The organism is Rhodanobacter thiooxydans LCS2 (assembly GCF_000264375.1).
Taxonomy (GTDB): domain Bacteria; phylum Pseudomonadota; class Gammaproteobacteria; order Xanthomonadales; family Rhodanobacteraceae; genus Rhodanobacter; species Rhodanobacter thiooxydans.
In genome coordinates this window covers 1-103,914 of the sequence record NZ_AJXW01000022.1, presented here as the reverse complement: position 1 = coordinate 103,914, position 103,914 = coordinate 1, and the positions used below count along the sequence as shown (strand labels likewise).

The window sequence follows — 103,914 nt, the reverse complement described above, 5'->3', positions numbered from 1 at the left end:
CGAAAATACTTGACCACTACAATCCCCTACCGATACCCTCCGCATCGAGGTGCACCCGCTTTGCCCTTGCTATTGCTTTTGACCATTCCCCATTCCCTATTCCCGATTCCCTGCTCCACCCCATTCCCCATTCCCGGCCAACAACCATGACCCCCGAACTCGGCCAACTCGCGTTGATTCTCGCCCTGCTGCTGGCGCTGGCGCAGAGCATCCTGCCGCTGCTCGGCGCGTGGCGCGGCAACCACGCGCTGATGGCGGTGGCACGCCCGGCTGCGGCCGGCCAGGCGGTGTTCGTCGCCATGGCGTTCGGCATCCTGGCCTGGGCGTTCCTGCGCTTTGACTTCTCGGTGCAGTACGTGGCCGACAACTCGAACCTGGCGCTGCCGTGGTATTACCGCTTCGCCGCGGTGTGGGGCGCGCACGAGGGTTCGCTGCTGCTGTGGATCCTGATCCTCAACGTGTGGACGGTGGCGCTGGCCGCGTTCAGCCAGAAGCTGCCCGAGGTATTCGCCTCGCGCGTGATCGCCGTGATGGGGCTGATCGCGGTGGGCTTCCTCGCCTTCATCATCTTCACCTCCAACCCGTTCGGCCGGCTGCTGCCGATGCCGGGCGACGGCGCGGATCTCAACCCGGTGCTGCAGGACCCGGGCATGACCATGCACCCGCCGATGCTGTACATGGGCTACGTCGGCTTCTCGGTGGCGTTCGCGTTCTCCATCGCCGCCCTGCTCGGTGGCGAGCTGGAGCAGGCCTGGGTGCGCTGGGCGCGACCGTGGACGAATGTAGCCTGGGCCCTCCTCACCTGCGGCATCGTCGCCGGCAGCTGGTGGGCCTATGCGGAGCTGGGCTGGGGCGGCTGGTGGTTCTGGGACCCGGTGGAGAACGCCAGCTTCATGCCGTGGCTGGTCGGCGTGGCGCTGATCCACGCGCAGGCGGTGACCGAAAAGCGCGGCTCGCTGCGCGCCTGGACCATCCTGCTGTCGATCTTCGCGTTCTCGCTGTCCCTGCTCGGCACCTTCCTGGTGCGCTCGGGCGTGCTCACCTCGGTGCATGCGTTCGCTTCCGACCCGCGTCGTGGCGTGTTCATCCTGGCCTTCCTCACCATCGTGGTCGGCGGCTCGCTGCTGCTGTATGCGCTCAGGGCGCCGAAGGTGCTGGGCGGCAAGCCGTTCCAGGTGGTATCGCGCGAAACCGCGCTGCTGATCAGCAACCTGATGTTCGCGGTGGCTGCGGCGATGGTGCTGCTGGGCACGCTGTTCCCGTTGATCGGCGACGCGCTGAATCTGGGCCGCATCTCGGTCGGCCCGCCCTACTTCGGCTTCCTGTTTCCGCTGTTGATGCTGCCGGTGGTGCTGCTGCTGCCGTTCGGCCCGTTCCTGCGCTGGGGCAAGGGTGAGGCGTCGGTACTCAAGAGCCTGCTACTGCGCGTGGCCATTGCCGCGCTGGCCTGCGCCATCATCGCGGCCTTCCTGGTCGACGGCAACCTGAAGGCGATCGTCGGCGTGGCCGCCGGCGTGTGGGTCGTGGTCGGCGTGCTGCTCTATGCGTACAAGCGCTGGCGTGAAATGCCGCGCGGCCGGCGCTACCCCGCCGAAATGGCCGGCATGCTGATGGCGCACCTGGGCGTGGGCGTGTTCGTGATCGGCGTGCTGCTGTCCGAGTCGCTCAGCGTGACCCGCGACGTGCGTATGGCGCCGGGCGAAACCCAGCACATCGGCAGCTACGACTTCCGTTTCGACGGCGTGCACCACGTGGCGGGACCGAACTGGACCGCCGACCAGGGCGCGGTCACGGTGACCCGCGGCGAAAAACAGATCGCCGTGATGCACCCGCAGAAACGCACCTACCCGCGCGGCCAGGTGCAGACCGAATCCGCCGTGGAGGCCGGCGTCACCCGCGACCTGTACGTGGCGCTGGGCGAGCCGATGGATGCGAACGACATCGAGGGCGCCTGGGCGCTGCGGCTGTACTACAAGCCGTTCGTCCGCTGGATCTGGGCCGGTGGTCTGCTGATGATGCTGGGCGGGCTGGTCTGCGCCGCCGACAAGCGCTTCCGCCTCAAGCGCAGCGCCAAGGCCGAAGCCGGTGTCGAAGTTGCCGGCGGCCTGCAGATACAGGAAACCCGCGCATGAGCCGCCTGTTTCCGTTCATCGGCTTCATGCTGCTGGTGGGACTGTTCGGTTTCGGCATCTGGTGGAACACCCAGCACGACCCGAACGCGATCCCGACGCCGCTGCTGAACAAGCCGGCACCCGAGTTCAATCTGCCCAAGCTGTACGAGCCCGCGCAGACAGTCAGCAAGGCCGACCTGCTCGGCAAGCCCTACCTGCTCAACGTGTTCGCCAGCTGGTGCATCGAGTGCGGCGTGGAACACCCGGTGCTGACCGCCGAAGGCCCGACTCTGGGCGTGGCGCTGGTCGGCTACAACTACAAGGACGCACCGGACGACGCCAAGGGCTGGCTGGCGAAGCACGGCAACCCGTACGACCTGCTGATCGCCGACGAACCTGGCCACACCGCGATCGACTTCGGCGTGTACGGCGCCCCGGAAAGTTTCCTGATCGACGCGAAGGGCGTGATCCGCTACAAGCACATCGGCCCGCTGACCCCTGACGTGATGGCAAAGGAACTGAAACCCGCGATCGCGGCGATGCTGAAGGAGGCCCCGTGATGCGGCTTCGCAGCGGTAGGAGCCCGCTCGCGGGCGATGCTTTTGTGCCGGGATTCGGGCATCGGGATTCGGGATTAGCAAAAGCGAAAGCATCGCCCGCCAGCGGGCTCCTGCGGGCGGTATTCGTGGCTCTGCTGCTGTTCGCCGGCTTCGCCCACGCCCAGGCGATCGAGCCGATGCCGTTCAAGGACCACGCGCAGGAGCTGCGCTTCCAGCACCTCACCCATCAGTTGCGCTGCCCGATGTGCCAGAACGAGACGCTGGCCGATTCCAACGCACCGATCGCGCGTGACCTGCGCAACCAGATCTTCCAGATGATGCAGCAGGGCAAGAGCGACGAGGAAATCAAGCAGTACCTGGTCGCACGCTATTCCGGCTTCGTGCTGTACGACCCGCCGCTGACCGCGCGCACCTGGCTGCTCTGGTTCGGCCCACTGCTGATCCTGCTCGCCGGCGCCGGCGTGGTGCTGGTGGCGATCCGCCGACGCGGCCGCGCTGGCAGCACCACCATCACTGAAACACCGACCGACAACGGGGACGACTGGTGAAGACCGCTTTTCTGATTGCCGCCGCCGTGATGGTCGCGGTGGCGCTGGCCGTGCTGTTGCTGCCGCTGGTGCGCCAGGGTCGCCAATCCGGCCGCCCGCGCAGCGTGTTCGTGGTGACCCTGCTGATCGCGCTGGTGCTGCCGTTGGGCACCGGCGCGCTGTACCTGCTGGTAGGTACGCCGGCCGCGTTAAACGGGGTGGCCGCCGAGGCCGCTGCGCCGATCAGCATGCAGCAGGCGCTCACCGAACTGCACGCGCACCTCAAGCAGCAGCCGGACGATCTGCAGGGCTGGATGCTGCTGGCCCAGACCAGCAACGCGCTGCGCCAGCCGGCCGAGGCGCGCGATGCGTTCGACCAGGTGTTGCGGCTGGCCCCGAACAACGCCGAGGCGATGATCGGCTGGGCCGAGGCCGACTCGATGATGCGCAGCGACCACCTGATCGAAGGCCGCGCGCAGGAGCTGCTCAAGCGCGCCGTGCAGTTGCATCCGGACAGCCAGCGCGGGCTGTGGCTGCTCGGTATCAGCGATTTCCAGCGTGGCGCCTACCGCGAGGCCGCCGCCACCTGGCGCCTGCTGCAGCCGCAGCTGGAACCGGGCTCGAACGTGGCCAAAGCGGTCGCCGAGCAGATCGCCGTGGCCGACGCCCGCGCCGGCGGCGCACCGGCCGGTGCATCGAGCAGCGCCGTGGCGGCCACCGCGCAGGGCGCCTCGCTGCAGGTACAGGTAGCGCTGGCACCAGCGCTGAAGGACAAGCTCGCGTCCGGCGACGCGTTGTTCGTCTACGCCCGTGCCGAGAACGGTCCACCGATGCCGCTGGCCGTGGCCAGACTCGACCCCGTCCAGCTGCCCGCCACCGTCACGCTGAACGACGCGATGGCGATGACGCCGGCGTTCCGGCTGTCCTCGGTCGAACGCGTCTTCGTCGGCGCACGGATCAGCCACAGCGGCCAGCCGGTCGCCCAGCCCGGCGACCTGGAAGGCGACGCCGGCGTGGTCGCGGTGGACAGCAAGACACCGATCAAGATCAGCATCGACAAGGTGCATTGACCGTGGGCGACGCACGCCGCTATTTCCCCCTGCCCTCGCCGTTCGCCATGAAGCGCGGCGGCGCCTTGCACGGCGCGCACGTCGCCTACGAAACCTGGGGCACGCTGAACGCGGCGCGCGACAACGCCGTGCTGGTGCTCACCGGCCTGTCGCCCAGCGCGCACATGACCTCCTCCGAGGAAGACCCGTCGCCCGGCTGGTGGCAGGGCATGGCCGGCCCCGGCAAGGCGATCGACACCACGCGCTGGTTCGTGATCTGCGTGAACTCGCTGGGCAGCGACAAGGGCTCGACCTGCCCCGCCTCGATCGACCCGGCCACCGGCGAGCCGTACCAACTGAGCTTTCCCGAACTGGCGCTGGAAGACGTCGCCAACGCCGCGCATGGTGTCGCCGACAGCCTCGGCATCACCCAGCTGGCCTGCCTGATCGGCTGCTCGATGGGCGGCATGAGCGCGCTGGCCTACATGCTGCTGCACCCCGGCAGCGCGCGCGCGCACATCAGCGTGGACACCGCGCCGCAGGCGCAGCCGTTCGCCATCGCGATCCGCTCGCTGCAGCGCGAGGCGATCCGGCTCGACCCGCAGTTCAACGATGGCAACTACGACATCCATGCGGAGGAAGGCGGCCGCTACCCCGACCTGGGCATGAGCATCGCGCGCAAGCTCGGCGTGATCACCTATCGCTCCGCAATGGAATGGAACGGCCGCTTCGCGCGCATCCGGCTCGACCCCGAGCAGCGCGAGGACGAACCGTTCGGCCGCGAGTTCCAGGTCGAGTCCTATCTGGAAGGCCACGCCAGGCGCTTCGTGCGCCACTTCGACCCGAACAGCTATCTCTACCTGTCGCGCGCCAGCGACTGGTTCGACATCGCCGAATACGGCCACGGCAGCGTGCTGGAAGGGCTCAAGCGCATCTGCGTCGAGCAGGCCATGGTGATCGGCGTCAGCACCGACATCCTGTTCCCGCTGCAGCAGCAGGAACAGATTGTCGAAGGCCTGGAAGCCGCCGGCGCGAAGGTGGAGTTCGTGGCGCTGGATTCGCCGCAGGGCCACGACGCGTTCCTGGTCGACATCGACAATTACAGCCGCGCCATCGGCGGCTTCCTGAACCGGCTGACGACTCACTGACCGCTGCGCTGGTAAGATCCATGCCATCACGCATCAGACCGAGACCGCCATGCTTACCCTGGATTTCCCCGGCAGCCGCACCCTGATCGACGCGATCGACGCCGCCGTGGCCAAGCCGACCACCCACGAGCTCACCGACAGCCTGCGCCACAGCCTGTGCCGGCTGATCTGCGACAAGACCGTCACCCTGCCCGCCTGCGTATTCGAGGCCAATGCCGACCACTACGCCCGCCGCGAGCTGTACCGCAGCGAGGAACATGGCTACTGCGTGGTGGCGATGACCTGGGGCCCCGGCCAGGGCACGCCGATCCACGACCACGACGGCATGTGGTGCGTCGAGGGCGTGTGGAACGGCGCGCTGGAGATCGTGCAGTACGAGTTGATCGAGCACGATGCGCAACGCTACTGCTTCCAGTCGGTCGGCTCGATCCAGGCCGGCGCCGGCTCGGCCGGCAGCCTGATCCCGCCGCACGAGTACCACAGCATCCGCAACCCCAGCGACAGCGCGGTCACCGTCAGCCTGCACGTCTACTCCGGCCCGATGACCCGCTGCTCGGTCTTCCAGCCGCTGCCGGAAGACCGCTGGTACGGCCGCAACGTGCGCCAGCTGGGTCTCGACCGCGTGCACTGAACCCGGCATAATTCCCCGCTCGCACATGCCGGTGTGGCGGAATGGTAGACGCGGCGGACTCAAAAATAGGTACTTGTACCTATGGTCAGTTTGGGTTCATCGTCCGTCAATCCGCATCAGGCAAGAGATTGAGCGAAGTACCGGCTTTTGACCGAGAAGCATACTTTTCGTATCAGGAGCCAAACAGGAGCCAGGACGGTGCAGACTGGTTCCAAGCTGGTAGTAGAAGGTAGTGTTGTAAAGTTGCGTCACGCCCGAGTGGTGGAATTGGTAGACGCAGAGGACTCAGACCAAATTTGAGCCCTCTTGGAGAAATCCTTGAGGTGAAGCCCGTCAAACTCGGTGAAGGCCCTGGACGCAAGTCCGAGCTAATGCCGAGCCAAGCCCAGACCGAAAGGTGTGGGAAGGTGTAGAGAGCAGACGGCGGGCACCTACGGCAAAGCGGTAACACGCAGTGCTATGGTGAAGGCGTGCTCCAGACCACGAACGCCCTGCCTTGTGCAGGACGGCGGCGAAAGCCGAAGTGGGAAGAAAATCCTCCGCCGCAAGGCTTGTCGGTTCGAGTCCGACCTCGGGCACCAATTCAAAAGCCGTCCCTGCTCACGCAGGGGCGGCTTTTTCATTGCGCCGTGCGCTGCTGCCATTCGATCGCCGAAAGCCTCGATCTCCCGCCATAAAAGCTTCAAGCATATGCGGGATCAACGTCGCTGCATCGACCGCCTCGCCGTAGGTCTGCGCATGCAGCGCAGCGTAACAATCGAGGTCGGCCTTGAGGCTCGCCGAGCATGTAAAAGTCAGCTTGATCGTCTGCGTATCGGGCAACGGCCCAAGTCTCAACTTTTTCGGGAACGCACTCATGGCATCGGCCCTCGCTGGATAAAGAGCGGCTGGTACGGCCGCAACACCAGATCCTTGTTCACCATCACGTCCACCGGGAAACCCGGTCGTACCGTCAGCGTCGGCTGGATGCTCAGGTTACGGCGCGTGATTTCCTGACCGACCTGGTTGGCTGTGCCCTGCGCACTGTCGCGCAAGGCGACGACTGTGTTGCCGTTGACGTTGCCTTCGTTCGAGACCGTCAGTTCGGAGCTAACACCCAACAACGTGGACAACGCCGCACCCGCCAGGATGCGGCCCCAGTGCCAGTCCACGCCATCTTCCAGACCGGCGTAGCCGGCCGGGTCGATGCCGGGCAGTTTGTCCAGCGCGATCGACGAGGTATCCGGTAGTACCAGTCGCAGCCAGACCAGCAGCACGCGCCGCTGCCCGAACGCCACCTGGCTGTCATAGCGGCCGATCAGACGCGAGCCCTGCGGGATCAACAGGTAGCGGCCGGTCGCCGTGTCGTACACCGGCTGCGTGACCTCGGCGATGATCTGCCCCGGCAGGTCGGAATTGATACCCGTCACCAGCGCCGCCGGAATGATGGTGCCCGCCATCACCGTGTACGGTGAGGTCGGCGCCTGCAGGGTGCCGGTGTTGCTGGTAGCGGCATCGCCGCCTTTGGACAGGAACGCTTCCTTCTGGTCCTGCCGGTTCTGGAGCGCCGTCGGGTCGTTGGGTTGCGCCGCCGTGGACGCCGGCCCGGCACCCATCGGATTGAACGGTCCGGCCGAAGTGTTCGGCATGGTCGGCAACTGCGCTGTCGCCGCTCCCGCGTCCATTTTTCCTGTGGCGTTGCTGGTGCGGAAGAACACCGACGAGCGGGCGACTTCCTCGGCCTGGCGCTGCCGGTCGATGTTCTCGGCCGATGACCCCGGATTGGCGTTGCCAGCAGGCAGTGGCGCGACAGATGCTGCACCCCAGTCGCCGGGCAGCGGCGGTCCGAGCTGCGGCACACTGGCCGCCGGTGCCGGCTTCGCTGGCAGCTTCGAGTAGTCAGCCGGCAACTGGTCCAGGTCGTCGGCCTTGGCGATCCGATCGACGTTGTATAGCTCCGTCTGGTCGCCCGAACCGCGCCGGCCTTTCGATTGCAGCGCCCACATGGATGCACCTGCAACGACGACTGCGAGCAACGTCGCCGAAATGGCCAGCGTGCGGCGATTGAGCCGCGTCACTGGACGCGGCTCGGCGCGCAACGCAACGCCCTCGGGAGCGACCTTCGGCGCGGGCTGGACTTCGTGCTCAGTCGTGCCCATGACCCGCTCCCGCGGCGATGCCGTCGGTGCGCTCAATGCGCACGACGGCTGCCCTACTCCCATCCTTGCCACCGAGCCGTAGCTCGGCCGCGCCGAACAGTCGATCCACGATGTCGTAAGGCGCGTGGAAACGGTAGTTCACCAGCTCACCCTTGCCGTCCGGGCCCACCACGAATAGCGGCGGCAATTCGCCCTGCGCGATGCCGGCGGGAAACTGGATATACACGTGCTGCCCATCATCGAAGGCACGTACCGGCTTCCACGGTGGACTGTCACCCGTGATCGCGTAGCGGAAGTGCAACTGGTCAAGCGACAGGCCCAAAGCAACGGGCGCTTGCGTATCGGCCGCCTGCGCCTGGGCCCGCAACGCCAACATCTGGTCTTTCGGGTACTGCCACGACACGGATGCCATCCACGCCTTCGCGGTGGATGTGAGTTCCAGCAGATAAGTGCGTCGACTCGTCGTGATGACGAGGTTCGTCGTGATTCCCACGCGTACCGGTTTGACCATGACAGCCACTCGCCGATCCGCCCCGCTGCCACTGGCCGTATCGCCTACGATCCACTGCACGGTGTCGCCGGCCGCGACCGTCACCAGTTCCTCGCCCGGCTGCAAGCTGATGACCGTCACCCGGCCGGGGCTCGCATAGACTTGATACAGCGCGCCATCGGAGAACGGCCAGACCTGAATCGCGTTGATGTAGCCCTCGCGCGTGGGCACCACGCTCGCCTCAGCATTGGCCTGCTCAACGCGCGTCTTCGCATCGGCAGGTTCCGGAGCCGGCTTCGTATCGACGCCGCCCGGTAGTGGCTTCATCTGGTCCGGCAACGGCAATGGCTTGGGCACCCCCACCACCGCGACCGGCTTGGGCGGTTCGGGCAGCGGCTGCGCTTTGACCGACTCATCCAGCGAGATGGCCGGCGGTGGCTTGCCCTGGGTGGCGCAACCGGAGAGCGCGCCGAGCAGACCGAGAAAAGCAAAAGTGGTGATGGCGTGTTTCATGGCTTCTTCGCTCCTTCCGGCGCATCCAGGTCGCGGTTCCAGGACAGCCCGTTGATGTAGATACCGAGGGGGTTACGGCGCACCTGCTGTTCGGTGCGCGGCGTCTGCATAACGAGGGTGAGCATCGCGGTCCAGTGCTCGATGCCGGTGGGTGTGCCCTCGTTGTAGTGCTGCTCAGTCCAGCGCACCTGGAACGAGGTGTCGCTCACACGCACCACGCTGGTCACGTCTACCGAGATGGAGTCTTGGCCGACATGCGCGAACGGATCATGGGCACGGGCGTAATCATTCAAGGTGGCCGCGCCCCGGTCCGTGGTGTAGCCGTAGGCTTCGAGCCAGTCCTGCCGCACTACCACCGGGTCGATCGACAGCGCGCGCACGTCGGCGATGAAGCGCGCCAGGTGGTAGGCGATCTGTGCATCAGTCGGCTTGTAAGGCGTGACTGCGGCGCCGACGGCACGCACCTGCCCGGCGTGATCGACTTCGACCACGTAGGGCGTGACGCGCGACCGGCCGGACTGCCATACGAGGCCAGCGGCCATCAGCAACGCGAGCCCGAGACAGCCGAAGGCCATCAACCGCCAATTTTTTGCCTGCACGCGGGCGCTGCCCAGGCGTTCGTCCCACACCTGGGCAGCGGCTTGATACGGTGTGGCGGGCACAGGTGACTCGCTGTAACGCACGCCGGGTCGTCTGAAGCGCATCGTTCGCCTCTCTTATTCGTTCGAGGAATCGCGCAGTTCCGGCGCGGCACCGCCGCCACCGTGATCGGCCGAGCGCACGACATGCGCGGCCGTCGAGGCGCCGTGTGCCACGCGCTGGCGGCGTTGCAGGCGCTGCGCCCAATCGGGCGCCTTGTCAGCGGATTCGGCAGGCGCCGCCGCGCCCGACGAGGTATTCGAGGTCGATCCAACGCCAGCTGCCGAGGCCACACGATTCCGCACGGCACGGGCACCGGCAGCGACTCGCTCACCCGCCGCTTGCGCGCCGCTACGCGCCACGTTGGCCATGCCCGCGCCGACGGCCCGTGCGCCGGTCGCGCCCGAGGCGGCCGCGCCGGCGCGATAAGCTGACGCCGCACCACTGGCTGCGCGCGCGGTGCCTACCGCGCCGCGTGCCGCCAGGCGTGTTCCGGCCGCAACCGCGGCACCGCCCGTCGCGACCGCAGCACCGCCAGCAACGGCGAGACCCGCCGCCCCGAGCGCCGTACCGGCCGCCGCCCCGGCACCGAGCTGCGGTGCGCCGGACACCAGCCCAGTGGCAATCCCCGGTCCGAAGATGCCCAGGCCCAGCATCGTGAGCGAGGCCAGCATGACCGCGAGCGCATGGTTCAATGACGGATCGGCACCGGCCGGCGTCTGGAACTGCCCAAAGATCGTCGAGCCGATGCCAACGATCACCGCCAACACCAGCACCTTGATGCCCGAGGACACCACGTTGCCGAGCACCTTCTCGGCAAGAAACGCCGTCTTGTTCCACAGCGCGAATGGCACCAGCACGAAACCGGCGAGCGTGGTCAGCTTGAACTCGATCAGCGTCACGAAAAGCTGCACGGCCAGGATGAAGAAGCTGATGACGACCACGACCCACGCGAGCAGCAGCACCACGATCATGTCGAGGTTGCTGAAGACGGCCGTGAACCCGTGGGACATCGTGCCAAGCTGTTGCAGGATCGGCTGGCCGGCTTGGACGCCGATCTGGGCGAGACGTCCAGGTTGCAGGAAGTCGCCGATGCTGACGGTCGAACCGGCGGCGAGCAACCCGAGACCCGCAAACGAACGGAACACGATGCCGGCTAGCGTGTTGAAATTGCCGATGATGTAGGCGAAGGCGCCGACATAGAGCGTCTTGCGGATAAGCTTGGCCAGCACTTCCTCGCCGCCCATTGCCCAGAACAGACCCGCCAGCGTCACGTCGATGACGATCAGCGTCGCGGAGAGATACGCGACTTCGCCATGCAGCAGCCCGAAACCGGAATCGATGTACTGCGAGAAGACCGCCAGGAACTGGTCGATGACGGAGAGATCGTTCATGGCTTCGCTCCGTCGTCGGTTTCATCGAAGCTTGCCGGGATCGGCGGCAGCGAGATCAACGTCTGGTATTCATCAGGGCCGCCAAGGCTGAGGAAGAAGCGCCGCGCATACGCCACATCCACGATCCGGCAGGTCGCTTCACCGACCTGCGTGCGAGCCACTGCGCATTGGTGATGCAATGGCCTCAATCGCTGCGGATCGTGGGCCAGCGCGTCCACCGTCAACGCGGGTGCGTGCCGGCCGCAGCCGGTCAGCACCACGACGACGGACAGGACGAGTGCGCACGTCATGGCCTCAGTTGCCATAGAAGTTCACGGGGTGCGGTGTGTATTGCGGGCCGTTGCCGATGAAACGCGAACGCACCTGCTCGGCCTGCGCTTCGTCGGCCGCCGCGCGGGCCTGATCCAGCGCCGCCGCACGGTCCTGCGATACCTTGAGCTGTTGCGCCTGGATCGCCTGGCGCGCGATCAGTGCCAGCAACTGGTTGGTTGCCTGACTGGCCTGCAAGGCGCCGACCGCCCCTTGACTGTATGTCACCAGCCTGCTCACGACCTTCTGGTCCGACAGCAGGTTCTGCGCGGCCTGCGACTGCATCTGCGTCGCGGTCTGCAACGCCCGCACCGAGGTCTGCCAACGCGCTTGTGCGTCCTGCACCATCTGGGCATGGCTGGTGCCGGCGCCGTAGGACAGCGGATACAGCCGGTCGAAGGTCGCCTGCGACTGCGCGACGTTGAACGTCAATCCCTGCGCCTGCGTGATCAACTGATTGGTACTCGAAAGCGTGGCGAGCAGCTGCGACAGCGAGTTGTAGTTGAGGCTGGTGAGATTGCGGCCCTGGTTGAGCAGCATCGTTGCCTCGTTCTGCAACTGCTGGATCTGGTTGTCGATCTGTTGCAGCTCGCGCGCGGCGGTCAGCAGGTTCTGCGAGTAGTTCGCGACGTCGAATACCGCCCACTGCGCGAAGCTCGCGGATGAACATGTGAACAACACGGCCGCAGCGGCGGCCAGCCCGATCTTCTTCATGGCCGAATCTCCGATGACGTGGAAAACGAGGGAATGAGGTCGGCGGCCCAGTCGAGGCCGGCGTGGCGCAACCAGGCCCCGATGAACCCCGGCGCAGCGGCGTCGAACATCACGCGGTCGATGTCGTGCTGGTATTGGGGCGTCGAGGCGCCGGCGAAGGCCAGTGCGATGGGTCCGAGGTCGAGGTCGAACAGGCGATTGCCCAGTCGCGATTGGTAGTAGTAGTCGCGCTTGGGCTCGGCGGTGGCGACGATCTCGATCTGCCGTGCGTTCAGCCCGAAGCCTTCGTAGATCGTGCGAATCTGCGGCTCGGTGGCCTGTGGGTTCGGCAGGAAGATGCGGCTCGCGCAGCTTTCGATGATCGCGGGTGCAATGCTCGAATCCTTGATGTCGGCGAGCGACTGCGTGGCAAAGATGACGCTGACGTTCTTCTTGCGCAGCGTCTTCAACCACTGGCGGATGCGCGCGGCGAACACCGGGTCATCCAGGAACAGCCAGGACTCGTCGAGGATCAGGAGCGTCGGCGCGCCGTCGAACCGCTCATCGAAGCGCGCGAAGAGGTAATGCAGCACAGCCAACACCGCGGCCTTGCTGTGCATCAGTTCCTCCATCTCGAAGCCTTGTACGTCGGCGCGGCCCAAGCGATCGTGATCGGCATCGAGCAGCTTGCCGTGGGCGCCGCCCAGCACGTAAGGCGCGAGTGCCTGGCGCAGCGCGTTCGATTGCAGCAGCACCAACAAGCCGGTCATGGTGCGCTGTTCCAGCGGCGCACCGGCGAGACTCCCCAGTGCCGACCAGATGGCCGCCTTCTCGTCGGGACCGATGGCCACGCCTTCGTGCGACAGGCGGCCTTCGATCCACTCGCTGGCCCAGGCGCGATAGCCCTCCTGGTCGATGCGCGCGAGCGGCTGGAACGCGATGGCGCCATCCGTGCCGAGGTCGTAGTGCTCGCCGCCGAGACCCAGGACCGTGGCGCGCATCGAACGCCCCATGTCGAACGCGAAGATGCGTGCGCCGCGATAGCGCCGAAACTGCATCGCCAACACGGCCAGCAACACCGACTTGCCCATGCCGGTCGGGCCGACGACCAGCGTGTGGCCCACGTCACCGATGTGCGTGACCAGCCGGAACGGCGTGGCACCATCGGTGCGCGTGACGATCAGCGGCGGCCCATCGAGGTGGGCGTTCTTCTCTTGTCCCGCCCACACGGCCGACACCGGCATGAGGTGCGCGAGGTTCAACGTCGAGATGATCGGCTGACGCACGTTGGCATAGGCATGGCCCGGAATCGAGGACAGCCACGCTTCCACCGCATTGAGCGTTTCGGGAATCGTCACGAAGCCGCGGCCCTGGATGGCGCGCTCCACCATGCGCAGTTTTTCGTCAGCCGCCGCCGCGTCGACATCCATCACGATGACGGTCGTCGTCACGTAGCCGAAGGTCACCTGGTCGCTGCCCAATTCCTGCAGGGCGGCGTCGGCGTCGCTCGCCTTGTTGCTGGCGTCGGTATCGACCAGCGGCGATTCCTGCTGGAAGATCGTTTCGCGCAAGAGCGCGACGACGTTCTTGCGCTTGGCGAACCACTGCCGGCGCAACCGGCCCAACTCTTTCTCGGCCTCGGCCTTGTCCAGGCACAGGAAGCGCGCAGACCAGCGGTAAGCGAAACCGAGGCGGTTGAGGTCATCGAGCATCCCTGGCCAGGTCGTCGTCGGGAAGCCTCGCACCGTCACCACACGCACATGCCGGTCCCCCAGCATCGGCGCCAGGCCACCCACGAGTGCAGTGTCGGCCAGCAGCGCATCCAGGTGGAACGGCACCTCGGGCACGCCGATGGCATAACGGCGCGTGGAAATGCAGCCGTGCAGGTAGGTCAACGTCTCGCTGTCGTCCAGCCAGGCAATTTCCGGCATCACGCCATCGAGCAGATCGAACACACGATCGGCTTCCGCGACGAAAGCGGTCAGCCGTTCGCGCCAGTCCACGCCGCGGGTCGGCGTGTTCTCGTAGAGCAGCTTGCCGGCCTTCACCCGCGATTCCTCAAACGGCAAATACAGCAGTGTCAGGTGATAGGCACTCTCGAAATGGCTGCCGGTTTCCTCGAACGCGGCGCGGCGCTCCTCATCCACCAGCCAGGACAGTGGCTCGGGAAAATCCGAGTGCGGGTAGTCCGCGGCCGGCCGGCGTGCGGCCTCGATAAACAGCGCCCAGCCCGAACCCAGCCGGCGCAGTGCGTTGTTCAGGCGCGCGGTCGTGGCGATCAGCTCGCCCGGCGTCGCGCTGTCCAGGTCGGGTCCGCGGAAACGTGCCGTGCGTTGGAAACTGCCATCCTTGTTGAGCACCACACCGGGCGCGACCAGGCCCGCCCACGGTAGCCAGTCGGCAAGCAACGCGGGACGCTGGCGGTATTCGGCAAGGTGCAACATGGCATCGACCTCACACGTCCAGTAGCGGCTTGTGCTTGAGATGCCGTGCAAACACCGACATGAACTGCGGATCGACGCGTGCTCCCCACACGGCGAGCGAATGGCCGATCAGCCACAGCGCGATGCCGGGAATCCACAATTGCAGGCCCAGTCCCACGGCAGCGGCCAGCGTGCCGTTGGCGATCGCCACGGTGCGCGGTGCGCCACCCATCAGGATCGGCTCGGTGAGCGAGCGATGCAGCGGCACCTCGAATCCGGCGTGGAACGTGGATTCGTTCATGCCACCACCGCGCCGCCAGAGAAGCTGAAGAACGACAGGAAGAAGCTCGACGCGGCGAATGCGATCGACAGACCGAACACGATCTGGATCAGACGCCGGAAGCCGCCGCTGCTGTCGCCAAACGCGAGCGTGAGGCCCGTCACGATGATGACGATGACGGCGATGATCTTGGCGACCGGTCCCTGGATCGAATCGAGAATGGATTGCAGCGGCGCTTCCCACGGCATGTTGGAGCCGGCCGCGTGGGCGGCCGTCGCCGCCAGGCACATCAGCAGGAGCAGCAGCCAAGGCCACGCGTTACGGAAAAGCGGATCGTCGTAAAAACGTGTTCGTGTCATGACGGGCCTCCTGGTGTGGCGGACGCGGAAGACGACACGCCGGGCACGGCATCGAGCCGATAGCCGCGCTCGTCGAAACCGACGACGCAGGCGATGTCCTGAACGCGGCGCGCGCGGCCGCGCCCGGCGATGAAGACGACGACGTTGACCGCCTCGGCGATCAGCGCGCGCGGCGGAGTCACGGCGACTTCGAGGATCAGTTGCTCCAGACGCAGCAGCGCGCCGTGCACGGAGCCTGCGTGGACCGTGGCGATGCCGCCCGGATGGCCGGTGCCCCAGACCTTGACCAGATCGAGGGCTTCGCCGCCGCGCACCTCGCCGACAATCACGCGGTCGGGACGCAGCCGCATCGTGGCACGCACAAGTTCGGTCATCGACACGATGCCCGGCAACGTGCGCAGCGGTACGTGGTCGCGCGCTGCGCATTGCAGTTCCACCGTGTCTTCGAGGACCAGCACACGGTCGCCGGTAGCGGCGATTTCGGCCAGCAGCGCGTTGGCGAGTGTGGTCTTGCCGGTGCTGGTGCCGCCGGCGATCAGGATGTTCTGGCGTTCATGCACGGCGCCCAGCAGGAAGCCCGCTTGGGCGGCCGTCATCATCCCGTCGCTCACGTAGCGTTCGAGCGGGATGACGCCGACCGCACGCTTGCGCAGCGCGAAGGCCGGCCCGGGTGCCGCTGGCGGCAGAATGCCCTCGAAGCGTTCGCCGGTTTCGGGTAGCTCCGCCGACAGCAGCGGCTTGCCGGCATGGACTTCGGCACGCACATGGGCAGCGACCAAGCGAATGATGCGTTCGCCATCGGCCGCGGAAAGCCGTACGTCTGTCGGTGTGCGCCCACTGGACAGGCGGTCGATCCACAACGAACCGTCCGGATTGAGCAGGATCTCCACCACGTCCGGGTCGTCCAACGCGGCAGCGATCAGCGGCCCCATCGCCGTGCGCAACATGCGCACACGCCGGTCCAGCGACCGGGCGGCCGGCGTCAACAGGTCGTGCGGCTGCGCGCTCATGGCACCGCCCCCGGTGCCGGCGCGTCCGCATCGGCCGCGGCCTCACGCCGCACCGTGTCGGGCTGGATTTCCTCCACCAGCTCACGCACGAGGCTGTGTCCGCGCAGCAGATGGCGGCCAAGCTGTTCGATGAACTGCGCGAAACGCGCCTTGCCTTGAGCGCGTGCCGCATCCTGATGCGCCTCCGGCACCGGGGTACTCACGGTCAGGAAGTAACGAATGAACAGCGCCAGCGTCTCGATCTGGATGGACTGGTCGCGCTCCAGGCGCTCGAACTGGCGCGTGAGCCGGTCCAGCCGCTTGGCGATCGCGGCCTCGCGCTGGTCGCCCGCATCGGGCGATAGCCAGGATGCCAGCGCCGCCGCGACGATGGACGACTTCGAGACGCCCTTCTTGGTGGCCAGCTCGTCGAGTCGGCGGGCGTGCTCGGACGTAATGAAGAGATTGAGACGGTATTGGCTCATAGCGGTATCCCGTCCGCCGGATCGAGCGTGGCCAGCCGCGCCGTACGTTGCAGGCGTGGATCGAGCTGGACGGGAACCGGCAATGGCAGGTCATCGTCATCAAGCATCGTCAGGTCGTCGGCCACCCCGTCGGACGTCGGGGCATAGATCACCTCGTCGGCCAGCCCGGGTTGGCGCCGCGGGCCGCCGTCGCCGGTCGCGCCATCAGGCAGCGTGATCGTTGCGGCAGGCACACTCGGCATCATGGGAATGGGCAGTGCGCTCCAGTCGTCAGCGCGCCGCGTCGGTACATCTATATAAGAGCCGATCGCCAACACCGGCGGCGCAAGCACGCGGCGCTTGAAATTGGCATCGGCGTAGTAGCGCAGTTTCTTCGCACGGATCGGCGCATGGCCAGAGACCATCACTACGGCATCGTCGGGTGGGAGCTGCATCACCTCGCCGGGCGTCAACAACGGGCGTGCGGTCTCCTGGCGCGACACCATCAGATGCCCAAGCCAAGGTGCCAAGCGATGGCCGGCATAGTTGCGTTGTGCGCGCAGCTCGGTTGCGGTGCCCAGCGTCTCGGAGATGCGCTTGGCGGTACGTTCGTCGTTGGTGGCGAACGTCACGCGCACATGGCAGTTGTCCAGGATCGAGTGATTGACGCCATACGCCTTGTCGATCTGGTTGAGGCTCTGCGCAATCAGGAAGCTGCGAATGCCGTAGCCGGCCATGAACGCCAACGCCGACTCGAAGAAGTCGAGCCGGCCAAGCGCCGGAAATTCATCGAGCATCAGCAGCAGACGATGTTTGCGCGCGATACCGTCCGAGCCGTCCAGCGATTCGGTGAGCCGTCGGCCGATCTGGTTGAGGATCAGCCGGATCAGTGGCTTCGTGCGGCTGATGTCAGATGGCGGCACGACCAGGTACAGCGATACCGGGTGCTCGGCCGAGATCAGGTCGGCGATGCGCCAATCGCAACGCGCGGTGACTTCGGCCACCGTGGGATCGCGGTAGAGACCCAGGAACGACATGGCGGTAGACAGCACGCCCGAACGCTCGTTGTCGCTCTTGTTGAGCACCTCGCGCGCCGCAGATGCGACGACTGGATGTGGCGCCTCAGCCAGGTGCCTCGTCGTCATCATCCGGTGCAGCGTCAACTCGAACGGACACGCCGGATCGGAGAGGAAGTTGGCGACGCCGCGCAGCGTCTTGTCGGCGCCCGCATACAGCACGTGCAGGATCGCGCCGACCAGCAGCGCGTGACTGGTCTTCTCCCAATGGTTGCGCCGCTCCAGCGCGCCTTCGGGATCAACGAGGATGTCGGCGATGTTCTGCACGTCACGCACTTCATGCACGCCGCGCCGTACTTCCAGCAGCGGGTTGTAGGCAGCGGAGCGCGCTTCGGTAGGGTTGAACAGCAGGCAGTGCGAGAAGCGCGCGCGCCAGCCGGCGGTGAGCTGCCAGTTCTCGCCCTTGATGTCGTGGACCACGACCGAGGCCGGCCAAGTGAGTAGCGTCGGCACCACCAGGCCCACGCCCTTGCCCGAGCGCGTCGGCGCGAAGGTCAGGACATGCTCGGGGCCGTTGTGCCGCAGGTAGCGATCACGATGGAGGCCGAGAAAGACGCCAGCGGCGCCGGTCAATCCAGCCTTGTGGATTTCCTTCGCATCGGCCCAGCGCGCCGAGCCGTAAGTGGTGACGCGCCGTGACTGCCGCGCGCGCCATACCGACATGCCGATGGCGACGAACGCGGCAGTGAAGCCGCTCATCGCGGCGATGGCACCGCCCTTGAGGAACAGGCGCGGCGCATAAGCGTCGTACCAGTACCACCACTCGAACAGCCGCCAGGGGTGATAGAAAGGAATACCAAGCAGGTCGAACCAGGGCGCGCCGAGGCGTAGTTGATAGCCCAAGTGTGCGGCGGTCCATTGGGTCGCAGCCCATGTTCCCGCGACCACGATACTGATCACCACCAGTATCTGGCCGAACAGCACACTTGCTCCGTTCATGCCGGCCCCCGACTTGCTCCTTACGTCTGCGGCAAAACGCGCCGCATGACCGAGAGCTTCGGTGCCGTGGCCAGTATCGGTCAAAGACCGTTATGGCGATAAAAATGATCGAAAAAACAAGATTTCCTGCAGGGGAAATGTACAGCGCGTCACAGGATTTGCGCGCGCACGACGGCGTAGCAAGCAACACAACAACATCACCTGTCGTCCTGACAGCAATTCAGAACTTTGGCGCCTTCTTGGGTGGGGTGTACTGCGGGCCGTTGCCCATGAACAAGCGATGCCGCGCTTCAGAAGCAGCATTGCATTCGTCCGCGCCCATCTTGGCGTAGTCGTTCGCGCACTGCTGCTCGACTGCACGCAATTGGTCGGGATGCGCCACCAACGAATCCACCGCATCGGTGGGCGCGGCCCTGCTGCAGGCCGCAAGCATGGCAGTCATCAACACCACTCTGATCTTGTTCATAGAGCTTTCTCCTGCGACGTGAGGCTAGGTCATCGAGGTGCTTTACGGTTTGTTGCCTGGCAAAGGGGCTTGATCGGATCTAACCCGTTCAATGAAATGACGCAATGGCTCTGACGGCTCACCGTCCGGCTGCAACAGATACGTCGTCAACATGACGGCACGGCCGGCCAACGGTCGCACGACGACCTCGGGATGGCGAAAGTCATCGATGTGGGTCGCGCTGATGAGACCGATGCCGTAGCCGGCCGCAACCAGTGTGATCAGCATGTCGCGCGTCGTTACGCGATCGATCACGATCGGCTCGGCATCTACGGTGCGCAGCACGCGTCCGATCTGCCGTGCACAGCCTTCACAGGCTTCGGGGTGACAGAGCACCAGCGGATAGCGCAGTACGTCCTCCAGCGGAATGCGCTTGTGTATCAGCAGCGGATGGCGCGCCGGCACGGCGGCTACCAGCGGATCGTGCCACACCGGCTCGGCGAGGATGCCATCGCCCACCTCATCGGATTGAGCAAAGCCCACATCGTAAAGATCGCTGCGCAGTCCCTTGACCTGCTGCGCGAACGGCGTCTGGAACAAACGGGTTTCCACTTCCGGCTCCTCAGCACGGCATTGGGCCAGGAGCGCCGCCAGGCGTGACGGGACGATACCGTCAGACACCGCGATGCGCAGCTTGCCGTGGTAGCCTTTCGCTGCCGCCTTCACATTGACCCGGGCTTGGTCGAGTGCGGCAAAGACGTGGCGCACGTCTTCGAGAAAAACCTGACCGGCCCAAGTCAGGCGCGTGCTGCGCGTGGTGCGCTCGAACAATTGCACGCCCAGATCGGATTCGAGTTCCTTGATCGCGCGCGACAGCGGCGACTGCTCGATATGAAGTCGTTCCGCCGCGCGAGCAAAGTGGAGTTCTTCGGCGACGGCTAGAAAGCGGCGCATATGACGAAATTCCACCGAACTATCTCCTAAGGGTGCCCCGATCTATTGAGTTCGAAATAGCCGTCCAGGCGGCCGTGTAAAAATACTGGTCCTGCTGCGAAAAAAGATGGTTTTGGTGCTCAGGGAGTCCGTCCGCATTCTTCGCGAAGCGTGGGAGCACGCGTCGCCGCGACGGCGCTCGTCAAGCCATGGCACCTCTCATCGGGTGGATCGGTACCGTCGTGTCCGGCTGAGACCTTCGGCTGTTCCAAGCCACCCACCTGACGGTACCGCCGTCATCTGACCCGCGTTTCGCATCCCGGCCCGCAAGGCGTGGCTTCGATTTGCAGCGTCACATGATGGATCTCAAAACGTACCTCGAGCAGTTGCTCCAGCTGTACTCGCAATGCATCCCCGTCGGACGCATCTTCCCCGGCGACCACATGGGCCGCCAGGGCCGACCTGGTACTGCTAAGCGCCCAGAGATGCAGATCGTGCAGTGCCGCCACGCCCGGCGCGGCCAACAACGCAGCGCGGACCTGCTCGGTGTCAATGCCTCGAGGCGCACCTTCCATCAGCACGTTGCCGGCCTCCCGCAACAATATCCAGGTTCGCGGCAGGACCCACAGACCAATCAGTACCGCGATGATCGGATCGGCGATGTAGAAGCCGGTGAACTTGATGATCAACGCGGCGACGATCACACCGACCGAACCGAGCATGTCGGCCCAAACTTCCAGATACGCACCTTTCACATTGAGGCTTTCACCGCTGCCGGCCTTGAGCAATCGCATCGAGATGAGATTGATCACCAGCCCCAGCACCGCGATCACCAGCATGCCGGTGGAAGCCACCGACGGCGGTTCGCTGAAGCGCCGCACCGCCTCCCACAGGATGTAGCCGGCGACCAGGAACAGCAGGCCACCGTTGACGAGTGCGCCGATGGCTTCCATGCGCGCGTAACCATAGGTGCGTTTCGCGTCGGGGGGGCGTCGGGCCAGGCGCACGGCGGTCAACGAAATTGTCAGCGCGATCACATCGGTGGCCATGTGCGCCGCGTCCGATAACAAGGCCAAGCTGTTGGTAAGCAGGCCGCCGATGATCTCGGCGACAAGGAACATACTGGTCAGGCCGAGTGCCCACCACAGCGGCGTCTCGTGCTTGACCTCCGTACCCACATGATCGTGCCCGGTACTCATTATTTGTCTCCGTTCGTGTAGTTGCGCCACGCCATGCGGAACACCCGCCAGGCCGAGCGTAGAAACATCAGCAACAACGCTGACGCAACCAGCAAATCGGGCCACCCTGCGCTGAACAGGCCGACGCCAGTAGCCGCCGCCAGTACGGCGATACCCTCGAACACGTCATTGCGCGAGCATTCCCACGCCGAGGCCATGTTCACATCGCCATGACGGTAGGGCGTCAGCAGCCACAGGCAAATACCGTTGAAGGCCAGGTTGATCACCCCGGCGAGACCGATTGCCTCGAAGATCGGCACGTCCGGATGCGCGAGGCGCCAGCCGACCTGGATGGCAACGGCTACCGCAGCCCCGAGAATCAAGGCGCCCTTGAGCAGCGCTACCTTGGGGAGGTGTTTCCATGCAGGCTGGGTATCTCATGATGATTCTCCCTGAGAAAGCCGAACAGTTTCGGGCATTGAGCCGCTCGCACATTGAACACGGTCACCAACAAATCGTTAGAAAATTTGCTGGCGACGGGATAACAGGAAGTCGTCAACTCGACTTGATGACGGCTTTTCGACTCATGGCGGCATAAATCAGACAGAACGCCCCCAGGAAAATTGCCACGTCTGCCAAGTTGAACGCGGGCCAATGCGTGAGCCGCCAATGGAAGTCGAGGAAATCAACAACCTGTCCACGCAACACGCGATCTGCGACATTGCCGAGCGCACCACCAAGGATCAGGCTGTAGCCCGCCGCTTCGAGACGTGGCAGTTGCAGGCGCAGCATGCGTCCCAGCCAAGCAGAAACGACCAGACCCAGCGTGATGAAAAAGTAACGTTGCCAGCCGCCAGCGTTCGCCAGAAAGCTGAATGCCGCGCCAGGATTCAGGACATGGACGAGGTTGAAGAAGGGCGTGACTTCGACCTGTTCACCGTAGGCAAACGTGCGGGTGATGGTGAACTTCGCGAGTTGATCGGTCATGACAGCACTGGCGGCCACTGCGAACCAGATCCAAGTCGATGTGGGGCGAGCCCATTGCCACACAGTGGCGGCCAGCGGCAGCAACCGCCCGGTGAGCACCGTGCAACTCAACCCAAGCCCCCACCCTGCCAGCACGTCGGCTGGAAAGTGCATTCCGGCCGCGATACGCGACCAGCCAACCAGCACGGCGTACAGCACCAAGCCGATGCGGCCACGGCGGCCCATCAAAGGCCAGAGCGCGCCGACCACCAGCGCGGCATAGGTGGCATGCCCGCTGGGTAGGCTGTAGTGACGCTCGATGTCCCCGACGACGCGCACCAGGTCGCCAAGAACGGCAGACGGGCGTGGAAAGTCGAGCCATAGCTTCACGACGGTGGCGGCCAGTAAAGCCAGCGAGAAGGCCACGCTAAAACCAATAAGGCGGTGCAGAACGGCCACGCCACGCGCCGGGTCGGTGGCCGACTTCGACCACCACCACAGCCCCAGCATCATCAGTGGCGCTGTCCAGTAACTTCCCACGAGGCTGAAGAACCACGCCAGCGGCCCCAGCGCGGCGGGCGTACCCGTGTTGATGGCTTGAAACAACGCGATGTTCAGGCCACCCCAGTCATAGAGAAAGAATTTCCAGCTCATCGGCGCAACAGCCTCAAGCCATTGCCAACGACGAGCAAGCTGGCCCCCATATCAGCAAACACAGCCATCCACATGGTCGCGTGACCCGTGAAGGTGAGCACCAGAAATACTGCCTTGATACCAAGGGCCAGCACAATGTTTTGCATCAGCACCTGCGCCGTCGCACGCGACAGGCGCACGAACGTCGGTATCTTGCGCAGGTTGTCGTCCATCAGGGCCACGTCGGCGGTCTCGATGGCGGTATCTGTGCCAGCCGCCCCCATGGCAAAGCCGATGTCCGCACGCGCCAAGGCCGGGGCATCGTTGATGCCATCACCGACCATGCCAACCTTGCCGCTTTGGGCCAGTTGCTCAACTTCGCGCAGTTTGTCTTCTGGGAGCAGGTTGCCTTGTGCACGGTCGATTCCGGCTTGTGCGGCAATGGCCTGTGCCGTATGGGGGTTGTCGCCGGTCAGCATCATGGTGTTGATGCCCAGTGCATGCAGCTCGGCGATGGCGTTCCTGCTGCTGTCCTTAATGGTGTCCGCTACGGCGAATAAGGCATGCACCTCCTTTGCGCCGACCAACATCACGACGGTCTTGCCTGCGGTCTCCAGTGCCGCGATGCGCTGTTCCAGCTCTGGTGTGCACTGCCCCAGCTCTTCGAGCATCCGGTGGTTGCCCAGATGGTAAGTCTCACCGTTGATTTGGCCTTGCACACCCCGACCGGGCAGCGCGCTGAACTCGGCCACGTCGAGCAGGGCAATTGCTTCCGTCTGTGCAGCCTGTGCCACCGCCTTGGATACAGGATGGTCGGAGCGGGCCGCCAAACTGGCAGCGATGCTGCGGCTGTCTGCGGCGAGTGCATTGCCCCATGGGACAAAATCGGTCTGGGCTGGCTTGCCGTGTGTGATCGTGCCGGTCTTGTCCAGAGCCAGCCAGCGCAGCTTGCGGCCAGCTTCCAGATAGACACCGCCCTTGATGAGAATGCCGTGGCGGGCGGCAGAGGCCAAGCCGCTGACAATGCTGACCGGAGTCGAAATGACCAGCGCACACGGGCAGGCGACAACCAGCAGAACCAGTGCACGATAGATCCAGTCGAGCCAGGCCGCGCCCATAAGAAGCGGGGGCAGCAACGCGACGGCGATGGCTAGGGCGAACACGATGGGCGTATACCAGCGGGCGAACTGATCGACAAAACGCTGGGTCGGCGCACGGCTCCCCTGAGCAGCCTCTACCGCGTGAATGATGCGGGCCAATGTGGAGTTGCTGGTCACAGCGGTGACGCGATATTCAAATGACCCGGATTCGTTGATCGTGCCTGCGAACACCGGATCACCGGGGGATTTTTCGACCGGGAGGCTTTCGCCCGTGATCGGGGCTTGGTTGACTGTAGAGCGGCCTTCCAGCACTTCGCCATCAAGGGCGATGCGCTCACCCGGCTTGACCCGGACACGGCTGCCGATGGCGATTTGCTTTGCGCCCACCTCTCGCCATGTGCCGTCAGCCTGTTGCACTGTGGCCTGTTCCGGTGTCAGGTCGAGCAGGCCACGGATGGCGTTGCGGGCACGATCCAACGACTTAGCTTCGATCACTTCGGCCAGCGCGAACAGCACCATCACCATCGCCGCTTCGGGCCAGTGACCGATCAACATGGCACCCGTGACGGCAATCGACATCAGGGCGTTCATGTTGAGGTTACGGTTCTTGAGTGCGATCCAACCCTTCTTGTAGGTGGAGAGGCCGCCCGTGAAGACCGCGACGAGCGCCAGAACGACGACCGACCAATGATTGCCGTCGTTGAGCCAGTAGACCGCCTCAGCCGCCGATGCCGTTACAAAGGAAATGCCCAGCGGCCACCAGTTGGTCGGTGTGATCACAGGGGAAACGGTTGGCGATGCGGCCTCTGCTGCGTCCATCACCTGCGCCTCGAATCCAAGCGTTTGCAGTGCCGCGAGCACGTCAGGTAGAGCTTGGTCAGCATGGCGTACCGACAGCGTGCGCTGCATCAGGTTGAAATCGAGATCGGCAACCCCGGCCACTGTGCCGAGCTTGTTGCGGATCAACGCCTCTTCCGTGGGGCAATCCATTTTGGCAATGGACAGCTTGGTTGTCTGCTCGGCCGAAACCTGATCCATGCGCACGGCTTGCATGCCGATGGCGGTTAGTGCCTGCTCAACGGGAGACAATGAAGGCAGCTCGTGCCGAACGACCAAAGTGCGCCGCATCAGGTTGAATTCAAGGCCTGCCACACCTGCCAGCCCAGCTAGCTTGCTCCGGATCAGCGCCTCCTCTGTGGGGCAATCCATGTTGGCAATGCGATACACCGCTTGAGTTGTTGCGGTTACCAGCGTGGCTGGTGTCGCGGGTTGGATGCTCGGCCCAGCCGGACATCCACGCGCCCTTGAAGTACTTTCGCTCATGGATGACTCCTTTAAATCACCTATCCGGTTCCCATTTAATTCTCTATAGTCACTATAGAGTCAAGCGATAGCTGCAGATAGAGGCATGGAAATGAGAATTGGCGACCTCGCCAAGCGCGCCGGATGCGAGATCGTGACCATCCGCTACTACGAGAAGGAAGGGCTACTGCCGAAGCCAGCGCGAAGCGCCGGCAACTTCCGGTTGTACGGTGATGTACATGTCGAGCGTTTACAGTTCATCCGCCGTTGCCGTTCGCTCGATATGACGCTTCGTGAGATCCGGGCGCTGCTAGAGATGAGAGACAACCCGACGCTGGATTGTGGCGAGGTCAATGTGCTGCTGGACACGCATCTCCAACAAGTGGAAGTGCGTGTGGAAGCGTTGTTGCAGCTGAGGCAACACCTGCTCGCTCTGCGCGAACAGTGTTCAGGTGCTCGACCTGTGCAGGCGTGTGGCATTTTGCGAGGGTTGATCAATTGCAATTGTCATGTTGTAAGTGCCGAACACTCAAACGTCTGAGCAAGCTAGGGCTTAGTGAAGTCTCCCGTACGGCGATCACCTTACGCGAGCACCGCGGTGTTATGACATGACATCGTGAATGACGGGCGGAGAATGACCCCGCCCATCACCGTCAGCCCACTTGGCCGTCGATCGGCCACGCCCGATCCATCGTGCTCTGGTAGACCCAGCCGGCCACGCTCTGACCGGTGCGCCCGTGCAACCGAATCAGTTGCACGGCACGCTCTGCCTGGTCGTCTTCGCAGAACACCTCCAGCTTGATCTGCCTGGTCACGCGTTCTCCCAGTTCTATCGAATAGCTCTGTTCCTGGGCACTGAGCGCAGTCAACTGGCCTTTGACATCGCTGAAAGACAGGTAATGGAATCCACCGTCCTCCAAGGCGTGGATGACGTCGACCACGCGGCCGCGGTGGATGAATGCCTTCACTTCTTTCATGGGGTGTTCTCCTTGGCCAGGCGCCGTGCGGCGCGTTCTTCGATCCAGTCGTAGAGCACCGGCAGCAGTACCAGCGTCAGCAGGGTTGAGGTGATCAGACCGCCGACCACCACGGTGGCGAGCGGACGCTGAGTTTCCGCACCGACGCCGCTGGAGAGCAGCATCGGCACCAGACCCAGGATCGCCACGCTCGCGGTCATCATCACCGGTCGCATGCGCAGCGCCGTGCCGCGAATCACCGCCTCCCGGACAGGCAGCCCTTTCTCTCGTTGCTCGTTCAAGAAGCTCACCAGCACGATGCCGTTCAGCATCGCTACACCGAACACCGCGATAAAGCCGATCGCCGAGGGCACCGACAGGTATTGCCCGGTGATCGCCAGCCCGACGATGCCGCCGATGGTGGCAAACGGCACATTGGCCAGGATCAGCGCGGCGTACTTCACCGAATTGAAGGCGGTGTAGAGCAGCACGAAGATGAAGAAAATCGTCGCCGGCACGATCAGCGACAAGCGCTTCAATGCCCGCTGCTGGTTCTCGAACGCGCCACCCCATTCGCTGTAGTAGCCCGTCGGCAACTTCACCTGCTGCGCGATCGCGGCATTGGCGTCCTTGACGAAGCCGTCGATGTCGCGGCCGCGCACGTCCATCTGGATCACCGCGTAGCGTTGCAACTGCTCGCGACGAATGAACGAATAGCCTTCGGCATCACTGACCTCGGCCACCTGTGACAGCTGCACCAGCGCGCCGCTGGCGGTGCGGATCGGAATGCGCTGGATCGCCGGCAACGAGGCCTTGTCGGCATCGTCCAGCCGCACCGCGATGTCGAAGCGTTTCACGCCGTCGAGCAGCGTCGTCACCGGCTCGCCGCCGATGCCGTTCTTCACCACGGTCAGCACATCGTCGGCATTGAGGCCGTAACGGGCCAGCGCATCGCGGTCCACCTGGATGCGGATCTGCGGCTTGCCGATGTTCGCCTCCAACGCCAGATCCGCCACGCCGGGTACACCAGCCAGCACGTTCTTGATGCGGCTACTGAGCCGATCGAGCTCGCCCAGATCATCGCCGTAGATCTTCAACGCCAACGTGGCCCGCACGCCCGAGATCAACTCCTCGATGCGCATCTGGATCGGCTGGGTATAGCTCACCACGGCGGTGGGCAAGGCAGCTGACAACTCCTTCTGCATCGCTTCCTCAATGCTTTCCAACGTCTCGCCCTTGCGCCATTGATCCTTCGGTTTCAGCGGCGTGTACACCTCCATGTAGTTCACGTCGGCGGTCTCGCCTTTCTCGGCGCGGCCGATCATCGCCAGCGTGGTCTCGACCTCGGGAAACTTTTGCTTGACCAGCGCCGATACTTGCTTGGAGATGCGAATGGATTCATCTAGCGACGCAGACGGAATCGAGGTAATCCGCCACATGATGGCGCCCTCTTTCAGGTTGGGCATGAACTCCTTGCCCAGGAACGGGAACAGCGCAAGGCTGCCGACCAAGGCCCCGGTGGCAATGCCCAACACGAGCTTGCGCCGCGCCAACGCCCAGGCGAGCACCGTGGCGTAGTGGCGTTTCAGGAACGCGACCAGCCACGTGTCCTTCTCCTCCTTCGGTTTCAACACCAAGGCGGCCAGCACCGGGATCAGGGTCAGCGCGAGGATCAACGAACCGGCCATGGCGAAGCTGATGTTGAATGCCATCGGCTTGAACATCTTGCCTTCCAGCCCTTGCAGGCTGAACAGCGGCAGGAACACCACGATGATGATTCCGATCGCAAACGCCATCGGGTTGGCGACCTCGCGGGCGGCTGCCAGCACGGCCGAAGTTCGATCCACCGGGCCCCCATGCGCCTTGCGCTCGGCCATGATGCGGTAGGCGTTCTCCACCATCACCACCGCCCCATCCACCATCATGCCGATGCCGATCGCCAGGCCCGCCAGCGACATCAGATTGGCCGACAGCCCGGCCTGATTCATGCAGATGAAGGCAATCAGCATCGCCAACGGCAAGGCCACGACCACCACCAGCGCACTACGGAACTCACCCAGGAACAGGAACAGAATGATCGCAACCAAGATCGAACCTTCGATCAACGCCCGCACCGCAGTTCCCACAGCCGCGTTGACCAGATCGGTGCGCTCGTACACCGGCTTGACCACCACGCCCGCCGGCAGGGACTGTTTGACCGTATCGAGCTTGGCCTTGACCGCATCGACCACGCTCTTGGCGTTCTCGCCGATACGCGCCAACGCCATGCCCAATACCACTTCCTTGCCGTCGCGCGTCACCGCACCGGTACGTGGTGCGCCCGCTTCGGTGATCGTGGCTACGTCACGCACGTAGACCGGTGTGCCGTCTTCGGTCTTGAGGACGATGTTGCCCAGATCCTTCGCGTTCTGGATCAAGCCCAGTCCGCGCACCAGATACTGCTCGCGTCCCACATCGACGAAATTGCCGCCGACCTGCGCATTGTTCGCCTGCAGTGCCTCGATCACCTCCTTGAAGCCGAGTTTGTGCGCGATCAGTTTCATCGGATCGATGCGCACCTGGAACTGCTTCTCCTGTCCGCCCCAGGAGGTGACGTCGTCGACGCCGGGCGCGGTACGCAGGATCAGGCGGATGGTCCAGTCCTGCAGCGTGCGCAGGTCCATGTCGTTCGGTGCGGTACCCGCCGTGGCACCTTTCATCGTATTGTCGGCGCGCTCGACGGTGTACCAGAACACCTGACCGAGACCGGACGTGTTCGGGCCCATCTCCGGTTTGCCGTAACCCGCCGGCAGGCGATCGCCCACCTGCTGCAGGCGTTCGTTGACCAGTTGGCGGGCAAAGTAGATGTCCATGCTGTCGTCGAAGTACACCGACACAAAGGACAGCCCGAACAGGCTCACCGAGCGGATCTGTTCCACCTTGGGCAGGCCGGCCAGCGCCGATTCCACCGGCGTGGTCAGCAGTTGCTCCACGTCCTCGGCCGCCAGGCCCGACGCCTCGGTGTACACGTTGACCTGTACCGGCGTGACGTCGGGAAATGCGTCGATGGGCAGCTGGCGCACGGCCTGGAAGCCTAGAAAGCCGATCACCACGAAGGCGATCAGCACCAGCACCTTGTAGCGCAGGGAGAATTCAACCAGACGTTCCAGCATCATTCTTCTCCCAACTGCGAGCGCAGCAAACGGGCCTTCAGGGCGAAAGCACCCTTGCGCACGTAGCTGTCGCCGGCCTTGAGGCCCTGGGTGACCACCGTCCAGCCATCGCGCGTGTCGCCGACCATCACGGGTGCCGGCTCAAACTGGCCCTTGCCTTTGGCGAGAAACACGGTCGGCTGATTCTGCAACAGCACGATCGCTTCGGCAGGTACCGCGAGCTTTTGCGAGGCGCTACCCACGGCGATGCGCGCCTCGACCAGTTCGCCCGGATGCAACAGGTCCTGGCGGTTGTCGACTTCGATGCGCACGGGCACCGTGCGGGTGCGCTCATCGGTCTGATGCGAGCGCTGGACGACCTTGCCGGGTATCGCGGTGTCATGCACGAGGATGCGGACATCGGCATCGGGCTTGACCCGTTCGGCATCGGCCGGTGCCATCTGCGCGACGACCCAGACCGAGTCTTCCTTGACCAGGGTGAACAAGGTGCGGCCCGGCTCCACTCGCTCACCGACCAGAAATTCATCGGTAGTCACCCGACCACCGGCTGGCGCGAGCAGCTCGAAACTGCCGTCCGCACCAGCCGATCCCTTGCGCAGCAATCCGCCGATCTGACCGTCGGACAAACCGTAGGCGCGCAACTTGGCGCGGGCCTGGTCGCGTTGCACTTTCGCCTCGTTGTAGCGCCGGGCCGACACGGCCTGTGGCCCGAGCGACGCGATCCGTTGCCAATCCTGTTCGGCGACGATCAACGCACCTTGCGTGGCGGCCACCTCGACGCTGGAGAGCACCACCAACGGCTGGCCAGCCTTCACGACGTCGCCAAGCCGGGCCTTGCGGGCGAGCACTTGCGATTCCACCCGCGGCGACACCAGTACCGTGGAATAGGCATCGGCCTTCACTTCGCCGGGGGCTTTCAACTCATCCGTCAGCGCACGTGGAGCGGCCTTGTCGAGGACAATGCCGGCGTCCTTGATCGCTTTGGCATCCAACGCGAGCGGATTGGTGGGAGCCGGTTCCTGAGCCACTACAGGGCCAGCCAGCGCAGCGAGCAGCGCCATGCCCTGCAGGCTGCGTTTCAAAAGGGAGAGATTCATCGGGGGATATCCTGATTAAGGCCGTCCTGAGTAGGACCGTTCTGGGTGCGGCCATCGAGCCAGTCGGTCAGACGGCCCGCAGCGGTGAGGTAGTCGAACCAGGTCTGCCAGGTCTGGCTTTCCAGTTCCTGGCCGGACAACGCGGTGTCGAGACTTTGCTTGAGCTGCACGAGGTAATCGGAGGTGCTTATTTCGCCGGCACGCCAGAGCTTTTCAAGCAACGTGGTGCGATCCTCGAAAGCCGCGGCACGGCCGCTGCGAAACGCTTCGGCTGCACCGCGCAGGGCGGCGTAGCGGGCTTGCGCTTCCTGCAATCCCGCGCGCAGCACAAACTCGCGCGAACGCACGCCGGCGGCGGCCGCGTCGGCCTCCGCCCGGGCAGCATCCACTTCGGCACGACCGGTGTTGAGCACGGGCAACGGAATGGATACGCTCACGCCGATCACCTGATCGGTACGCGGCCCACTGCGCACCTGGCCACCGGTCAGGCTGAGTGTCGGATCGGGAATGCGTGCACGGCGCGCGACCTGCACACCCGCCTCGGCGCTTGCTTGCTGAGCGCGGGCCTGACGCAGTTCAGGCAACTCGTCGACGGGCAACGGCATCACACTGTCCGTCGCTGGTGACAGGCCGTTGGGCAGCGGCGGCAGGGCCGTGGGTTGATCGCCACTGATGGCCAGCAATGCCGCACGAGCTGCCGCTTCGTTACCGGCGAGCGTGGCTTGCTGCACCTGCGCCTCGCCGAGTGCCAGACCGGCCAGATCGCGTTCGGGACTGCTGATGTCACCGACCTTGAGTCGCTGGGCGGCCAGGTCATCGAAGCGTTGCATCAGCACAAGACGACGCTGGCCCAGTTCACTCTGTCGGGCCGCGAGCGCGGCCGTCGACCACGCCTTCAACCAGCGGGCGGCGACGTCACGACGCAGCACGTTGTAGCCCGCCTCGGCAGCAAGCAGTTCGGCCTCACCCTGGCTGGCCCGGGCACGACGCTTGCCGGACAGATCCAGCGGCAGGCTGATGCCGGCCGTGCGCCGATTGGTGTCGGCATCCTCCGCATCGAGCGACAGTGAGGGGTTGTACAGCGGCTGCGCAGCGGCACGCGCACGGGCTTGGGCAGCATCAAGGTCTGCCCGCGCGGCCTGCACCTCGGGGCTGGCTTGCCAGATACGGCGCACCGCCTCCTGCAATGGAGACGTCGCCAACGATGTCGGCGGGGAAGCTACCGGTGAGGAAGGATGGGATACGGGGGCGGCACTGAGCATCGCCGCATACAACAGACACACGGCGCCGATCGGCACCGAACGTAAAACAGACATGAAGCCATCTCCTGAAAACGGTCACGAAGCGACGAACCGCACAGGCGGTTCATCACGAAACGGAGTGGTTCAGGCGATGGGAGGGCGTAACAGCGAACCGGTCGTGGCCGGCGTGAATCCCGAATGGAAAGTGAGCGGTGCGAAACGTGCTTCCATCATGGCGATGGGAAGCGGCGTGCTGGCCGGCAATGTCACCGAATGCGCACAGGCACAATGACAACTGCGCCCTTCACCCAGAAGACAGGGGTTTGCATCGTCAGCCGATACCGTACTGACGGCGGTATCAGCCAACAAGGTGGTCGGGGCAGCAGCGGTCGCCGAAGCGAATCGCGCCCCCGGTCCATCGGCCACGCAGATCGATCCGCTGACCAGCTTAATCAGCATCACAGCCACGGCCAGCACCCACAGGCCGCGATGGCGGCGCAGGCGGGTCAACAGCGATGGAACGGGCGAGAACATCAGCTGATCCTATATGGCAGCCGCGTTGTTAGACAATCTCACTTTCGGGCATAACACGTCGCTGCCGCCTCCACGGTACGCGTGGCACCTATCCGCAGCAGGACCCCTGCTGCTGGATCGGTGGGCACGGTACGCTGCCCCAGGAACAGAACACGCAACAGTCGCCCGGTTTGGGCTGCAACAATTTGCCGCAGCCAGGACAGTCGTAGAAAAACTGGCAGGCGTCGGTCGGCATGGTCTAGGCGACCTGGTGACCGCAATGCGGACAGGTCAGCGTGCTCTGCAGGATCGGCTCAGCCGCCACGAGCCGCCGCCACGGCCGGGAAGCCGGCATCGGTGATCGTGCGCGCCAGCATCGGCACACTGGTGTGATCCGCATCGAACGTCACGGTGACCGTGGCGGTCTTGAGATCGATCTCCGTGTGCGCCACACCGGGCACGGTCGCCTCGCTTCGATACTCGCCTTGCCGCGTTCCTCGTTGAAGGAACGCGGCTTCAGGACGGCAGCGCGGCATGCCGTGCTTCAACCGGTTCAGAATCCTGTCCGTCCTCAAACGCGAACACCGAGTCGTAAGGAATCCAGGCACCGCAAACAACGCACTCGACCACTGGCAGGCTGCAACAACTCATGGTTCTACCTTCCTTTCGGCTATCCCGCGCAGCACGACAGCTGTTTTACATCCTTGGTGAAGGTCTGCGCCGCCAGCTTCAGGCCCTCGACCATCGTCAGGTACGGGAACAACTGGTCGGCGAGCTCCAGCACCGTCATGTGTGACCGGATGGCAAGTGCGGCGGCCTGGATGATCTCGCCTGCTTCTGGCGTGACCGCCTGCACCCCGATGAGCCGGCCGCTGCCGGCCTCCGCGACGAGCTTGATGAACCCGTGGGTGTCGAAGTTGACGAGCGCCCGCGGCACATTGTCCAGTGAAAGCGTGCGGCTATCGGTCTCGATACCTTTCAGGTGAGCCTCCCCTTCGCTTAGGCCCACGGTTGCGACTTGGGGCTCGGTGAACACCACCGCTGGCATCGTGGTCAAGTCCAGCACCGCTTCACCACCGGTCATGTTGATGGCGGCACGCGTACCGGCGGCGGCCGCCACGTAGACGAACTGCGGCTGGTCGGTGCAATCACCTGCGGCGTAGATGTCCGGTGTGCTGGTTCGCATGCCGCGGTCGATCACGATGGCGTTCTGGGCATTGACGGCAATACCCGCGGCATCCAGCGCGAGACCGCGCGTATTGGCAGTGCGGCCGGTCGCGACGAGCAGTCGATCGGCACGCACTTCGCCGTGCCCGGTGGTGAGCACGAATTCACCGTTCGTATATGCGATCTGGCTCGCTTGCGTGTGCTCCAACACCTCAATGCCTTCGGCGCGGAACGCCGTCGTGATGGCCTCACCAATGGCTGGATCTTCACGGAAAAACAGCGTACTGCGCGCCAGGATCGTCACGTGACTGCCCAACCGGGCAAACGCTTGCGCCAGCTCCACCGCAACCACCGACGAGCCGATGACAGCGAGCCGTGGCGGAATGGTGCCGCTGACCAGTGCCTCCGTGGATGTCCAATACGGGGTTTCCTTCAAGCCCGGGATGGGCGGAACCGCTGCGCTGGCACCCGTAGCGACCAGGCAGCGATCGAAGGACACCTCCGATTCATCCCCCGCCGTCGACTTGACGACCAGCGTGCGTGCGTCCTTGAAACGCGCTTCGCCACGCAGCAGCTGGATGTTGGGGCTGGTGTCGAGAATGCCCTCGTACTTGGCGTGGCGCAGTTCGTCGACACGACCTTGCTGTTGGGCGAGCAGTCGGTCACGCCGAACCACCGGCGCCGTACTGGAGATGCCGTCATCGAACGGACTGGTTCGGCGCAAGTGCGCCACGTGCGCGGCACGGATCATGATCTTTGAGGGCACGCAGCCGATATTGACGCAGGTGCCGCCGATAGTGCCGCGCTCGATGATCGTCACGTGAGCGCCGAGTTCCGCGGCCTTCAGTGCCGAAGCCATGGCCGCGCCGCCGGTGCCGATGACAGCGACACGCAGACGCTGCTCGGCATCGGTGGGCTTGGTGTCGACATCGCTGCGAGGCTTGAACAGACCGCCCAACGAGTCCAGCGCCTGGTTGAGCCTGGACGGCTTGGCCGCGGGTGTGTCGGCGTGCGATGCCGGAGCTGCGGCGACGCGGTAGTTTTTCGGCAAGGTCGCGTTGAGTTGATCCAGACTCAAGGGCTGGATGCTGCGGATGTGCGCCACGCCTTGCGGGTAGGCGACGTCGGCCGCGACGATGTCGGTGAGCGTCTTGAGCGCCTTTTCGACATGCCGAGCACAATCCGCGCACGTCATGCCGGTCACGGAAAGGGTTTGTTCGTTCATGATGTTCCTGGCAAATAGGGGTGTGCCGCTTCGGTTTCGAGCCGAGCGGCACACCGTTGAATCGATAGAAAGGTCATACCAACATCGCAGTCGCGGCATGGCCCGATCAGCAGCAATAGGGCACTACGACGATCAACAGAAACACGATGCCGATGACGATCGCCGCTGTGATGAGGTCGGTTTTCTTGGCAATCAGCCACACCTTCATGTGTTTCATCTCCGGATGTATTGCCAAGGAGCCTGACCGTTGGCTATTCGCGGGCTCGATCCAAGGTCCCTGCCAGCCGAAGGTCATGGCGGCCACTCAGCAGCAGGTGCGGTCTCGGCTCGCTCCGCCGTGACTTCTCCCCGGCGGGGATACCAGATCCCAGATCGATACCGCGACCATCAACACCAGACCGGGATAGAGCAACCACGCCGTGGGCAACCCCATGGTGCTCATGAGCAAGGCGGCCGCCAGCACCAGGACGGGACCGATCATGCCAAGGACCATACGTGGCCATTGCCGATGACGAAGTCCGCCGATCACGTTGGCCAGCAAGGCGAGGACGGCGAACAGCGGCAGCAGGTAACGGATGAACACGCCCTCGTACTGGCTCAAAAAGCCCAGCCCGATGGCGGCACCCAGGCTGGCGAGGGCGGGAAAGCACGCCGCGCAGCCCATCGCCGTGACGATGGCACCGATCACGCCGGCTTTGTCGGCCGTGCGCGTAAGAGGATTAGGAAGGGACATGGGAATGGCCTTGGACGCTTCAGTGCTTGACGGTGGAGGGGTAGCCCGCATCCGTCGTGGCGCTGACGAGTGCCTGGATGCTGGTCTTGGCGTCATCGAAGGTCACAACGGCTTCCTTCTTGTCGAACAGGATCTCGGTCTTTTCGACACCGGGAACCTTGGACAGCGCTTTCTTGACGGTGATGGGACACGCGGCACACGTCATACCGGACACCGACAGGGTGGCGGTCTTCGTAGCCGCCCAGGCAGGCGCGGAAATGGCGGTGGCAAGGACGATGAGAGTGGCAAGTTTCTTCATGGGTGGATCCTCCGGCGGGTCAGTAAAACAGCGGGGCGAGATAGGGGAAGGTCAGCGCCACGAGCACCAGGGCTGCGACGATCCAGAACAAGACTTTGTAGGTGGTCCTGACCTGCGGCACAGCGCAGACGTCACCAGGCGCGCACGCCGTCGCAGGCCGGTAGATGCGTCGCCAGGCGAAGACCATCGCGATCAGCGCTGCGCCAATAAAGTACGGGCGGTACGGCTCAAGCACGGTCAGGTTGCCGATCCAGGCGCCACTGAACCCAAGGGCGACCAAGACCAGCGGACCAAGGCAACAGGTCGACGCCAGTAGTGCGGTGACACCCCCGGCCAGAAGAGCGCCAGAGCCAGTTTTTTTGCTGCCTTGGGTGTTTTCCGCAATCGCGGCATCGAACATGGGTTTGGCAGGTATCGTCTTCATGCGCGCATACTAACCTCCGTACCCGACTACGGAGTCAAGCATGCCCGCCACCCTCACCATCGGTCGACTGGCCTCGGCCGCCGATGTGCACATCGAGACCGTGCGCTATTACCAACGTATCGGTTTGCTGCAAGAGCCCTTGCGGCCGCTGGGCGGCGTGCGTCGTTACGGGCCGCCGGACGTGGCGCGACTGCAATTCATCCGCCGCGCCAAGAGCATGGGCTTCACGCTCGATGAGATTGCCGGGCTGTTGCAACTCACAGGTAGACGCGCCTGCGAGCAGACACGCCGCTTGACCGAATACAAGCTCTTGGATGTGCGCCGCAAACTGGAAAACCTGAAGCAACTGGAAGTCGAGCTCGTGCAGCTCGCTGACCACTGTGCATGTGCTCCGCGTGGCGGGCGCTGCCCGACACTGGATTTTCTAAGACAAGAAGATCGTGTGCCCAAACCGCACGCAACACTGACCGAAGCTGTAAATCACACGACCTGATCAGAGACCCCCCTTGCCATTGGCATCGATCACGACTTCGCCGTCTTCCTTGGCGAATGGGCGCGTCACCGGCGGCAGAATGTCGAGCACCACCTCTGAGGGACGGCATAGCCGTGTACCCAGGGTCGTCACGACGAAGGGACGATTGATCAGAATCGGATGCTTCAACATGGCATCGATGAGGGTGTCATCGGTGATTCCGGGGGCGTCCAGTCCTAGCTCGGCGAAGGGCGTTCCCTTCTCACGCAGGGCCTCGCGCGGCTTGAGCATGGCTTCGTCGATAGGCATGACCAGTTGTTCGCGGCTCGAAGGCGTTTTGAGATATTCGATCACGGTCGGCTCGACACCGGCATGCCGGATCAAAGCCAGCGCATTGCGTGAGGTGCCGCAATCAGGGTTGTGGTAGATCGTGGCGGTCATCGGTGCGTTTGTGTTCATGGTCAGCAGGTTCCGCTGGCACAGCAACTGGCTTTGGCGGGCTGTATAGCTGGGGCCAGCTGAGGTTTAGCCACCTCTACTACGCCGGCGGCGACAGACAGGGCACGTGCTTTGGCCGCACCTTTGCGTTCGCTATAGCGGTCGGTCAGATAGTCGCTGCGATCACGCACCATCAGCGTGAACTTGAACAACTCCTCCATCACGTCCACGACACGATCATAGAACGGCGACGGCTTCATACGACCGGTGTCGTCGAACTCCTGCCAGGCCTTGGCGACGGATGACTGGTTCGGGATGGTCACCATGCGCATCCAGCGACCGAGCACGCGCAACGCGTTCACGACATTGAAGGATTGCGATCCGCCACTGACCTGCATCACGGCGAGGGTGCGACCCTGCGTCGGTCGCACGCTGCCGTCTTCCAGCGGCAGCCAGTCGATCTGGTTCTTGAACACGCCGGTCACCGAGCCATGGCGTTCTGGACTCACCCAGACCTGACCTTCTGACCACAAAGAAAGCGCGCGCAGCTCCTGCACCTTTGGGTGATTGGCCGGCACGCTGTCCAGGATCGGCAGCTCGTGCGGATCGAACACGCGCGTCTCGGCGCCGAACTGCCGCAGGATGCGCTCGGCCTCCAACGCCAGCTTGCGACTGAACGACTGGGGGCGCAGGGAGCCGTATAGGAGCAGGATGCGCGGCGGGTGACTGGAGTCTGCCGGCAGCGCCAATTTGGCCAAGGTCGGGGTATCCAAAACATCGGCCGCAATATGGGGCAGATCCTGCATGGTCATGAAGAGATTCCTGTTGCTTTGATTTGATGATTCTATCATTATGGAAATATAGAATCCAAGCCGAGGCTGTCATGAACCCGTGTCGCGTTCTATTCATTTGTACCGGCAATTCCGCTCGCAGCATCTTGTCCGAAGCGACCCTCAACCATCTGGGCAAAGGCCGTTTCGAAGCCTTTAGCGCCGGCAGTCAGCCGACCGGCCATGTGAACCCCTATGCGATCGAGGAACTCAAAGCCCTCGACATCTCCACCGAAGGTCTTAGCAGCAAGTCCTGGGATCGCTTTACCGAGGAAGGTGCGCCGCCACTGGATATCGTGATAACCGTCTGCGACAACGCCGCGAATGAGACGTGCCCGGTACTGTTCGGCGATTTCGTGAAGGCCCACTGGGGCCTGCCCGATCCAGCGGCTGTCCAGGGTGCCGGCGCCGCGACCGAGGCCTTCCGGCGTGCCCATACGCTCGTGCTTTACCGAATCACCGCGCTGCTGAACCTGCCGGTGGAAACGTTGAGTCAGGACGAGTTGAAGCGGGCACTGGATCACATCGGCACCATCACTGACGCTGAAGAGGAGCACGTATGAGCCTGTTGCCTGCAGACGCGGTTGATGTCGATCCGGGTACGGTGGAGGGCAACCGCATCGGCTTCTTCGAACGCTACCTCACGCTCTGGGTCTTGCTGTGCATCGTGGTGGGCACGACCTTGGGCCACTGGTTGCCTGACACCTTTGAATCCCTTGGGAACATGCAAGTCGCTCAGGTCAACCTGCCGGTAGCGATCCTCATCTGGCTGATGATCATCCCGATGCTGCTGAAGATCGACTTCAGCGCGCTTGGCGGCGTGCGCCGTCAGTGGAAAGGTATCGGTGTCACGCTCTTTATCAACTGGGCGGTGAAACCGTTCTCGATGGCACTGCTGGGATGGATATTCATCCGCCATGTCTTCGCCGGCTACCTGCCTGCCGCACAGCTCGACTCCTACATTGCCGGCCTGATCCTGCTGGCTGCGGCACCGTGCACGGCGATGGTGTTTGTCTGGAGCAACCTGTGCGGCGGCGAGCCCAACTTCACACTGAGTCAGGTCGCCTTGAACGACGCCATCATGGTGGTGGCGTTCGCACCCATCGTCGCGCTGCTGCTGGGGATTTCTTCAATCACGGTGCCCTGGAACACATTGCTGCTGTCAGTGCTGCTCTACATCGTAGTGCCCGTGGTCATCAGCATCGCCCTTCGCCGCTGGGTACTTTCCCGGGGCGGCGAGGCGCAACTGCAGAAACTGCTTCAGCACCTGGGGCCGGCATCCTTGTTCGCACTGCTGGCGACCTTGGTGCTTTTGTTCGGGTTCCAGGGCCAACAGATCCTTGCCCAGCCGTTGGTCATCGCCATGCTGGCCGTGCCGATCCTGATCCAGGTGTATTTCAACTCCGGACTGGCTTACTGGCTCAACCGTCGATTCGGGGTGCCCCATTGCGTGGCCGGCCCTTCGGCGCTGATCGGTGCCAGCAACTTCTTCGAGTTGGCCGTCGCCACCGCGGTGGGTCTGTTCGGCGTGCACTCCGGCGCCGCGCTAGCCACCGTGGTTGGCGTCCTGATCGAAGTGCCGGTGATGTTGTCGGTGGTTCGCATCGTCAACGGCAGCAAGCGTTGGTATGAATCACCGCAGGCTTGATCGGAGCATCCTCATGCAAGGTCACTACAACGTGTTGTTCGTGTGCACTGGCAACTCGGCGCGCAGCATTCTGGCCGAGGCGACCGTCCATCATTTTGGCCGCGATCGCTTTCAAGGCTACAGCGCCGGAAGCCAGCCCAAAGGGTTCATCTACCCCCAGACGCTGGACGTGCTCAAGGCCGTGGACCTTCCCATTGACGGGTTGCGCAGCAAGAGCTGGGCGGAGTTCACGACACTGGAGGCTCCCGTGATGGATTTCGTGATCACCGTGTGCGACCAAGTGGCCGGCGAAGTTTGCCCCGCGTGGCCGGGTGCGCCCATCACCGCGCACTGGAGCATTCCCGATCCTGCGAAGGCGCAAGGCGATGAGGCCACTGTTTACAAAGCCTTTGTGCTGGCCCGAAATCTTCTACAACAACGAATCAGCCTGTTACTCAATTTGAACGTGACGGCCCTGGATCGGCTCGCGCTATCAAGTCGGCTCGATGCGATCGGAAAGGCATCCAGCAACGATACGGCCGGCTGATCCAGTGATGAGTGCAAGCATTACACTGCCCACGAAGATCACCGTACACCGTGCTGAGACGGCCACCCGCACCATGCAGACCAAACAAGTCCTCACGATCCTTTCGGCGCTCGCTCAGGAGTCGCGGTTGGCGGTTTATCGGCTGTTGATCGAGCACGCCCCGGACGGCTTGGCCGCCAGTGCGATCGCCGAAAAGTTGGGCTTGCCCAACGCCACACTCTCCTTTCATCTGAAAGAGCTGTCGCACGCCGGTCTTGTGACCAGCCAGCAGAGTGGACGTTTCATCTACTACGCCCCCGTGATCGAGGCGATGAACGATCTGATTGGCTATCTCACGGATCATTGCTGCAGCCAGACCGACGGTAGCTGCGGAGTCGGTAAGAGTTCGTGCAAACCACTAGTCGCTGCCAACCCACCGAGTCGTAAACGTCGAACGTCGTCGCTCTAACAATCGGGACTCGGTAATTGCTTCGATTGCAGTCGGCTGAGCAACATCAACCTTTGGGTGACGTCAGTTAGCGACTGGCCCTCCTGCGGCACACCGGTTCCAGCTACAGAATCGGTGGACGCCGTGGCTGAGATGATGTGCTGGCGAATTCTTCAAGGACGAGTATCATCGTCAGATGATAACGACTCGTATTCGCGCCGCCTTTCGCGGCCTTTCCATGGCGATTTTGCTCTTGTTCGGCATGACGGCCTTTCCGGTCTGGGCTCAAGATGTCATCGCATCGGTGCCGCAAACCTGGCAGATGCTCGACTATCTGGCGACCGATTACGCGGGTGCGGTGAAGGATGGCGCGGTGATCAGCGCATCCGAGTATGCCGAGATGCGGGAATTCACATCGACGGCTCGATCGCGCATCGGCGCGTTGCCACCGACCGCGACCACGCCCGCACTCATGAAGCAGGCCGATACATTGGTGGCCTCGGTCGATGCCAAGGCGGCGCCCGCCCAAGTGGCGACGCAAGCGCACGCGCTGGCCGATGCGTTGCTGCAAGCGTATCCGGTGCCGACCGCTCCGGAACACGCCCCCGATCTGGCGCGTGGGGCGACGCTCTATCAGAACCAGTGCGCCGCCTGTCATGGAGCGACCGGCCATGGCGATGGTCCGGCCGGCCTGCAGCTGTCGCCCCACCCGGTGAACTTCACCGACCAGACGCGGGCGGATCAGCGCAGCGCGTTGTCGTTGTACGAGGTGATCAGCCAAGGTGTGGAAGGCACGCCGATGGCGAGCTACGCGCAGCAGCTGTCGTCCGACGACCGCTGGGCGCTGGCGTACTACGTGGGTTCGCTGGCGTACACCAAGGAAGCGGCCACCGGCGCCGATACCTGGCAACACGACACCGCCGCCCGTGCACAGATCGCCGACTTGAAGGAATTGTCGCGTGCGCGTGTCGCGCAGCTGACGCCCACCCTCGGTGCGGAGCGTGCCCGGACGATCGTGGGCTATTTGCGGGCCCACCCTGACGTCATCCAGCAGCAGGCGTTAGCGGGTATTCCTCTGGCGCGCGCGCGACTGGCGGCGAGCCTGACGGCTTACCGAGCCGGTGCCAAGGCGCAAGCCACCCAACTGGCACTGTCCGCCTACCTCGATGGCGTGGAGCCGGTCGAACCGCAACTCAATGCGCGTGACGGCGCGCTGCGCGCCAAGCTTGAAACGGCGATGGGTGCCTATCGCACCGCGCTGACGAGCAGCACCTCGGTGGAATCGGTGTCGAAACAGGCCGATGAGGTCGATGGCCTGTTGGCGCGCGCACAAGAAGTCACCAACGATGCCGCAGGCGATGCGGCTGCCACTTTCCTGGGTGCTTTTACGATCCTGGTGCGTGAAGGTCTGGAAGCTCTGCTGGTCGTGGTCGCGCTGCTTGCTTTCCTGCGCAAAGCCGCGCGACCCGAAGCATTGCGCTACGTGCATGCCGGTTGGAGCCTCGCGTTGGTCGCGGGAGGAATTACCTGGGCGATCGCCAGCTATGCGATTTCCATCAGTGGTGCCGGTCGTGAATTGACCGAGGGGCTGTCGTCGCTGTTTGCGGCGTTCGTGCTGCTTGGGGTCGGTCTGTGGATGCATCAGAAAAGTATCGGCGGTCGCTGGCAGGCGTATCTGAAGGAAAAGATGGCGGCCGCGCTCAACCGGCGTTCCGCATGGTTCCTGTTCGGGCTGGCCTTCATCTCGGTGTACCGCGAGGTGTTCGAGAGCATCTTGTTCTATGCCGCCCTGTGGAACGATGGTCAGGAAGTGTGGCTGCTCGCCGGCATCGCCGCCGGTGCGGCAGTGCTGGGGTTGATCGCCTGGGTGCTGCTGCGCACCAGTCGTCGGCTGCCGATTGGCACGTTCTTCTCGGCCAGTTCGGCGCTGATCGCCGTGCTCGCCATCGTGCTGACCGGCAAGGGCGTCGCCGCCCTGCAGGAAGCCGGCTGGGTGGCAGTGAGCGTCGCGCCGGTGCCGCATATCGAACTGCTGGGCATTTATCCGACTTGGCAATCCTTGCTGGCGCAGTTGGCGATTTTGGTACTGCTGGCCGTTGGATTCGTGTTCAATATCCGTCGTGGCCGTCGACCGATGCCGTCACCCTCTGCGACCCGGGAAGTTCTGACCGATGCGGACTGAAGGCGATGCGATATGAGTGACTGCGGCTGCCACGCCGAAGCGTCTAACGAGGCGGAGCGCCGGATTCTGCGCCTCGCCCTGGGACTCAATGCCACGATGTTCGTGGTCGGTATCGTCGCTGGGCTGATCGCCCAGTCGATGGGTTTAATCGCCGATTCGCTGGACATGCTGGCCGACGCCTGTGCCTACGGCATCGGCCTGGCGGCGTGGGCACGCAGTGCCCGCTTCAAGGCCTCCGCCGCGCAACTGAGTGGAGCGCTGCTGCTGATCCTGGGGCTGGGTGTCTTACTCGGCGTGGTATGGCGCGTGGTGAACGGAAGTCATCCGGAAGGCGGATGGATGATGGCCATCGCCTTTGTCGCGCTGATCGTCAACGCCACAGTACTGCGATTGCTGGGCCGTTTCCGTCAGGGTGAGGTTCACCTTCGCGCGACATGGCTGTTCACCCGGGTCGATGTCATCGCGAATGGAGCGGTGATCCTGTCGGGTGTCCTGGTGTTCTGGCTGCACAGCCCTGTGCCCGATCTGGTGATCGGTGCGGCCATCGCGATGTATGTGCTCAAGGAGGCTTTTGGCATTCTTCGCGAGGCGCGGGAGGCACGCGTCGCCGCAACGGCGATCGCCAAGCCATGACGTCGTCTCTCATCGCGTGGATCGGCACGGTCGTGTACGGCTGGGATCTTCACTTGTTCCAAGCCATCCACCCGACGGTAACGCCGTCACCGGTCATGCTGCACTTGGCTCGCGTATTCGCCGATGGGCCGTTGGTGCTGACCGCCGGCGTCCTTGGGCTGATGCTGGTGTGGCCCCGAGGGTCGATGCGTGCCACCGCGTTGAAAGCGCTGGTGGCCGCTGCCGTGGCCTTGATCGGCAATGCGCTCATCGGCGTGGAGTGGGACAGAGCTCGCCCGTTCGTGGCCGGCGTGGGCCATGCGTGGATCACCCACGCTGCCACCGGCAGTTTCCCCAGCGACCACTTGACCGCGCAATGGGTGGTCGCGGGCGTGCTCTGGCTCGATCCACGCACGCGTCGTTGGGGCATGCTGGTCGCACTGCTAGGTCTGCCGATGGCGTGGGCACGTATCTATCTGGGCGTGCATTACCCAGGGGACATGATGGGCGCGCTGGCTATCGCTGCGTTCGCCACCCTAAGCATCTGGATAGCGGCAACCACCAGATCGCGGAGCAGAGTCAACGTCCAAACAGCCTAACGAACAAGATTCAGCTACGGCTATCCGCAGCAGGATTTTTGTTGTTGAATCGGTGGACACGGCACACTGCCGTAGGAGCAGAACACGCAGCAATCACCGGCTTTCGGCCGGAGCAGTTCACCGCAACCCGCACAGTCATAGAAAAACTGACAGGCGTTGGTCGGCATCGTTTCGCTGGCCTGATGGCCGCAATGCGGACAGGTCAGCGTGCTCTGCAGGATGAGCTCGGTCGTCATGTGTTTCGCCGGAGAAATGAGGGTGAAGTGTCGGCAGAGTCTTCGCTGTGCCCGTATCTACGTGTCGATTCAGCGGGCATCCACGGTATCGCTGACCGTGCGGCAGGATGCGCTGGGTGCCGGCGCCAGCAGATCGCGGATCGACACGGCCACCATCAGCAGCAGACCCGGATAGAGCAGCCACCCGGTGCGATGACCACTGGCCCGCATCACAAATACCGCCACCAGCACCAGCAACGGGCCGAGCATGCCGAGCGCGGCACGCGGCCACTGCCGGTGACTGAGCCAGCCCAGCGCGTTGGCGAACAGCGCGATGGCCGCAAACGCCGGCAGCAGGATGCGAATGAACAGGCCTTCATACGGGCTCAGCACCCCCAACCCGATCGCCGCACCGAGGCTGGCCAAGGCGGGAAAGCAATTCACGCAGGCCGCTGCCGAGACGACACTGCCGATCAGTCCGGCCTTGTCGGCCAGCCGAGTGAGCAGGGGCATAGGGTTCTCCTTTCGCGTTGAATGCCGGTGGTCTAAGGTATTCCTGTAGTCAAGTACGGAGTCAAGCCCATGTCCTCCACGCAGGATACGTTTTCCATCGGCGCCTTCGCCAAGGCAGCCGGGGTCAATGTCGAGACGATCCGCTTCTACCAGCGCAAGCGCCTGTTGACGGAACCCGCCCGTCCGCCGGGCGGCATTCGTCGCTACGGAAACGCGGAGGTAGCGCGGGTGAAGTTCGTGAAATCCGCGAAGCGGTTGGGGTTCAGCCTCGATGAGGTCGCGCAGTTGCTGCGGCTGGAGGACGGCACCCATTGCACGGAAGCGGCCGATCTGGCCGCGCTGCGGCTGGCCGATGTACGCAGCCGACTGGCCGACCTCACACGTATGGAGACGGCCCTCTCTGCGCTCGTCGAACAATGCGGTGCGCGTCAGCGCAGCGTGTCCTGCCCGCTGATCGCCTCGTTGCACGCCTGCTGAAATGGCGGCAGGCAGGACGGACAGGCATGACGCCGGTGAAGCGCATCGGCTGGATGTTGTAGCCACGTCCTAGCCACTCCGCTATGGGCCGTCGCGGAGCATGCTTTGGCGGCCTTGTCGTCGCGTCCGTTCAGTGCGCGCGCCGCGCGTGATCTGTCCGCTGCGCCGCGCCCTGGATCAGCTCGGCACGCACGCAATGCGCGTCCATGATCGACGTTACCGTGGCATGCCCCGCCACCGCGAACTGTTGGCGGGGCTGCCCTTTGTTGGGAACCACGAAGGATGTCCGCATGACCTCCAATCGCGCACCAACCGCTGGCAGCGGCGTGACTCGATAACAGACATCCAAACGCGGGCCATCCACATGGCCAACCCAGCCATCAGTGTAAGCATCGGTCGCGTACGCGACGCGGCCGATGGTGAGGCCCGCGAGCAGCAGCGGGAGGCTGAGACAAGCAGCAAACGATTTCATGGTCGTTCTCCAAAAATGACAACCGCAACAAACACCGCCACGCGCACGCATAACGTGCGTGGCGGAACTGCTTTCACGACCGCCGGCTGGCCCTCGACAGTTGGGGCCAGCCGGCGACGTGGTCTGTCATCGTGCCGGACGGATCGCCGTCACCGTGCTGCCCGCGCTGGCCTGGTGGAAGGTGAATTGCACCTTATCGCCCACCTTCAGGTGCGTCAGCAGGCCCGGCGAAGCCACCTTGAACGGCATCGTCATGGCCGGCCAGCCGATGGCGGCAATCGCCTCATGCTGCAGCGTGATGGTGCCCTTGGCGGTGTCGACCGCCTTGACCACGCCCACACCCTGCACATCGGCGGGTATGGCTTCGTGCATCCCAGCCATGCCCGGCATGTTGGGGTCCATCTGCTGAGGGTTGGCAAACACTGGAGCAGTGATCAGCGCGGCGGTGATCGCGAGGGTGATGCATGGCTTTTTCATGGGTCAGTTTCCTTGCGGGTTGGGGTGAAGTGCGGTGATTGTCTTGCTGACTTTACGCAGCCGATAACGAACCAGCAGGCGGTACGCTGCGGGTATAACGAGCATGGATAGCAAGGGTGCAGTGACCATGCCGCCGATCATCGGGGCGGCGATGCGCTGCATCACTTCCGAACCTGCGCCATGGCCGAGCAGGATCGGAAACAGGCCGGCGAGGATCACCGCGACGGTCATCGCCTTCGGGCGCACGCGCTGAACGGCACCTTCGCGGATTGCTTCGTCCAGCGCTTCCGGGCCGGCGTGGGGATCGAGCGCAAGCTGGTGCTCCCAGGCATGGTGCAGATACAACAGCATCACCACGCCAAACTCGGCAGCGACGCCAGCCAGCGCGATGAAGCCGATGATCGTGGCCACCGACACCGCATGGCCAAGCAGCCAGATCAGCCACAGGCCGCCGACCAGTGCCAGCGGCACGCTGGCCATGATCAGCGCGGCTTCGCTCACGCGTCGGAAAACGGCATAGATCAGCAGAAAAATGATCACCAGCGCAATCGGCACCACCACCTTGAGTCTTTCCATGGCACTGGCCAGGTATTCGAACTGACCGGACCAGGCCACGGTCGTACCCGGCGGCAATTTGACCTGCTGCGCCACCGCGCGTTGCAGGTTGGCCACCACCGTGCCCAAATCGCTGCCGGCCGTATCGACGTAGACATACGTGGCCAACTGGCCGCCCTCACTTTTCAGCATGGACGGTCCTGCAACCACGGCGATGTCAGCCACCTGACTCAGCGTGATCTGGGCACCGTTGGCGGCGACGATCGGCAACTGTCGCAGCGCTCCGATGGAATCGCGCTCGGCACGCGGGTAGCGCACCACGATGGGATAACGTTCGCGTCCTTCGACGGTCTGACCGATCGGATCACCGCCGACCACGGTCGCGATCAGTTGCTGCACGCGCTCCTGGGTCAACCCGTAGCGCGCGGCGGCGTCACGGCGGATGGCTACATCGACGTAGCGGCCACTGGTCGGACGCTCGGCAATCGCCGAACTGACACCGGGCACGGTCTTCGCCACCGTTTCGATCCGATCGGCCACGGTCTGCAGCGTGGCCAGATCGGTGCCCAGCACCTTGATGCCGATCGGGCTCTTGATGCCGGTGGAGAGCATGTCGATGCGATTGCGGATCGGCGGCACGAACAGGTTCGTCAGCCCCGGCACGTGTACCGCCTTGTCCAGTTCCGCCTTGATCTTGTCCATCGTCATGCCGGAGCGCCACTGATCCTTCGGCTTGAACGTGATCGTGGTCTCAAACATTTCCAGTGGCGCCGGATCGGTGGCCGTTTCGGCGCGCCCCGCCTTGCCGAACACATGATCAACCTCGGGCACGGTCTTGATCATGCGATCGGTGAGCTGCAGCAACTGCGAGGCCTTGCCGGCGGATAATCCCGGCAGTGCCGTGGGCATGTACAACAACGTGCCTTCATCCATCGCGGGCATGAACTCGCTGCCGAGTTTGCTTATGGGAATAGCCGCGGTGAGCAGCAGCACACCGGCCAGCACCAGGGTGGCTTTCGGATAGCGCAGCACGGCTTCGAGGAGCGGCCGATAGCCATGGATCAAACCCCGGTTGAGCGGATTGTCGCGCTCGGCACGGATGCGCCCGCGGATCAGATAACCCATCAGCACCGGCACCAGCGTCACCGCCAGCCCGGCCGCTGCCGCCATCGCGTAGGTCTTGGTGAAGGCCAGCGGCTTGAACAACTTGCCTTCCTGTCCCTGCAGCGCAAATACGGGCACGAACGACAGCGCGATGATCAACAGGCTCACAAACAACGCGGGCCCCACCTCGGCGGCGGCATCGGCAACCAGCGACCACCGCTGCGCACCTTGCGGTTCACGTCCGTCGTTCGCGTTACGCCAATGTTCCAGATGCTTGTGCGTGTTCTCGATCATCACGATCGCTGCATCCACCATCGCGCCGATCGCGATCGCGATACCGCCGAGCGACATCAGGTTCGCCGTGACGCCTTGCAGATGCAGGGCAATGAAAGCAACCAGTACGCCCAGCGGTAGCGTGATCACGGCCACCAGCGCCGAGCGCAGGTGCCATAGAAACAACACGCAGACCAGCGTCACGACCAGAAATTCTTCGAACAACTTGCTCCACAGATTGCTCACTGCGGCGTCGATCAGTCGCGAGCGGTCATAGGTGGGCACGATCTCGACGCCGGCCGGCAGGCTGCGCTGCAGTTCCGCCAGCCGTGCCTTCACCGCGGCGATGGTGGCCTTCGCGTTCTTGCCGGTGCGCATCACGATGATGCCGCCAACCACTTCCCCTTGCCCGTCCAGTTCGGCGAGGCCACGACGAAACGTCGGACCCCGCCGCACCGTCGCCACGTCGTGCAGCAGCACCGGCACACCGCCGGCGTTGGTGGTGATGGGTACGTTTTCGAAGTCCGCGCGACTCTTCAGATAGCCTTCGCTACGCACCATCAGCTCCGCTTCGCCCTGTTCGATCACCGAGCCACCGTTGGCACCGTTCGCGCTGCGCACCGCGTCGACCAACTGCGCCACGGTGACGCCGCGGGCGGCCAGCGCCTGCGGATCGGGCACGATCTGCCACGCGCGCTCCATACCGCCCAAAGTCGCCACTTCGGCGACATTCGGCACGGTCTTGAGCTGATAGCGCAGGAACCAGTCCTGCAGCGCGCGCAGCTGGCCGAGGTCGTGCTGACCGGTGCGATCAACCAGCGCGTATTCGTAGATCCAGCCGAGTCCCGTGGCATCGGGGCCGAGGGCGGGCGTCACGCCCGTCGGCAGGCGATCCCGTGCCTGGCTCAGGTACTCCAGGACACGCGAGCGCGCCCAATACAGGTCGGTGCTGTCATCGAACAACACATCGACGTAGGAGTCGCCGAAGAACGAAAAGGCGCGCACCGTCGTCGCGCCAGGCACCGAGAGCATGGTGGTGGCCAGCGGATAGGTGACCTGATCCTCGACCACCTGTGGCGATTGGCCCGGGTAGCTGGTGCGGATGATCACCTGGGTGTCGGACAGATCGGGCAGCGCGTCGACCGGCGTGCGCGTCACCGAGAACATGCCCATCAGGGCCAAGGCCAGTGCAGCCAACAGCACGAACACCCGATGGGCGATCGCCGCACGGATCAGGGCGGCGATCATGGTTTGTCTCCCATCGGCATGCCTGGCATTGGCGCACTTGTCGCAGGTGCCGGAGTCACCGAGGCGTCATTCAGGCGTTCCAGCGCACCGGACAAGCTCGCCTCCGAATCGATCAGGAACTGGCCGGAGACGACCACTTTCTCGCCACCGCTCAGGCCATCGAGAATTTCCGTATAGCCGCCGGCCGCGCGTCCCGTACGCACCGATACGGCACGGAAGTGGCCATCCCCCTCGGCAAGGATGACGCGTGTGTGGGTACCCGTGGCGATCAGCGCGTCGTCCGGTACCACCGGCACCGCCGCGTCGGGAGTCGGGTTAAGTTGCACGGTGGCGAACATGCCCGGGCTCAAGGCACCGTCGGCATTGGCGAGCACGATGCGGGCACGTTGGGTGCGCGTCATCGCATCCACATCCGGCAGCAAGGTTTCCACGGCGCCGTGGAACGATCGACCCGGCAGCGCATCGACCGTGACAACCACCGGCGTGCCGCTGCGCACCCTGCCAGCTGCCGCCTGCGGCAGGGCGGCCTCGATCCACACGGTGGACAGGCCATTCACGGTCATCAGGGTCTGGCCCGCGTTGACGCGCTGGCCTTCGCGTACATCCAGTGTCGTGACGACGCCCGCTTGTGGGGCGTGCAGCGTGATCGCCGCACCCGAACCACGGCGAGCTGCCCGGATGTCAGCAGGGGTCAGGCCCAGCACCTGCAGCCGTTGCCGTGCGGCGGCACGCAGGTCTTTCGCGTCGGCCGATTGCGCTTGTTGAAGCGCGCCATATTCGGCCAGCGCGCTGCTCCATTGCGGAGCCAGCAGTTCGGCCATCGGTTCACCGGCTTTGACCACGGTGTAAGGCGCGCGCACGTCAAGCTTGCTCACCACCGCATCGGTGCGCGCACTGATGGTGATGGCTTGCCGCAGATCCCAGGTGATGGTGCCCGGCACCCGGATGGCTGATGCCAGCACGCGACGCTCGACCGGGGCCGTGCGCACACCCAGATTCTGCACCGTCGCCGGGTCGATCCGGACGACATCCTTGGCCGCGCCTTCGTCGGCATACTTGGGCACCATCTGCATGCCCATCGGCGACAGGCCCGGCTTGTCGAAATGCTGCTGCGGCACCATCGTGTCGTACCAGTACAGGACTTTTTTGCCACTGCCATCGGCGGTAGGCATAGCCGATCTTGTCTGAGCGGACGACGTTTGCAGATGCCGACGACCGCTGAAATACCCAGCCAAAACCAAAAGGGCCGCCAGCAAAAGACCGGCCAGGATTATCAGTGCACGCTTCATGGCATCGTCTCCGAGGTCGGCAACAAATAAGCCAGCGAGGCCCATAACCGGGCGCGGGCGGCAAGCGCATCGGCGTAACTCAGACGCAGTTCAATCTCGTCGCGACGGGCGTCCAGCCACGGCTGCAGCATGCCGCCACCGCGGTATCCGGCCAGCGCCGTGGTGGCGCGATCCCGATCCAACGGCAGCAAGGTGTCCTGATAGCGCTGGATTTGCTGATTCCATCCCTGCCACGTCGCTACGGCGCGTGTGACTGCCTCGCGCTGGGCGCGCCGCGCGTCCTCGTGATCGGCCTGCACCGCGTCCCACTGTGCCTGCCGGGCGCTGATGCCACGATCCTGCCGATTGCGCGTGAACAGCGGCAGGCTGACGCCCACCTCCAGCATCACCATGTCCGACAGGCCCGGGGCGCGCCGACCATAGCTGGCAGTCACGCTCCAGTCCGGGTGCTTGGCCGCACGCGCCTGCTCGAGCGCCGCCTGCGCAACTTGCTCGCGTGCCTGCCACGCCTGCATCGGCGCCTGTTGGTCGATGCGCTGCTCCAAGTGATCTGCCGTGACCGGCAGTTGACCAAAATCCGGCGCTTCGGCCAGATCGAAAACGCTCGGCCCAAGCCAGCGCTGCAGGCCGGCTTGGGCGGCGACGAGATCCGCGTCAATCGCTTCCAGACGGTTATCGAGTGTGGCGGCTTCGGCACCGGCGGCCAGCGCGTCGGTCGCGTTGCCTTCACCGCCACGCAATCGCGCCTGCGTGACCTGGACAGCCAGCGCGCTCTCGCTGCGCAACGCGGCCAACAGCGTACGTTTCTGCTGGATCGCCCACACGTCGATCCACGCATCGGCGATGCGCTCTTGCACTGTCTGCACCGTGGCCGCCCGGTCGGCTTCCGCCGCATCGATCTGTGCGGCGGCCAAACCGCGCTCGGCGTCGCGCGCCGCTCGCGATGGAATCGTCTGCATCACGCCGACGGTGCGCGCCGTCATCCCGTCCGAACGCAGGCTGAAAGCGCCCGGATTGGTGACGGGGAAATTGGAAAGCCCGAACGTCAGGGTGGGATCCGGCAACTGCCCGGCACGCGCGGATTCCTCGCGGGCTGCCGCCGTATCGGCGGCACGCGCATCGAGTTGCGGTGCCCGTGCCACGCCTTGCTGGACAGCCGCTTCCAGCGTCAGCGGCGGTTCGGCGGCATGCGCCGCCGTGGCCAAGGCTCCCAACAGAAGCGCGGCCAGAACCGACACCATCAGGCGCCGGGCAAAGTGAAAGGACAACATGGGTGAACACTCCGTCGATCTGCGGTTTGCGGCGCGCCACGCAGACGCGACGCCACGTACGTCAATGCCTCGACGTGTCAGATCAGATCAGGAGTGAGCAGAACAACAATATGGGCGGAGGTGGTGGCGCGCGCAAATGCCCGACCCGTTGGAGCGCGCGATTCGATGGCAGCGCAACAACGGCGGGCGTCATCAGCATCGGTGGCATTGCCGGCAACACGCTCAACGGCACCGCCGCCGTATGCGCTTCAACCTGCGTCGCGTGATCGGGCGCGCAATGCTTCTGGCACAGTGGGCTGGCGGGGGCATCCTGATTCTGCGCACAGCCGCCGTCCATACCCGACATGGAAGTCATCAGCGCAGCCGCCGGTGTCGCTTCGGGGACCGTCGGACAAACGTAGGCAGCCAGTACCGTCTGCTGCCAAAGCATCAGCAGCGTCACCAGCCAGATAAGGCGGCGACGTGTGGTGCGATGCATGCGGAAAGGACGAGCCATAGCAGTAAGTTATCTCAAAATGTCAAGGATTGCATTGACTTGAATCAATCACGGGTTGTCAGCCGAGTCTCCTCCGCTGTTCTCGCCGGTCAACCCGGAAGCCCTCCTGGAGAGCATCGCAATGGGGAGCCAAACATAGACGACCACATCCGAGATCGCGGGCCAGCGCCTGCCGTTGCTGGGTGAACAGTCGCAGGCTGACGCTGACCTCCAACATGACCATGTTCGACAGCCCGAGCGCTTAAGGTGGCCGCCACACCCGATACCACGCTGCGCCGGGCGTGAGGAAGGAAACACATGAAGGCGTACTCCCACGTTTGCCGGTGAAGGCAACGAGTTGGGTTCGCTTTGCTCCACTCGCTGGCATTGATCATCTTAGCCATGCCGCTTTCGGCCCAGCCGCAATGCGTTGGCAACCACCGACACGGAGCTCAAGCTCATCGCCAAAGCGGCGATCATCGGGCTGAGCAACAGGCCAGTCAGTGGATACAAAACGCCGGCTGCGATCGGTACGCCCAGTGCGTTGTAGAGAAACGCAAAGCCCAGGTTCTGCTTCATGTTGGCGACGGTATCGTTGGAGATCGACCGTGCCCGCACGATGCCGCGCAAATCGCCTTTAACAAGTGTCACCTGCGCGCTCGACATCGCCACGTCGGTGCCGGTGCCCATCGCGATGCCAACATCAGCGCCAGCAAGCGCTGGTGCGTCGTTAATCCCGTCTCCAGCCATCGCGACGCGGTGTCCCTTGGCTTGCAGCTGTCGCACAAGGTCGATCTTGTCCTTCGGGCGGACCTCGCCATGGACTTCGTCGATGCCCAAGGTGCGTGCGACCGCATGGGCCGTGGTGACGCCGTCGCCGGTGGCCATCACGATGTTCAGGCCCGCATCGTGCAGCGATGCGATGGCGTCGGCGGTGCTGGCCTTGATCGGGTCGGCGACCGCGAGCAGGCCAGCCAGGGCGCCATCAACTGCCAGATACATCACGCTGGCGCCGGCTCGGCGCAGTTCCTCGGCCGGGGTGGACAGAACGGAGGCATCGACCCCGACCTCGTGCATCAGCGCGGTATTGCCAATCGCCAGGAGGGAACCTCCCACCTGGCCGCGTACCCCGATGCCGGTGGACGACTCGAAACTCTCTGGCGTTTCCAGCGTCAGCTCACGACGGCGGGCTTCCGCGACGATCGCGTCGGCCAGTGGGTGCTCGCTGCCCTGATCGAGGCTGGCCGCCAGGCGCAGCACTTCCTGCTCGGTGAATCCTTCGGCCGCGAGTGCGGTGTGGAACGCCGGACGTCCCTCGGTCAGGGTTCCGGTCTTGTCCACGATCAGGGTGTCGATCTTGCGGAGGTTCTCGATGGCCTCAGCATCGCGGAACAACACGCCTTCCCCGGCGGCGCGGCCTGTCGCCACCATGATCGACATCGGCGTGGCCAATCCCAGCGCGCAAGGGCAGGCAATGATCAAGACCGAGATCGCGTTGAGCACTGCGAACGTCCACGACGGGTCCGGGCCGAACAGTCCCCACACGAAGAAGGTCGCGACGGCGATCGCCAGGACCGCCAGCACAAACCAGTAGGCGACCTTGTCGGCCATGCGCTGCATCGGTGCGCGCGAGCGCTGCGCCTGCGCGACCAGTTGCACGATCTGCGACAGCACTGTCGCCGAACCAACTTTTTCCGCCCGGATCACCAGGCTGCCGGTGCCGTTGAGAGTGGCGCCGATCACGCTGGAGCCGACGATCTTCTCAACCGGGACGGGTTCACCGGTCAGCATTGACTCGTCGACATGAGAGCGCCCTTCGATCACTTCGCCGTCCACCGGCACCTTTTCACCAGGGCGTACCCGCAGGCGATCACCGACGTGGACGTGGCCTAGTTCGACATCCTCCTCGCCGCCATCGTCGCGCAGGCGGCGTGCGGTCTTTGGCGCGAGCCCCAGCAGGGCCTTCAAGGCGGTCGAGGTCTTCGAGCGGGCACGCAGTTCGAGTAGCTGGCCAAGCAGGGTCAGCGAGACGATCACTGCGGCGGCTTCGAAATAGACGCCCACGCGGCCATGTTCGTGAAACGACTCCGGGAACAGATCCGGTGCGATGGTGGCAACGATGCTGTAGCCGAACGCCGCGCCAACGCCGATGCCGATCAGGGTCCACATGTTGGGACTGAGGTTGCGGACCGACTGCACGCAGCGAACGAAGAACGGCCAGCCTGCCCACAACACGACCGGGATGGTCAGTACCAGTTCGATCCAGGTCCGGGTATCTACCGGCAACCGGGGAAAGTAGTGGCCAAACATCGCCAGTACGAGCACCACCACCGTCGCCGGCAAGGTCCACCAGAAGCGGCGGCTGAAATCACGCAGTTCGGGATTGTCCTCGTCGTCCAGCCCCGGCATTTCCGGCTCCAGCGCCATGCCGCAGATGGGGCAGATGCCGGGGCCGTCCTGGCGCACTTGCGGATGCATCGGACAGGTGTACATCGTTCCTGTCGGTGCGGGGACATCATCAGATTGCCGGGTCAAGTACCTGGCCGGATCCGCCACGAAGCGTTCCAGACAACCTGCCGAACAGAAATGATGGGTTACCCCCTCATGCTCGGCGTGATGCGCGGTCCGGACCGGATCGACCTGCATGCCACATACCGGATCGACAACGGTGCTTCCTTCGCCGGTGTGGGTGTGATCGCCGTGATTGTTGGAGCCCGTGTGGTGATGGTGGGTGTTCATGCATCCTCCCGAGACAGCAGCAATGGTTTGACGTTGAGCAACCTGTCAATACGCGTGGTGAGCGAAGGCGGACGTGGTGCCGTCGTGGGCGATGAGTTCGACGACATAGGGCTGAACGCGACCATCAGGCAGCTCCATTCCTGGTGAGCCGGCGGGCATGCCGGGCGCCGCCAGACCGCGGGCGTCCGGCCGCTCGGCGAGCAGGCGACGGATGTCCTCCACCGGCACGTGGCCTTCGATCACGTAGCCGTCGATCAGCGCGGTGTGACAGGACATGGCAGCCGCAGGCACGCTGAAGCGCGCCTTCACCGCCGCCATCGGTTGATCCTGATGCACGGTGACAGCGTAGCCCTGCGTGCGCATGTAATTGACCCATGCGCCACAACAACCGCAGGATGGATCGCTGTACACGTCGAACGCATTCACCGCCATCGCCGCCGGTGCAAACAGCGCGGCAAACAGGGCGATACTGCCAAGGCGGGAAAACCACCGCTTCATCGTCATTCTCCTGATACCGGGGTGGTTTGCCACTGGATAGACACGATCTTCCAGCCGTTGTCGTCCTGTTTGAGGTTGAGCAACTCGCGGCTGCGCAGCGTGGTCGATTTACCCTTGACCGTGGCCTGGATGTCGCTCTCGCTACCGACCATGGCGGTGTCGCCCATCGGCATTGAACCCAGCGAGACCGGGGTGATCTTGGCACTCTTCAAGAACGCGATGTCCTCGCCCAAGTGACCAGCCGCGTAGGCGTCACGCGTCTGGACATGGCCGCCTTCGCTGATGGTGACATTGGGAGCCAGCAAAGCGAGTACGGCCGCTCGATCGCCGTGCTGCAAGGCCGCTTGGAACGCCTGTGCCACGGACTCGGCCGCGGGTGCCGCCTTCGGCTTCATGCCCTCCAGCGAAAGCGGGGCTTCAGCCGCGGGCGCGGCCGCCGCCGCATGATCGTGGTCATCTTCCGCAGCCGCGCCATGGCTGTGACCGACCTCACCGGACATGTCCATGCCTTTCATGTCGGCAGCACCGTGGGCGTCCTCATCGACGGCCTCACCGTGGCCATGGCCACCGTCCTCACCCATATGCATGTCCTCGTCCGGCGGGGCCTTGGCAACCATGGCTTTGTATTGCGCAGGCGTCATGCCCGGCAGTTTTTCGATGAACGCGACCATGCTCCAGATAGTGGGGTCGTCGTGACCGGGCACCATGCCCCAAGCCGGCATCCCGCTCATCTTGATGCCGTGCTTGATGATCCAGAACGCATCCGTCGGATCGACCCGTACCTGCGACAGGTTTGGCGGTAGCGGGTACAGGCCTTGGCGAAGCTCCGAGTCTTTCATCCCAGGCTTGAGATGACACTGGGTGCACATCGCCGCGTACTGGCCGGCCCCTTTCAAGATCAACTGCTCGTCATTGAGGTCGGGTACCACGATGTCTTTCGAGCGGGCATGGATGGACTGCTCTCGCAGGGTCTGCATTACCGCGAACACCGGCTTGGTGTGGTGGTCGTCAGCACCGATGTTGTAGAGGCCGGAATACACAAACGCACCGGCGCCGAGGGCAAGAACGCCCAGGACAACGGCAACGGTAATGCTGTGATGCTTGATGTGCTGTTTCATGGTATTTCCCCTTAGAACCAGAGTCGGACGCCGGCCACGATCTGCCGGTCGAGAACGGGTTGATGATCTTGTCGTGCGTAGTCGGCCGTGGTGCCGATGCGGCGCACCCAGTTCACCCCGATGTAGGGCGCGAACTGCCGGCGGATCTCGTAGCGCAGACGCAAGCCGAACTGCACGTCGGAAACGCCGCTGCCAATCCGGCGCTGCGGATCGTTCTTGCCGTAGAGGTTGATCTCCGCTTCCGGCTGGAGGATCAGGCGTTGGGTGAAGAGCATCTCGTACTCCGCACGCACACGGGCGGCGGTGCGGCCGGAAGGCCCGACGTAACCCGTCGCCTCCAGTTCGAACCAGTACGGTGCCAGTCCCTGCACACCGAAGGCCGCCCATGTGCGGTTGGGACCTTCGCCGATTTCTTGGCGCACACCCAATTGGGTGCTCCAGAACGTGGCGATGTTGTGGTTCCAGAAGGCTTCCAGGTCACCGTCTTCGAGCTTGCCGCGGCTGCGCTCGCCTTCGGTGCGTATCCACAGCTTGTTCTCGTCATTGCCGTACCAAGCTTGCGCTTCCCAACTCTGGCCATTCGCATCGCGACCATGGAAGGCTTCGAGCTGATCGATCAACAGCATGCCGACCGGTACGCTGCCGTGCATGTGCAACCCTTGTATGGGGCTGCCCGCGACGCCGTCGGAATAATCGTCACTGCGTGCGTTCGGCGGCGGACTGCCGCCCTGCATGGGACCCATCGCCATGCCAGGCATCGCGCCCATGCCGGTCATCTCACCTTGTCCCTTTTGGGGCATCGCCCCGTGATCCACCCCGGCCATGCCGCTGTGATCCATTCCTTGCATCGCTCCCGGACTCATGCCGGGCATCGATGAATGATCCATCCCCGACATGTCGCCGGTGGGTGCCGCCGATGTGGCCGGGTTGGCGGGCATCGACATGTCCGACATCGCGCCGTGATCCATGCCCGGCATGGCGCTGTGATCCATGCCCTTCATGCCATCCATGTCGTGGAAAGCCGGTGTCGACGGGGCCGGGGTGGGTGTCTTCCGCGCCTTCTTGGCGGACGGCTTCGGCGCCGGTTTCGCGGTGCTGCTTGCGGGAGCCGGCATCGGCATGCCGGGCATGCTGCCGTGATCCATGCCTGGCATGGAGCTCATGTCCATCGACGATGTGCTGCTGGCCGCGGGCGCGCTCTGCGCCGTGGCCGCCAATGGCAGCGCCAGCAACAGTGCAGCTAGCAACGCCGAACGATGCGGAGCGGTTGAGGTGTTACGACGATGCATTTTCATGACACCACCACCTCGCGGAACATGCCCGCCTCCATGTGATACAGCAGATGGCAGTGGTAGGCCCAACGGCCCGGGTTGTCGGCCGACACCGCATAGGTGACGCGCTGCGCCGGTTGCACGTTGATGGTGTGTTTGCGCACCTGGAATTGCCCGTCCGGATTCTCCAGCTCGCTCCACATGCCGTGCAGGTGGATCGGGTGGTTCATCATGGTGTCGTTGACCAGCACGATGCGTAGCCGCTCCCCGCTGTTGAAGTGCACCGGCTTGGCGTCGGAGAACTTCACGCCGTCGAACGACCAGATGAAGCGCTCCATGTTGCCGGTCAGGTGCAGCTCGATCTCGCGGCTTGGCTCGCGCGCATCAATTGGTCCGCCGATGGTGTGCAGGTCGGCGTAGGTCAGTACGCGGCGGCCGTTGTCGCGCAGGCCGATGCCCGGGTCGTCGAGGTTGGTGCGTGGCATGTCCACGTGCATGTCGACGCCGGGGCCGTATTCGGTACGGGCGTGGCGCACGACGGGTGCGGGCGTGGCCGCCATGCCGGCCATGCTGCCGTGATCCTTGCCGGCATGATCCATACCGGGCGTCGGGGCATGACCGCTGCCGTGATCCATCCCCCCCATCGACATCGCGCCCATCATGTCCTGCATCCCAAGCCATACCCGGGGATCCATCGCCGGAACCTCGGCCTGCATGCCTTGCCGTGGCGCCAGGGTGCCGCGGGCGTAGCCCGTGCGGTCGATCGACTGGGCGAACAGCGTATAGGCGCGCTCGTCCTGCGGCTCGACGATGACGTCGTAGGTTTCGGCCACCGAAATGCGGAACTCGTCGACCGAGACCGGCTCGACGTCCTGACCGTCGGCGGAAATCACCGTCATCTTCAGGCCCGGAATGCGTACATCGAAAATGGTGGACGACGAGCCGTTGATGAAGCGCAGCCGGACCTTTTCGCCGGGTTTGAAGATGCCGGTCCAGTTGCCCGTCGGCGCGGTGCCGTTCATCAGGTAGGTGTAGGTGTAGCCGGAAACATCGCCCAGGTCGGTGGGGTTCATGCGCATCTCGTTCCACATCTTGCGCATGGCCAAAGCCTGGCTCAGGCCCTTTTCTCGCACGTCGCGGAAAAAATCCGGCACGGTGGGCTGGGCGAAGTTGTAATAGTCGCTCTGCTTCTTCACCTTGGCGTAGATGCGCTCGGGATCCTCGTCGGTCCAGTCGTTAAGCATCACCACGTAGTCGCGATCCGTGGGGTAGCGCTCAGGGCCGTCCGGCTCGATCACCAGTGGGCCGTACAACGCGTTCTGCTCCTGGAAACCCGAATGCGAGTGGTACCAGTAGGTTCCCGACTGGCGCACCTTGAACTGGTAGAGGAAGGTTTCGCCGGGCGCAATGCCGTCGAAACTGATGCCCGGCACGCCGTCCATCTGGAACGGCAGGATGATGCCGTGCCAGTGGATCGAGGTCGGCACGCGCAACCGGTTAGACACGCGCAGGTTCACCGTGGTGCCTTCCTTCCAGCGCAGGATCGGGCCGGGAATGCCGCCGTTGACGGTGGTGGCCAGGCGTGTGGCACCGGTGTAGTTGACCGGGGTTTCGGCGATATCCAGCGCGAAGTCGGTGCCGCTCAGCACCGTGGGGTGACCGGGGTTGGTCAACGCCCAGACGTTCGAGGGACGCAGCAGGCCCAAGCCGGCCACGGCGCCGCCGATGGCGACACCTTGGACGAAGCGTCGCCGCGACAAATCTGCAGGGGGCGGGGGAAACAGGTTCATGGACTCTCTCCAGGGCAGGCGGTATCGATCATGCCGATACCGATCACAGCCGATTGCTTGCGATCATCGACACACGACGATCGCCAGCAAAGCTCATCAGAAACGAGGGAGAGTCAGACCGCCGGTGGTCGCAACGGAGGGGCGGTATTCAACGCGGGCGCGCTGCGGGGCAGCGGCATGGCATAACGGGCTGTGATGGGGGTCGAAACGGGAACAGTCGTGGCCCCGGGGGTCAACGTGGTACTGCACATCGCGGCACAAGTGCAGGCATGCCCCGCCGCGCCACCACAGCAACCGGACTGATCGTCACAACTGGATTGGGATCCCTTGGCGGCGACGTGGTGATGACAGGGTTCACTGACCGCCGCAACCGTTGTGTGCATAGAATGAGAGTGAGGACCTCCCGTCATACCCATCGGTGCAGCGGCCAATGAGTTGACGACCAGCATCAGCCACGCCAACACGCCCATCGCCCGGAGGCGACGTGAACGAGCGAGCAGACGCAGCGAGACGGTCATGAAACGAGCTTACCCGTGTGACCTGACACCTTCAACTCTGGAGGTGGGTTCAGGTGATTCACGGTCTGCTGTAGCCCATGTGCAGCGTGATCTTGTCACCTGTCTTGAGGTTGGCCGTGACCGACGGCGGGAAATGCACCTTCAAGGCCATACCTTCAGCGGTCACATCGACCACGCTGGTCTTCGTGTCGGCCGACGCCACCGTCGCGGGCATGTCGTGTCCCCGGAGCTGTCACTGCGAAGAGATGGTTGCCGAAATGGGCAGCCCCAACCGTTGCTCGATCACCGAACCCCGAGGCGCCGCGTCAACTGGCGAGCATGACGCTGCACCGATAAATGCCGGTCACATGCCACCCATTGGCCGCTGGCTGATGTGCCCAGCGGCCAACGATGAGGTTATCCAACCGTAGGGCCTCGCATTCGACCAATCTCCCAACTCACGTTCGATCCGCGCACCGTTACTGCAATCTGCTGCCCCATCCGCTGTTCGATGACCGGTTTCCACGGAACCAGGCTGAATCCCATACCGTCGTCCAGCATGGCGTAGCGCCCGCTGGCCAGCAGCACGCTGCGCCGATAGATACCGGCCACACGCTGCCCGTCGGTCACCGGCCGATGCTCCAATCCAGTTTCGGCCGCGATGTCACGCGCGGCCTTCGCCAACTCACGGCTGCGCAGCGTCGCCAGTAGGTTGCGCGCCAGAATCGGTCGCTGCCCACGCCGTTCAGCTAGCCCCTGCTCTACCAGGAAGTCGGTACGTTGGCGCATTCCGTCCTTCACCTCTCCACCAAAGCCCATGTCGCCCAACCCCTTGCCGCCGCCAATCAACTGCTGATCCAGCCAGGTGGCACCGATCACACGGGTCTGTCGCTCAATGGGCAGGTGTGACTTCAGTTCGACCGCGACGCCACCGCCCAGGCGCTGGCTGTCGTATTGGCGCCCCCGTTCGAGTAGATCGTCCGGCACCTTCCATAGTCCCTCGGCCACACGCTCTACCACGCCGGCTCGGCGCAGGGCTTCGAGTCGACGCACGTGAGCGGCGACCACTTCGCGTGGATCGCGCCCAGGCGTGGCTTGGCCTTGGGCAACCGCCAAATGCTGGTCGGTACGGTAGAAACCATCGACGGCCAGCGCGACGATGGTCTTGTCCGAGGCGCGTGTGCCGACGTCCCCCTTGACCTCGACGATGCTACCGGTCGGGTACTGCTCCAGGTCCGTCCGGGGCGGCAGCGTCACGTAGTGCGCCTTGCCGTCTGTGCCATCCACCACCAGATAACCCTTGTCGTACAGCTCGTCAGCCAACCCCTTGGCAGTGACGCGACCAACGAAGGTACGGCCATCCCCACGCGGCTCGGATACGGCCAGATCGCGCTGCGTGCCACCCAATGCCCGCTGCATGGTGCGAATGATGTCGCCGCGCTCGCCCATCGCCCGTAGGGTCGGCTCGGCCTCGATGTGGATCACCCACGTGCCGGCTTGCGGTTGGCTCGCCAGACCTATGCGCTGCAAGTATTGCAAGCGGCCGATCAACATCTCGCGCCGGCTGTGCAATCGCGGCTCGTTGAGACGTTCGACGTGCATCAGGCCATCAACGGCTTCGCGCTGCAAGGTGCGATCCAGACTGGTCCAGCGTTCCTGTTCGACTTCCCGCGCGAGCGTGCGCTGGATCTCCTGTTCGGTACGTGGCCCCAGCCATTCGGTGGCGAGTTCGGCAGCACGCTCGCGCAGCCCGCGGGTCAGGTACGCCTGCGCGATGATGAGATCGCGGCCAGTGTCGTCCTTGCCGCGCAGGACGATGTGCGTGTGCGGGTTGTCGGTGTTCCAGTGATCGACGGCTACCCAGTCCAGCCGCGTACCCAAGTCGGCTTCCATGCGGGCCATCAGGTGGCGCGTATAGGTACGCAGGTCACCCAGCTCGGCGCCGTCTTCGGGTGACACGATAAAGCGGAACTGTTGGCGGTCGCCGTGTCCGCGTTCCTCGAATGCAGTCAGGTCGCCTTCGTCCGTCGCCGCGCTGTACGCCCTGCCCGACTCACCGTCGCGGCCTACACCCTCGCGCTCGATGTAGCGCAGGTGCGTGACGGTTGAGCGTGCGCCGGCCTGCTTCAGGTATACCAACCGCACCTTGACGGTGGCACGCCGCGAGTTTGCAGACAGCGACTGCCCAGTGAACCGAGCCGCCACATGGCCGCGCCCCAGCCGGGAGCCGGGCGTCTTGCCGCGCTTGCCACCGGTAGTGTTGGCCGCCTTGCTCGCCTGGCGCAAGACCTGGGCGACGAAGGTATCGCCGCGTTGCTTCGGCGCGCCCGGACGGAGGCGGAAACGGTTGTCGCCGTCCGAGCGGTCGCGCCGGCTCATCGGCAAGCTCCATCCAAGACCATCGCGCCGGCGGGTGGCAGGCACGCGATATCTCCTGCGCGCGCCTGACCTTGCGCCGACTCGCAGCACGGTGCCGCGTACCGGCGCGTGCCGCGCCACCCCCATGTGCAGACAGGCTTTGTGCGCACCGTGGTGCCGCACCCTTCAATCTTGCCCTGCATCTTTCCCCGGCCTGACGGCACGGGGACGCGATGCCCCGGCGGCGCTGCGCGATGCGCAGCCTGCACGCCGGCGAGCGCCTGCCATGCCATCGGCATGGCGCGCTCGGGGCAAGCCGCCTGCACAAGGGAAACCACTTCAGCATGGCGCAGCGGATGCCAGGCAAAGCGCAGCGCGGATGCGCTCGCGCTGCATGCACGGCGAGGCTGCGGCGACACGGCATAACACCGGCCCACATGCACGACGTCGAGCGGCGTCATGGCCGCGTCTCCAGCCAGAGCGGATGCGCCACACCGAGCACGGCATCGGCACGTACCGGGCCGAAATACCGGCTGTCGAACGACGCTGGATTGGTCGTACTGAGCAGGAACAGTTCGCCAGGGCGAAGACGCCGGCAGGCCGACCAGGTGTGCAGCGGCCGGCCCCTGCCATCGATGCGCAACGCGGCAGCCACCGACACGCCGTCGATGCGCACGCTACCCTCGGCGATGCACACCTGCTGCCGCGCGACGGCGGCGACCGGCTTGAGCAGCGGGATGCGCGATGGCAGGTAGCCGCGCCGCGCGGCCAGTGCAGCGACGGCGGCCGGCAACGGCACCAGCACGATGCTGCCGACGTGCATCGCAGGTGACAGCGAGCCGGCATGGCGTGCGAGCGGATCGACGCGATACCAGCCGACCGCCACGCTGTCGGACGGGTTGTAAACCAGACGCGGCAACGGCGACACGAAGTACGCCCAGGCCAGCGCAGCGAGGCTGGCGGCGGCCAGTGTCGCCACGATGAGGCGAGTGCGCCGGCGCGAGCGAGGACGTGGCGCAGTGTCGATGGTGGGAATGACCGTCATGACAACGCCCTCCCCGCCAGCCAGGCGGCGTGCCGTTCGGCGGTGTAAACCGGCAACGGCCCATGCGCAAGGAGCCGGTTGCCCAGCATGCGCCAGTAAGCGGGCGATACGTCGACCGGCGCGATGCCCAATGCCTCGATGGCGTCGATGAGCGGCAGCACGAGGCGAACCATGCGTTCGCCTTCGGCGTGCAGCAGCAGGCATGCGCCCGGCCACACACCGGGGATGCGCTGCGCGGCATCCATCGACGTACATGCCTGCATCACCATGAGCTGCCAGCGCACCGTGCCGTAGTCGTTGGCCTCCCAGCGGATGCGACAGAAAATCGATGCTGGCCAGAACGCCGCCACGCGCCGCCAACGATCACGTTGCACGTGATACGCCGGTTCACCGAAGCGCAGATAGAGGTTGAAACGATGCGCGACGTAAGCGAGCGAGACCCGAGTCAACAGCTCGTGATCGATGAGCGCTGCGAAGGGCGGCGGCGCGATCGCTGCCACTTGAGAAGACGCATTCATGGGGTGTGCTCCGGGAACTCGCGCTCCAGCAACGCGCGCAGCAGCTCGGCCACCGTCACGCCCTGCGTGAACGCCGAGACCTTGATGCGCGCACGCAGCGCAGGCGTGATATCGAGCGTCAGACGTGCGGTGTAGAGGTCGCCTTTCTGAAGGTCGACGCCGTCGCCCTGACGAATCCACGCCTCGGCGTGCGGATTCGTCGGCGGGCGTGCGCCGATGGCGATACGCTTGCCGCGTGCATGGCTCATGACGACCACCGCAACAGCTCATCGGTCAGCGCCGTGATTTCGCGTGCAGCGGTGCTGTCGGGCGCCAGCTCACGCGCAAGCTGACCGGCCGCCACGCTGTCGGCGAAGACGATGCGCTGACGGATTTCCGATTGCAGCGATGGCAGCGGTTGTTCTGCAAGCGCACTGCGTGCCTCGCGGCCGATGACAGTGGTGCTGACGCGCCGGTTGATAACGAAGGCCGCACGCAGCACCGGCCGGAACACCTGTGCCTCGCGGATCAGCGCCACCATCTCGGCACTCGCCCACAGGTCGTAGGGACTGGGTTGCACCGGCACCAGCACACAATCGGCTGCCAGCAGCGCCGAGCGCGCCAGCGCGGCGATGCGCGGCGGCCCGTCGATGACGATGTAATCGCTACGGCGTGCCAACTCCGGTGCTTCCTGGTGCAGCGTCTCGCGTGCGAGGCCCACGGCGCTGAACAGCCGTGGGAGCCCCTGCTGGCTTCGACGCTGTGTCCAGTCCAGTGCCGAGCCCTGCGGATCGGTATCGAGCAGGATGACCTGCTTGCCGCGCAACGCCAGTTCGCCGGCGATGTGTGTGGCAAGCGTGGTCTTGCCGACGCCGCCTTTCTGGTTGAGCAGAGCGACGATCATGGGACGGTTCTCCACGACGGAAAACGGCCCGTTGATCGACTTGGAAAACGCGATGGTTGGAGTGGTTGGTGTCGCTGTTGCTTTTGGGTTTCGGCAGTTGTCCACTGCAACGGCGTGGCGCTACTACCTGTTAGTGTTTTTAGGTTAGGTAAGTTAGAGGCCGCGGAAACCCGCGTGGTGATTGGGTTTTCGGCCGATTCTGTTGCCTGATAGCACGAGGATGTGTTGCCCGATAGCACGAGTCTTCGGTTGCCTGATAGCACGAGGCCATTCACCGCTTGTTCCCGAGTTATCCCCGTGCCGCGTACGGCACGGGCCGGAAGGTCAGCAGCTCCGCTTTGCGGTCGGGCGTCCACTCGATGCCGAGCACGTAGCCGGGCAAGGACTGTTTCGCCACCAGCGCACGCAGGTCGGTGGCGAAGTCGTAGAACCGGGCCATGCTGCCGGACTTGCGATACAGGTACGCGAAGTCGAACTGCCAGCCGCCGGCCTGGCGCCCACCGTGTTTGCGTACGAGGCGATACAGCCAGCGTTCGATGCCACCGGTGAGCCGGAAGTACGCCGGGTCGATGGTCAATACCAGGGCGGCGTCGAGCACGCCGGCATAGAACCAATCCGGCAGGATCATCTCGATGCCCAGTGGCGTGCCGCGCGCATCGGCCCGCTCCTTCCACTCGTTGATCCACGAGAAGCGGTGCAAGCGCCGTCTGGTGGTCTCGCGGATCGACGTGGCCACGGTCGTCGATTGCAGGCGATCCAGCGCGGCCTTGAGGCGTTGGTAATCGCGCAGCGACGTACCGCGCCCGACGAAGCGCAGGATCTCGTAAGGCGTGGCCTGCATCAGCCGCGAGGTCGGGATACCCGCGTCGCGGGCTTCGACTATCTGGCTCGCGGCCCAGATCAGGATGTCCGCATCCCAGATGGTGGCGATGCCGTGCTCCGCCGTCCCTTCCACGCGGATAGTCACGCCGCCGCCACGGAAGTCGATCGGCGCGGTGCGCCGCGACTTCGCCAGCGAGAAGAACGGAAACGCCATCAGGTCCTGGCTGTCGCGCGGGGCCATGTCGCCCGGCAACGCGCGGAACAGCGTGAGCTGTTCGCGTGCCGGTCGGGACATGACGATGGCCGCCCACACACCGCCCGTCAGCGCGCACGGCTGTCGGCCGAGTGCCGCTCGGCGTACTCGGGGTCGGACGTGGCCTCGAAGCTGCGCGCATCGGCCCAGGCATCGAGGTCGACGACGGCGTACATGACGCGCCGGCCAAACTTGCGAAAGCGCGGCCCGTCGCCAATCACGCGCTGTTTCTCCAACGTGCGCGGCGACAGCCGCAGGTATCCGGCGGCTTCATCATTGGTCAGGTAGCGCGCCGGTTGGCCGGCTGCGGCGGGTTGTGGTGCAGTGGTGTGGGCGGCATAGGGCCGCACAGGAACGGGTCGCATGGGGTGAGCCTCCATCGGTTGAGAGCGCCGGCGGCGCTATCGCCGCCGGATGGAGGCAGTCTCAGGAAAGATGGGGCGCTTGCTCAGGGACGTTTTGTGGGGACATGCAAACGTCCCTGTGCAGCGGATGTATCGTGGAGTAGGCGGCGGTAGCCGCCACGCATCAGCACGGTGCCGCGCTGCGCCAGCCGGCGCACGCGGGCGCGCAACGCGCTGTCGGCATGCCAGTCGGCCGCGACGGTCGCCGGCCCATACAACGCCTCGGCCACTTCGCGTAACCTGGCACCCGCCAGCGTGCCGTCCAGCGCCTGCAAGGTGTGCGCCTCCAGCAATGCGGTGCGGCTTGGCCGCGCCACGCACAAGGCCCACGGCGCGCGCTCATCCGCAGGCAATGACATCCCGGGATCATCAGGGTGGACGGCACGCACATAAGGCATGCCGTGCGCCAGCGCCGGGGCGAGTGCGAAGCGCCGCCAGCGGCCCGGCACCCAGATGGTCAGCGCCAGGTGCTTGCCGTCATGGAACAGGTGTTTGTGGCCAGCGATGCGCCAGAGATCGAACGACGCCGTGTCGGGCGCCGGCGCCAAGTCGGGGTGGAGCTGCACGACACCGGCCGGCTCGGGACACCAGACCGGATGCACGTCGCGCGCATCCAAGCCTGGGATTTCAAGCCCGCGCAAACCCCAGCGTTGCGCTACGGCACCAGTCGGTCGGCGATGGTGGCGCCGCCAGTCGCGGTAGTAGTCGGGATGGCGGCGAAGGTATTCCCAGGCGAGCGCGGGGCCGTCCAGATGCAACACGTAGAGGTAAGCGGCGCTGGGACGCCAGGGATCGTGGCGGGAATCGGTCATGGCGCGGACTCCTGTGGCAACGCAGGGCGTCGCAATGGGCGTCCACGAACCGGCGCGCGATCGTCAAAACGTCATAGCGATCGGTGAGGCGTTGGGAAGATCAAGACCGTTTGACTCCGACGTATTGCGTGGCTCGTGCGGGTGCGACGGCGGTGCGCGTCATTTTTCGCGTACCGCATCGGACACAGTGCATAACATCGGCAATGCGATAACGACTGATTGCGTCCGAGTGGTACGGGACGGCGTACAGAGTGCCGATTGATGCGGACTCGATCTGTAGCCAGACCGAAATAGACACAATACGCCCGGTTTGGCGGGGATTGGATCGCGCACCGAGGGCGGTCAGTCGAGGATCGACCCGTTGAGTTGGGCCAGCCGTGTGTATCCCGACAGCGTACGCGTGGGCTGGAAATGCTGATCGCGCAGAACCGGCCGATTCAACGGGCCGACGATGGCCGCGAGCTCCGACAGCCGGATCGTGCCTAGCTCGGGCATGCCGATACCCAAGTCGCACAGACCCCAGGCCGTATCGCCATCGGCGGGATCGAGCGCAGCCAGCAGCCAGGTCGCGTGTGCGTCCGGAGTAAACAGCTTGACCACCGGCAGCGGATCGAAGTCCTGCGCGGTGGCGCGGGCCTGGCCGTTGGCCAACAGCTGGGTACGTTCGTCGTCGGTGATGAAGGGATTCATCGTCGCTATTCCAGCAAGGATCGCCCCACCGGAGTACCGCTTTCCTTTGTGCCGACGCCGGTGCAAAACCGCACCCAACTACCAAGGCGTACATGCGCTTTTGGAAGGATGCGGGTATCCGCCGATCCGGTTCCGCGCATTCGTGCAGAAGCACGAATGCGCATGTCTGCACATCCGTCGAAGCACACAAGTACCGATGCGGATTTGTGGAAGTCAGCAAAGCCACCGATGCGCATTCGCGAAAATCCTCGAACCCACAAAAGCGTCGATCCGGCTGGGCACGCCGAGACCAAAGCGGCTGACATGGTAAGCCCAAAATTCGTTATTGAGTTATCTTTAACGTGGTTTTAATTGGCGTGCCAATCGACGCTTCTGCCCATGCAGAAGCGTTCCATCCAGCGCGGCCGCCCGGCCGGTGCCACGACATTCGAGGCGGAGCCGGCCAAGGCGTTCGGGGCGGTCGTGCGCGCACGGCGCACGGAGCGCGGCATCGCTCAGGAAGATCTCGCCAATCAGGCAGGCATCGAACGCTCGCATCTGGGCAAGATCGAGCGTGGTGAGCACATGCCGACACTGGTGCTCATCCTCAAGATTGCCCGTGCACTCGGATGCAGCTCGGCTGACTTGATGACGGAGACGGAAGGCCGCCTGGCGGCTTCCGGCTCCTAGAACGAAGGCGCCCCGCCGCAAGGGGCGGGGCGCGGTGGGCGGCCGTCAGGCTGCCGGCTTGCTGCGCGACCAGATCAAGTTGTGCGTGCCGCCTTCTTCCTCGATCAAGCGAGCGTAGATCGTCGCCGGGAACGAAGGGTCGTCGAGGGTCACGGACAGGTACGGTCGCTCGGCCTGGCTGACTTTCTTCCACGCCGCGCCGATGTCGTAGCCGCCGGCCGCCTGGATGCGGAAGTCGGGGGCGTTTTCGCTGCCCTTGTCATTGGGGACGAACTTGACCTTGACGTTGAGCGTCAGGGTGCGAACCGTGCCGGCGAAGCCGTCGTTCTGAGCGGTGAAGGTGCCGATGTTGGCCATGATGTTTTCTCCTTTCGGGTTAACCAAGGTCGCGCCCATCGCGTCCTTGTTGTGCTCCGATCGGCGGGGGTCGGGCTGGCTGCACCGCTTGCGGCCGGAACGCAGTGGAGGACCGGGAGGCGCAAAGAATTTGCTGCGCGAGGAATCCGCATAGCGGAGGGGAAATTGTTTGCGCCAGACGGTTGCGGCCATGAAGCCCGAGGCGCAGCCGTGCCCCGCCAGGATGCACAACAGCCAAAGGACGCATGGGCCCATCTCTCCCGAAAGGAGCCGTGGCCAACTCGCCATCGCAGCGGGACGGCTTCACCGGTTTGTTCCCTGACGCGGACAAGGTCAATACCCCAACGACGAGCGAGAACGCCCCTGCCGCAGCCTGCGGCGATGTGCTTGAGGCGTGGTGTGGAAGCTCCATAGCAGGGCCGGACGGCGTGTCGGTGATCCGTTCTTCGTGACGTGTGGACAACGAATCGTCAGCGTCGAAGACGGCACGCCTTTGCACAACCTGCCGCAGCAAGTCGGGGCGTAGCCCCACGCGCCCCGCCCATTGCGGCGGGGTGCCATCAAAACCTTCCCGCCTAAGCGGACAACCAATTGCCGTACCACGCACAAGGCACGTGTACCCTACCCCGTCGCCGCCTGGTCGATGGCGGCGACGGGGCGATTTTTTCTCTGGACGTTGAAACCGGGCGCGGCAGACCTGCCGCGCCCGGTTTTGAGAAGAAGCCCCGACGCACTGCGCCGGAGCCCTGCGGCTATCTCACGCGGCCAGCGCGTGGGCCGCCCCCTCGTCGGCCGCATCTTCCGGCGCATCCGCTTCGCTCACCGTTTCCTGCGCGCCTTCCTGTGGCTCCGTGTCGTGTCCGGCCTGGAACACAACCGGCATCCAGCCGGTGCCCTCGGCCAGCCGTTCGGCCTCGTTGGCAATGTCGGCCTTCTTGAGCTTGGACAGCCGCATGACATGCTCAGGTGCAAACTGCCCCACGGCTTCCAGAATCACGGCCTTGGAGACGTGGCGGAAATAGCCTTCCGCGGTCGGCTTCCACCATGCGGCCATGTTCAGCCCGACGGCCTGCGCCAGTTCCGCGCCGGGCTGGGGCTGCGCAGCATGGGGTGTCACCACGTCCACCGTAGCCGCCACGCACACGGCCAGTAGCCGCACCAGCTCGTCCTGCGGCTTCGCCAGCAGTACGGCGAACAGGTCGGCGGTGTCCTCCGGTAGCTTCTCGCCGTATGCCTGCTGCAACTCGCGCAGTGCCACGGCGGCAGACGATTCCGGCCAGTCCAGAGCGGAGTTTTCGAGCCTATCCTGCACGCTCAGGCGTACGCCGAGCGGCAGGCCGTCGCCGTAGTGGCCGTCCTGCAGGACGGCCTGCACCATCCCATGCACTAGCGCGGCCAGCGCTACCTGTGGGTGCCGGGCGACTTCGACTTGCAGCGCAGCCGTGCGGTGCGCACTCAGACGCTGCGCCAGCCGGTCGGACAGGCTGGTGGCCTGCGGCGGCTCCGGGTTTTCGGCTTCGTCGTCGGTAGCGTCCTCGGCGCCGGCCAGACTGTGGCGTAACCGTTCCAGCGTGTGCAGCGCCTTGGCCTCGGCCTCGCGCAGAAGGCCACGATGCACCACCACGTCGCCCTCGTGGTCGATGGTGATGATGGCACCGGCCACGCCACGCGCCTCCGGCGCGTAGTCCTGCAGGGCATCCTGTGCGGTCTGCCATTCGCCGGTGACCTGTTCGCGCCGCTGGTGCAGTGCGTCGGCCTTGTCTTCGTCCTCCGCCTCGTAAGCATCTTCCAGCGCCGTGTCGATCTTGTCGATGCGCGTTTGCAGCGAGGTGAGGTGGCGCGCTTCGCGGGCGGTCGGCTCGCGCCGCCGGCGTGGTGCGGCATGGAATGCCTGCCTTTCGGCGTGGTTCAAGTGCGGCACGGCTTCGACCCACGCCCAACCCTCGGCGCGGACTTCCTCTGCCAGCGCGACCAGCTTGTCACGCACTAGCCGTTCCAGCAGCGCGGCGTCGTCCAGATAGACGCCGCTGTCGTTCTCCGCGAACAAGTCTCGGCGAACACCGCCACCCGCCGCCGTGTAGGCTTCCAAGCCGACAAAGTGCACCAGCGGATGCTGCGCGTCGATCTCGCGCGCGGTCAGGCGCTCGCGCAGCGCAGCCGGGCTGCGCTGCCATTCCGGTGCCTCATAGAACGCCGCTTCCTGCGCGGCATGGTCGTCGGTGATCGCCAGCGCCATCAACTGATCCAGCGTCACCGCATCGTTCCGGTAGTCCGCCATCAGGCGCGGCGACACGTTGGCGAGTTTGAGGCGACGCTGCACCACCAGCGGGGTCACGCCGAAGTCGGCGGCAACGTCCTCGATGGGTCGGCCCTCGGCCACCAGTGCGGCGAATGCCTCGAACTGATCCGCCGGGTGCATGGCTTCGCGCTGCACGTTCTCGGTCAAGCTCACGGTACGGGCCGACGCATCGGCCACCAGCAGGCACGGCACCTCGTAATCGGCAGCGATGCGCCGTTTCTTCGCCAGCAGTTTCAGCGCGGCCAGTCGACGGCCACCGGCCACCACGTCGTAATGCTCGTCATCGGCGGCAAGAATCACGGTGAGGTTTTGTAGCAGGCCCACGCGCAAAATGCTGGCGGCGAGTGCGGCGACGGAGGCACCCGCCGTCTTGCGAACGTTGCGCTTGGACGAGCGAAGCTGTGACAGCGGGACGAGAATCAGGTTTTGCGCCGGGGCAGCCGCTTCCAGGACGCGGGTTTCGGTTTGGGTCTTGGCGTTCATGATACGGACTCCTATCGAGTGAGAAGCAACAGCGAAGGCGGAGGGCCACGCGGCCCTCCGCGTGGGGATTCAGGCTTTCAATTGGCGCATGCCTTCGGCGAGCAGCCACAGCGCGCGGTTGAGGCGCACGCTCTGGTCGATGCCCTGCACGGGTCGTGTGCGCTGGCGGTGGCCGTTGGCACTGCGGCCGAGCAAGCCGCCCTGCGTCAGGTTTTCCTGCGTGCGGTTGAACACGCTCCACAGATCGGGCCGGTTGTCGTCGAAGCGGCGCGGGGCCAGCACTTGGCTTTCGGTGATCGGCGCGGGTTTGGCGGGGTCGTCGTACTTGAGGGCCAGCGCAGCGCGAGCGAACACTTCGGCCTCGCCGCTGTCCAGCCTGATGGCCTGCATGGCATTGCGGGATTGCTGCGCGCGGTCGAAGCCGTGCAGCACTTCGTAAGCCCCCTCGATGACCTGTCCGGCCACGTCGCCCTGATGACGCACGCGCACGTCCGCCACGGTGTCGCCGCACACGAGGCCGTTCTTGCAGACGAAACGGAACATGCCTGCCAGTAGCTGATAGCTGCTGGTGCCGTCGTGCGAATTCAGCAGGATGATTTCGTTGGCTTCGCGGCCGTTAATCTGGCTGGCGTGGCGCAGCCGCAGCATGTGCTTGGTGAAATCGCGGCGGTCGTCGGCCCGCACGCGGGTCTGCGTGACCATGAAGGGCTGGAACCCTTCCTTGCGCAGCTCGGCCAGCACGGCGGCGGTGGGGATGTAGGCGTACCGCTGCGAGCGGCTTTGGTGCGGGGCGTCCGCGTAGATGGACGGGGCCACGGCGCGGATTTGGTCATCCGACAAGGGGTATTCCGAGCGCAGCACCGGGGAATGGGATGCGAAACGGGATGCAAGTTGCATGGTTTTTCTCCTGACAAGGGTTGGCTGTTGAACCCCACCGGATTCCTAGATTCGGAGCCCGCTTTGGACTTCCGGTGGGGTCGGCGTGGAGACCTGGGCCGGCCTCGTTGCCACCGTCTTTCCTGAGTTCATCGCCCGCGACGGTCAGGAGCGCACGATCGGGTGCCGTCAAGGAGGAAAGCGCCGGGTGGGTGCGGCCCGCAGGCGCAGCCGAGGACACGGCCCGGCGCGCCTTGACGGCGCACGGCCGCGGGCTACAGTCGCGAACAAGGGGATGAAGTCAGGAAAGGCGGATCACACGGCAACGACCGCAGTGGGCGCCGACCCCACGCAAGCGAAGCGCGCAGGCCCGGATCAAAGAGCCGGGCCGGAGGCGTCAGCGATGGGCGCCGTAAGGACGACACGCCATCGGCGGCTCGATGCGCAGCACGACAGCGCGGCCCGGCTTCGCTCGGGCGACGCACCACGCGCTGTGAACAGAAAGGTGAATCGTCGATCGACAGCGGACACCGCAAAAAAGGGGGCCGAAGCCCCCTCGGATTACAGCAGCCCGCGTTCGGCCAACGACACCGTGTCGTTGCCACCGACGACGATGTGATCCAGCGTACGCACCTCGATCAACGCCAGCGCCTCCCTGAGCCGGAGCGTAATCGCCTTGTCCGCCTGGCTCGGCTCGGGGTGCCCGCTGGGATGCGGGTGCGCGAAGATCACTGCCGCCGCATTGAGCCGCAGCGCTTCCTTGACCACCTCGCGTGGGTGCACCGGGGCACCATCGAGCGTGCCGCGGAACATCTCCACGTACTCGATCAACCGATGGCGATTGTCGAGGAACAACACTGCGAACACTTCGTGATCCAGGCCCGCGAGCTTGGCGCGCAGATACGCCTTCACGTCAGCCGGCGAACCAAAGTTCGCACCGCGCTGCATCTTCTGATCGACGACCTGGCGCGCCGCCGCCAGGATCTGCTCGGCCGTCGCCGGCTGATAGCGACCGCGTGCGTCACGTACCAGCAGTGAGACATCCGAGGGGAAGGAAATGTGCGACATGATCGTGCTCCGGTTGCTCGGGCGGCATTGCCCGGAACCGGTGCCTCACGGCGCAGCGCAAGCAGTCAGGGGTCGAAGACGGCTACGGCCGCAAGCGTGCAAGCACGCGCAGCCCTTGACGGCGAGAACGCCGTGATACCGTGAAGGGACACAGCAAGACCGCCACCACTACGCCACAACGCCGGCAAGCGGAGCGCGCAGGCCCACCAAGGGCCGGAGGCGTCAGGGATCAAAGCCGGATGGCCGCGACTCGGCACGAGGCGCGGGGCGCAGCCCGCGAGCCCGACGGCGGCACGCCGGAACGCTATCGCATTGATGATCTTTGCAGTTGGACAAAGCGGTTATGGATACAACGGCCCTCCCCGACTTCGCATCATTCAACATCGATCGCAGCGACGTGCCTTTCGCCATGCCGTGGCCTCAACCGGGGAATCCGGCCGCCCTGCTCGCCTTCCACCACTTCCAGGAATGGCGGACGTTCATCGCAGACCGTGGACTGCACCCTGCCATACCGCGCATCGTCGGCGACAAGTTCCGCCGTGCCCAGCGACTCTACGCGTTGGCGTGGCTGGATGCGGACTTGGTGAAAGCTGGCGAACTGGTCGCGCTAACCGCGCTCGAACTGGCGTTAACAGACCGATATGGCGAGTTCTTCCACCAACGACCGGCGCAGGCAGGTAACAAGCGCAGGCCGCCCCCCATGTTGCACGACCTGCTTGAATACCTGGTGGACAACGATGGCCTCACGGATACCCAGCTTCCCTTCACGCAACGCTACGGCGGGTCCATCATCCCTGCGCTGCGCAGTGATCGGGCGACACGTGGCGAATCGGACAGCAGGAATGCCTCGCAATCAACTCTCGCCGATGTTCGTAACTCGCTTGCGCACGGTGATCCATTCGATGGCCTGCCGTGGAGCGGCTTGCTCGAACTGGTACGCGACCTGATCGAGTACGCCTACCGATCTTATCTGCAAGAAGGTCGAACAGGATGCGGCGGATGAACGCCGACCGTAGCTCAGCCAAACCCCTGTCTGGGTGTTGTCGGGTTCCTGCCGTATCGCTCCTGCCTCTCGCTTTCCATACTTCGGTCACAGGCGAAAATAATGGGGCGAACGTTGCCGAAAATGCATATCAAAGCCAACCTGGCTAGTTTGCTACCATGGCTGGCGACTGGCAGGCGTTGGGTACCTGGTTTGCGGCCGTAGTCACAGGGGAGTCGAAGCAAAGTACGCCATGGCGCAAGGCTGCGCCCTCCCCTGCTATGCCGCCGAACCCGCCCACAAGAAGCGGACATAAGGACTTGGGCATGGCCGAGGCATCCACCGATAAGTTTTCAGCCGGCGAGCAGGGTCTGGGATACATCTACCAGGCGCGACTCGCGCTGTTGCATCTGCTGCAGTTGCCTGAGGACACTGCCGTCTTCCTGGAAAAGGACGACGACCTCGATTTCATCGACGGCGACGGCGGCAAATCCCTGGCCTCGCTCAAGCACAAGGCGGTCGGCGACAGGTTGACCGACCTGTCGACCGATTTCTGGAAGTCCGTCAACATTTGGCTGGCGCGATACAAACGCGATGGCCGTGCCGCATCGAACCTGCGGTTTTTCCTGTTCACCACCGGCACGGTATCGGCCGACTCGTTTCTTGCTCGCCTTCTTTCCGACCAGCCTGTCGCCTCCGGCGAGGCGGCCATGCTGACCGAGTTGGCCGATGCCGCACTCACCAAGTCGACATCGAAACTCATCGCTCCGATCGCCACGGCGTTCAACGAACTGAGTGACACCGAGAAGCAGGATTTTCTCGAACGCATCCTGATCCTCGACGGCAGCCCACGTATCGGTGACATCCCGGCAACCATCAGGGACAAACACATGCGGAGCATCCGCCGCGAGCACCGCGAGTTTGTCTTCGAACGGCTGGAAGGCTGGTGGACTGACGCCGTGATCAAGCAGTTGACGGGCGCCAGGACGGAAGGAATCTTCGGTTACGAAGTCTCGGACAAGCTGTCCAACTTCGCTGAGGAATACAAGGTGGACAACCTCCCCATTACCTTCCGCGGAAAGGTGCCCGCCGGCGAGATCGACACTGAAGCCGATACGCGCCTGTTCGTGGCGCAATTGCGGGAGATCGGCATTTCCTCCAGCCGGATCAGGAGCGCGATCCTGGACTACTACCGGGCGTTCGAGCAGCGGTCGGCCTGGGCACGCGAGAACCTGCTGGTGTCGGGCGAAGTTGAAGAATATGAAGATCGCCTGGCCGACGAGTGGAACCGCTACAAGGATGTCGCCTTCGAGAAAGTGAGGGAAGACAGCGCCGAGGACGCGCTTCGCGAAGCTGGTGCGACCCTCTACAACTGGGCAGAGTTCGAGACCGGGAAGATCGAATCCCTGCGCATCCGCGCACGGGTCACGGAACCCTACGTCCTTCGCGGCAGCTTTCACATCCTGGCGGATGCCGCGCCCGAACCTAGGGTCTACTGGCACCCGAGATTCCTCGACCGTCTCGGCAAAGTGCTGGGGGTGGCCCCATGAAACGATGGGATCGGCGCCCCTTCGAGATTCGGAACTTGTTCAACCCTGCCTTCTGCGGCTTGATCCTGTTCCGTGCCCTGCATGGCTACGAGGAAGAAGACGCCCGCGGCATGCCCTTCTCGCTGTCGCTGCTGGTGCTGCCCCTGTGCCTGCACAAGGATTCACGTGAGGTGATCGCCAGCAGTCCACGCAGTTATCTGCTCAAGACCACGGAGAAGAACCAGCAAGTCATGGTGGGCTTCGCCGACAGGGTCACGCAGATGCTGCCCTATGCCTTCGAGGGGTTCGGTCTGCTGATGGAAAGAGGCTGCATCGCCGTCGCGGACGATGGTCGCATCCAGACCGTGCCCAAGAAGGTGCGCAAGGCAGTCGACGGAACCGACGAGACTGTCGCCTGCCAGAAAGTGGCACGCATCGTCGGAAAAGAATTCGCACGCATCGCCGACCAGGCGACCGTTTATACGACTTTCGGAATTCGTCCATGAAGATCAGCTCCATCCACATCTACAGCCATGACGGCCAGCGCCGGGACCTTCGGTTCAAGGTGGACGGGCTCAACGTCATCACCGGTCGCTCCTCCACCGGCAAGTCCGCGCTCTCCGACATCATCGAATACTGCATGGGGCGCTCCACGTTCAACGTCCCCGAAGGCGTCATCCGCGACAAGGTGGCCTGGTTCGCTGTGATCTACCAGTTCGAGAAGGAGCAGGTGCTGGTCGCCAAGCCGACGCCACCTGGCGGCGGTGCCAGTTGCAGCATGGCAATGCTGCGAAGGGGTGCTCAATTGCAGATTCCCGAGCTCAAGGACTTGGCGGTCAACACCGACGACGACAGCATCAGCGAACTGCTGTCGCGCTTGCTTGGTATTCCCGAGAACCGTACCGAGGTCGCGCTCGAACACAGTCGCGACAGCTATGATGCGAACGTCAAGCACACGTTCTATTACCTGTTCCAGAAGCAGGGGCTGGTCGCCAACAAAGACCAGCTTTTCTACCGCCAGAACGAGCCGTTCCAGCCACAAGCGATCCGCGACACGCTGCCGATTCTGCTCGGCGTGTCCTCCCACGACCGCTATGAATTGGAATCCAGGCTACGCACGGCGCAACGGGACCTGAGGATCAGCAACAAGAAGCTGGAACAGGCACGCGATACCGTCGATACGTCGCACGAGCAGGCTATCGGCCTCTACTCGGAAGCCCGGACGGTCGGTGTCATCGGCCACACCGACGGGAACCCGGGTGCCGACGGCGTCATTGACGCGTTGAGGTCAACGCTATCGTGGAAACCCGAAACGGTAGCCGACGACGACGGTAGTCGGATTTCGCTTCTGGAAGAAGAACTGAGCCAGCTGCGACAAGATCGCCGCGACACCCAGACCAGGATCGACGCAGCACGACAGTTCGCCAAACGGGCGGGCGGCTACGAAAGCGAGGCCGCCGAACAGATGGACCGACTGGCCTCGATCAAGGCGCTGCCGAAGAATTCTGACAGCGGCGAATGGCAGTGGCCATTCAGCGAACGGAACCTGGCGCTGGAATCCCCGGTCGCCGTCGTCCTGCTCAACGAGCTGGCATCGCTCGACAAGGAATTGCGCATCGCCACTGGCCAGCGCCCGAAACTCGAAGCCTATCTGACCGAACTGACCGGCAAAGCGGACGAGATCGCGGGCAACATCAAGCAGAAGGAAGCGGAACTGTCTGCGGCGATCTCGGCCAACGAGGTCATCGCCCAGATGGGCAGCCGCAACAACGCTGCCGCGCGCGTGGTCGGCCGCATCAGCCTGTTCCTGGAAACCCTCCTCCCGAACGAGGATCTTGCCAAGCTGGAAGCGGAAAATCGCCGCCTCAGCAACAAGGTGAAGCAGCTTGAGGACCAAATCGGCGCCGACGACAGCAACGAACGCCTGACTTCGATCCTCAACAACATATCCGCACAGGTGTCGCGCTACATCCAGAAGTTCAACGCTGAATTCGGCCCCTACCCTGCGCGGCTTAATCTGCCGCAAATGACGATCATCTTCGATCGACCCGAGCGTCCAGTCCCGATGGGCCGGACCGGTGGCGGTGAAAACCACTTGGCCTACCACCTGTCGGCACTACTCGCTCTGCATCTGTTCGCAGCCCAAAACAATCGCCCGATTCCGCGGTTCCTGCTGATCGATCAGCCGACCCAGGTCTACTTCCCGTCCGAGCAGCTCTATAAGAACGCCGATGGCTCGGTGCAGAACACTGAAGCCGACGCCGACCTCGATGCGGTGCGCCGGTTGTTCGAGTTGTTGCTGAAGTTCACCCAAGAGGACGTCCCCGGCTTCCAGTTGATCGTCACCGAGCATGCGAACCTGCGTGAGCAGTGGTTCCAGGACGCGTTGGTGGAACAGCCGTGGACCAAGCCGCCTGCGTTGGTTCCCGAGGATTGGCCGACGGAAACGGTGAACTGATCCCGTAAGCAACCCTCAAGCCGGGCAGCAGTCGGGGGCTGTCGTATCGCCCCCTCGCCTTTCCATACTCCGGGCATCAATTGGACATACGGGAGCGACGACGCATGAGCGCCACGGATAAAAACCAATCCAGGTTGCTGACGACTGATGAACTGGCCATCTGCATCCGCATGTTCCGCGGGACACGGCACGGGTTATAGGAGCTCTCGGATCATGTTCTTTGGCAAGCTCTCTCTTAGAAATTTTGGATCGTTCGACCAGTTCGACATGACCTTCAAGGAAGGCATGAACGTCATCTGCGGCGACAACGGTGCCGGCAAGACACAACTTGTGGGTGCGGTGGTCGCCGCCTTAATCGGAAAATCGGCGGTTCGCATAAATGCCGCAGGCACTGGGCCTTCGACGGTAAACGTGTCCCTCCATGAAGAGGGCGTCGCCGAAGATCTCATGTTGACGGTGTCCCTAGATCGCGAAGGCCACCCCCATGTCGAACAGCATGTTGCCACCAGCGACGACGGCAACCCCGCTGCACCGTTGGGCGAGCGCCTGCGCGCAATGCTCTCGAATCCCGATGCCCCCCGGCTTCTGCTTCGCCGAGATCCGGGAAGATGGCAGCCCTTGCCGCTGGTTCCCCATCGCGTCGAGTCGCTGCTCCCTGACAGCTTGAGGCAGAGTCAATCGTGGCTCGATATACGCGCGAACGGCATGTTCCGAGATGCCCGCGCCTCCGGCGGACAACAGTCGCTCGGCATGTTGCTCGACGAGTTCGTTGTTCGGCGCACCTCGAAGCAGAACCCGCCGCTCATCGTGGAAGAGTTCTTTGAAACGATGTCCCACGACATGCTCGACTTTCCGAGGGCACTTCTTGAATCACTCGCCGAAACAACGCAGGTCATTGTCTTGACCAACAATCGCGTGGCGTTTCCCGATCACCCCATGACCATGTTGGAGCGCGCCTCGGCGGAGACATCGTCTCTCGCCTACTACAACTATCTTCTAGAACTCCAACGGCCTCACTTACCGATACGCAAACGCCCCAAATGGATCAAGGGTCACGTCTTCCCAGAGCAGGAAACCCGCGCGTGCGAACTGAAGGAAGTCAAGGGTGAAAATCCGCTTGCCGCCATTAAGGGTGTGGTCGATCAATATGTGGTCGCTTTCCTCAACGCTGGAACACCCCAGGAAGGTGCCATCTACTGGGGCGTTCGCGACGAGGACCGGGCCATCACCGGAGTCAACCTCACCGATCGGGAATGCGACGAGCTGCGGCGCGTCGTCACCGAGAAACTGCATCAGATTACGCCCTCACTTGCCCCCACGCGATATCGCATCGAACTTCATCCGATAAGTGATGGCGTCCAAGCGATACGCGGTCTCTATCTTGTGGAGATCCGAATTCCGTCCATTCGTCAATCGCTCCTGTTCGCAACCGGGAGCCAGGAAGTCTATGTGAAAACGGACTCCGGTAAGAAGAAGCTCACCGCGCTACAGATTCAGCAGGAACTACTGCATCGGTATGGCATTGATCATGCCTCTTGAGTACTACCCGCGGTTCGCAAGCAAGATGCAGGCGTTACATTTGCAAGCTTCATCGTGAACTGATCAGAGAGGCTCGGACATGAAAGTGCATCTACTCATAGACATTCGCCTGCTGGATATCGAGCTGGCCTTGTCAACGTATGGGATCGTAGTGATAGAGACAACACGACCGCATGCTATACAAATCAGTGAGCTGGCTAGGTCGCGACTCTTCCCTGACGGACCGACCTTTACCGTCGATGACGATGACGAGTATCCCGACACACTCAACCTGTTGGCGACCGAGGTACCACCTGATCTTGGCTGGAGCCACTATCTTGTCTATTCCAAGGTGTTTCCGTACAGCCTCGAGCGCGCTAAAGACCGCGTCCGTGCAACAGTATCAAGTTGGCCAGGTCGACAAAACTATGTCTATGAAGTGCCTTGATGTCGGCACCATACTTTGAGGCGTAAAGTTGGAAGGCGTCTCTCTTCGTTGCGACGGTGCACAAGGGCACGGATCATGCGCAGCAATGCACTCTTCTTTCCATACATCGCGCTTCCGAACGAGGCGTGGACGGTCAAGTCACTCCTCTACTGGGACAAGCTCTCATCCATCGTGCCGCTGGACTACCTGGACCGCCCGGAACAAATGAGCGGCTTCATGCGGAAGCTTCTCACGGAAGGTCTCGTCGAACCCGTCACTCCCGGTCGGTATATACATCAGATTCCACGATTCGATGAGAGCTTCATCCAATTAGTCGAGCACCGATTGCAGCGACGCTCTCAGCTCAACGTTCCAACCGGCCGTATGAGCCGTATTCACGCGGAGAAGCTCGGCGCAATACCGGAGTTCTTGGTGGCATCAAGACTTGCGAGGCAGATCGATTGGAATTGGTACGATGTGGAAAGCACGACAGCAAACCTGTTCATGGCCTACTTGGCCGCGTGCCTCGGAGCAATTCCCGAAGTCGATGCAGCTCCAGTGACGAACCAGGCGGCCTTCGCTCGGTACCTGCAACCACGTGTAGGGCAGATGGGGCAGTATCCCGCGCGTAGGCAGGAGGTTCGTGGCGTGGTCCTCGACAACCTATTGCCCGCCCCCACCGGGCCGGTGGATGTGGCCACGTTGCTCCGTTTCAAACGACGGCACGGCCCTCGCCTGCAACGCTTCCGCACACTCGTCGAAGCCCATTGCACTAGAGTGGCCTTACTTCGTGATGCCACTGATCGCACCGAAGCCAACGAAGCATTCCTCCAGGACTGCGAGCAGCGCATCGCCGAGATCAAAGAATCCATGCAGCGGGCGTTCGGACAAGTGATACTTGGTTCACTTGCGCCACTCTTTGGCGCTGGATTTACGGCTTATGCAACGGACCTAGGCAACACAACCGCCTACGCTGGTTCCGCCTTGACGCTGGCAGGTGCTGCTTACATGGCGATCGCCAGTATCCGAGGACCCAGGGCGATCCGGAATCGTCCATTGGCCTACGTTGCCCATGTGAGACAGGCCTTTAGTGCCGCATAGGCGATGTCTAAGGGGTTTGAACAGGCTCTTACATCCATCATCGACCTGATCGCCGCTATTCCCGGCCTACGCAACTGGCCCGAAGTCAATGCGTTCCCCGCTCGCGTAACTGCTGTGCAGTGGGACAGCTACGGTGGTAAGAACAACAAGGCAGCTTATCAACACCACCGACAATGAAGAACGCACCTCGCCGCAGAAGACCTAGCACGCTTCAAAGGACCCCCACACTCCATCCCAAGCTGCGTCTGCGATGGAAGCGCTGGTTGCCCGGCATGCGTCGCGATCTGACGAGCCTGCTCGCAAGCCAGGAGATATTCTGGGACCTGCAGGAAGTCGCGAAGCAGAACCCGAAGGTACTTCTGCCGGGCGACTTCTTCGGCTGGATGTGCTCGAACTACGTGGCGACCGTGTCGATCGGCATCCGTAGTTTCACGGATCAATCCAACAGTTCGCATTCGCTCTGGCGGATGCTTTACGAAATTCTGGAAAATCCAGGCATCATTGAACGCGCCGCCCATGTACGCATGTACGTCCCCGTGCCCGGTGCCGAATATGGGCATTCCACGTTCGATAATGTCGTGGGGCCGGGACGCGCATTCCTGTCGCAGCAGGCAATTCGCACCGATCTGCGTCGGATCGAAGACAGTAGCGAACGCGTCCGACGTTTCGTGAACAAACGCATCGCGCATCGGAATTCGCCAGGCAAGATCCGTCGTCTGCCCAGGTTCAACGAGATCGACGCCGCCCTGCGGACCCTTGATGAGATTCTCTGCAAGTACAACCTGCTGTTGACCGCTCAAGGTATGGCGTCGCTCAGGGCCACCTTCCAACATGATTGGCGGCATGTTCTCTGGGAACCGTGGATTCCCAAGGGAAGTCCGCTTCGCCCTGGGGACTAAGGCTGTTTATTCTCGCCCTACTACGAAACCGAACATCGCGCCGGGCCGGTAACTCCATGCGAAAAAACTACCGCTTCAAAATTCTCGATTACGTGCCGCCGATCGTGGCGTTTCTGGCCGCGGTTGCCGCAATCATTGGTTCACCCAAGTGGTCTCCAGATGCCTCCGGCTTCTCGAAGATCACGCCATTCGGCTGGGTCGTTCTGGCGATCGGCTTCCTCGCCTTGATCACGTCGATGCTGGTGACCTCGCGCAACAAGCGCGAACAGGCCATCCGGAAGAAGACCAAGGAACGCATAGCTGCCATCGGCATTCGTCAGTTGCTGAGGGAGTTTCAGCACGCGATCCATCCGATCACCAATGACTCAATCTGGCGTCGGCAATGCGATCCCCCGGAGTCACCTTTGGATCTGCTCGACCCCGATCGCCGCAAGGTCCTCGCATCGCTCGACCTGAATTCGGCATCACCCTACGCGGACGGTTCGTTCGAGGAAATCCGATGGTTCAGCATGCTGGAGCGAGCAGCGAAGGAAGGGGTGGACGAAATCACGACGACGCTTCAGATCTATGCCAGTTACCTGTCCCCGGAAATCATGGACGTAACGACCAAGCTACTCTACTCGGATTTCCTTCGCTTCAGACTGATGCACATCCGTGAGATCGTCGTGGCCAACACCCACCACGACGCAAATCGTCCGGTCCCCTTCTTCAGTGTGGCGGACGATGCGATGCACAACCAGGACTACGAGGAGTTCTGGCGTCTCCTAGCGCATGCAATGAAGCTTTGTGGTGCGGAAGTCACGCCACAGGATAAGCCGAAGTTCGCATGGCGCTAAAGCCCATGGCGATAGGAAAGTGATGGGCTATGACAGCGCTACTTTTTCGAGGTGCCGTGGCCGGCCGAAACCGAAAAAGTGGAGCCGCTTGACCAAACCATCGACGCGCACATCAGTTGAGCAGCTTATGCCCGATATCCCCATTGCCGACGCCCTACTGTCAGCCCTCCTTAACCGTGACGAAGCTGCACTCAGTACCATCGAAACACACCGCGCCGCCGAGTGTGCGTCCATTCGCACTGTCGTCTGCACCGATAACCCTGGTGCGGTCGACCTAGACCTCGGTCTTAGTGTGTTCTCGAACGACTATGTGACCTCATTTTTCGAGGGCCCACGTGCGTTCTTCCTGTCGGCTGGAACAAGTGTCCAAGCGCACCTCACGGGTGGTAGGTCGAATGTACTCATCGACTTTTCACTCAGCTTCGACTCGAATTTCGCAGAGAAGATACGTGCAGTCATTGCCGGCGAAAACATCCAGAAGGCTGATCGCGACAGGGTTATCGAGCTCCTCATGCTCAAGGCTCGAAATCGCCGCGTGCAATTCGATGTAGTGCCGTTCCTCATCGAAAACGTGCGCCTGGCTCGTGACGATCCTTCCAATAAGCGCCCTTTGAATACACTGATCGCTTTCCGCATGCTCGACCACGTGGATTGGGATGCCTTTCGTGATGCTCCCGACCGCTTAGCTTTCGATGTTCCAAGTCAAGATCTGAAGGTCATGCTACGGCCTGAAGCCGAAAACTATCTTGTGGAACTACACGCCAGTAAGCTGATCACTCATCAAGAAGCCAAGAGTGCGGGAACGCAGGCTCTATTGCTGCGATTCGCACGACTGTGGCACGAGGAGCGCAAAAAGGACAAAAAGCGGATCCTGCGCGAATTGCTCCGTTTTAGCATCCATAAGCTAGGGGCAATCCAGCTCACTGAAATACGGTTGATCTGGAGCGGCATGACCTCCAACCAGGGATCACCGTTCTTCGGCCCCATCATAGGCCGGTCCCACGAAATGCTGAAGGAGATTCGCGGTATGGCCTGGGACATGACGCTTCTTCGTGTCATGGAACAAATCGCCACGGTCAGTCAAGTCGGCTCCTTCTTCATTCCCTACTTCGTGTCCCTGGATCGCCGCTGGCGTCATTTGCTGCGCCTCAATCCTGTGAGGTTGATGTTGATCGACGATGCTCGTCAACATGTGCTCTTCGCCCGTGCCGATGAACTGGAGTTCCAGCGAGCGCTGGAAGAATGTACGCAAGCCGAATTGCAGTCGGAGATGACACCTGAAAAGATCGAAATTCGCCGCAGGTCGGCCCAGGCAATTGATTTGGACACAATGCAGCAGCTCGTCGTGGATGAAGAGCGCCATTGGCTCTAACAGGCCTCGCAGTAACCGCCGAGTGGAACCAGACAAGCTCTCCACCACTTGTTCAAAGATCACGCAGGCAAGCCTCACGCTCCAGCTCCGCACACAACCCGATGGGCCGGGATATCAGGCAACGCAAAATGCGTCCCATGCAAAGCTCATTGCCAAACCAGACAGCCTCTTAACTTGGGGCACTACGCCCCAACCCTCCAAATCGATTGCGGTACTCTTCCAGTCCAAGTGCCATCGCCTCAGCGTCATGCTCGTTCACTTCGGAAGCGTTCTTTACACTCAGCCCTCGCTTTAGGATCGCGAGCTCTGGAAGAAGCTCCGACTCGGCTCCGCCCTTCAAGATCGAGGGAAGAAGCAAATAGGCGCGTGACCGGCTATAGATATCGAGGAAACGACTCAGATTGACATCGGACTCCGCGTGCATTGTCTGCATTCGCGATGTCATCATGAAGGTTTTACCTGTGGGCTTCTCATCATTGGAAGGAAGCTTGGAAGTAATAAGGACACGGTAGTGAGCCGGATGATCCGCAGAGATTCCACGCACTATCGCCACGAATATCTCGTCTCGTCTATCGACCTGCCCCAGGCGTTCGCGCCAACGCGTGAAGATCTTCCTGGCGGCATCTTCGTCCGTAAAAATGAGAGAAATCGCTGGCGGATACGATGGCCCCCAGTGGGCGAAGGCCACCCCCGTCCAACCAGCTCGATTCCAAAGATGCACATCAATAACGGAGCGAACATCAAGGTCACGATGATCGTGCGTCTGAAATAGTGCGCTACTGCCACCTGTTGCCGAATAACCTTCGCCATCTTCTACTGGATCCAGTGCGCGACGAGTAATGGTGGGGCGTGCCGACTCAAGCGTGAACACCGATGTTGCCATCTGCACCCAGTCGCCGAGCTTCGACAGCCCTCTCTTGAATATGCGCTGGCGGCTGTTTCCTGCAACCACAACCATCCCAATGCGGTCGAGCACTGCTTCATTCTCAAAGAGATGTTCGACCGTCTGCTTCAGATCCTCTACATAGCACGTGGCGGCAAAGATCGTAGCCGCCAGCCCGATCAGCATCTTCTGGACATCGTCCTGTCGGTCGTATGTGGCAGGTATCAACCCGGCCGGCCAACGAATGGTGGCAGACATTTCCTCGGCATCGATCGTGAAGTCGGGCGCCTTGACCTGTGAACTTTCTTGCAGCGTGATAGTGAAGTTCTCCGTATGCGCCGCTGCGCCCAGATCGATCGCCGTCGCGAAAAGCGCTTCTATGGAACCTATCGCTGCCTCCGCAGCAAGGATCGAGACGTCAGAACATGAGTGGTGAACAGCGACCCGAACGCCCTGCACTCTCGATACAAGACACTGTGAGTCCCCCTCGTTAAATATGACAGGACCGTGCGGATTGCTGGAGACCGGCTGGCTAGCCAGCAAAGCGAACAAATCGGCCACATTCTCTGGCGTCTCTTCATGCGGTATCGACCCCTCCTCGCGGAGTACCGCCTCATGGCCTAGCACGTAGAGCAGTGAGTTTCGGCTCTGCTGCAGGCCGAGTCCACCAAGAACATTGGGCAATGAGACAAGCTGCTGAAGCTCTTGTGTCGTGAAATTCAGAATCTGGCTTGCCAAGATGAGATCGAACTCGGCGAGCCGCTCCATGACACGCTCCTTGGAGGCATCATCGAGCGGGAGCATCGCCGCACAACCTTGAACCAGCCGAATGGCTTCGAGAGCGTCCGGAAGGTGCCGAAGTTCGACAGCGATCCACGCTAACATTAGGATCGTAGGCACGATCGAGGCCGGAAGATCGCTGTCCTCTTCCGCTTCGATGAACATTGAAGCCATCGCAAAAATGCAGCTAGCGCGCGCAGCCCAGAGCAATCCAGCACTACGATAAGCAAGCGTGAGCAGTTGCAGTGCTTCGATCAATGAATCGGCATACTCCTTTTTGGTGAGTTGCCGCGCAGCCTTGCCCAGCAACCGGATCATTTCGAAGTTGTCTTCGAAATCGAGCTGTTGAGCGCGTTTGAGGAGCACGAGCGCACCCTGAGCTTCGCCAGTGCGCTCCGACACAAACTCCGCCACGTCGTCGACGAGTTTGGCATAGCCAAGGTCCCTGCCCGCGGCACTGCCAAACACCTCGATCAGCTTGGTCAAGCGATCGACTGAGAATTCACCGAGGCCCTTTGCCTGCCTGATCACGCCAGAGAACTGCGTCCAAAGAGAACTCAGCTTCTGGGAGTCTTTCTTGAGAAATGCCTGGTTGACTTCGATGACGAGTAATGAAGTCTGCGCTTCCAATGCATTGTTTGGACGTTCATCATCTGCGGCCACCCACTTCAATCTGCCGCTCAATCGAGTTGTGCGCTCTTCCAGCTTGGCCTCATCGACTGTCAGATGCTGATGGACAACCGAGTTGAAAAGTAGTTGAGCTAGGTTGCACAGAAGCTCAAGATTCTTGGCGTGGTCCGTGTCGCTCACGAGCTTCTCGAAAGCGTCGTAACTTCCGTTCAAATACGTGATGTCGTCGAACCACCAAAAAGCGGTCCAGATCCATTCGTAGTTAGCCTCAAGCCTCTGGCGATGAGTACCATCTTGTTCGGCAAACCGAACTGCGCGAGCAAACCGCCCATCCGTCTCAGTTCTTGGACGCTCGAGATTGCGTGATAGCTTGGCTGCTACCAAAGCCTCCGTCACGCGCTGCATCTCCATCCCGAAGAATGCCTCCGGATTGCCGAGCGCCTTCTCAATATCTTCAAGTTGCTGGGAGCGAGAATAGTCCGACGGTCCTAGCCGATGCGTGTCGGCGACTTCTTGCCCGACACCGAGGTAGTTGAAGGCTAGGTCTCGGCGATCGCCATTGACGATCTGCTCAACGATCCAACTCCGGTCGAGAATAGTGACAGTCACACCATGTTGCTTGGTGAGTTCGTCTTCGACACGAGCGCGATCCTTCGCACGGGCGAACTGTGCCGTAACGCAAATGATTTTCTGATACCCACGCTGCGTCGCTACGATGCCTGCAACGTCGTTGCGTACTTTCTCCGCCCACTTTTTCTTGGCGCTGAAAGCGAATGCCCAGCGTTCCCGGTTGGCGTTTGCCTCGCCCACATAGGCAAGAGTTGCGATCTCATCAGCAACCGGGATAGTTTCGGTATCAGCCTTGCTGTCCCCGCCTCCCTCTGGCCCTGTGGCAGGTTTCAAGTTTGGGCAAATGGTGCGTTCGCACAGCTTGCGACAAAAAATTTCGAAGTCGTGAGTCTGGTTGCGCGCAGTGATGGTATCGAGACAGTATTCGAGTGTCGCTGCATCGAACAAGTATGTGGTTCGATCGCTGGTGTCTGAATAGAGTTCGGGACGCAGTTGGCGCATGAATTCCGATGGTGACACCCTCTCCTTTTGTTTCCCCCTAACCATTCGCTGCATTCCTCTCCCGGAGTGCCGTGTCGGTCACGATGCCCGCCCGGGCGATGGCCCCACCGCGCAGCGCTATCGCTTCGCCTTCCATGCTGATGCTCCGCGAAGATTCAGACCGCAACAGTGATACCCGGCGCATGGGCACGTCGCGCCGGCTGCACCACGATTTCGACCTGCTGATCCATTGAAACCAGCGCCTGCATCAGCCGCTCTAGCGAAATGTTCTGGAGCTTGTAGCGGCGCACTTGCGACACCTTCGGTTGGGTCATGCCGGTAATCGTCGCAGCCGCCATCTGGCTCAACCCGCGCTGGTCGATCAGTTCGTTGAGCTTGAGCGCAAGCGCGGCCTTCGCCGACAGTTCTTCGGCGTCGTCGAAACCGAGATCGAGCAGCACGTTGTCGGTGCCTTGGGGATGGTCGATACGGGTCATCACGTTCTCCCGCTCGCCCCGTGACGGGCGAGCAATGCTTTCAGCCGCTTCTCGATCAACTCCACGTCCGGCTGCGGCGTGGCGATGCCGGACTTGGACTTCTTCTGGAATGCATGGAGCACATGCACCGCGTCGCCGATCCGCACTGTATAGACCGCGCGGAAAGTGTCGCCCCGGTGGTCTTCCACCAGCTCGTACACGCTGGAACCCAGCCCCTTCCAAGGCTTGGCCGAATCCGGCGTGCCGCCCAACTGAACGACGAACAGCGCCACGCCCATGTCCTTCTGCACGTCGATGGGGAACGCCTTGAAGTCCTTTTTCGACGAGCCTTCCCAATACAGGAGCTTGCGTTTCTCAGTCATGATTATACCTGTTCGGATATAGAAGACAAGCCCCTGAATTGTCGTGACAGCGATACGAGAATTCAGGGGCGTGGTTCAGGGGATGGCCGTTTCCAGCGCTTCTGGCGCAGGCTTGGCCTTGGCCCGCTTCGTATCGGGCGGCACGGCACGCGCCTGGTGCTTGCGGTGCCGATACGGACGATAGTTGCCTTGGCTGGTAAGGGTCTTGTCGCCATCCTCAACGGTGGGGGGCGCCAACGGCACCGCAGCCGGCGCACAGCTCTCGATGGTATCCCGCCGTAGGTTAGCTACCTTCTCCGCAGCCGCCCGAACCGGGTCGTCCTCCGTATGTACATACGTCATAAACATGGTGACGGTCTTGTGCGCGGTCAGTGTCATGCCGACCTTGATGGGAACGCCGGAATTGGCGATATCGGTGGCCGCACGATGGCGGATGCCATGCGTTCCGACGTGCGGCACTTTCGCGCGTTCCAAGATGCGCTTCCAGGCGTTGTAGTAGGTGCCTTCGGGCAGTGGCTCCTTGCTGTCGAAGATGGCCGGGCACACGTAGGGCGAATCGCTGATATGAGGGGCGTTCGACAGCAGTTGGTACACCACCTCGCTCATCGGCTTGGAAATGTCCCCGGTCTTGCTGTCCGGCCAGACGACGCGGCGGTTCTTGAAATCGACCCAGGCCCATTCAAGCGTGCGGATTTCCGACATGCGCGCGGAGAACTCGAATTGTAAGCGGACCGCCAGCGTCAAGGTCGGATGCTCCAGACCCTCGGCATCCGCACGGTCGAGATAGGCGTAAAGGCGCCCCAGTTCCTCGTCGGTGATGTACCGCGTTTCGCCATCCTCCCGGTACTTGGGGACATGGCGACACGGGTTGGAGCCATCCGGTCGGTAGCCCCACACCTCGGCCATGTTGAACATCTTGCGCAGGCAGGCTAGAACCCGATTGGCCGTGACGGCGATATGCGCCTTGTTTCGCATCAGCATCGTGATGTCGGCGCGCGTCACGTCGGGCACCTTCATCCTGCCCAACGCAGGCACGATGTGGCGGTCGATGTAGCCTTGGTAGGTATCGACCGTCCGGGGCTTGTTACGTGGCTTGGAGTATTCGTCGATGAACTGCTCGCACAGTTCCTTGACCGCAGGAGCCATGCGGGCGGCCAGCTTGGCGGCACTGGGGTCGTTGCCCTTGCGCACGTCGGCCAGCCAGTCCTGCGCGATCGAACGGGCCTGCTCGACGGTCAATTCGCCGAACTGGCCGATCTTCGGTTTGCGGCGCTCGCCCCAGTTCGTGCGGTACTGGAGCATGAAGACTTTGCGGCCGTGGCCGGTGACTTTGCAGAGGAAGCCGGGGACAATAGTGTCCCGCAGCTCGTAGTCTTTGCCAGTGTTTTCGGCCGCATCGACAGCGGATTTGGTGAGCTTGGTCTTGGCCATGACGCCTCCTAGTTCGGATCGAACGCAGGAACCAGCCAGGAGCCACGGCATCGGAAAGTCTGCCGCAATCGATCTGGTCAGGACGTAAGGCTAGACGAGACTAGCCTCTTGGAAAACCAAGCACAGCAAGGCTCTGCGGGTTCCAGCGTAGTCCCATCCTATTCTCGGGAATCAATCTCAAAATCCGCTTGTGGTGACACAGTGGAGGTTCGAGTCCTCTCACCGGTACCAATTTGGGGTTTTAGGTGACACCACCGAGACCCAAGAAACACCCAAAGCCCGTATAACAGCGGGCTTTTTCATGCCTGAAAGGATTCAAGTGGTCTCGCTAGCTCGCAAGGAATCTGATGGTGTCCGTTGGTACTTCTGTTGGCCGCCATGAACTACCTCCAGCCCCTAATTCTACTGTGTCACTGAATATGGCACGATGACGCCATCTTCGAGCCAGGGGCAAGGAGGTGGGTCATGGGTACGAGTCTGGAAGCACGCTTTGCACGTTATGGGAAGGCGATCGTGGCCGCCTTGGGGCACGCGGATCGGGCGGCGCCGGCCACATGGTATCTGCAGGGTTTGATGTTGCCCGGAGGGCGCAAGAGCGTGGAGCCGATGGCGGCACGCGTGCGGTCACAGGAGGTGCGTTCGGCTCATCAGTCGATGCATCACCTGGTGTCGACCTCGGAGTGGAGCGATGAAGCCGTGCTGGCGACGGTAGCCAAGCAGGTGCTGCCGGCACTGACGCGCGACGGGATGGAGCCTTGCTTCTGGATCATCGACGACACAGGTTTTCCGAAGAAGGGGACGCACTCGGTGGGCGTGGCTCGGCAGTACTGCGGATAAACCGGCAAGACCGACAACTGCCGAGTGGCCGTGAGTCTGTCGCTGGCGACTGAGGCGAACAGTCTGCCCTTGGCCTGGCAGCTCTACCTGCCGGCGGAGTGGGCCGACGATCCGAAGCGGTGTGCCGCGGTCGGCGTGCCCACGTCGGTGGAGTTCATGACCAAGAACCAGATCGCCGCGGCGCAGATCCGCGCCACGGTCGCCGCCCAGGTACCACGGGGCGTGGTGCTGGGTGACGCCGCCTATGGCGACGACTGTGCGCTGCGCGATGAACTGAGCGCGCAGGGGCTGCTCTACGCGCTGGGCATCCGACCACTCACCACGGTGTGGTGGGGGCGCATCAACCGGCCCCCGCACCGCCGGTGGCGGTACGGGGTCGCCCACGCGTGCGAGTGGTGCGCGATGTGGCATATTCTCCCATCAGCGTGCGTGCCCTGGCGCAGGCGCTGCCGGCGCGGGCGTATCGCACCATCGCCTGGCGACAGGGCACCGCGGAAAAATTGTCCGGTCGCTTTGCCCGCGTGCGCGCGGTCACCGCACACGATGACCGCGCCAGGAACCCCGAATGGCTGGTCATCGAATGGCCCCGCAGCGATGCCGAGCCGCTGCGCTACTGGCTGTCGACGCTGCCCTGAAGAAACAACCTTCCCAGTCCTCGTCGGCACCCTCAAGGGCCGTTGGCGCATCGAACGCGACTACTTGGAACTGAAGCAGGAACTCGGCCTGGGCCACTACGAAGGACGCAACTGGCGCGGATTTCACCACCACGCCAGCCTGTGCATCGCCGCCTATGGCTTTTTGACGCTGGAGCGCTTGCGCGGCAGTAAAAAAAACTGTGCTCGATTCAAGGCACCTGCCGTACCCGAAGGCTTCCGGCCACGTGGGGCTGGGACCGATGCAGCGGCATCAGCCGCGCTCGATCGCGACCTTGCACTTTCGTCTCGCCCGCGTGATCGCTCGGCACCTGTCACGATGTCCTTGTTGCGGGAGGCCGCACCGAAGTCTCAGAGGCACTTAGTGACACAGTAGAACTAACTCCGCGCCATGAAACCAGCCGCAGTCCAATCCGATGGTGTTACTGCTGCGTTTTGAAATGTGGAAAGTGACGCACGCACGGGCAACTGTCATTCTCAGTGTGAATCAACGTGGATCATACCAAGCAGGGCGCGCGCCCTGGTCATTCCGACATAGTGGTATGAGCGCAAGAGCGAGTTCACGCTCGGAGCACACAAATCAACCAGCCAAACTACCGAACTCTCCAGCCCCTTGAAGTTATCAATTTGTGCGAAACCCACAGCGCTATCACCTGCAGCTCGAGGGGAATAGGAATCCAGTACCGAAACGTGCATTTCCTCATGTTCCGGCATCAATGACACACAAGACTGCGAATAGGTGTTTGGCGAGAGAATGACGATGTCCGACGGATCGAAGCCTTCGTCATTCATCAGTTTCAGCAACTCATTTTGCAACGCAGCCGCAGCTTCCTCCCTGCTGGCGACAGTGATCTCGCGTACCGCCGGACCATTCCCGACGGCAGACGCCCCAACATCTGCATCGAGTGCCTTCTGCACCCGCTCCAGAATGGGCAAAGTGTTGCGACAGTTGGTTCTCAATGGGAGGCGGGCAGCTCCAAGGCCATTGAGATAGTCATAAGCATCCGGCTTGTACTCGCCACACAATCCAGCCTGGTTGTTTACGTCGTGGAAGAAGCTCCAACGACCGCTATCAAGACCGCCACGCAGAAGGCTGTCCAAACGCACCAGCGCGTCCATGTTGAGCACGTCTTGGCCTTCATCGACGATCAGAGCATCAAACTTTTCGATACCTGCGCGCCTCGCGGTGACTTGGGCCGAATTCGTCAGCGACACCGTCACTCCTGGCGTAGCCGCTTTCTCGAGATAGGCCCTAAGCCACGGGGAGTGGCAAGTCAGCGCCACCTTCATGCCGGCGGCACTCCAACGTTTGGCCAATTCGAGCGCCAACATCGTCTTTCCCGTCCCAGCGCCTCCCGAACAAATGACACGATCATTGGCTTCGACGACATCAATGTATCGGAGCTGGTCTTCGGTCAGCTGCGCAACGCGCGCCTCGATCGCATGCATCGATGCATGCAATGGCATCACCGCCTCGAACTCAGGGCGCAAGAACTGCTGCAGTTTGCGCAGCTGATCAGGACTCGCTTTCGAAGCCCTCCGGTCCTTGTTTCGCCAATGGGAGATCAACTTCTTTAGCCACTGCTCAAACTGCCGGAAATTCCTGGCGTCCGCGACAACAGCCCGATCCCACTCGGCACTTTCTGGCATGTCTCCGACATCAGGCACGACTACCGCGTACCCGAAGACGAAAGCGGTGGCGAACTCCGCGGGAAGCTTTTTCCGAAGACCATGAAGCGCGCCCTCGGCCTGCCTGAATGGCGACTCCGTCAACCGCTCCGAGCCATTCCGGTTTCGCGTCTCCCACACCCCGTCACGACATGAAACGGAACCTCCCTTGATCTCCAGCACGAACAGGCCATCTGGCCCACAAACAACGAAGTCTATTTCACCGAATCGCTTGTACTCATGCTGCGGCAAATTAAGCGAATGCATGGCGAACCAGTCATGCTGATCCGCCCCAGAAAAGCATGCACGCAACTGATCGAAAACTCGCAGCTCCGCCCGGCTTCGAGTATCTAGTGGCTGATTGGGGATCATCCTCATGATCAGTCTCTGGAACCCAGTGCGGATCTCACCTCGTTCTCAACGTCACGAAGCACTGGTGGCCACTGGGAGATCTTTTTCAACAAACCACCTCTGTCGATCTCGACATCTGGCGGCCTAACATCTCCGCGAACGACGACCTCGATGCCATCGTCAGAAATATTCAGGCGATATTGTCCTTGCGGCAAGCGAATCCGGGAGACAACGCAGTCTTGCCATCCAATCCGACTGGCTATCCTCGCCAGTGATGCATTGCGCGACTCGCTCCAGACGCTCCCGCGATCATTGAGAAGCTCGCGAAGTGGAACCGGTCTGATCGGCGTTTTATCCAGCGAGAGTCGAACACTGCGTTGGTTGCATTCGGCTTCGAACATCTTCTGCTCCACGAATTGCGAAAGCGCTTTCGAAGTCCGCAGCTCAACGGGAAGAGCGATCCAACCATCACGGACTCCAAACAAAACCGCGGCAGCAATGAGCTCCTCGTCATTAAGGCTTGGGTGCTGGAATTCCAGCAGATCCACGCAATGTTCGCGAAGACAGAACAGTAGCAACGGGCGTGACAACGTTCCCTTGTGCCGCTCGAATAGCTGACTGATCGTCCCTCCGCCTAAACCAAAGGTGCTGCGCATGTCGGAAATCAACTGCTCCAGTCGCGGCCGATAACGCGCGTCCTGCAGTGCGGCGAGTTGGCCATCCAGAAAGCCAAGGACAACGTCGAGAGGCGATTCTGCCGATCCGCTGAGCGACGCCGTCACGAATGCCTCTGCAACGCCCCAGAAGAGCCGTGCCTGCACCGGACTTCCCGGACGCGGCTGTCCGGATTCAACCCATGACGCGAGCTCCGCCAATACCGCATCTTGCTGTAGGGCGACGTAGTCATCGGATGTACCGGCACCACTGGCCACGCGATAGGCGGAGCAACACCGGTCGCTTCGGTTCGCAAGGTGGTAAAGCATGGCCAGACAGCCTCCGACAGCCTCACCTCGCGCGGAAGGCTGATCAATCCGATCACGCGTGACGTCCTCCAACTGGCCGTGCAACGGCCACACCACGGGGTGCTCAGGACAAAAGAACTGCTCGGACGTCTCGATGCTCAGATCCGTCAAGTCGATATTGGCGAAACTGTGCGCAGACGCTTCGAATTCCTTGCGGTCAGTTGGTAAACGGAATACCAGGCGTTTCACCAAAGTCATTGGCAAGGGTGCACCGACAAGTAGCGCACTTACCTCCGAGTCGATGTGCAAAGGCAACGCGCCGGAAGAAACCTCACCGTTGCGCGAGACCACATGAACCTGTCCGCTGAGTCCTGTAAGGTCTATCTCCGCGATACACGGACGCAGGTGCGTTTGCTCACTAACGGCCTGTTGTATGGCAGCTTCCGGAACGCCATCGCGAAAAAGGGGGACCAGGCCAGATAGCTCGCCGGATGGGTCGCGGTAGTACTTGCCTGCAAAGCCCGCCGGCCCCATGGCCATGCCAGCGGCGAGCATGTGAAGCAGATTCAGGTGATTGGTCGCCAACAGCCAGGTTTGCGAAGCGGTGTCCATCCGGACGCCGCCGGACGCCGCCGCGTCCGAAGGAGCGAGCTTTCCTGGAGGAACGAAGCCGGGCTCACCAGAAGCAGGCGGAGTTGTCGAATGCTGCGACGGAGGGGCAGTCGATTCCGGGTGACCAGTAGCCGAGCCAAGACTCTGCCCAACTTCGTTGCCCAAACTTTCGGACGGCATTTCGGCATCAGATTCAGGCAATTCGGCTGGGGCGGATGCTTCCAGCAGGTCCGGCTGCCTCGATGTCGACTTCTTGCGTGTCCCCTTGGCGGGCGGCTTTGCTCTGCTTGTCGCTGTCTTGCGAGGGATCATGTTCATTTCCTGGCCAAAAAGGCCTGGTCTTGGGGTAGGAGGTCATCGATGGCCGGCACTGGATTTCCGGTGCGCAAAATGATGATCTGATCACGCGCACGAGCCACCATCACGTAGAACCTCTTTTTCAGCGCGTCTGAATTGTTTCGCGGTCGATGTTCATCGATATCTGCCAAGATGACTATGTCGAATTCCAAGCCTTTGCAAGCTTGGGCGTTGATCACCGCGATCCCGCCATGCCCGAAATCTAGGGGTTCCTCCTGCCCCGAAACGAAAGTGCTGATCGGCGGCTTGCCGCAGTCGAGTTCAGGGTCCATGTCATTGAGTACATGCATGAACTTTTCACGCACAGGGTTGTTTGGACAGATGATCCCTATCAGTTTCTTCGGGGCTCGATCCGCTGTTTGCAAGATGAATTCTGCAATGCTCTCAAGCGTCCGCGCCTCTCCGTAGCCGTATCTCCACAACTCGGGAATCGAGGCACGCGGTTTCGGCGGAGGGAGGTCGGGCTTCGGACTGGCCGGGTTGGCCGAATAGAAATGTTGCGCCAACTGGGCAATGGGACGGGTATTGCGGTAATTGGCAACCAGCTCTTTCGTATCTGCATGAGCAATCGCCAAGGCATTCTCGATATCTCGCCGCGCGCTGCACCTGTCCGGATGAATCTGCTGGTTCTGGTCGGCGACGATGTAGAAGTGCTCGAACCCGAGATTGGCAAGCGCGTTATAGAACGCCGGCGGCATGTCCTGCCCTTCGTCGATGACCAGGGAGGGAAGCGCAAACGAGTGTGGGGGGAGCTCGCCAGTCTGAAGGCGGTCCGTGACACTCCGCCAGTCGATAGCTTGATATCCGGTCCGACTAGGTTGCAGAAGCGGCACATTTTCCTTGACGAGTGACTTCCAGAGTCTGCGAAACCAACTAATCAGAGTGAACGCCTTCAAGTCGTTTCCGAACAAATGTCGACTCGACTGATCCAGAAGATTGTTGTATGCGAGGAAGCGATAGTTTTCGTTCTCCGACACCAAGCGCCGCACCCGCAGCAACGCGACAACCGACTTGCCGGTTCCTGGACCACCCACGATCAAATGCTGCCCGTCCAGCGGCAGAGCTAGTGCCGCATCCTGATCCTTGCTCAGGTCTTGGACGTTCGGCAGAGTGAATCGACGGGTCCGATCGCAGGGCATCGCTAGGGCATCCCGAAGAACGCGGGCAGACCACTATCCACCCCTTTGACAAACACTCGATCGAGCAGGGTATTGCCGTACTCGCAGGCAGGCTCCGGAACCAAGGCGCACGCGTGGCACGCAGCGCGGTTCAGGAGCCCGGGCCCTTGGCCTTCGTGCTCGCTGCATACCGGATCAAGCGAACACCAGCGGGCATGCTCCAGCGCACGCACGAGGATGCCTAGAAAGCGGCGTGGCTCGGCAATTTCGGCCAGTCCGCCCAGAGAACCGGCGATATCCGGAACGGCGACATGGATCAGTATCCCGGCCATGCGTTTGGGCGCTTCCGCGCAGTAAATGACTTCTGTGAGTGAAGCCGCAGGGTATCCGCCTTCCGCTTCGATCTGGCGCATCAACAGGTGCGACAAGGTATGCAGCAACATAAAGCGGGCGGTCAGTGGATTGGGCGCATCCCGTCCGGATTGGATGAAGCGGGGAAGCAATTGCTGCACTCGCAAGTTGACTGCCTCGTCATCACCCCAGCGTGAAAGCCGATCTTCGTCGAGTGTGATGAAGATGCCTTCGCCGTAGAGCTCCACCGCCGGTAACCAGTCGGAGCTGCCCACGATGTCCGGCGGCACAACGACCTCTCCGTTGAGGCGGCTGAAGCCTCTGAACACTTTCACGGCCTTGAGCCGATCCACGCGTACCAAGCGGTTCACCCCAAGAACGAGCTGCCGCACTTCTTCGCCAACGGTCTCGTCGCCGGCTAGTGCCTGCCAGACTTCCGTCTGGTCTTGTGTCACCAGATCCTCATCCGGCTGCTGGTCGGGAAGGATCTCCAAAAACGCATCGAACTCGCTTTCCCGAAGCTGTCCGGGAGTGAAGACCGCATCGTACGAAGGGTAGCCTTGGGCAATATCCAGAAGCGCCGCCTCGAGGTCTTCCGGCGTGCAGCGATAGGTATCTGCGATCGTTCTGATCTGGCCCCTTCTTGCCAATGGCGTTCGCGCGGCGTCGATGGCCCGCCGGTCCTGGGTACTGCGATACAAGCGATCGACGGCAGTTCCTTTACGTGCTCGCGATTCGGGCGGGATCACGAGCGCGAGTCCCCAGACCGGTGAGTACGCGCGCGTGTCATTGATCGCTAGTACCTGCGCGAGTTGGTCGTGCCCGTCATTCGACAGCTCCCTCGCGGGCGCCAACTCGTCAAACGTCCAAGGTTGCTGGCGACCCGTTCCGAAGCCCAGGCGTTCATCGCCACGAAATAGGACTTCTGCTCTGCAAGCATCGCAACGCAACGATCGGGACGCTCCGATTTCAACCAGTCGCAGCCTGTCTTTCACATTGCAACCTCGTTGCTGCGGTGAACGGGCATTTTTGTGCGCCAGATAATGCCAGGGCACTTCGGCGAGATAACCTGCAGGGTCGGCCAACACCCATGTCACCTGCACGAGCTTTGACCTTCTGCCACATGCTTGCCGATCGCACCGCGGCGATTCACCGCCGCCTTCCCGCCATGGGTTCAGGTAAAGCGCACCGCAGTTCGGGCAGCGCGCCCATTGCGGAAAGCGCGATACCGGCACGCAAACGCCATCAATCTGGCCATGTGCACCCTCGCGTGCAACGGGCGGCTCCCGGAGAACCTCGGTCACTCCCAGTGCCGCGCGAACACGTTCCACATAGGGGATAACGCTGCCTCCGGCTTGTCCATGCTTGTCTGTCCACTGTCGGGTATCACGGACGACCACCAGCTCGTCGGGGCCGCGCACGATGGCGCCGACCCCACTGTGCGCCAGCAAGTGCGACAGGCGAATCGGGATCAGGTGATTCGACATGACCTAAAGTACCTTCAGAAGTGCCGAATTTTCGACATTACGCAGGGACTGCAGTGTTGGCCAAAGTCCCGTGATTCGATCGTCATGGTTGTATAGCAGCCGGCCAGCTGCTTTGTCGTTGTCCGACTCCTGATAGCGCAGAGCGCACGATAAAGTCCGGCACCGCTCCACTTCATCTCGCCAAGCGACTACCAAACTATCGATATGTGTCTCGATCTCTGCCTGCTGCCTCGTGTCGGTGGCAGACTGGCCGCAGCGCCGCTTGAACTCCCTGATGGCTTTGTCCACGCCAGCAATGTCGGGGTCGAAGCGGGCTGCGTCGTCATTGCCCGCAAAGCCTATGCGCGCATGGCGTATGACAATCACCAGTGCGGCGTGCAGTGCACGCAGGCGCGCCTGGTAGGTGAAGGGCGTCACGCTGGTCGGCTCGACGAACCGATAGAAGGCTTCATGGAAAGGACGGAAACTTTCGTAATGCGAGAGACTGCGCGCCTGGTCCCGGTAGTAGTTCATGAACGCGACGCCGGGCACGTCGCTGCGGCCGACCCTGCTGCTGGCCTGAATGTATTCGGCGGTGGTCAGGGGCTGGCCGTTGATCGTCATCAGTGCAAGGCGCGCAACGTCCAACCCCACCGAGACCATGTTGGTGGCCAGCACCGCATCCAGGCATCCATCTGCACCCCGCTGCAGCGCAAGTCTGGTAAAGATTGCGCTGTTTTCCTCAGCCGTCTGCAGACTGGTCAGCTGGGCAATGCTGGTCTGCCTGCGTGCATCTGATTGCGGATCGAGCAAACGTATGAACTCGCCAACGTCGCTCACAAACGCGGTGTGACTGTTGCCGACGCCCTTCAGGCTGCCGTGATACACAATCTGCGTCCACCATGCGTCGAGTAGCGCGGCTCGCTCCCGTTCGTCTTTGAACAAGGCGTCAGGTGCCAGCAGCATGGCGGCCGCCAGCGGCGCCAGACACTTCTGGCGGTTGAGCATGGGGGCCAGATAGCCAACGTAGATGCGTCCCGGGTGCTGCGTCAGTGGCACGGTACGGGCAAAGTACGAATCATCGCGACTCAATCCGGGCGATGGAAACACGGACACCACGCGTCCGTAGAGCCGGCGAACCTGCTGGGTCGCCATGCGGATCGTGGCTGTGGAGGCGATGTATTTGGGATAGATACCGCGCAGCCGCAGCACAGTATCCAGCCCAGCCTCATAGAGGCCAGCCACCGAGCCCAGCGCACTGGAGATCAGATGCAGCTCATCCTGGATGATGAGTTCCGGAGGAAGGCACTGTGCACCGCCAAAGAATGCGCTGGCACGTTCCTCCCAAGCCAGCCGGGCGAACTTGTCCACGGTAGCAACCAACATGGTTGGCGGATTGGCATAGAGCGCCTCGTCCACCACATTGCATGGCAACGTGCCATACAGATCGCATTGCGTGTTACTACAAAGAAAACCGAACTGCCGCCCGCTGACCTGATAGCTTGAGCGTGGATTGAACCCCTGCCCGCACCACGGGCAGCTATCAAGCACCATGGCAGGCAACTCACCGCGCGCACGCGCCTCAGCCACCAGCGTCGCGGCATCTGCGAAGGTATTTGGGCAGGTCGCCTTGCCCACCCACAACCCGACACTGATCGGCTCCGTCCCAAGGTCATCGCGCTCACGACGAACCCGCTCCAGCGCGCAGATCAGGCGTGATGCACGCAGATATTGGTCGCGGGTCAAAAGGCGCAAGGTGTAGCGCATCAGCACACAGGTGCCACCACCGGTATGAGGGTGACGCAACCGCCGCAACGCGATCTGAAAGGCGATCAATCCGAGATAGGCCTCAGTCTTTCCGCCACCGGTCGGAAACCAGATGAGATCCACCGTATCCCGGTCCTCGCTCTCCGGATCGGCGGCGGATTCGAGTACGGTAAGCAAGAACGCCAGCTGGAACGGGCGCCAGCGGTAGGCATCATCACCACGCGATTTGCCTCGCACGACGTCATGCTGCCGCATCTGATCGAGCATGGCGCGATTGGCCAGGGCAAAGGCCAGCCGGACTTGCGCATCCATACCCAACAACGCCAAGCCACCCCGCATGCGCTTGACGGTCGTTCCAATACGCTGGCAGATACGTTCCCCGGCCGCGCGATCGTCCTCAGCCAACCCAGAAAGCATCTCCCCCTGTCGACCTGCCCAGGCAGCATAGCCATCCACGAAGGCCGGCAGCGCGGAGGCAAGCGGGTCGGCGCAATCGTCGAGACGCGACAGCACCGCCAAGGACAATGCCGCGTCCCCACCCGTACCCGTATCCGCGGTCATCTGCGGCACTTCCACCATGGGCATGGTCTCGGTGCGCAACTCCGTGACCCAGCCATTGGCCACACCCCAATCAGCAGCACAACCGTGCCCGATGGCAAAGATGCGTTGACCGGCATACTGAAGTTCGATTTCCTGCTCTTCGTCGTCCAGCAGTCTGCGATCCACCCGCGGATACTCCCCCACCTCGCCGGAATCGACCACGCATCTGAGGTTGGCCTCGAACAATGTGTGCTCCGCCCGCTCCATCGCGAATTCGCGCGAGTCATCGGTAACAACCTGCGTATTGCACAGAGCGACGGTGACGATCCACCCGTCAGCGAAGCGCCGCCAGAGGATGTCGAGTCGCGCGCGATCCGCCAGAACCCCACAGCTTTGATGTTGCTCCTTGTCTGGACAGGTGACGTCGACGACTTCCTCGCTGCTGCCGTCTGGAACCAGCGCTTTTCGCGTCCACTCGTTTTTGTATCGTCCGCTCTCGTCACGCTCCGTGCGTTCGTATCGAACGGCCGAACACAACAGCTGCAGTTCAATGCGCCGACCCGTGATGAAGAAGGAAAAACCCAGCGAGGACGGCGGTATGTAGCGGCGCACGATGGCCGGTTCGGCACTGCTTTCGCCCGAGGCTCCCGTGGCAGCTTCGGCTGCTTCCACCTCGTCCCCTGCCGGGTCAATGCCCTCGCCCGACGAAGACACAGGGTAGATGGCTCCGCACGGGAAGCGTTCGGTAGGAAGTATGCCTCGGAGAAGGGCGTCATCCAGTCCGCCCTGAGCTTTCGGTGGTGGGCCGACCAGTTGGCGGCGCACCCATTGGATTAGCCGGAGGCGCGGTTCGACAAAGAGATAGCTGCTCACGGACACCCCCAGTTCTCGACCATGGAGTCCGCAGCACCCCTCGGCGGTTGCGAAAAAAACGCCCGGGCAGTGCGGCAGCCTGATTCTCGGTGGGCACCCTTGCCGGGGAGGTCGACGCCAACGAGGCCTTTGCAGGCGGTGAAGACAACGCAACCGTGGGTGTCGCACCAAGTGTCCAGCTTATGGCGCCGCATCACCGGAAACTGAACGCGTACCTCATTGCACCCCTCAAACCAATTCGGGAACTGCGCAGCGCACCCACGCACCAGTTCCAAGGCATCACCGCACACGCGCCGGCGGCCACCGTCGCGGGACGCGTCCACCTGACAGATCAGCCACTCCTCGCCTCGTATGAATACGTGTGCACCCAGCGTCACCGTGCCGTCCAAAGCCTGCCCCTGTTCTACTTGCCCGCCATGATCGCGCATGGCACGGTCGGGGCCAAGGTTTGCACGCATCCCCTCACGCTGGCTTTTTCATGCCTGCCTACAACTCCCGCACCACGCGAAAGCCCACGCGGCCGCTGCGCAGTTCGACGTCGGCGCCCTGGCGGTAGGCCGAGTCCACCTGCTCCGGCGAGCTGCCCCATGAGCCGCCGCGCACCACGTGGGAGCGGCAGCCGGGGTTGACCCAGGCACTGCCATCGTCTGGTGCGCGGATGTAGTTGTCGTGCCAGCAGTCCAGCGCCCACTCCGAGACGTTGCCGTTGATGTCGTACAGGCCGAACGGGTTGGCGGCGAAGCTCATCACCGGCGCAGGGCCCCAGTAGCCGTCGCGGTAGTTGCGAAAGGCATGGCTCCAGCGGCGGCTGCTGCGCGAGCGGTCGCCGGAACCGGTCAGGTTCTCCACCACGTGCTTCGGCGCGTCGTCGCCCCACCAGTAGCGGCTGCTGGTGCCGCCGCGCAGGGCGTACTCGAATTCGGCCTCGCTGGGCAGCCGATAGGTTCTGCCGGTGCGCTGGCTGAGCCAGTCGGCATACGCCTTGGCGTCGTTCCAGGAGACGTTCACCACCGGCAGGTTGTCGTCGGCCTTGCGGCCGGCGTAGTCGTCCTGCCAGGTGGCCGAGCTGTCATCGCGCAGGGCACCGCTGCGCTCGTCGTACACGCTGGCGCCGCCCAGCTTGACCGAGTCGGGCACGTAGTTGCTGGCGCGCACGAACTCGCGGAACTGCGCCACGGTCACCGCACTGCGCGCCATCGCGAAGCCCTTGGCGATGGTGACCGTATGCTGCGGCTGTGCGGCGCCGCCGTGGTCGTCGTCGGCGGAGGCGCCCATGCGGAAGCTGCCGGTGGGGATCACCACCATCGCCGGCGTCTTGCCCGGCAGGTCGACGTAGCGGTCGGTGAATACCTGGCCAGGTTTGTAGCTGGCGTATAGGCGCGCGTTGGTCAGCTGTTCGTCCAACGCCGCCAGCGCCGCCAGGTGCGGGGCGATCGCGCGCACCTGCGCCGCCAGCTTCGTCGCCAGTTCGAGATTGCCGGCGTCCAGTGCCGAGTGCGCCTGCGCCAGCATGCCGTTGGCGCGCTGCTCGCGCATGTCGTCCACGCGCTTGTGCACGTCGATCATCTGCTGCGAGCCAGGGCGGATCGCCTGCGCCGCGGCCAGCTCGCGGTCGGCCCCGGCGAAATCGTTCTGCGCCACCGCCGCCAGCGCGCGGTCGAGCACCGCCCGCTGCACCTGGAAGATGCCCTGCTCGGCCACCGCGTTCTCCGGGTCGAGCTTCTGCACCTCGCGGTACATTTCCAGCGCATTGCCGCCCGCGGGTTGGTCGGCCTTGCCCTGCCGCAGCAGGCCGGCGGCATCGGCCAGCATCGGCCGCACCTGCTCCAGGACTTTCAGGCTCGCCTCCAGTTGCGCCACTTCCTTCTCGGCGTTCGGCAGCGTGCGCAGGGCGTCGAGCAGGTCCTGCGCCGCGTCGGCGTCGCCCACCGCGATGTCCTGGTCGATCTCCGCCAC

Annotated in this window: 96 protein-coding genes and 2 pseudogenes; 28 read left to right on the top strand and 70 right to left on the bottom strand. The window is 63.1% G+C overall.

What is annotated here, in order from left to right; genetic code table 11:
* Positions 1 to 146 precede the first annotated feature (146 nt).
* The 6 genes from UUA_RS05670 (at position 147) to UUA_RS05645 (ending at position 6,026) form a co-directional block, all read left to right on the top strand.
* Positions 147 to 2,132, top strand: a complete 1,986-nt coding sequence (locus UUA_RS05670) for a heme lyase CcmF/NrfE family subunit (protein WP_008435006.1) — start codon at positions 147 to 149, stop codon at positions 2,130 to 2,132.
* On the top strand, positions 2,129 to 2,671 hold the full coding sequence (locus UUA_RS05665; protein ID WP_008435005.1) for a DsbE family thiol:disulfide interchange protein: 543 nt from the start codon (positions 2,129 to 2,131) through the stop codon (positions 2,669 to 2,671). The genes UUA_RS05670 and UUA_RS05665 overlap by 4 nt, the downstream gene beginning before the upstream one ends.
* A gap of 125 nt (positions 2,672 to 2,796) precedes the next feature.
* A complete protein-coding gene (locus UUA_RS05660) occupies positions 2,797 to 3,219 on the top strand; it encodes a cytochrome c-type biogenesis protein (RefSeq protein ID WP_008435003.1) in 423 nt (140 codons plus the stop codon).
* Complete coding sequence (locus tag UUA_RS05655; RefSeq protein WP_008435001.1) at positions 3,216 to 4,268, top strand: tetratricopeptide repeat protein; 1,053 nt, start codon at positions 3,216 to 3,218, stop codon at positions 4,266 to 4,268. The genes UUA_RS05660 and UUA_RS05655 overlap by 4 nt, the downstream gene beginning before the upstream one ends.
* A 2-nt stretch (positions 4,269 to 4,270) precedes the next feature.
* Positions 4,271 to 5,395 (top strand): homoserine O-acetyltransferase MetX, encoded by a 1,125-nt coding sequence (gene metX / locus UUA_RS05650; RefSeq protein WP_039953621.1) that lies wholly within the window; start codon positions 4,271 to 4,273, stop codon positions 5,393 to 5,395.
* A 49-nt stretch (positions 5,396 to 5,444) separates the two neighbouring features.
* Positions 5,445 to 6,026 carry a cysteine dioxygenase family protein gene (locus UUA_RS05645; protein WP_008434998.1) on the top strand — a complete coding sequence of 194 codons (582 nt, stop codon included), beginning with the start codon at positions 5,445 to 5,447 and terminating at the stop codon, positions 6,024 to 6,026.
* Positions 6,027 to 6,626: 600 nt separating this feature from the next.
* On the opposite strand, the gene UUA_RS18785 is transcribed toward UUA_RS05645, so the two are convergent.
* The 19 genes and pseudogenes from UUA_RS18785 to UUA_RS05555 form a co-directional block, all read right to left on the bottom strand.
* On the bottom strand, positions 6,627 to 6,884 hold the full coding sequence (locus tag UUA_RS18785) for a DUF2274 domain-containing protein (RefSeq protein WP_081491507.1): 258 nt from the start codon (positions 6,882 to 6,884) through the stop codon (positions 6,627 to 6,629).
* On the bottom strand, positions 6,881 to 8,164 hold the full coding sequence (locus UUA_RS05640; RefSeq protein WP_008434995.1) for a TraB/TrbI/VirB10 family type IV secretion system protein: 1,284 nt from the start codon (positions 8,162 to 8,164) through the stop codon (positions 6,881 to 6,883). The genes UUA_RS18785 and UUA_RS05640 overlap by 4 nt, the downstream gene beginning before the upstream one ends.
* Complete coding sequence (trbG, locus tag UUA_RS05635; RefSeq protein ID WP_008434993.1) at positions 8,151 to 9,167, bottom strand: P-type conjugative transfer protein TrbG; 1,017 nt, start codon at positions 9,165 to 9,167, stop codon at positions 8,151 to 8,153. Before trbG ends, UUA_RS05640 begins: the two co-directional genes overlap by 14 nt.
* Complete coding sequence (trbF, locus tag UUA_RS05630; protein ID WP_008434992.1) at positions 9,164 to 9,871, bottom strand: conjugal transfer protein TrbF; 708 nt, start codon at positions 9,869 to 9,871, stop codon at positions 9,164 to 9,166. The genes trbG and trbF overlap by 4 nt, the downstream gene beginning before the upstream one ends.
* A 12-nt stretch (positions 9,872 to 9,883) precedes the next feature.
* Entirely contained in the window at positions 9,884 to 11,200 is a 1,317-nt protein-coding gene (trbL, locus tag UUA_RS05625; RefSeq protein WP_008434991.1) for a P-type conjugative transfer protein TrbL, read from the bottom strand.
* On the bottom strand, positions 11,197 to 11,490 hold the full coding sequence (locus UUA_RS05620; protein WP_008434989.1) for a hypothetical protein: 294 nt from the start codon (positions 11,488 to 11,490) through the stop codon (positions 11,197 to 11,199). Before UUA_RS05620 ends, trbL begins: the two co-directional genes overlap by 4 nt.
* A gap of 4 nt (positions 11,491 to 11,494) precedes the next feature.
* On the bottom strand, positions 11,495 to 12,223 hold the full coding sequence (gene trbJ, locus UUA_RS05615) for a P-type conjugative transfer protein TrbJ (RefSeq protein ID WP_008434988.1): 729 nt from the start codon (positions 12,221 to 12,223) through the stop codon (positions 11,495 to 11,497).
* A complete protein-coding gene (trbE, locus tag UUA_RS05610) occupies positions 12,220 to 14,646 on the bottom strand; it encodes a conjugal transfer protein TrbE (RefSeq protein WP_008434987.1) in 2,427 nt (808 codons plus the stop codon). The genes trbJ and trbE overlap by 4 nt, the downstream gene beginning before the upstream one ends.
* 10 nt (positions 14,647 to 14,656) lie before the next feature.
* Entirely contained in the window at positions 14,657 to 14,926 is a 270-nt protein-coding gene (locus UUA_RS05605; protein WP_008434986.1) for a VirB3 family type IV secretion system protein, read from the bottom strand.
* The gene (locus tag UUA_RS05600) at positions 14,923 to 15,264 is read right to left on the bottom strand and encodes a TrbC/VirB2 family type IV secretion system protein (protein WP_008434984.1); all 342 of its coding nucleotides are present in this window, start codon (positions 15,262 to 15,264) and stop codon (positions 14,923 to 14,925) included. Before UUA_RS05600 ends, UUA_RS05605 begins: the two co-directional genes overlap by 4 nt.
* On the bottom strand, positions 15,261 to 16,211 hold the full coding sequence (gene trbB, locus UUA_RS05595) for a P-type conjugative transfer ATPase TrbB (protein ID WP_425476880.1): 951 nt from the start codon (positions 16,209 to 16,211) through the stop codon (positions 15,261 to 15,263). Before trbB ends, UUA_RS05600 begins: the two co-directional genes overlap by 4 nt.
* A 59-nt stretch (positions 16,212 to 16,270) precedes the next feature.
* Positions 16,271 to 16,738 (bottom strand): CopG family transcriptional regulator, encoded by a 468-nt coding sequence (locus UUA_RS05590; RefSeq protein WP_008434981.1) that lies wholly within the window; start codon positions 16,736 to 16,738, stop codon positions 16,271 to 16,273.
* Positions 16,735 to 18,732, bottom strand: a complete 1,998-nt coding sequence (locus UUA_RS05585; RefSeq protein ID WP_008434980.1) for a conjugal transfer protein TraG — start codon at positions 18,730 to 18,732, stop codon at positions 16,735 to 16,737. The genes UUA_RS05590 and UUA_RS05585 overlap by 4 nt, the downstream gene beginning before the upstream one ends.
* 220 nt (positions 18,733 to 18,952) lie before the next feature.
* Entirely contained in the window at positions 18,953 to 19,198 is a 246-nt protein-coding gene (locus tag UUA_RS05580) for an EexN family lipoprotein (protein ID WP_008434979.1), read from the bottom strand.
* 42 nt (positions 19,199 to 19,240) lie between these two features.
* Entirely contained in the window at positions 19,241 to 20,146 is a 906-nt protein-coding gene (locus UUA_RS05575) for a LysR family transcriptional regulator (protein WP_039953610.1), read from the bottom strand.
* Between the two features lie 260 nt (positions 20,147 to 20,406).
* Positions 20,407 to 21,309 carry a cation diffusion facilitator family transporter gene (locus tag UUA_RS05570; RefSeq protein WP_008434974.1) on the bottom strand — a complete coding sequence of 301 codons (903 nt, stop codon included), beginning with the start codon at positions 21,307 to 21,309 and terminating at the stop codon, positions 20,407 to 20,409.
* Positions 21,309 to 21,695, bottom strand: a pseudogene (locus tag UUA_RS05565) (cation efflux transmembrane domain-containing protein); the annotation flags it as partial. The gene UUA_RS05570 and the pseudogene UUA_RS05565, both read right to left, overlap by 1 nt.
* Before the next feature lie 148 nt (positions 21,696 to 21,843).
* Positions 21,844 to 22,908, bottom strand: coding sequence for a signal peptidase II (lspA, locus tag UUA_RS05560; RefSeq protein WP_008434972.1), 1,065 nt, complete (start codon positions 22,906 to 22,908; stop codon positions 21,844 to 21,846).
* Positions 22,905 to 25,310 (bottom strand): heavy metal translocating P-type ATPase, encoded by a 2,406-nt coding sequence (locus UUA_RS05555; protein ID WP_008434970.1) that lies wholly within the window; start codon positions 25,308 to 25,310, stop codon positions 22,905 to 22,907. The genes lspA and UUA_RS05555 overlap by 4 nt, the downstream gene beginning before the upstream one ends.
* 85 nt (positions 25,311 to 25,395) lie before the next feature.
* Between UUA_RS05555 and cadR the strand changes: the two genes are divergently transcribed.
* Entirely contained in the window at positions 25,396 to 25,830 is a 435-nt protein-coding gene (gene cadR, locus UUA_RS05550; protein WP_008434968.1) for a Cd(II)/Pb(II)-responsive transcriptional regulator, read from the top strand.
* A gap of 112 nt (positions 25,831 to 25,942) precedes the next feature.
* Here cadR and UUA_RS05545 read toward each other — a convergent pair whose 3' ends face one another.
* The 11 genes from UUA_RS05545 to merT form a co-directional block, all read right to left on the bottom strand.
* Positions 25,943 to 26,266, bottom strand: a complete 324-nt coding sequence (locus UUA_RS05545; protein WP_008434966.1) for a P-II family nitrogen regulator — start codon at positions 26,264 to 26,266, stop codon at positions 25,943 to 25,945.
* Positions 26,263 to 29,397 carry an efflux RND transporter permease subunit gene (locus UUA_RS05540; RefSeq protein WP_039953618.1) on the bottom strand — a complete coding sequence of 1,045 codons (3,135 nt, stop codon included), beginning with the start codon at positions 29,395 to 29,397 and terminating at the stop codon, positions 26,263 to 26,265. The genes UUA_RS05545 and UUA_RS05540 overlap by 4 nt, the downstream gene beginning before the upstream one ends.
* On the bottom strand, positions 29,397 to 30,494 hold the full coding sequence (locus UUA_RS05535) for an efflux RND transporter periplasmic adaptor subunit (protein WP_008434964.1): 1,098 nt from the start codon (positions 30,492 to 30,494) through the stop codon (positions 29,397 to 29,399). The genes UUA_RS05540 and UUA_RS05535 overlap by 1 nt, the downstream gene beginning before the upstream one ends.
* Positions 30,491 to 31,669 (bottom strand): TolC family protein, encoded by a 1,179-nt coding sequence (locus UUA_RS05530; RefSeq protein WP_008434962.1) that lies wholly within the window; start codon positions 31,667 to 31,669, stop codon positions 30,491 to 30,493. Before UUA_RS05530 ends, UUA_RS05535 begins: the two co-directional genes overlap by 4 nt.
* 210 nt (positions 31,670 to 31,879) lie before the next feature.
* Entirely contained in the window at positions 31,880 to 32,269 is a 390-nt protein-coding gene (locus tag UUA_RS18780; protein ID WP_081491506.1) for a hypothetical protein, read from the bottom strand.
* An 88-nt stretch (positions 32,270 to 32,357) separates the two neighbouring features.
* Positions 32,358 to 32,504 (bottom strand): GDCCVxC domain-containing (seleno)protein, encoded by a 147-nt coding sequence (locus tag UUA_RS20380; protein ID WP_484592869.1) that lies wholly within the window; start codon positions 32,502 to 32,504, stop codon positions 32,358 to 32,360.
* 58 nt (positions 32,505 to 32,562) lie between these two features.
* Positions 32,563 to 32,796, bottom strand: coding sequence for a heavy-metal-associated domain-containing protein (locus UUA_RS05525; protein WP_238532995.1), 234 nt, complete (start codon positions 32,794 to 32,796; stop codon positions 32,563 to 32,565).
* A 122-nt stretch (positions 32,797 to 32,918) separates the two neighbouring features.
* Positions 32,919 to 34,640: a mercury(II) reductase gene (gene merA, locus UUA_RS05520; RefSeq protein ID WP_008434958.1), complete on the bottom strand. Its 1,722-nt coding sequence runs from the start codon at positions 34,638 to 34,640 to the stop codon at positions 32,919 to 32,921.
* Positions 34,641 to 34,944: 304 nt separating this feature from the next.
* Positions 34,945 to 35,373: an organomercurial transporter MerC gene (merC, locus tag UUA_RS05515; protein WP_008434956.1), complete on the bottom strand. Its 429-nt coding sequence runs from the start codon at positions 35,371 to 35,373 to the stop codon at positions 34,945 to 34,947.
* A 19-nt stretch (positions 35,374 to 35,392) separates the two neighbouring features.
* Positions 35,393 to 35,671: a mercury resistance system periplasmic binding protein MerP gene (gene merP / locus UUA_RS05510; RefSeq protein ID WP_008434954.1), complete on the bottom strand. Its 279-nt coding sequence runs from the start codon at positions 35,669 to 35,671 to the stop codon at positions 35,393 to 35,395.
* Between the two features lie 19 nt (positions 35,672 to 35,690).
* A complete protein-coding gene (gene merT / locus UUA_RS05505) occupies positions 35,691 to 36,071 on the bottom strand; it encodes a mercuric ion transporter MerT (RefSeq protein ID WP_050981808.1) in 381 nt (126 codons plus the stop codon).
* 64 nt (positions 36,072 to 36,135) lie between these two features.
* Between merT and UUA_RS18770 the strand changes: the two genes are divergently transcribed.
* The gene (locus UUA_RS18770; RefSeq protein ID WP_008434952.1) at positions 36,136 to 36,588 is read left to right on the top strand and encodes a MerR family transcriptional regulator; all 453 of its coding nucleotides are present in this window, start codon (positions 36,136 to 36,138) and stop codon (positions 36,586 to 36,588) included.
* Here the strand turns inward: UUA_RS18770 and arsC are convergent, their stop codons facing one another.
* Positions 36,589 to 37,008, bottom strand: coding sequence for an arsenate reductase (glutaredoxin) (gene arsC / locus UUA_RS05495; RefSeq protein WP_008434950.1), 420 nt, complete (start codon positions 37,006 to 37,008; stop codon positions 36,589 to 36,591).
* Between the two features lie 20 nt (positions 37,009 to 37,028).
* Positions 37,029 to 37,817 carry an arsenical resistance protein ArsH gene (gene arsH, locus UUA_RS05490; RefSeq protein WP_008434948.1) on the bottom strand — a complete coding sequence of 263 codons (789 nt, stop codon included), beginning with the start codon at positions 37,815 to 37,817 and terminating at the stop codon, positions 37,029 to 37,031.
* Between the two features lie 71 nt (positions 37,818 to 37,888).
* Between arsH and UUA_RS05485 the strand changes: the two genes are divergently transcribed.
* The 7 genes from UUA_RS05485 to UUA_RS05455 all read left to right on the top strand — a co-directional run bounded on the left by UUA_RS05485 (position 37,889) and on the right by UUA_RS05455 (position 43,829).
* On the top strand, positions 37,889 to 38,398 hold the full coding sequence (locus UUA_RS05485) for an arsenate reductase ArsC (protein ID WP_039953607.1): 510 nt from the start codon (positions 37,889 to 37,891) through the stop codon (positions 38,396 to 38,398).
* A complete protein-coding gene (arsB, locus tag UUA_RS05480; protein ID WP_008434944.1) occupies positions 38,395 to 39,483 on the top strand; it encodes an ACR3 family arsenite efflux transporter in 1,089 nt (362 codons plus the stop codon). Before UUA_RS05485 ends, arsB begins: the two co-directional genes overlap by 4 nt.
* 13 nt (positions 39,484 to 39,496) lie before the next feature.
* Positions 39,497 to 40,009, top strand: a complete 513-nt coding sequence (locus UUA_RS05475; RefSeq protein ID WP_039953606.1) for an arsenate reductase ArsC — start codon at positions 39,497 to 39,499, stop codon at positions 40,007 to 40,009.
* A gap of 73 nt (positions 40,010 to 40,082) precedes the next feature.
* Complete coding sequence (locus UUA_RS05470) at positions 40,083 to 40,457, top strand: ArsR/SmtB family transcription factor (RefSeq protein WP_039953615.1); 375 nt, start codon at positions 40,083 to 40,085, stop codon at positions 40,455 to 40,457.
* Positions 40,458 to 40,674: 217 nt separating this feature from the next.
* Positions 40,675 to 42,618 (top strand): FTR1 family protein, encoded by a 1,944-nt coding sequence (locus UUA_RS05465; RefSeq protein WP_238532993.1) that lies wholly within the window; start codon positions 40,675 to 40,677, stop codon positions 42,616 to 42,618.
* Between the two features lie 12 nt (positions 42,619 to 42,630).
* Positions 42,631 to 43,251, top strand: a complete 621-nt coding sequence (locus UUA_RS05460) for a cation diffusion facilitator family transporter (RefSeq protein ID WP_008434937.1) — start codon at positions 42,631 to 42,633, stop codon at positions 43,249 to 43,251.
* Positions 43,248 to 43,829 (top strand): phosphatase PAP2 family protein, encoded by a 582-nt coding sequence (locus tag UUA_RS05455; protein ID WP_008434936.1) that lies wholly within the window; start codon positions 43,248 to 43,250, stop codon positions 43,827 to 43,829. The genes UUA_RS05460 and UUA_RS05455 overlap by 4 nt, the downstream gene beginning before the upstream one ends.
* Positions 43,830 to 43,849: 20 nt before the next feature.
* Here the strand turns inward: UUA_RS05455 and UUA_RS18765 are convergent, their stop codons facing one another.
* Together UUA_RS18765 and merC (UUA_RS05450) are read right to left on the bottom strand one after the other, a co-directional pair.
* Positions 43,850 to 44,065: a GDCCVxC domain-containing (seleno)protein gene (locus UUA_RS18765; RefSeq protein ID WP_081491505.1), complete on the bottom strand. Its 216-nt coding sequence runs from the start codon at positions 44,063 to 44,065 to the stop codon at positions 43,850 to 43,852.
* 69 nt (positions 44,066 to 44,134) lie between these two features.
* Positions 44,135 to 44,557 carry an organomercurial transporter MerC gene (gene merC, locus UUA_RS05450; protein WP_008434935.1) on the bottom strand — a complete coding sequence of 141 codons (423 nt, stop codon included), beginning with the start codon at positions 44,555 to 44,557 and terminating at the stop codon, positions 44,135 to 44,137.
* A gap of 69 nt (positions 44,558 to 44,626) precedes the next feature.
* Between merC (UUA_RS05450) and merR the strand changes: the two genes are divergently transcribed.
* On the top strand, positions 44,627 to 45,034 hold the full coding sequence (gene merR / locus UUA_RS05445) for a mercury resistance transcriptional regulator MerR (RefSeq protein WP_008434933.1): 408 nt from the start codon (positions 44,627 to 44,629) through the stop codon (positions 45,032 to 45,034).
* Positions 45,035 to 45,164: 130 nt separating this feature from the next.
* Here merR and UUA_RS05440 read toward each other — a convergent pair whose 3' ends face one another.
* The 22 genes from UUA_RS05440 to UUA_RS05340 form a co-directional block, all read right to left on the bottom strand.
* Positions 45,165 to 45,506 carry a hypothetical protein gene (locus tag UUA_RS05440; RefSeq protein WP_008434931.1) on the bottom strand — a complete coding sequence of 114 codons (342 nt, stop codon included), beginning with the start codon at positions 45,504 to 45,506 and terminating at the stop codon, positions 45,165 to 45,167.
* A gap of 126 nt (positions 45,507 to 45,632) precedes the next feature.
* Complete coding sequence (locus tag UUA_RS05435; RefSeq protein ID WP_008434929.1) at positions 45,633 to 45,983, bottom strand: copper-binding protein; 351 nt, start codon at positions 45,981 to 45,983, stop codon at positions 45,633 to 45,635.
* Positions 45,984 to 45,986: 3 nt separating this feature from the next.
* Positions 45,987 to 49,163, bottom strand: coding sequence for an efflux RND transporter permease subunit (locus UUA_RS05430; protein ID WP_008434928.1), 3,177 nt, complete (start codon positions 49,161 to 49,163; stop codon positions 45,987 to 45,989).
* Positions 49,160 to 50,452 (bottom strand): efflux RND transporter periplasmic adaptor subunit, encoded by a 1,293-nt coding sequence (locus UUA_RS05425; RefSeq protein WP_039953605.1) that lies wholly within the window; start codon positions 50,450 to 50,452, stop codon positions 49,160 to 49,162. The genes UUA_RS05430 and UUA_RS05425 overlap by 4 nt, the downstream gene beginning before the upstream one ends.
* A complete protein-coding gene (locus UUA_RS05420) occupies positions 50,449 to 51,723 on the bottom strand; it encodes a TolC family protein (protein ID WP_008434924.1) in 1,275 nt (424 codons plus the stop codon). The genes UUA_RS05425 and UUA_RS05420 overlap by 4 nt, the downstream gene beginning before the upstream one ends.
* Positions 51,724 to 51,805: 82 nt before the next feature.
* Positions 51,806 to 52,201 carry a hypothetical protein gene (locus UUA_RS05415; RefSeq protein ID WP_238532992.1) on the bottom strand — a complete coding sequence of 132 codons (396 nt, stop codon included), beginning with the start codon at positions 52,199 to 52,201 and terminating at the stop codon, positions 51,806 to 51,808.
* Between the two features lie 393 nt (positions 52,202 to 52,594).
* A complete protein-coding gene (locus tag UUA_RS05410) occupies positions 52,595 to 54,937 on the bottom strand; it encodes a heavy metal translocating P-type ATPase (protein WP_081491504.1) in 2,343 nt (780 codons plus the stop codon).
* 45 nt (positions 54,938 to 54,982) lie between these two features.
* Positions 54,983 to 55,435, bottom strand: a complete 453-nt coding sequence (locus UUA_RS05405) for a DUF411 domain-containing protein (protein ID WP_081491503.1) — start codon at positions 55,433 to 55,435, stop codon at positions 54,983 to 54,985.
* 2 nt (positions 55,436 to 55,437) lie between these two features.
* Positions 55,438 to 56,553 carry a c-type cytochrome gene (locus UUA_RS05400; protein ID WP_008434921.1) on the bottom strand — a complete coding sequence of 372 codons (1,116 nt, stop codon included), beginning with the start codon at positions 56,551 to 56,553 and terminating at the stop codon, positions 55,438 to 55,440.
* Positions 56,554 to 56,564: 11 nt separating this feature from the next.
* Positions 56,565 to 57,848, bottom strand: a complete 1,284-nt coding sequence (locus tag UUA_RS19945; RefSeq protein ID WP_238532991.1) for a copper resistance protein B — start codon at positions 57,846 to 57,848, stop codon at positions 56,565 to 56,567.
* Positions 57,845 to 59,614, bottom strand: coding sequence for a copper resistance system multicopper oxidase (locus tag UUA_RS05385; protein WP_008434917.1), 1,770 nt, complete (start codon positions 59,612 to 59,614; stop codon positions 57,845 to 57,847). The genes UUA_RS19945 and UUA_RS05385 overlap by 4 nt, the downstream gene beginning before the upstream one ends.
* Positions 59,615 to 60,190: 576 nt before the next feature.
* Positions 60,191 to 60,346, bottom strand: coding sequence for a hypothetical protein (locus UUA_RS19800; protein WP_167316976.1), 156 nt, complete (start codon positions 60,344 to 60,346; stop codon positions 60,191 to 60,193).
* A 182-nt stretch (positions 60,347 to 60,528) separates the two neighbouring features.
* Positions 60,529 to 62,490, bottom strand: a complete 1,962-nt coding sequence (locus UUA_RS05380) for a relaxase/mobilization nuclease and DUF3363 domain-containing protein (protein WP_008434916.1) — start codon at positions 62,488 to 62,490, stop codon at positions 60,529 to 60,531.
* Positions 62,487 to 62,930 carry a hypothetical protein gene (locus UUA_RS18760; RefSeq protein WP_081491502.1) on the bottom strand — a complete coding sequence of 148 codons (444 nt, stop codon included), beginning with the start codon at positions 62,928 to 62,930 and terminating at the stop codon, positions 62,487 to 62,489. The genes UUA_RS05380 and UUA_RS18760 overlap by 4 nt, the downstream gene beginning before the upstream one ends.
* The gene (locus UUA_RS05375; protein ID WP_008434915.1) at positions 62,927 to 63,514 is read right to left on the bottom strand and encodes a S26 family signal peptidase; all 588 of its coding nucleotides are present in this window, start codon (positions 63,512 to 63,514) and stop codon (positions 62,927 to 62,929) included. Before UUA_RS05375 ends, UUA_RS18760 begins: the two co-directional genes overlap by 4 nt.
* Positions 63,511 to 64,032, bottom strand: a complete 522-nt coding sequence (locus tag UUA_RS05370) for a DUF2840 domain-containing protein (protein ID WP_039953602.1) — start codon at positions 64,030 to 64,032, stop codon at positions 63,511 to 63,513. The genes UUA_RS05375 and UUA_RS05370 overlap by 4 nt, the downstream gene beginning before the upstream one ends.
* Positions 64,029 to 64,280 (bottom strand): hypothetical protein, encoded by a 252-nt coding sequence (locus tag UUA_RS05365; protein ID WP_008434910.1) that lies wholly within the window; start codon positions 64,278 to 64,280, stop codon positions 64,029 to 64,031. Before UUA_RS05365 ends, UUA_RS05370 begins: the two co-directional genes overlap by 4 nt.
* Positions 64,277 to 64,915 carry a ParA family partition ATPase gene (gene parA / locus UUA_RS05360; RefSeq protein WP_008434907.1) on the bottom strand — a complete coding sequence of 213 codons (639 nt, stop codon included), beginning with the start codon at positions 64,913 to 64,915 and terminating at the stop codon, positions 64,277 to 64,279. Before parA ends, UUA_RS05365 begins: the two co-directional genes overlap by 4 nt.
* A gap of 289 nt (positions 64,916 to 65,204) precedes the next feature.
* Positions 65,205 to 66,032, bottom strand: coding sequence for a replication initiator protein A (locus tag UUA_RS05355; RefSeq protein WP_039953600.1), 828 nt, complete (start codon positions 66,030 to 66,032; stop codon positions 65,205 to 65,207).
* Between the two features lie 26 nt (positions 66,033 to 66,058).
* Entirely contained in the window at positions 66,059 to 66,355 is a 297-nt protein-coding gene (locus UUA_RS05350) for a helix-turn-helix transcriptional regulator (protein ID WP_008434905.1), read from the bottom strand.
* A gap of 83 nt (positions 66,356 to 66,438) precedes the next feature.
* Entirely contained in the window at positions 66,439 to 67,206 is a 768-nt protein-coding gene (locus UUA_RS05345; RefSeq protein WP_008434904.1) for a DUF2285 domain-containing protein, read from the bottom strand.
* A gap of 342 nt (positions 67,207 to 67,548) precedes the next feature.
* Positions 67,549 to 67,896 (bottom strand): DUF2958 domain-containing protein, encoded by a 348-nt coding sequence (locus UUA_RS05340; RefSeq protein WP_008434902.1) that lies wholly within the window; start codon positions 67,894 to 67,896, stop codon positions 67,549 to 67,551.
* Between the two features lie 378 nt (positions 67,897 to 68,274).
* Between UUA_RS05340 and UUA_RS05335 the strand changes: the two genes are divergently transcribed.
* Complete coding sequence (locus UUA_RS05335) at positions 68,275 to 68,565, top strand: helix-turn-helix domain-containing protein (protein ID WP_008434900.1); 291 nt, start codon at positions 68,275 to 68,277, stop codon at positions 68,563 to 68,565.
* Between the two features lie 45 nt (positions 68,566 to 68,610).
* On the opposite strand, the gene UUA_RS05330 is transcribed toward UUA_RS05335, so the two are convergent.
* From UUA_RS05330 to radC, 4 genes are all read right to left on the bottom strand, one after another.
* Positions 68,611 to 68,922 carry a DUF736 domain-containing protein gene (locus UUA_RS05330; protein WP_008434898.1) on the bottom strand — a complete coding sequence of 104 codons (312 nt, stop codon included), beginning with the start codon at positions 68,920 to 68,922 and terminating at the stop codon, positions 68,611 to 68,613.
* Positions 68,923 to 69,679: 757 nt separating this feature from the next.
* Positions 69,680 to 71,704 carry a ParB/RepB/Spo0J family partition protein gene (locus UUA_RS05325; protein WP_008434896.1) on the bottom strand — a complete coding sequence of 675 codons (2,025 nt, stop codon included), beginning with the start codon at positions 71,702 to 71,704 and terminating at the stop codon, positions 69,680 to 69,682.
* Positions 71,705 to 71,773: 69 nt separating this feature from the next.
* On the bottom strand, positions 71,774 to 72,601 hold the full coding sequence (locus tag UUA_RS05320) for a DUF932 domain-containing protein (RefSeq protein WP_008434895.1): 828 nt from the start codon (positions 72,599 to 72,601) through the stop codon (positions 71,774 to 71,776).
* Between the two features lie 540 nt (positions 72,602 to 73,141).
* A complete protein-coding gene (gene radC, locus UUA_RS05315) occupies positions 73,142 to 73,648 on the bottom strand; it encodes a RadC family protein (RefSeq protein WP_008434893.1) in 507 nt (168 codons plus the stop codon).
* A gap of 328 nt (positions 73,649 to 73,976) precedes the next feature.
* Here radC and UUA_RS05310 point away from each other — a divergent pair, with 328 nt between their 5' ends.
* From UUA_RS05310 to UUA_RS05265, 10 genes are all read left to right on the top strand, one after another.
* Positions 73,977 to 74,651: a hypothetical protein gene (locus UUA_RS05310; protein ID WP_202946895.1), complete on the top strand. Its 675-nt coding sequence runs from the start codon at positions 73,977 to 73,979 to the stop codon at positions 74,649 to 74,651.
* 305 nt (positions 74,652 to 74,956) lie between these two features.
* Positions 74,957 to 76,180, top strand: coding sequence for an ABC-three component system protein (locus tag UUA_RS05305; protein WP_008434890.1), 1,224 nt, complete (start codon positions 74,957 to 74,959; stop codon positions 76,178 to 76,180).
* The gene (locus tag UUA_RS05300) at positions 76,177 to 76,665 is read left to right on the top strand and encodes a three component ABC system middle component (RefSeq protein ID WP_008434888.1); all 489 of its coding nucleotides are present in this window, start codon (positions 76,177 to 76,179) and stop codon (positions 76,663 to 76,665) included. The genes UUA_RS05305 and UUA_RS05300 overlap by 4 nt, the downstream gene beginning before the upstream one ends.
* Complete coding sequence (locus tag UUA_RS05295; protein WP_008434887.1) at positions 76,662 to 78,617, top strand: DUF3732 domain-containing protein; 1,956 nt, start codon at positions 76,662 to 76,664, stop codon at positions 78,615 to 78,617. The genes UUA_RS05300 and UUA_RS05295 overlap by 4 nt, the downstream gene beginning before the upstream one ends.
* Positions 78,618 to 78,830: 213 nt before the next feature.
* A complete protein-coding gene (locus tag UUA_RS18750) occupies positions 78,831 to 80,156 on the top strand; it encodes an AAA family ATPase (protein WP_008434884.1) in 1,326 nt (441 codons plus the stop codon).
* Positions 80,157 to 80,235: 79 nt separating this feature from the next.
* Positions 80,236 to 80,583 carry a hypothetical protein gene (locus UUA_RS19265; RefSeq protein WP_155943238.1) on the top strand — a complete coding sequence of 116 codons (348 nt, stop codon included), beginning with the start codon at positions 80,236 to 80,238 and terminating at the stop codon, positions 80,581 to 80,583.
* A gap of 75 nt (positions 80,584 to 80,658) precedes the next feature.
* Entirely contained in the window at positions 80,659 to 81,663 is a 1,005-nt protein-coding gene (locus UUA_RS05280) for a DUF6236 family protein (protein ID WP_008434881.1), read from the top strand.
* A 272-nt stretch (positions 81,664 to 81,935) separates the two neighbouring features.
* Positions 81,936 to 82,562 carry a hypothetical protein gene (locus tag UUA_RS05275; protein WP_008434879.1) on the top strand — a complete coding sequence of 209 codons (627 nt, stop codon included), beginning with the start codon at positions 81,936 to 81,938 and terminating at the stop codon, positions 82,560 to 82,562.
* A gap of 56 nt (positions 82,563 to 82,618) precedes the next feature.
* On the top strand, positions 82,619 to 83,398 hold the full coding sequence (locus UUA_RS05270; RefSeq protein WP_008434878.1) for a hypothetical protein: 780 nt from the start codon (positions 82,619 to 82,621) through the stop codon (positions 83,396 to 83,398).
* Between the two features lie 88 nt (positions 83,399 to 83,486).
* A complete protein-coding gene (locus UUA_RS05265; RefSeq protein ID WP_202946894.1) occupies positions 83,487 to 84,770 on the top strand; it encodes a hypothetical protein in 1,284 nt (427 codons plus the stop codon).
* A gap of 169 nt (positions 84,771 to 84,939) precedes the next feature.
* Here UUA_RS05265 and UUA_RS05260 read toward each other — a convergent pair whose 3' ends face one another.
* From UUA_RS05260 to UUA_RS05245, 4 genes are all read right to left on the bottom strand, one after another.
* Positions 84,940 to 88,134 carry a tetratricopeptide repeat protein gene (locus UUA_RS05260; RefSeq protein WP_155943237.1) on the bottom strand — a complete coding sequence of 1,065 codons (3,195 nt, stop codon included), beginning with the start codon at positions 88,132 to 88,134 and terminating at the stop codon, positions 84,940 to 84,942.
* 155 nt (positions 88,135 to 88,289) lie between these two features.
* Positions 88,290 to 88,610 carry a helix-turn-helix domain-containing protein gene (locus tag UUA_RS05255; protein WP_008434874.1) on the bottom strand — a complete coding sequence of 107 codons (321 nt, stop codon included), beginning with the start codon at positions 88,608 to 88,610 and terminating at the stop codon, positions 88,290 to 88,292.
* Positions 88,610 to 88,972: a type II toxin-antitoxin system RelE/ParE family toxin gene (locus tag UUA_RS05250; RefSeq protein WP_008434873.1), complete on the bottom strand. Its 363-nt coding sequence runs from the start codon at positions 88,970 to 88,972 to the stop codon at positions 88,610 to 88,612. Before UUA_RS05250 ends, UUA_RS05255 begins: the two co-directional genes overlap by 1 nt.
* 75 nt (positions 88,973 to 89,047) lie before the next feature.
* Positions 89,048 to 90,403: a tyrosine-type recombinase/integrase gene (locus tag UUA_RS05245; protein WP_008434872.1), complete on the bottom strand. Its 1,356-nt coding sequence runs from the start codon at positions 90,401 to 90,403 to the stop codon at positions 89,048 to 89,050.
* A 465-nt stretch (positions 90,404 to 90,868) separates the two neighbouring features.
* Between UUA_RS05245 and UUA_RS18515 the strand changes: the two are divergent.
* Positions 90,869 to 92,269: pseudogene (locus UUA_RS18515) on the top strand (IS701 family transposase).
* A gap of 101 nt (positions 92,270 to 92,370) precedes the next feature.
* On the opposite strand, the gene UUA_RS05230 reads toward UUA_RS18515, so the two are convergent.
* The 6 genes from UUA_RS05230 to UUA_RS05200 form a co-directional block, all read right to left on the bottom strand.
* Positions 92,371 to 93,939 (bottom strand): NERD domain-containing protein, encoded by a 1,569-nt coding sequence (locus UUA_RS05230; protein WP_039953594.1) that lies wholly within the window; start codon positions 93,937 to 93,939, stop codon positions 92,371 to 92,373.
* 2 nt (positions 93,940 to 93,941) lie between these two features.
* On the bottom strand, positions 93,942 to 95,798 hold the full coding sequence (locus tag UUA_RS05225) for a hypothetical protein (protein ID WP_153022820.1): 1,857 nt from the start codon (positions 95,796 to 95,798) through the stop codon (positions 93,942 to 93,944).
* Between the two features lie 2 nt (positions 95,799 to 95,800).
* Entirely contained in the window at positions 95,801 to 96,982 is a 1,182-nt protein-coding gene (locus UUA_RS05220) for an ATP-binding domain-containing protein (protein WP_008434865.1), read from the bottom strand.
* Positions 96,983 to 96,984: 2 nt separating this feature from the next.
* On the bottom strand, positions 96,985 to 98,799 hold the full coding sequence (gene drmB / locus UUA_RS05215; RefSeq protein WP_153022819.1) for a DUF1998 domain-containing protein: 1,815 nt from the start codon (positions 98,797 to 98,799) through the stop codon (positions 96,985 to 96,987).
* A gap of 3 nt (positions 98,800 to 98,802) precedes the next feature.
* Positions 98,803 to 101,958 carry a helicase-related protein gene (locus UUA_RS05210; protein ID WP_153022818.1) on the bottom strand — a complete coding sequence of 1,052 codons (3,156 nt, stop codon included), beginning with the start codon at positions 101,956 to 101,958 and terminating at the stop codon, positions 98,803 to 98,805.
* A 486-nt stretch (positions 101,959 to 102,444) separates the two neighbouring features.
* On the bottom strand, positions 102,445 to 103,914 hold a 1,470-nt coding region (locus UUA_RS05200; protein ID WP_050981805.1), incomplete at its 5' end, for a formylglycine-generating enzyme family protein.

Excerpts from the sequence above, each read along its gene's own strand:
- UUA_RS05670 (WP_008435006.1), top strand. The coding sequence starts at position 147 with ATGACCCCCGAACTCGGCCAACTCGCGTTGATTCTCGCCCTGCTGCTG.
- UUA_RS05665 (WP_008435005.1), top strand. The coding sequence starts at position 2,129 with ATGAGCCGCCTGTTTCCGTTCATCGGCTTCATGCTGCTGGTGGGACTG.
- UUA_RS05645 (WP_008434998.1), top strand. The coding sequence starts at position 5,445 with ATGCTTACCCTGGATTTCCCCGGCAGCCGCACCCTGATCGACGCGATC.
- UUA_RS18785 (WP_081491507.1), bottom strand. The coding sequence starts at position 6,884 with ATGAGTGCGTTCCCGAAAAAGTTGAGACTTGGGCCGTTGCCCGATACG.
- UUA_RS05640 (WP_008434995.1), bottom strand. The coding sequence starts at position 8,164 with ATGGGCACGACTGAGCACGAAGTCCAGCCCGCGCCGAAGGTCGCTCCC.
- trbG (WP_008434993.1), bottom strand. The coding sequence starts at position 9,167 with ATGAAACACGCCATCACCACTTTTGCTTTTCTCGGTCTGCTCGGCGCG.
- trbF (WP_008434992.1), bottom strand. The coding sequence starts at position 9,871 with ATGCGCTTCAGACGACCCGGCGTGCGTTACAGCGAGTCACCTGTGCCC.
- trbL (WP_008434991.1), bottom strand. The coding sequence starts at position 11,200 with ATGAACGATCTCTCCGTCATCGACCAGTTCCTGGCGGTCTTCTCGCAG.
- UUA_RS05620 (WP_008434989.1), bottom strand. The coding sequence starts at position 11,490 with ATGACGTGCGCACTCGTCCTGTCCGTCGTCGTGGTGCTGACCGGCTGC.
- trbJ (WP_008434988.1), bottom strand. The coding sequence starts at position 12,223 with ATGAAGAAGATCGGGCTGGCCGCCGCTGCGGCCGTGTTGTTCACATGT.
- trbE (WP_008434987.1), bottom strand. The coding sequence starts at position 14,646 with ATGTTGCACCTTGCCGAATACCGCCAGCGTCCCGCGTTGCTTGCCGAC.
- UUA_RS05605 (WP_008434986.1), bottom strand. The coding sequence starts at position 14,926 with ATGAACGAATCCACGTTCCACGCCGGATTCGAGGTGCCGCTGCATCGC.
- UUA_RS05600 (WP_008434984.1), bottom strand. The coding sequence starts at position 15,264 with ATGACACGAACACGTTTTTACGACGATCCGCTTTTCCGTAACGCGTGG.
- trbB (WP_425476880.1), bottom strand. The coding sequence starts at position 16,211 with ATGTTGCGCACGGCGATGGGGCCGCTGATCGCTGCCGCGTTGGACGAC.
- UUA_RS05590 (WP_008434981.1), bottom strand. The coding sequence starts at position 16,738 with ATGAGCCAATACCGTCTCAATCTCTTCATTACGTCCGAGCACGCCCGC.
- UUA_RS05585 (WP_008434980.1), bottom strand. The coding sequence starts at position 18,732 with ATGAACGGAGCAAGTGTGCTGTTCGGCCAGATACTGGTGGTGATCAGT.
- UUA_RS05580 (WP_008434979.1), bottom strand. The coding sequence starts at position 19,198 with ATGAACAAGATCAGAGTGGTGTTGATGACTGCCATGCTTGCGGCCTGC.
- UUA_RS05570 (WP_008434974.1), bottom strand. The coding sequence starts at position 21,309 with ATGAGTACCGGGCACGATCATGTGGGTACGGAGGTCAAGCACGAGACG.
- lspA (WP_008434972.1), bottom strand. The coding sequence starts at position 22,908 with ATGAGCTGGAAATTCTTTCTCTATGACTGGGGTGGCCTGAACATCGCG.
- UUA_RS05555 (WP_008434970.1), bottom strand. The coding sequence starts at position 25,310 with ATGAGCGAAAGTACTTCAAGGGCGCGTGGATGTCCGGCTGGGCCGAGC.
- cadR (WP_008434968.1), top strand. The coding sequence starts at position 25,396 with ATGGAAATGAGAATTGGCGACCTCGCCAAGCGCGCCGGATGCGAGATC.
- UUA_RS05545 (WP_008434966.1), bottom strand. The coding sequence starts at position 26,266 with ATGAAAGAAGTGAAGGCATTCATCCACCGCGGCCGCGTGGTCGACGTC.
- UUA_RS05540 (WP_039953618.1), bottom strand. The coding sequence starts at position 29,397 with ATGCTGGAACGTCTGGTTGAATTCTCCCTGCGCTACAAGGTGCTGGTG.
- UUA_RS05535 (WP_008434964.1), bottom strand. The coding sequence starts at position 30,494 with ATGAATCTCTCCCTTTTGAAACGCAGCCTGCAGGGCATGGCGCTGCTC.
- UUA_RS18780 (WP_081491506.1), bottom strand. The coding sequence starts at position 32,269 with ATGTTCTCGCCCGTTCCATCGCTGTTGACCCGCCTGCGCCGCCATCGC.
- UUA_RS20380 (WP_484592869.1), bottom strand. The coding sequence starts at position 32,504 with ATGCCGACCGACGCCTGCCAGTTTTTCTACGACTGTCCTGGCTGCGGC.
- merA (WP_008434958.1), bottom strand. The coding sequence starts at position 34,640 with ATGAACGAACAAACCCTTTCCGTGACCGGCATGACGTGCGCGGATTGT.
- merC (WP_008434956.1), bottom strand. The coding sequence starts at position 35,373 with ATGTCCCTTCCTAATCCTCTTACGCGCACGGCCGACAAAGCCGGCGTG.
- merP (WP_008434954.1), bottom strand. The coding sequence starts at position 35,671 with ATGAAGAAACTTGCCACTCTCATCGTCCTTGCCACCGCCATTTCCGCG.
- merT (WP_050981808.1), bottom strand. The coding sequence starts at position 36,071 with ATGTTCGATGCCGCGATTGCGGAAAACACCCAAGGCAGCAAAAAAACT.
- UUA_RS18770 (WP_008434952.1), top strand. The coding sequence starts at position 36,136 with ATGCCCGCCACCCTCACCATCGGTCGACTGGCCTCGGCCGCCGATGTG.
- arsC (WP_008434950.1), bottom strand. The coding sequence starts at position 37,008 with ATGACCGCCACGATCTACCACAACCCTGATTGCGGCACCTCACGCAAT.
- arsH (WP_008434948.1), bottom strand. The coding sequence starts at position 37,817 with ATGACCATGCAGGATCTGCCCCATATTGCGGCCGATGTTTTGGATACC.
- UUA_RS05485 (WP_039953607.1), top strand. The coding sequence starts at position 37,889 with ATGAACCCGTGTCGCGTTCTATTCATTTGTACCGGCAATTCCGCTCGC.
- arsB (WP_008434944.1), top strand. The coding sequence starts at position 38,395 with ATGAGCCTGTTGCCTGCAGACGCGGTTGATGTCGATCCGGGTACGGTG.
- UUA_RS05475 (WP_039953606.1), top strand. The coding sequence starts at position 39,497 with ATGCAAGGTCACTACAACGTGTTGTTCGTGTGCACTGGCAACTCGGCG.
- UUA_RS05470 (WP_039953615.1), top strand. The coding sequence starts at position 40,083 with ATGCAGACCAAACAAGTCCTCACGATCCTTTCGGCGCTCGCTCAGGAG.
- UUA_RS05465 (WP_238532993.1), top strand. The coding sequence starts at position 40,675 with ATGGCGATTTTGCTCTTGTTCGGCATGACGGCCTTTCCGGTCTGGGCT.
- UUA_RS05460 (WP_008434937.1), top strand. The coding sequence starts at position 42,631 with ATGAGTGACTGCGGCTGCCACGCCGAAGCGTCTAACGAGGCGGAGCGC.
- UUA_RS05455 (WP_008434936.1), top strand. The coding sequence starts at position 43,248 with ATGACGTCGTCTCTCATCGCGTGGATCGGCACGGTCGTGTACGGCTGG.
- UUA_RS18765 (WP_081491505.1), bottom strand. The coding sequence starts at position 44,065 with ATGACGACCGAGCTCATCCTGCAGAGCACGCTGACCTGTCCGCATTGC.
- merC (WP_008434935.1), bottom strand. The coding sequence starts at position 44,557 with ATGCCCCTGCTCACTCGGCTGGCCGACAAGGCCGGACTGATCGGCAGT.
- merR (WP_008434933.1), top strand. The coding sequence starts at position 44,627 with ATGTCCTCCACGCAGGATACGTTTTCCATCGGCGCCTTCGCCAAGGCA.
- UUA_RS05440 (WP_008434931.1), bottom strand. The coding sequence starts at position 45,506 with ATGAAATCGTTTGCTGCTTGTCTCAGCCTCCCGCTGCTGCTCGCGGGC.
- UUA_RS05435 (WP_008434929.1), bottom strand. The coding sequence starts at position 45,983 with ATGAAAAAGCCATGCATCACCCTCGCGATCACCGCCGCGCTGATCACT.
- UUA_RS05430 (WP_008434928.1), bottom strand. The coding sequence starts at position 49,163 with ATGATCGCCGCCCTGATCCGTGCGGCGATCGCCCATCGGGTGTTCGTG.
- UUA_RS05425 (WP_039953605.1), bottom strand. The coding sequence starts at position 50,452 with ATGAAGCGTGCACTGATAATCCTGGCCGGTCTTTTGCTGGCGGCCCTT.
- UUA_RS05420 (WP_008434924.1), bottom strand. The coding sequence starts at position 51,723 with ATGTTGTCCTTTCACTTTGCCCGGCGCCTGATGGTGTCGGTTCTGGCC.
- UUA_RS05415 (WP_238532992.1), bottom strand. The coding sequence starts at position 52,201 with ATGCATCGCACCACACGTCGCCGCCTTATCTGGCTGGTGACGCTGCTG.
- UUA_RS05410 (WP_081491504.1), bottom strand. The coding sequence starts at position 54,937 with ATGAACACCCACCATCACCACACGGGCTCCAACAATCACGGCGATCAC.
- UUA_RS05405 (WP_081491503.1), bottom strand. The coding sequence starts at position 55,435 with ATGAAGCGGTGGTTTTCCCGCCTTGGCAGTATCGCCCTGTTTGCCGCG.
- UUA_RS05400 (WP_008434921.1), bottom strand. The coding sequence starts at position 56,553 with ATGAAACAGCACATCAAGCATCACAGCATTACCGTTGCCGTTGTCCTG.
- UUA_RS19945 (WP_238532991.1), bottom strand. The coding sequence starts at position 57,848 with ATGAAAATGCATCGTCGTAACACCTCAACCGCTCCGCATCGTTCGGCG.
- UUA_RS05385 (WP_008434917.1), bottom strand. The coding sequence starts at position 59,614 with ATGAACCTGTTTCCCCCGCCCCCTGCAGATTTGTCGCGGCGACGCTTC.
- UUA_RS19800 (WP_167316976.1), bottom strand. The coding sequence starts at position 60,346 with ATGCCCGCGACGGTGGCGTCGGCCGACACGAAGACCAGCGTGGTCGAT.
- UUA_RS05380 (WP_008434916.1), bottom strand. The coding sequence starts at position 62,490 with ATGAGCCGGCGCGACCGCTCGGACGGCGACAACCGTTTCCGCCTCCGT.
- UUA_RS18760 (WP_081491502.1), bottom strand. The coding sequence starts at position 62,930 with ATGACGCCGCTCGACGTCGTGCATGTGGGCCGGTGTTATGCCGTGTCG.
- UUA_RS05375 (WP_008434915.1), bottom strand. The coding sequence starts at position 63,514 with ATGACGGTCATTCCCACCATCGACACTGCGCCACGTCCTCGCTCGCGC.
- UUA_RS05370 (WP_039953602.1), bottom strand. The coding sequence starts at position 64,032 with ATGAATGCGTCTTCTCAAGTGGCAGCGATCGCGCCGCCGCCCTTCGCA.
- UUA_RS05365 (WP_008434910.1), bottom strand. The coding sequence starts at position 64,280 with ATGAGCCATGCACGCGGCAAGCGTATCGCCATCGGCGCACGCCCGCCG.
- parA (WP_008434907.1), bottom strand. The coding sequence starts at position 64,915 with ATGATCGTCGCTCTGCTCAACCAGAAAGGCGGCGTCGGCAAGACCACG.
- UUA_RS05355 (WP_039953600.1), bottom strand. The coding sequence starts at position 66,032 with ATGTCCCGACCGGCACGCGAACAGCTCACGCTGTTCCGCGCGTTGCCG.
- UUA_RS05350 (WP_008434905.1), bottom strand. The coding sequence starts at position 66,355 with ATGCGACCCGTTCCTGTGCGGCCCTATGCCGCCCACACCACTGCACCA.
- UUA_RS05345 (WP_008434904.1), bottom strand. The coding sequence starts at position 67,206 with ATGACCGATTCCCGCCACGATCCCTGGCGTCCCAGCGCCGCTTACCTC.
- UUA_RS05340 (WP_008434902.1), bottom strand. The coding sequence starts at position 67,896 with ATGAATCCCTTCATCACCGACGACGAACGTACCCAGCTGTTGGCCAAC.
- UUA_RS05335 (WP_008434900.1), top strand. The coding sequence starts at position 68,275 with ATGCAGAAGCGTTCCATCCAGCGCGGCCGCCCGGCCGGTGCCACGACA.
- UUA_RS05330 (WP_008434898.1), bottom strand. The coding sequence starts at position 68,922 with ATGGCCAACATCGGCACCTTCACCGCTCAGAACGACGGCTTCGCCGGC.
- UUA_RS05325 (WP_008434896.1), bottom strand. The coding sequence starts at position 71,704 with ATGAACGCCAAGACCCAAACCGAAACCCGCGTCCTGGAAGCGGCTGCC.
- UUA_RS05320 (WP_008434895.1), bottom strand. The coding sequence starts at position 72,601 with ATGCAACTTGCATCCCGTTTCGCATCCCATTCCCCGGTGCTGCGCTCG.
- radC (WP_008434893.1), bottom strand. The coding sequence starts at position 73,648 with ATGTCGCACATTTCCTTCCCCTCGGATGTCTCACTGCTGGTACGTGAC.
- UUA_RS05305 (WP_008434890.1), top strand. The coding sequence starts at position 74,957 with ATGGCCGAGGCATCCACCGATAAGTTTTCAGCCGGCGAGCAGGGTCTG.
- UUA_RS05300 (WP_008434888.1), top strand. The coding sequence starts at position 76,177 with ATGAAACGATGGGATCGGCGCCCCTTCGAGATTCGGAACTTGTTCAAC.
- UUA_RS05295 (WP_008434887.1), top strand. The coding sequence starts at position 76,662 with ATGAAGATCAGCTCCATCCACATCTACAGCCATGACGGCCAGCGCCGG.
- UUA_RS18750 (WP_008434884.1), top strand. The coding sequence starts at position 78,831 with ATGTTCTTTGGCAAGCTCTCTCTTAGAAATTTTGGATCGTTCGACCAG.
- UUA_RS19265 (WP_155943238.1), top strand. The coding sequence starts at position 80,236 with ATGAAAGTGCATCTACTCATAGACATTCGCCTGCTGGATATCGAGCTG.
- UUA_RS05280 (WP_008434881.1), top strand. The coding sequence starts at position 80,659 with ATGCGCAGCAATGCACTCTTCTTTCCATACATCGCGCTTCCGAACGAG.
- UUA_RS05275 (WP_008434879.1), top strand. The coding sequence starts at position 81,936 with ATGCGTCGCGATCTGACGAGCCTGCTCGCAAGCCAGGAGATATTCTGG.
- UUA_RS05270 (WP_008434878.1), top strand. The coding sequence starts at position 82,619 with ATGCGAAAAAACTACCGCTTCAAAATTCTCGATTACGTGCCGCCGATC.
- UUA_RS05260 (WP_155943237.1), bottom strand. The coding sequence starts at position 88,134 with ATGCGCCAACTGCGTCCCGAACTCTATTCAGACACCAGCGATCGAACC.
- UUA_RS05255 (WP_008434874.1), bottom strand. The coding sequence starts at position 88,610 with ATGACCCGTATCGACCATCCCCAAGGCACCGACAACGTGCTGCTCGAT.
- UUA_RS05250 (WP_008434873.1), bottom strand. The coding sequence starts at position 88,972 with ATGACTGAGAAACGCAAGCTCCTGTATTGGGAAGGCTCGTCGAAAAAG.
- UUA_RS05245 (WP_008434872.1), bottom strand. The coding sequence starts at position 90,403 with ATGGCCAAGACCAAGCTCACCAAATCCGCTGTCGATGCGGCCGAAAAC.
- UUA_RS05230 (WP_039953594.1), bottom strand. The coding sequence starts at position 93,939 with ATGAGGATGATCCCCAATCAGCCACTAGATACTCGAAGCCGGGCGGAG.
- UUA_RS05225 (WP_153022820.1), bottom strand. The coding sequence starts at position 95,798 with ATGATCCCTCGCAAGACAGCGACAAGCAGAGCAAAGCCGCCCGCCAAG.
- UUA_RS05220 (WP_008434865.1), bottom strand. The coding sequence starts at position 96,982 with ATGCCCTGCGATCGGACCCGTCGATTCACTCTGCCGAACGTCCAAGAC.
- drmB (WP_153022819.1), bottom strand. The coding sequence starts at position 98,799 with ATGTCGAATCACCTGATCCCGATTCGCCTGTCGCACTTGCTGGCGCAC.